This window comes from Streptomyces sp. NPDC016851 (assembly GCF_055562795.1).
In genome coordinates, this window is sequence record NZ_JBVHEP010000005.1 from 153298 (window position 1) to 266562 (window position 113265).

Sequence of the window (113265 nt, forward strand, 5' to 3'; positions counted from 1 at the left end):
TCCAAGCACTCCAGCCCATGAAACTCACCTCAACTCGGGAAGAACCCATTCGGCTTGGAGTCAGGCATGAAAAAACAGGGAAGACGTGACCGAATGCTGATGCGAGCCCCTTTGGCTGGTGGAACGGGCCAGGAGGAAGGGTGACGTTCAACCTTCTGCGGGTGACCGCACGGGACATCGAATCTCCGCTACCAGCGTCGCTCTCGCAGCGCCCTCCCGCAACTGGCCCGCAGAGCGGCGTAGGCATATCCGGGCCGGGGATAGTTCGGGCCATGACGAAGGGGCCGTTCCGGATTTCTCCTGATCCGAGCGGGTCGTGCCCGGGGCAGGTGGCGGGATCATCGTCAGTCCTCGAAGGGATCGTGTTCAAGTTCCGCACCGGGGTGCCCTGGAGGGACCTGCCGGAGCGGTTCGGGCCTGGCAGACCGTGCACGGCCCCTCGTCGCGTGGCGCCTGGGTCGCAGCCGACGTACTTCGCCCGCTCGGATGCGGCAGCCTTGACGCGCCGTCATGAACTGTCCGATGGCGAGTGGGAGTTCATCCGGTCGCTTCTGCCTACGTCGATCAGGGGGCGAAAGCGGCTGGACGGCCAGCCTGTTCCGAATGGGATCGTGTGGGTCCGCGCTGGGGCCGCTTGGCGGGATGTCCCCGAGCGGTACGGCCCGTGGGCCACTCCGCACACCCGCCGCCGGAGCCCGGAAAGGGGGCGCCGCGGCCCCGCACTCGGACGCTCCCGAGGCGATCCGACCAGCAAGATCCACCTCGCCTGCGACGCTCTTGGCCGACCGCTGGCCTTCACGGTCACCGGCGGGAACACCAACGACTCCACCCAGTTCACCACGGTGATGGAAGCGACTCTGGTGCCCCGGGTCGGTCCGGGCCGCCCCCGCCTGCGTCCCGCCCACCTCGCCGTATCCCCGTACCCACCGCGTGCGCCCCGGCAGGCTGAGGCACAAGATGGGAAGGGAGGCGTGGGGCGACTCGCGGGGGCGCTGAGAAGGAGATGGCGATCATGGATCTCGTACTGCGCCCGGGCACTGCGGACGATGCCGCAGAGTGCGGAAGGATCTGCTACGAGGCCTTCGCGGGCATCGCCGGGGAGCATGCGTTCCCACCCGACATCCCGAGTCCCGACGTGGGTGTCGCGGTGATCGAGGGAGCCCTGACGCACCCCGGTTTCTACAGCGTCGTCGCCGAGCTCGACGGGCGGATCGTGGGCAGCAACTTCCTCGACGAACGCTCGGTCGTCGCCGGGGTCGGTCCCGTCACCGTCGACCCCACCGTGCAGAACGCGGGCGTGGGCCGTCGCCTGATGCTGGACGTGATGCGGCGGGCCGACGAGCGCGGGGCGCCGGGCATCCGGCTGCTGCAGAGCGGCTACCACAACAGGTCGTTCTCGCTGTACGTCAGCCTGGGCTTCGTCCACCGGGCCACGGTCGCCTGCGTCCAGGGCCCGCCGATCGGGCGCGCGCTGCCCGGCTACACCGTGCGGGAGGCCACGGACGCGGACCTCGGCGCCTGCAACGACGTGTGCCGGCAGGTCCACGGCGTCGACCGGGGCGGCGAGGTCGCCGACGGGCTCAAACAGGGCACCGCCCGGGTCGTCGAGCGCGAGGGACGCGTCACCGGGTACGCCACCGACCTGGCCTTCTTCGCGCACGCCGTCGGCGAGACCACCCCGGACCTCCAGGCCCTGATCGCGGCGGCCCCGCAGTTCGCCGGCCCGGGCATCCTCGTCCCCGTGAGCGACGGTGCGCTGCTGAGGTGGTGCCTGTCCAACGGCCTCAAGATCGTGCAGCTGCTGAGCCTGATGACCATCGGCCTGTACAACCAGCCCGACGGGGCGTACCTGCCCTCGATCCTCTACTAGGGGACGTCCGCACCAGGGCCCGTCCGGCCGTTCACGCCGCCGTCGGGTCCACCGTCGCCTGGTGGGCCTCCGCCAGGTGCTCCTCGGCCTTGAGCCAGGGCAGGAACTGGGCGCCTCTGCGCCAGCCGCAGGTGTCGCAGCTGATCGTGCGCTGCACGCCCGTGCGCCGCACCCGCACCACGTGTTCCCGGCCGTGCTGGTCCCAGCGGCTGACCTTGCTGGTGTCGCTCTGCGCCATGACGCCTCCCACGTCCAGGAACCCGGCGGATCCGGTCTGCTCGCAGCAAGGAGTGTGCTGCAAGACCAACATCAACAGGGTTTTCCCGGACGCGAGTTATCAGGCCGTGAGATACCTCAGGCGACCGTGCGCGGCAGCCGGAGACTCAGCAGGCCGGTCAGCACCACACCGGCGAGCTGCACCAGCAGCGTCGTGACCAGGGCGTCCCGCATGCCCATCCCCGGGACCAGGGACAGGAACAGCGTGCCGAGGGTCGCCACCCCGAGTGCCAGCGCCGACTGCTGAGTGGTGATCATCACGCCGCTGCCGACACCGGCGCGGGCGGCCGGCACCTCGGAGAGGATGACCCGGTAGACGACGGGGAGTTGCAGCGCCTGGCCCGCGCCGGCGACCGCCGCCCCGGGGAGCAGCTCGACGAAGCCGAGGTCCGGCCAGAAGCGCCAGGCGGCCAGCGCCATCAGCGCCAGGCCCAGCCCCTGGAGCGCGGCGCCCGCCGTCACCACCCGCGTGCCGTACCGGGTGACCAGCCGCGGGCCCAGCAGCGAGAACACGAAGAACACCACCGCCAGCGGCGCGAGGGCCAGGCCCGCGGCGACCGGGTCGAGTCCGGCGCCCTGCTGCAACGCCACCGCGATCACGAACATGAAGCCGCTGAAGCCGATGGAGAACGGCAGCACCAGCAGCAGCCCGCGGCGCAGGGAGGTGAGCGCGAACAGGCTCGGCGGGACCAGCGGCGTACGGCCCTCCCGTTCGGCCCGCCGCTCCACGACGTAGAAGGCGGCCGCCGCGAACGGGAACGCCACCAGCGACAGCCAGGTCCACAGCGGCCAGCCCGCCGCCCGGCCCTCGGTGAGCGGGACGAGCAGCGTGAGGAGCGAGGCCGCCAGCAGCACCGTGCCCGGGACGTCGATCGGCTCCGGGCGCGTGGAGCGGGTCTCGGGGACCGCGCGGGCCGCCAGGACCAGCCCGGCGAGGACGACCGGCACGTTGACGAGGAACACCGACCGCCAGCCGGTCCCCGCGATGTCGGCGGCCACCAGGACCCCGCCGAGGATCTGCCCGGCCACCATGGACAGCCCGGCGGTCGCGCCGTACAGCCCCATGGCCTTCGCCCGCCGGGGGCCGGTCGTGGTCGCCTGGATGGTGGCCAGCACCTGCGGCAGCATCGCGGCGGCCGACGCGCCCTGGGCGACCCGGGCCGCGACCAGCGACCAGGCCCCGGGCGCCAGTCCGCACGCCAGCGAGGTCAGCCCGAAGGCCGCCATGCCGACGAGGAACATCCGCCGACGGCCGAACAGGTCACCGAGCCGGCCGCCGAGGACCAGCAGGACCGCGTACGACACCCCGTACCCGGCGACGACGAGTTCGAGGACCGACTCGCTCGCGGCGAGGTCGGCGCCGATGGTGGGCAGGGCGACGTTCACGATGAAGAAGTCGATGAGCGGGAGTGCCGCGGCCAGCAGCACCGTGAACAGTCCGAGCCCGCGGAGCACGGGAGCCGCGGCGGCGGGGGAGCGGAGGGGACGTGAAGTGAGGGATTCCGTGGTCACGTCATCAGCCTGCGGCGCCGCACAGACTGGTACCAGAGTTTCCTTATCCTGGTAGTAGCACCACCTGGAAACAGGCTCCGGGCGGCGGCAGGCTGAAGGGCATGACGACCATGGCACAGGAGACAGCGGCCCACCCGCCCGAGACACCCGGTGACGCGGACGTCCGGCGGCACGAGCTGGCGGCGTTCCTGCGCAGCCGCCGGGAGCGGATCGCCCCCGAGCAGGTCGGCCTGCCCCGCGGCCGCCGGCGCCGGACGCCGGGGCTGCGCCGCGAGGAGGTCGCCCAGCTCTCCGCCGTGGGCGTCACCTGGTACACGTGGCTGGAGCAGGCCCGGGACATCCAGGTCTCCGTCCAGGTCCTCGACGCGCTGGCCCGCGCGCTGCTGCTCGACCCCACCGAGCGCGCCCACCTCTTCCGGCTGGCCGGGGCCGCCGACCCGACACCGGCGACCACGTGCCCGTCGGTCACTCCGGCGATGCGGGCGGTTCTGGAGCAGGTCGAGCCGTTCCCGGCGTGCCTGCAGAACAGCCGCTACGACATCCTGGCCCACAACCGCACGTACGGGCTGCTGCTGTGCGACCTGGACGCGGTGCCGCCCGAGGACCGCAACTGCATGGTCCTGTCCTACACGCACGCCGAGTGGCAGTCGTCGATCGTGCACCTGGAGGAGACGCAGCGGCTGATGGCAGCGCGCTTCCGGGCCGCGATGGCCGGCCATCTCGCCGAGCCCGCCTGGACGATGCTCCTGAAGCGCCTGCGCACGGAGTCCCCCGCCTTCCGCACGGCCTGGGACCGCCACGAGGTCGTCGCCCACCGCACCAAGCGCAAGGAGTTCCTCAACCGCCACGTCGGCCGCATCACCGTCGACCACACGGACTTCTGGCTGACACCGGGGACGGGCCCGCGGATCGTCACCTACGTCCCGGCGGACCAGGACTCACGGGAGCGCCTCGAGAAGCTGCACGCAATCGCGCAAGGCCGACGTGACGTCACCGCCGCGCACCTCAGGTAACGGTCAGTAGCAGTTGCGGATCTTCCACACCGGGGTCCAGTTGTAGCTCGTGCTGGAATCCCCGACCGGCACGTTCTTCAGGACGTTGCCGGACTGCCCGTAGAACGTCGCCGTCGCGCGGCTGCCGGTCTGCCTGTTCGCGTAGCCCCCGGTACCTCCCCAGTTCGAGAGCGAGTAGGTGTGGCAGTCGTAGAACTTGAACACCTTGAACTTGTTCACCGTCGGGTCCCACACGCGGGCGCACAGGTTGCCGGTGGGGCAGGTGTAGCCGGGGCCCGAGGTGTGGAAGTAGCTCGCGGCCGGTGACACCGTGGGCGCACTTGCCGCCGTGCTCCGGCCCGCGGGGGCCGGTGCGGCGCTGGCTGCGGGAACCATGCCGGCGGTGAGAAGGGCGGTTGCTGCGGTGGCCGTGGCGAGGACGGAACGTGTGCGCATGCGGATTCCCCCTGGTATGTGTGCGGTTGGCTTCCTGCAGCAGCATGCGGTGGCCTGGGCGCCGGACGCGCGTGGTTTTGGCCTCAGCCAAAACGTCGGTCACATCCGCGGCTTGCTCGCGCCCGGAACCGGGGCGTCACGAGCCGCCGAGGAGCCGTCGGCCCAAGGGGGTCACGGTGTGCAGGGCGCGTTTGCCGTCCCGCCGGGACGTGATGAGTCCACCGTCTCGCAGCACGGCCAGTTGCTGGCTGACGCTCGGCAGGGACACCCCCGTCGTGTCGGCGAGCTCGGAGGTGGTGGGGCAGGTGAGTGTGGCCGCCCCGTACAGGAGTGCCGCGCGGGTGGGCCCCAGCAGACGCGCCAGCGACGCCGTGGAAGTGGCGGGCGTCGAGCGGGTCTTGTCGACCGGGTAGATGAGCACAGGTCGCAGTTGGCCGTCGGCCAGGGTTATGGGGCGCCGCCAGCAGAAGTACGAAGGGACCAGCAGCAGGCCGCGGCCCTGCAGGTGCAGATCGCGCTCGACCGGGTAGTCGACGGTCAGCACGGGCGGCTCCCACACCGCCATCGGTCGCAGACTGTTCAGCAGCGCCCTCGTACCGCCGTCCACGAGGGCGCGGGTGCGCAGGGCCAGGTCCGCCGCCGTGGCCGCGCTGATGCGGTTCCAGAGCGGCGCGATGAACTCCTGGTGGTAGGTACGGAGTTTCCCGCCCAGCGCGGTGAGCGCGGTGACGTCACCACGTGCCAGCTCAGCGCCCGCCCACGGCCGTCCGCCGCTCGCCGTCAACAGGGTCAGCTCCTGGCGCAGGCGGCGTCGCGGCGTCGCGAGGACCCTGTCGATGCCCGTCCGGAGATCATCGGGACCGTCCTCGACGGGCGGGGTGAGGAAGTCCGGGAAGTAGGCGGCACGCGGCACCAGACTGAACAGCGCCGACGCTGCCCCTCGGGCCGTCTCATCCCGGCGGACCAGCCCGGCGACCGTCTGCCGCCACGGGTCGAAGGCGACGGCGCCCTCCCGTGCCTGTAAGCGGCACACACTGCACACGATCTCCCACAGCGGGTCCGGGCGGCGGGCGATGCGCACGCTTTCCAGATCACTGCCGGTGAAATGGATGCGCAGCATGGCTTCCCCCCGTTGGCCATTGACACTCAACGACGAGCCTCGCCACGCGCGATGTCCCGGACAAGGTCAATCTCGGCCAGGACCTCGACCGGCTTCGTCCGGGCCTTCTCGCCGTGCTCGCCGTGCTCGGCGTGCGGCGGGGCGGGTTGCGCCGGACGTGGTGGTCGCGGTCTCCTTCACGCCCCGGTCGACGCCGAGCGCGTGCCGCGGCCGCCGTCACATCCGGCCGCATCCCGCACCTCCGCCGACTCCAGCCGCTGAGCCGTCCGCTCCGCGGTCCCCCGGGCCCAGCGCCCACTGCTCACCGCCCCCAGCACCAGCACCGCGAACCCGCACGCCGCGATGATCCACCAGCCCGGCCGCGCGGCCGGCACGAACACCGCGCGGTACGTGGACGCGCCCACGCCGGAGGCGAGCACCGCGCCCACCACGGCGACGCCGAGCGTCTGGCCGAGCTGGCGGCTCGTGGAGGCGACGGCCGCGGCGACACCCGCCTGGGCGCGCGGCATGCCGGAGACCGCCGTGTTGGTGATCGGCGCGTTGACGAAACCGAAGCCGATGCCGAACAGCGCGTACCCCGCGACGAGGGTGGTGTCGGAGGTCTCGGCCTCGAACGCGGCGAAGAGGATGCCGCTGACCGTCATCGCGCAGCCCGCGATCAGCAGCGGCACGCGCGGGCCCCGGCTGCCGACCAGGCGGCCGGAGAGCGGGGCGCACAGGAACGTCGGGACCGCCATCGGCAGCATCCACAGGCCCGCCTCCAGGGCGGTCAGACCGCGGACGTTCTGCAGGTACAGCGTGGACAGGAACAGGAAGCCGCCGAGTGCGGCGAACGCGCTGATCGCGATGACCGTGGCCCCGCTGAACGGAGCCGAACGGAAGAAGCGCAGGTCGATCAGCGGCTGCGCGCGGCGTGGTTCGTACCACAGCAGGGCGCCCAGCGCGGCCAGGGCGGCGACGGCCAACGGGGCGATCGAGGTGAACGGCGTGCTCGGCGCCTCGATGATCGCGTACGTGAGCGTGCCGAACAGCGCGATCACCAGGAGCTGCCCGACCGGGTCCGGGCGGCGGGCCTCGGGGGCTCGGGACTCGGGGACGAAGCGCAGGCTGAGGAGCAGTGCCGCCAAGCCCACCGGCAGGTTGATCCAGAAGATCGAGCGCCAGCCGACCGACTCGACCAGGAGGCCCCCGACCAGCGGGCCGGCGGCCATCGATATGCCGACGACGGCGCCCCACGCGCCGATCGCCCGGGCCCGTTCGCGCGGGTCGGTGAAGGTGTTGGTGATGATCGACATGGCGACCGGGTTCAGCATCGAGCCGCCCACGGCCTGCACCATCCGGAAGGCGACCAGCGCTTCGAGGTTCGGCGCGAGGGAGCACAGGACCGAGCCGAGGGTGAAGACGACCAGGCCCGCCATGAAGACGCGCTTGCGGCCGATCCGGTCGGCCGTGGAGCCGGCGAGCATCAGCAGCGAAGCCAGGACCAGGGTGTAGGCGTCGATCGTCCACTGAAGGCCGGACGTGCTCGCGTGCAGGTCCTTTTGCATCGACGGCAGGGCCACGTTCAGGACTGTGTTGTCCAGGCTCACGATCAGCAGGCTCATGCAGCAGATCGCGAGCACCAGCACGCGGCGGCGGGGGCTGAGCTCGGGCATGGGCGCCATCGTACGCCGATTTCGATAGTGTGCCTAACTAATGAAATTTACCAACTCATTGCACGGCACAATGGAGGAATGTCCACGCCCCTCCAGATCGGTCCGCACACCGTCCGGCCCCCCGTCGTCCTGGCCCCCATGGCCGGGATCACCAACGCGCCCTTCCGCACGCTGTGCAGGGAGTTCAGCGGGGGCAAGGGCCTGTTCGTCAGCGAGATGATCACCACCAGGGCGCTGGTCGAGCGCAACGAGAAGACGATGCAGCTCATTCACTTCGACGCGAGTGAGCGACCCCGGTCCATCCAGCTGTACGGCGTGGACCCGGCGACCGTCGGCAAGGCCGTCCGCATGATCGCGGAGGAGGACCTCGCCGACCACATCGACCTGAACTTCGGCTGCCCGGTGCCGAAGGTGACCCGCAAGGGCGGCGGCTCCGCGCTCCCGTACAAGCGGAACCTGCTGCGGGCCATCCTGCGCGAGGCCGTCAGCGGCGCCGGCGACCTGCCCGTGACGATGAAGATGCGCAAGGGCATCGACGACGACCACATCACCTTCCTCGACGCCGGCCGGATCGCCGTCGAGGAGGGCGTCACCGCCATCGCGCTGCACGGCCGCACCGCCGCCCAGCACTACGGCGGCACCGCCGACTGGGACGCCATCGCCCGGCTGAAGGAACACGTGCCGGAGATCCCCGTGCTCGGCAACGGCGACATCTGGTCGGCCGAGGACGCCCTGCGGATGGTGCGCGAGACCGGCTGCGACGGAGTGGTCGTGGGGCGTGGGTGCCTCGGGCGGCCCTGGCTGTTCGCGGACCTCGTCGCGGCTTTCGAGGGGCGCTCTCAGGACATCGCACGGCCCACCCTCAGGGAAGTCGCCGACGTCATGGTCCGGCACGCCACCCTGCTCGGCGAGTGGATCGAGGACGAGTCGCGGGGCGTGATCGATTTCCGCAAGCACGTCGCCTGGTATCTGAAGGGCTTCGCGGTCGGCTCCGAGATGCGCAAGCGGCTCGCGATCACCTCGTCGCTCGAAGAGCTGCGGGCCGGCCTCGACGAGCTGGACCTCGACCAGCCCTGGCCCTCCGGCGCCGACGGGCCCCGCGGCCGTACGTCCGGCAACAACCGGGTGGTGCTGCCGGACGGCTGGCTGAAGGACCCGTACGACTGCGTGGGCATCAGCGAGGACGCGGAACTGGACACCTCCGGCGGCTGATCAGCGCTTGGAGGCGTGCGGTGTGGAGCCGAACGCCGTGAGGAAGCGGTCGCGGAACGCGCTCATCTTCCAGACCGGGGCGTCGCGGTCCGGCTTGAGGCCTTCCGTCCACTTCCAGTCGGTGACCTTGTCGAGGACCTTCGGGTCCTTCGCGACGATCGACACCGGCACGTCCCGGCTCGCGCGGTTGCCGCTGACCCGGGCCATGGGCTGGTGGTCGCCGAGGAAGACCAGGACGGTGTCGTCGGTGCCGTAGCGCTCCAGCCACTGGGTGAGGCTGGTGACCGAGTACTGGATGGACTTGCCGTACTCCTGCCGGGACTTGGTGGTGTCGGTGATGACGTCCGACGCCTTCTTGCCCGCCTTCTGGACGGCGTCGAAGACCGAGCCGTCGCCGAGTTCGTCCCAGCCGACCATCGTGGGAAGGGGCGCCCAGGGCTGGTGGCTGGAGGTCAGGATGACGAACGACATCAGTGGCTTGTCGCGCTTCTTTCCGTGCACCCGGCGCTGGAACGCCTCCAGCGCGTACTGGTCGGGCATGGTCGACCAGCTGAACTTCGGGCCCCGGTAGCCCAGGTCGTAGGCGTCGTAGAGCTTGTCGAGGCCGTACCACTTCTCCTCCGGCCAGCCCTTCTGCACGCCCGGCATCACACCGACCGTGTCCCAGGCGCCGGTCTTCTGGAACGCCTTGGTGAGGGTGAGGTGATCGCCCGCGGTGACCGTGCGGTAGCGGCGCTGGTTGTCGATCCACAGGCCGGACATGGTGGTGGAGTGGCCGAGCCAGCTGCTGCCGCCGAAGGTCGCCGAGGTCAGCCAGCCGCTGCGGGCCTGGAAGCCGGCCTTCGCCAGGGCCTCGGTGCTCGTGTCGAGGGTGCGGTCGACGCCGGGGGACATGACCGGGTCCTCGAGGGCGCTGCGGCCGTAGCTCTCGATGAACGTGAAGATCACGTCCTTGCCGCGCAGGTCGGGCAGGAGCCGGCCGGGTGGGGTGTTGCCGAAGGTGTCCGCCTTCGCCTCCCGCGCGAACGCCGCCTCGTCCTCCAGCGACTGCACGGTCCGCTGCGCGTGCACCCGCAGGGCCCCGGCCCCGCGCTCGGAGGCGATCGGACCGCCGAACAGCGTCAGGCCGAGCGCGGAGCAGGTGACCCAGGCGGTGCCGGCGAGCAGGGCGCCCTTGGTCGCCCGGGGCCGGTGGCGGGCCAGCACGTCGGCGAGCCGGATCGTCGCCGCGACCATGACGGCCGCGACGACCAGGACGAGGACGACCGCGCCGACGGCCGCGGCGGTCGCGACGCCCCCGCCCAGCGTGTCCTCGACGTACGCCTGCGCGTCCGGCAGCAGGTCCCAGTCCAGCGCGGCGTTGAAGCCCCGGCCCAGGTACTCGTTGAACCCCATGTCGAGCAGGTTCACCATGGTCAGCGCCGTGAGACCGAGCCCGTACAGCACCGCCGCCACCAGCCGGGGACGGCGCGGCAGCACCAGCATCACGACGGCCCCGACGACCGCCTCCGCCGGAATCCGCGCGAAGCGGTCCGGCTCGACGGCCGGGAGGGTGTTGGGCAGGAGCAGGGCCCCGAGGACCAGGACGGCGGCCAGGGTGGTGGTGGTCAGTCGGAGGGCACGGGCGGCCCGGGGGTGGCGGCTGCGCCAGGTGCGGAGGTGGGCGAGGCGGGATCCGGGCCCGGGGGCCCCCACCTCTTCTGCGAGGACCTTCTCGCTCTCGTCACGCTCCGTCTCGGCCCCGGCCCCTGGGATGCCCGGCTGCGGCGACCGGTTGAAGCGTGTGAAGACAGGCACCCGGAGGTCCTTCCCGTGCGGAACGCGGCGAGGTGGCGGACCCGCGTGGGGGGACGGGTCCGCCACAGTTCCGTACGGGGCGCCCGGCAGCTGTGTTCAGCCCACCGGGCCAGCGCTCGGCAAACTCCGGGCAAATGCCCGACCAACCCGGCTCTCAGGCGCCGCCGACCGCCGTGAGCAGTGCCAACGGGGCCGATGCCGAGCGGGACTCGCGGACGCACGCGTGCGGGTAGGGCACCGGCTCGGGATGGGTGTCGCGGCCGTAGCCCGCGAGGACCTCCGGCAGCCGGTGGCCGGTCACGCTCGCCGCGTCGACCAGGCCGCGGGCGATCGCGCGGGCCTCGTCGTGCAGCCCGTAGCGGGCCAGGCCCAGTGCGATCAGCGCGTTGTCGTGCGGCCAGACCGAGCCGCGGTGGTAGGAGAGCGGGTGGTAGGCGGGCTGGCCGGCGGCCAGGGTGCGCACGCCCCAGCCGGAGAAGAAGTCCGGCTCCAGCAGGCGCCGGCCGACCTGTTCGCCGTACTCCTTGTCCAGCAGGCCCGACCACAGCAGATGCCCGGCGTCGGAGGCGAGCGCGTCGACCTGCCGGCCCCGGCCGTCGAGGGCGAGCGCCGGGAAGGAGTGCTCCGGCATCCAGAAGTCCCGCTGGAAGCGGTCGCGCAGGTCACCGGCCGCCTGCTCCAGCAGGTCCGCGTACGTCGCGTCCTGCCAGAGCGTGCGCGCGAGCCACGCCGTGCGGCGCAGCGCGTCGTACGCGTAGCCCTGGGCGCCCGCGGCCGTCACCGGGCCGTTGGGGCGGGTGCCCTCGGCGGAGCAGATGGCGCCGGGGGAGTCCTTCCAGTTCTGGTTGGCGAGGCCGCCCTGGTCGGCGCGGTAGACGAGGTAGCCGCGCGAGGTCAGGCCGCCGTGGTCGAGCATCCAGCCGACCGCCGCCCGGGCATGCGGCTCCAGACGGCGGGCCAGGCCCGTGTCGCCGGTCTGCTCGGTGTACGCCCCGAGCAGGACGAGGAACAGGGGCGTGGCGTCGACCGAGCCGTAGTAGCGGGCGTAGGGGACCTGGCCGAAGTGCGCCAGCTCGCCGTGCCGCACCTCGTGGACGATCTTGCCGGGCTGGGCGACCTCGCTGACACCGGTGTCCGTGGCCTGGGTCGCGGCCAGCGCGGGCAGCGTGGCGGCGGCCAGCCGGGGCCGGTAGGGCAGGGCGAACAGCGAGGTCAGCAGGGCGTCCCGGCCCAGCAGGGTGAGGAACCAGGGCGCACCGGCGGCCGGGACGCGCAGCTCCTCGCCGTCCGGGCCCTTCGCCGGGACCTGGAGCGAGGCCAGGTCGGCGAGGCCCCGGGCGCAGGCCGCGGACAGCTCCGGCCAGCCGGCCGGCAGGGCCACGTCCTGCGTGAACCGGTCCTCCCGGGCGAGGAGTTGCTCCTTCAGGGCGGCGGGGGAGCGGGGCACGCGCAGGGCGCGCCTGTCGCCGTGCGGGCGGGCCATGACCCGCAGGACCAGCTCGGCCGTGCCGTGCGGTTCGAGGTCCAGGGTCCACACCAGGCGGCGGGCGCCGGTGCCGGTCTCCTCCACGGCGTCCGGCTGGGGCTCGGCCGTCACGGTCGTGACGGAGCGCCACTCGCCGCGCCGGTAGGTGAACTCCACGCCGTGCCCGAGGACCTGGCGGGAGCGGACGGCGCCGGCCTTCGTGTAGGTGCGGTGGTCGGAGCGCAGCTCGAACTGGTCGGTGAAGTCGGCGTCGGCGGTGACCGCGAGGCGGACCGTCGTCGGCACCGGGCGGTTGCTGGTGACCCGCACCGCTTCCACGAACGAGGCGTCCCCGACGGCCTGTTCGCGGAAGAGCGTGTAGGCGGGCGGCTCGTTGCGCCCGCCGCGCGGGACGAGGACACAGCGCGCGGTGTCCCCGTCGGCCACGGGCGTCAGCGTGTCGGGCACGGCCCCGTCGACGGTGAGCTGCCACCGGCTCAGGTGCCGCGCGTCCCGTACGAACATTCCGTCCGGGGCGCTGCCGCCCCGGTAGCCGCTGATGTCGCCGCGGTCGCCGACGGCGGCGAACGTCCCGCCGTGCACGAGCAGATGATGCCGGTCCGTCATCCCCGAACCTCTCCCTTGATCGCCGTGACGCCGTCCTTGTCCCATGCGGGCCGGTCGTGCAGCAGGTCGAGCGTGAGCGCGGCGGTCCAGCCGAAGCCGGTGGCGCCGCAGGCCTGTGAGGTGTACGGGTCCACGTACTCCGCGAAGTCGGAGGCGCCCGCGGTGTGCAGGATCCCCTTGCGCAGGGCGTCGGCCCGGCCGCGCTCGCCGTGCAGCCGCAGCCCGCGCTCCAGCAGCCAGCTGGTGTTGAACCAGGCCGGGCCGCGCCAGTAGCGGTGCGGGTCGAAGGCCTCGCCGAGCAGGTCGTAGCTGGGCACCAGCCGGGTCGTGCCGCCGAGCCCGAAGTGCGGGCCGCACAGGGTGCGCACCAGGGTGGCCGCGAGGTCGCGCGGCAGGCTCGGCAGCAGCAGCGGGACCAGCCCGGATACACCGCGCTCGGGGATCAGCTCCCCGGCGCGCACGTCCCGGCACAGGAACATGCCCGCCGACGGTTCCCACAGCCGCTCCACCAGGGCGGTGGTGAGCCGCTCGGCGCGGTCCTGCCGGGCCGAGGCCGCCGCGCCCAGCTCGTGGGCGATCCGGGCCAGGGCGTACTCGGAGGCGATGAGCAGGGCGTTGAACGCCGGGTCCTCCACGGCGAAGTCGCCCGGTCCGTCGGCGTATCCACGATCCCGGTAATCGGTGGCCAGCCGTACGTACCGCCCGTAGTCCAGATCCGTCGGCCGGTCCTCGGGGGAGCCGTGGTCGAGGTCGGCGCGGCGGAAGGAGCGGGCCGGGGCCGGAGTGACCCGGGAGAGCGGGCGGTCCCAGCAGGGGCTGTTGTCCATACCCTGTTCCCAGGGGTGCACGACGGACACCAGTCCGCCCCCGCCCAGGTCGCGCCGGTGCAGCAGATAGCGGTGCCAGGCCGCGAGCCGCGGATACACCCGGGTGAGGAACCCGCGCGACCGGGACAGACCGGGGTCGGCGAGGTGCACCAGCCACGCGGCCAGCGCGTGGACCGGTGGCTGCACGATCCCGGAGGTCTGTACGGTGCGCGGGGCGCCCGCGGCGCGCCCGGCGGTCGAGGAGCGCCAGAAGTCGGGGCTCGGGAAGTACGCGTCGAGCGGGACGGAGGGGTTGAAGACGATGTGCGGGATCCGCCCGTCCGCCCACTGGGCCGCCAGCAGCGTCTCCAGCTCCGTCTGTGCCCGTAACGGCGACACGTGCCGCAGGCCGATGGCGATGAACGCCGAGTCCCAGGACCACTGGTGCGGATACAGACCGCGCGAGGGCACCGTGGACGTGCCCGTCCAGCCGGCCTCCAGCACGGCGGCGGCCCTGACATGCAGGGGTGGCGCGGGGACGGACGGATCGTATGCAACGGTTCGTCCCGTGGGACGAGGGGCGCGTTGTGCGGTGCTGTCCACTCGGGGCTCTCCGGAAAGACGTCCGGCCGGCAGGTTCGGCTGCGGCTACCGTGGGGTTACGTCTATTTAACACGCAAAACCCACTATGTAAGGCAAGGTTGAGAAACACAAGGGGGTGTGCATGACCGGACGGCCCGTCAGAACGGGGCGAGGCGCCGGCCAGGGGAGCGCCGGCGAGCTGCTCGAACTGGTGCGCAGCCGCCGTGCCGTGACCCGGGGTGCGCTCCAGCAGGCGACCGGTTTGTCCCGGGCCACGGTCGGGCAGCGGCTGGACCGGCTCTTCCGCGCGGGCTGGCTGCGCGAGGGCGCCGGAGGGCCGGTGGACTCCCCGTTGGGCGGGCGCCCCTCCATCACCCTGGAGTTCGACGACGAGCACGCGGTGGTCCTGGCCGCCGACCTCGACACCCGGCACGCGCGGGCGGCCGTGCTGTCGCTGAGCGGCGAGATCCTCGCCGAGCACTCCGGCACCCTCGTCGTCGAGGAAGGGCCGGACGCCGTGCTGGGCGAACTCGGCCGCTGGTTCGGCGAGCTGCTGGAGAAGACCGGCCGCGGGGCCGAGTCGGTGTGCGGGGTCGGGCTCGCCGTGCCCGGCCCGGTCGACACCGAGACCGGCCGCGTCGTCCAGCCGCCGATGATGCCCGGCTGGGACGGCTACGACATAAGGAGCCGGCTGGCCCGGGCGCTCGCCGAGCACACGGGCGCCGCCGAGGTGCCGGTGCTGGTGGACAACGACGCCAACCTCATGGCGTACGGCGAACAGCGCACCGGCTATCCCGACTGCTCCGCCTTCGTGCTGGTCAAGGTCTCCACCGGCATCGGCGCCGGGGTCGTGGTGGACGGCGCGGTGTTCCGGGGCATCGACGGCGGCGCCGGGGACATCGGGCACATCCGGGTGCCGGAGGGCGCCCAGACGCTGTGCCGGTGCGGCTCCTACGGCTGCCTGGCCGCCATCGCGAGCGGCGGCGCGGTGGCGCGGCGGCTGGCGGAGGCCGGGGTGCCGGCGGCCTCCGGCTCGGACGTGCGGGACCTGCTGGCCTCCGGGCATCCCGACGCGGTCGGCCTCGCCCGGGAGGCCGGGCGCCGGGTCGGGGACGTGCTGGCGACCGTGGTGACGCTGCTCAACCCCGGGGTGCTGATGATCGCCGGGGATCTGGCCGGAACCCCCTTCCTCACGGGCGTGCGCGAACTGCTCTACCAGCGGGCGCTGCCCCGCTCCACCGCCCACCTGGACGTCGTGACGTCACGGCTCGGCGAGCGGTCCGGGCTGGTCGGAGCCGGGGCGATGGTCGTGGAGCACCTCTACGCCCCCGAGCGGGTCGAGGAGCGGCTGCGCGCGCTCGGGGTATGACAGGGACATTTCGGCCGCGAGACGCGTCCGCATGGTGAAATCTCGTCGGCTGTGGCAGCGTGATTCTCGCCACCCCTGATAAGGGTTGCGCTCAGATGAGCGGATCTTGGGCGACTGCACTTCTCAAAGGGTGGCACTGAGTGCCACCCTTTGATCGTTCATCGAGCGAAATCATTCGTGTCGAAGGTTGCTCATTTGAGCGCCCAACGGGGGGCTGTGGAGGTTCACGCGTTCAAGAAGTGAAAACATACGGCTGTGATCGCTTGCCGAGCCTTGACTTTCGATCCGCTGGCGGCCGAGTGGTTACAGGCGTATGACGCGCGAGTGGACGTACCCAGAAGCCTTTGATCTGGGTATGTTCCTCGCCGTCAGGGCAGCCACCGCGTCCTCGAGGAGTCGAGACCCGTGTCGGAAAACAAAGATCCCCACGTAGCTGAGCACGGTACGAGTGTTGAGGGCGTGAAGTTCGTTTACGACTTCACCGAGGGCAACAAGGACCTCAAGGACCTCCTCGGTGGCAAGGGCGCGAACCTCGCCGAGATGACGAACCTGGGCCTTCCGGTCCCGCCCGGCTTCACGATCACCACCGAGGCGTGCAAGGTCTACCTGGAAAGCGGCGAGGAGCCGGCGGCACTGCGTGACGAGGTGAGTGCGCACCTCGACGCGCTGGAGCAGCGCATGGGCAAGAAGCTCGGCCAGGCCGACGACCCGCTGCTGGTGTCGGTGCGCTCGGGCGCCAAGTTCTCGATGCCCGGCATGATGGACACCGTCCTCAACATCGGCCTCTCCGACAAGTCGGTGCAGGGCCTGGCCAAGCAGGCCGGCGACGAGCGCTTCGCCTGGGACTCCTACCGCCGCCTCATCCAGATGTTCGGCAAGACCGTCCTCGGCGTCGACGGCGAGCTCTTCGAGGACGCGCTGGAGAAGGCCAAGGAGACCAAGAAGGTCACGGTCGACACCGAGCTGGAGGCCGCCGACCTCAAGAAGCTCGTCACCAAGTTCAAGAAGATCGTCAAGACCGAGGCCGGCCGCGACTTCCCGCAGGACCCGCGCGAGCAGATGGACCTCGCGATCCACGCGGTCTTCGACTCCTGGAACACCGACCGCGCCAAGCTCTACCGCCGCCAGGAGCGCATCCCGCACGACCTGGGCACCGCCGTCAACGTCTGCTCGATGGTCTTCGGCAACCTCGGCCCCGACTCCGGCACCGGCGTCGCCTTCACCCGCGACCCCGCCTCCGGCCACCAGGGCGTCTACGGCGACTACCTGCAGAACGCCCAGGGCGAGGACGTGGTCGCGGGCATCCGCAACACCGTGCCGCTCGCGGAGCTGGAGCAGATCGACAAGAAGTCGTACGACCAGCTGATGCAGATCATGGAGACGCTGGAGAACCACTACAAGGACCTCTGCGACATCGAGTTCACCATCGAGCGCGGTGTGCTGTGGATGCTCCAGACGCGGGTCGGCAAGCGCACGGCGGGCGCGGCCTTCCGGATCGCGACCCAGTTGGTGGACCAAGGCCTGATCGACGAGGCCGAGGCGCTCACCCGTGTCAACGGCGCCCAGCTCGCGCAGCTGATGTTCCCGCGCTTCGACGAGGACTCGAAGGTCGCGACGGTCGGCCGGGGCATCGCGGCCTCCCCGGGCGCCGCGGTCGGCAAGGCGGTCTTCGACTCCTACACCGCCGTCAAGTGGTCCCGCTCCGGCGAGAAGGTCATCCTGATCCGCCGCGAGACCAACCCCGACGACCTCGACGGCATGATCGCCGCCGAGGGCATCCTGACCTCGCGCGGCGGCAAGACCTCCCACGCGGCCGTCGTCGCGCGCGGCATGGGCAAGACCTGTGTCTGCGGCGCCGAGGAGCTGGAGGTCGACACCAAGCGCCGCCGGATGACCGTGCCGGGCGGGCACATCGTCGAGGAGGGCGACGTCGTCTCCATCGACGGCTCGACGGGCAAGGTGTACCTCGGTGAGGTGCCGGTCGTGCCGTCCCCGGTCGTGGAGTACTTCGAGGGCCGGATGCACGCCGGTGCCGAGGACGCCGACGAGCTGGTCGAGGCGGTCCACCGCATCATGGCGTTCGCCGACCGCAAGCGCCGCCTGCGCGTGCGGGCCAACGCCGACAACGCCGAGGACGCGCTGCGCGCCCGCCGCTTCGGCGCCCAGGGCATCGGCCTGTGCCGCACCGAGCACATGTTCCTCGGCGACCGGCGCGAGCTGGTGGAGCGGCTGATCCTGGCCGACACCCAGGCCGAGCGCGAGGAGTCCCTCAAGGAACTGCTGCCGCTCCAGAAGCAGGACTTCGTCCAGCTCTTCGAGTCGATGGACGGCCTCCCGGTCACCGTCCGCCTCCTGGACCCGCCGCTGCACGAGTTCCTGCCCGACATCACCGAACTGTCGGTGCGCGTCGCCCTCGCGGAGTCCCGCCAGGAGCCCCACGAGAACGAACTGCGCCTCCTCCAGGCGGTCCACCGCCTGCACGAGCAGAACCCGATGCTCGGCCTGCGGGGCGTGCGCCTCGGCCTGGTCATCCCCGGCCTGTTCACCATGCAGGTCCGGGCGATCGCCGAGGCCGCCGCCGAGCGCAAGGCCGCCAAGGGCGACCCGCGCGCCGAGATCATGATCCCGCTCGTCGGCACGGTGCAGGAGCTGGAGATCGTGCGCGAGGAGGCCGACCAGGTCATCGCCGAGGTCGAGGCGGCCTCGGGCACGCAGCTCAAGCTGTCCATCGGCACGATGATCGAGCTGCCGCGTGCCGCCCTGACCGCCGGTCAGATCGCCGAGGCCGCCGAGTTCTTCTCCTTCGGCACGAACGACCTCACCCAGACGGTGTGGGGCTTCTCCCGGGACGACGTGGAGGCCAGCTTCTTCACCGCGTACCTGGAGAAGGGCATCTTCGGCGTCTCCCCGTTCGAGACGATCGACAAGGACGGCGTCGGCTCCCTGGTGAAGCTCGCCGCCCAGGCCGGCCGCGAGACCCGCCCGGACCTCAAGCTCGGCGTCTGCGGCGAGCACGGCGGTGACCCGGAGTCGGTCCACTTCTTCCACGAGGTGGGACTCGACTACGTCTCCTGCTCCCCGTTCCGCATCCCGGTCGCCCGCCTGGAAGCGGGCCGGGCGGCGGTGCAGTCGCAGGGCAGCGACCACCGGTAGACCCGTGGCCCGTGCAGTGCAGGGCCACTGAAGAACCCGGAGCCGTCGGCGGTCCCCGACCCTCACCGATCGCGGCGGCTCCGGAGCACGGAGGAGAGCGGGGGCACACCTTGTGCGGAGGTGCGCCCCCGCTCTCTCGTGTTCGGTCGTGCCGGTGCCGGAGCGGGCCGCGCGCTCGCTGCGTACCGCCGGCGCGGCCCGGTCACCGGGGCAGGCCTTCCCGCAAGGCTACGACGGTGCCGGTCAGGGCGGCCCGGTGCAGGGCGGTGAGGGCCGGCGGTGGGACCGCCAGCGGGAGGGATTCCAGGTCGGCGAGGGCGAACAGGCCGTCCTGGTCGTGCTCGTCGCTGCGCCTGACGGTCTGCCCGGGGGCGAGACGGCCGCCGTGGAAGTAGAAGTCGAGCACCGGGCCCGTGCCCTTCACGTCGGCCCGGTGGTCGTAGCCGATGAATCGGGGCTCCGCGTCCAGGGCGATGCCGGTCTCCTCGTGCAGCTCCCGGTACGCGGCACCGAGGGGGTCCTCCCCGTGGTCGAGCATGCCGCCCGGCAGCCCCCACAGCCCGACACCGGGCTGACCCTCGGCGTAGCGCAGCAGCAGCATCCGGTCCTCGGCGTCGAGGAGCAGGACGCAGGAGGCGACGATGGTCTGCGGCAGCGTCCTGACCCACTCGTCACGCGGCAGTACGCGCGGTACGTCGGTGGCGGGCACGGTCGTGTCCACGGTGGTGTTCCTTCCGTCGTCCGGGCAGCCCGGGACGAGCTGCCCAAACGGTGGAACGGCCGGGCGCGCCGATGGTCACCGGCGTACACGTGTCACGTGTCACGTGTCGCAGGCGATCCCGTCGTCGTCACGGTCCAGGTGGGAGGCGTAGCCGGGCTCACCACGGCGGATGGGGGCGGCACCGGCGGCCCGGACGGCGTCGCAGTTGGCGTAGTAGACGTCCGCCGAGCCCCCGGAGCCGCCCGAACCGCCCGAACCGCTGTCGTCGGAGCCGCCGCCCGTGGCCGGTCGTGCGGTGACCGTGGTGGTGGCTCGGACGGTCTTGGTGGCGGTGACCGTGGGAGCGGGTTCCGGCTTCTTCGCGAGAGGTGTCGCGGTGGCGGTGGTGGTCGCGGTGACCGTGACGGTCGGCTGCGGCTTCGCGGCCGCGGGCTTCGCGTCGGGCGTCGTTTCGTCGCCGGCGCCGATACCGGCGCCGATGAGCAGGGCCATGCCGAGGGCGGGCAGCACGTAGCGCTTCCGGGCCCAGCGGGGCGCGGGGCGTGCGGACTGCGGCGCGGGCGGCATGGGCGGCCCGGGATACGGGTTGGCGTTCGGGCCGGTGTACGGATTGGTCATGGTCGTCCCCCCAGTGGTGACACGTGAGGGGACGACCGTAGATCCGGGTGGCTCCGGATGGCGGAGGGGTGACCATTTTGTGATGGTCACGTGAAGCCCGGTGGGGCGGCTATGCGCGGAACGGGCCCTTCACCTCGTACGTGATGCCGCCCGACGAGCTGCCGCTGGTGCCGCGCTGGCTGGAGAAGTACAGGCGGGTGCCGTCCGGGGAGAAGGCCGGGCCCGTGATCTCGGAGCCGGACTGGCCGTCGATGCGGAGGAAGGGGGCGACCACGTCGTCGGGGGTGATGACGCAGATGTCCATGGTGCCGCCGTCCTCGGCGACGAAGAGGTCGCCGGAGGCGGAGCCGGTGACGTTGTCGACGCCGGTGAGCGGGGCCGTGCCGCTCGTCACCAGGGAGTCGTCGTAGGCGAGTTCGATGGTCTGGGCGGCGGCGTTGTACTGCCAGACGCGGTTGTCGCCCTTCGTGGTGAACCAGCAGGTGTCGTTCGCGTAGTAGCAGCCCTCGCCGCCGTTGAAGCGCTTGGCGCCGGAGACCTGGCCGCGGGTGGCGGTCGCGCCGGAGGGGTCGGGGACCCGGGCCCAGGTGACCGGGCCGCTGGTGCCGCTGCCGGCCACCAGGACCTCCAGCGTGCCGGAGGACAGGTCGCCCCAGGTCGTCGGGCGGAAGCGGTAGAAGCAGCCGTCGGTGACGTCCTCCGTCATGTAGACGACCTGGCGGACCGGGTCGGCCGCCGCCGCCTCGTGCTTGAAGCGGCCCATGGCGTCGCGGCGCACCGCCGCCTTCGTGCCCCAGGGGTCGGTCTCGTAGACGTAGCCCCGGTCCACCTCCTCGCAGGACAGCCAGGTGTTCCACGGCGTCTTGCCGCCCGCGCAGTTCTGCCGGGTGCTGGAGAGGATGCGGTACGCGCCGGTGATCGCGCCGGTCGACGAGAACCTCACCGCGCTCGCGCCGCCCGACGGATTGATCTCGGAGTTGGAGACATAGATCCAGCCCGTGCCGTCGGCGTAACAGGCGCCGCCGTCCGGGGCGTTGTGCCAGGTGTACGACGTGCTCCCGACCCGCTGGCCCGACCGGGCGATGACCCGGCTGGTGAAGCCGCTGGGGAGCCTGATGCCGTTGGCGTCCGGGGAGCCCAGCGGCCCGTAGGGGCCGGTGCCGGGCTGGGCCGGGGCCGCGTACGCGGCGCCGCGCCACAGGGTTCCGCCCAGGGCGGCCGAGGTGCCGCCGAGGACGGCCGCACGCAGGAGGCTACGACGTTCCACTCTCACTCCAGAGGTGCCGTACCGCCCTGCCGCCGGTCGACGGCAGGGTTGTGCGTGGGGGGAGGCGGGAGGGACGCTAAACGGGCAGGGTTGACGAGGCATGGACAACTCGTGGCCGTGGGGCGGCGGGCTCACGCGGGCAGTGCCGGGGCCTCCCGTTTCCGGCCGGTCCTCGGCCGGTCCGTGCCCGGTCCGTGTCCCTCGGCGGGTGGTCGTACGGACGGCAGGCGGATCACCACGTCCAGGCCGCCCGTCGCCGCCGCGTGCAGGGTCGCCTCGCCGCCGCTGGCGTGGGCGAGGCGCTGCACCAGGGCGAGGCCGAGTCCCGAGCCGCCCTTGGGGGCGCCCGGGGCGCGCCAGAAACGGTCGAAGGCGCGGGCCCGCTGCTCCTCCGTCATGCCGGGGCCCTCGTCGGTGACGTGCAGGTCGACCCAGCGGGGGCGGCTGTCGCGCAGGGCGCGCCGGGGCGGGGCCGGCACCCGCAGCTCGATCGTGACGGTGCTGCCGGGCGGGGACGCCCGCAGGGCGTTGGACAGCAGGTTGTCCATGATCTGCTCGACGGCTCCCGGCACGGCGAGCACCGGGCCGACGCCGCCCGCGAAGAGCACGAGGGAGACGTCCTCCCGCGCGAACAGGGGCTGCCAGGTGCGGTGCCGTTCCGCGCAGACCGCGCCCAGGTCGACGGGGGCGGGAATCGCCGCGTGCTCCTCCAGCCGGGCCATCGCCAGCAGGTGCTCGACCATCCGGGCGAGCCGGTCCGTCTCCGTGACGGCCGCGGTGAGGCTGCCCCGGGCCCGGGCGGCGACGTCCGGCTCCAGGTTCTCCAGACGCAGCCGCAGCGCCGCGAGCGGGGTCTTCAGCTGGTGCGAGGCCTCGCCGGCGAACGCCCGCTGGGAGGCGAGCAGATGGGCGAAGCGGGCCGCGGTACGGTTGAACGCCGCTGCCAGACTCCGTACTTCCGGTGGGCCCTTAGTGATCGTGACCGGGGTGAACCGGCCGCTGCCCTCTCCCAACTCGTGCGTCGCCTGCTCCAGTTCGCGGATGGGGCGGCCGGCCCAGCGGGCGAAGGCGAAACCGACCACGGCCACCGCCGTCAGCACGGCCAGCCCGCCGAGGACGAGCAGCAGCCACACGTGGTGCACCCGCTCGTGCACCGTCCGCGTGGGCACCGTCAGCCACACGGCACCCACCGGCCGCGCCTCCTGACCCACCGGCGCGGCCACCGACAGGTACTCGACCCCGCCGATCGTGGAGGTGCGCACATCCACCGTCGAGGTGCCCCGCAGCGCGGCCGCGATGCCCGGCCGGTCGGCCAGGGCGCCGGACACCGAGGTGTCCATCGGGTGCGAGGTGGCGAGCGTCGTGCCCGAGGCGGCGACGATCACCACCTTCCCGCCGATGCGCTTCGCGCAGTGCGCCACCCGCGCGGGCAGGTCCTGCTCGGCCCGCCCCGCCGCCAGGGACAGCGCGGCGTACGCGGAGACCGACTCGGCCTCGTCCTTCGCCGCGTTGACCACCTGCTCCCGCTCGCCGCGCGAGTAGACGAAGCCCAGCGGGATCTCCAGGCAGAGCAGCACCAGCGCGGCGAGACTGAGGTAGCTGATCAGCAGCCGACGGGTCATGGAGAGGCCACCTGCGGGGCGTTCGGCCCCGTGTGCACCGCCAGCCGGAAGCCCACGCCCCGCAGGGTCCTGATCCACGCCGGGTGGCCCAGCTTGCGGCGCAGCGCGGCCACATGGACGTCCAGCGTCTTGGTCGGGCCGTCGTAGTGGGGATCCCAGACGCGGTCGAGGATCTGCTGGCGTGAGTAGACCGCGCCCGGGTCCTCACTGAGGAGCGCCAGCAGGTCGAACTCCTTCGGGGTGAGCGGTACGGGGGAGTCGCCGACCCAGACCTGGCGGGTGCGGCGGTCCACGACGAGCGGGCCCGGGTCGTGCGGAGGGTCGGGGGCCGGGTCGTACGACGGTGTGGCAGCGGGGTCGGCTGGTGTGGACGGTGGGGGCGGTGTGGACGACGTGACCTGTGAAGTGACCGGTGTGACCGGTGGTGCCGGGGGCTCCGGGAACGTCTGCTGGGTGCGTTGCGTGCGGCGCGTCACCGCCCGGACCCGGGCCACCAGCTCCCGCACGCTGAATGGTTTCGCCAGGTAGTCGTCGGCGCCCAGTTCCAGGCCCAGCACGCGGTCGGCCTCCTCGCCGCGGGCGCTGAGGATGACGATGGGCACGTCCGAGACCTGCCGGATACCGCGGCAGACGTCGATGCCGTCCATGTCCGGCAGTCCCAGGTCGAGCAGGACGACGTCGTTGTACGGGCCTCTCAGCCCGTCCGTGCCCGTGGCGACATGATCGACCGTCAGCCCGAAGTGGCCCAGCCCTTCGGTGAGCGGCTCCGCGATCGTCTCGTCGTCCTCGATGAGCAGCACTCGTAGGCCCATACGTCCTGTCTCTCCGTGAAGCCGACATGAATCCGGGCAGCGTGAATTCGCATTCTCCGCCCTGGAGTTCACACGCTACAAGATGACCGTTCTTCTGGGTATCCGGACAAAGAATGTTCAATTCCTGGCCGTGCTCTGGAGTTCGCTTAACCTTCCTCTGTAGGTCGTCCGTCTACGGTTGGGTGCACGGAACGAAACCGCAGCTCAGGAGGCAGAGTTGAAGGCATTGCTGGACCGTGCCCGCACGTTCAGGACGCGCGTCGATTTCGACAGCGGCGAATACCGGAAACTGGCCGAGGGGCAATATCCGGAGGCGTTGTTCATCACCTGCTCGGACTCCCGGGTCATACCCGCACTCATCACGGGTGCGCGGCCCGGGGAGATATTCGAGCTGCGCAACGCGGGCAATATCGTGCCGCCCTACGGACGGCCCGGGGCCTCGGGAGAGGCGGCCACCATCGAGTACGCACTGGAAGTGCTCGGGGTTCAGGACATCGTGGTGTGCGGTCACTCACACTGCGGCGCGATGGGTGCGCTGAAGTCCGGCGACGACCTGTCCGCGCTGCCGGGCGTGGACGCCTGGCTCCACATCGCCCGCCCGGAACTGGCCCCCGTACTGGAGTCCGCGCCGGACGACCCGTCGCTGCCGGAGGTCTCCCAGGGCAACGTCGTCAACCAGCTGGCCGCGCTGCGGAGTTACCCGGTGGTGCGACAGCGGCTCGACGCGGGCCGGCTGCGGCTGCACGGCTGGTACTACGAGGTCGACACGGGGTTCGTCTACGAACTCGGCGACGACGGCGCGTTCCAGGTGCATGCCGCGTGAGCGGGGCGCATGCGCGGGGGCGGGTACGGGGTGGTGCCACGCCGGGGGGCCGGCGGTCGGCTGGTTCCGAGGGGGGTGCTGCCGATTGGGAGCCGGGTGGTTCCTCGGGGGGCTCGGGGGACTGGGGGTCGGACGGCGGCTTCCCAGGGGGCCTGGGCGGTCGCGGTGAGGGCGCGGCGGGTTGGGGGGCGGCTGGTTCCGAGGGGGGTGCTTCGGGCTGGGGATCCGGCGGTCCCTCGGAAGGTGCGGGGGACTGGGGGGTGGGCGGCTTCGCAGAGGGCCCGGGGGACTGGGGGTCGGGTGGTCACGGGGAGTCCGCGGCGGACTGGGGCCCGGGCGGTCGCGGCGAGGGCGCGGCGGGTTGGGGGACGGCTGGTTCCGACGGGGGCGCTTCGGACTGGGGGCCGGGCAGCCCTGTGGGTGGTTCGGAGAGGGGTGCCGCGGGCTGGGGAGCAGGCGGGTCGGCGGGCGGCTTGATGGGGGGTCGGTCGGGTGGCCCCGGCGGTGGCCTGGTCGGGGACTCGGCGGGGGGTGCCGCGGGCGGCCGGTCGGGGAGCCCCGGCGGTGACCCGGCATGGGACTCCCCGGGAGGTTTTGCGGGCGGCCGGTCGGGTGGCGGTGGCCCGGGTGGCGGCTCCGCGTGGGACTCGGCGGGGCGTGCCGCGCGTGGACGGCCGGGAGGTCCGGCGGGTGGTCGATCGGGTGGCCCGGTCCACGGCCCTGATGGCGGCCCCGGCTACGGCTCGGACGGCGGACCCGGCTACGGCTCGGATGGCGGCCCGGGCCACGGCTTGGACGGCCGCCCCGGCTTCGGCTCGGACGGCGGCCCCGGCTTCGGCTCGGATGGCGGCCCGGGCCACGGCTTGGACGGCCGCCCCGGCTTCGGCTCGGATGGCGGCCCGGGCCACGGCTTGGACGGCCGCCCCGGCTTCGGCTCGGACGGCGGCCCGGGCCACGGCTCGGACGGCCGTCCCGGCTACGGCCCGAATGGCGGTCCCGGCCGTGGCCCTGCGTGGGACTCGGCAGGCGGCGTCGCAGGGCGGCGGTCGGGCGGTCCCGCTGGTGGGCCGGGGGGCGGCTCGGGCGGTGTGCTGGGTGTGCTGGGTGGGCTGGCCGGGCGGGTGACGGGCGGGGGCGGCAAGGGCCGGGCCAAGGCCGACCTCGTCACCGACATCACCGCCTCGCTCGTCGTCTTCCTCGTCGCCCTGCCGCTGTGCATCGGCGTCGCCGTCGCCTCCGGCGTGCCCGCCGAGCTCGGGATCATCTCCGGGGTGATCGGCGGTCTGGTCGTCGGCGCGGCGCGCGGCAGTACGCTCCAGGTCAGCGGGCCCGCCGCCGGCCTCGCCGCGCTGGTCGCGGAGACCGTCGCCGAGGTCGGCGTGGCCATGCTCGGCGTGATCGTGCTGTTCTCCGGGATCCTCCAGATCATCCTGGGACTGGTGCGGCTCGGCCGGATGTTCCAGGCCATCTCCGTCGCCGTCGTCCAGGGCATGCTGGCCGGCATCGGTGTGCCGCTGATGTTCAGCCAGGCCTATCCGATGGCCGACGCCAAGGCCCCCGGCACGGCGATCGAGAACATGGCCGGCATCCCCGCCCTGCTGGCAGGGATCCTGACCGACCCGCAGGCGATGATCGCCACGCTGCTCGGCGTCGTCACGATCGTGCTCAGCTTCGTGTGGAAGAAGGTGCCGGGCCCGGCCGGGAAGATCCCGGCCGCGCTGGTCGCCGTGGGCATCGGCATCGTGGTCGCCGCCCTGCCCGGCGTGAACATCAAGACGCTCCAGGTGGGCAATCTGCTCGCCTCCGTGTCGCTGCCCGGGGCCGAGCAGTTCACCGGGCTCGCGGACGGGGCGATCATCACCGCCATCCTCACCTTCACGGTCATCGCGTCCGCCGAGAGCCTGTTCACGGCCGCCGCGGTGGACCGCATGCACAGCGGCCCGCGCACCCGCTACAACACCGAGCTGATCGCCCAGGGCGCCGGGAACACCGTCGCCGGCATCCTCGGCGCGCTCCCCATCACCGCGGTCGTGGCCCGCAGTTCGGCCAACGTCCAGGCCGGGGCCAAGACCCGGCTCTCGCGCACCCTGCACGGCCTGTGGCTGCTCGCGTTCGCGCTGCTGCTGCCGCAGGTGCTCGCGCTCATCCCGATCTCGGTGCTCGCCGGCGTCCTCGTGCACAGCGGCTGGAAGCTGTTCGGGCCCGCCGAGTTCCCGAAGATGTGGCGGCAGGACAAGGGCGAGTTCGCGGTGATGACACTGACCACCCTGGTCATCGTGGTGACCGCACTGCTGGAGGGCGTGCTGATCGGCCTCGCCGCGGGCATCGTGCTGGCCGCGCTGCGCATGTCCCAGACCGCGATCCGCCAGCACGTCGAGGACGACACGGCGAAGGTCGTCATGGCCGGCAACGCGACGTTCCTGCGGCTGCCGAAGGTGATCGAGGCGCTGGAGGCCGCCGCCGCGGCCGGGAAGCCGAGGATCCGGCTCGACCTGACCGGCGTGACCCACCTGGACCACGCCTGCCGCAACCAGGTCGAGGAGTTCACCGCCCAGCAACGGGGGCTGGGGCTGCGGGTGGAGCTGCTGATGCCGGGGGAGGCGAAACCGGCCGCCGGCCGGGCCGCTGCTCCGCCAGCCGCGGACGCCCAGGCGCCGCTGCCCAAACGGCCCGTCACGGCGACGGCAGAAGAACCATGGCGCGAAGCAGCGGGGGAGCCCTCCCCCTGGCCCACCGCCGACGCCGAGTGGTTCTACCTCGACACCCGGCCCCTCCCGGACGACCAGCGGTCGAGCCCGGTGGGCTGACGGAGCGGCCGGGAGCCGGTGGCCCGGGCACGCCTCGCCTCCAGGCCTCCTCGTAGGCTGGGGCGCGGCCACCGACGAAAGGGAGCCTGCCATGCCAGGCTGGAACACACAGGACATCCCGGACCAGAGCGGCCGCGTCGCCGTCGTCACCGGCGCCAACAGCGGGATCGGGTTCGTCACGGCACGGGAACTGGCCCGCAAGGGCGCGCGGGTGGTGCTCGCGTGCCGCAGCGAGGCCCGGGGCCGGGAGGCCGTGGACCGGCTCCGGGCGGAACTGCCCGAGGCCCGGGTCGAGCTGGGGCGGCTCGACCTCGGGGACCTCGCCTCCGTACGGGAGTTCGCGGCCGGTTTCCCGTACGAGCGGCTGGACGTGCTCGTCGACAACGCCGGGGTGATGGCGCTGCCGTACGGGACGACGGCGGACGGCTTCGAGACGCAGTTCGGGGTCAACCACCTGGGGCACTTCGCCCTCACCGGCCTGCTGCTGCCCGCGCTGCTTGCCGCGCAGGGGGCCCGGGTCGTGGTCGTCTCCAGCGGGATGCACGCCTTCGCCAACATCGACATCAACGACCTCAACAGCGAGCGGCGCTACCGGCGCTGGATCGCCTACGCCCGTTCCAAGACGGCCAACCTGCTGTTCACGCACGAGCTGGCGCGCCGGGCCGCGGCGCACGGCAGGGACCTGGTGGCGGCCGCGGCCCACCCCGGGTACGCGGCCACCAACCTCCAGACCACCGGACCGCTCGCCGAGGGACGTCCGGCCGCCGAACGGCTCGTGCGGATCGGCAACCGGGTCATCGCGCAGCCGGCCGAGGCGGGCGCGCTGCCGATCCTCTACGCCGCGACAGAACCCGGCGTGCGGCCCGACTCCTTCACCGGCCCCAAGATCGCCATGTGGCGCGGGGCGCCCGCACCGTCCTGGCGGGCGCCCTGGACCCTCAACGACACGGCGGGGCAGCGGCTGTGGGCCGCGTCCGAGGAACTCACCGGCGTGACGTACGACGCCCTGAAGGCATGACGCTGACGCTCACAGGGACACGGCCACCGCGTTGAACGTCGTCTGAGGCGTCTGCGGGCTGGTGAAGCGGGCGTTGACCAGGTAGAGGCGGTCGCCGTAGCGGGCGGCGGTGGTGGGGACGTCGAAGCGCGGGTCGGTGATCGTCCTGGTCAGCGTGGCGGTGGTGGCCTTCCGGTCGAGGTGCCAGACGGTGATCTTGTTCAGGCGGTTCTGGACGACGTACAGCGTGCGGCCGAGGCGGACCAGGCCGTCGCCGCCCGCCACGTCCGGCGCGCCGTTCAGCGTGACCTTGACGGCGTGGCCGGTCTTCACGTCCACGGTGTACAGCTGACCCGCGTTGACGACGATCAGGCCACGCCCGTCGGGCGTGGCGACCAGGCCGTTGGCGCTGTTGGTCCCGGCGGGCGCCTGCACCCACTCGCCGGTGAGCGGCAGGGCGCGGACCTCGCCCCGCCGGCCGCGCGGCACGCCGTGGAGGACGGCCGCCCGGGAGTCGGTGAACCAGGCCCGGTCCTCGTGCAGGACGACGTCGTTGATGAACGGCGCGGCGTCCCGCGTGAGTTGGTAGGTGGTGAGCAGCTCGCCGGTGCGGGCGTCGACGATCCTCGCGGTGCCGCCGGCTCCGCTGGCCACGTACAGCAGGCCGTCGCGGTCCAGCTTCAGGCCGATGGACGCGAGACCGGCGGTGCCCTCGTGCAGGACCCGGCCCTTGCCGGTGCGCAGGTCGGTGCGGTAGATCGCGCCGTCGGCGCGCGAGCCCATGTACGCGTATGGCCTGCTGCCGATGGTGATGCCCTCGGGGAGCCAGCCGTCGGGCAGCGGGAACTCGGTCGGCCAACTGGTCCCGGGGGCGGCCTGGGCCGTGCCGGTGGTGCCGGCGGCCACCGCGAGCGCGGCGACGGCCCCGCCGAGCACGGTCCGCCGGGACGGCCGGGGATGGTTCCGAGTCATGGTCGGGCCTCCGTGGAAGGAAGGTGGGGATGTGACTCGATGAAACGCGAAGGACTCCTGGCACGGCAGTCGAGTCGGCGAACTCGACAGCAACTCGACAGCCCGGCCCGCCAGTTGATCAGTAGACGATCGACACGATCCCGCACACGGCCTCGCCGAGTCGCCGGTCCCCCTCGACCCGGGCCCGGGTGAGAGCGTCGGCCGGCTGGACACCCCGCGTGCACAGCCGCCAGGCGGTCTCCGAGTCCAGTTCCACGACGGCTGCCGCAGGCCGACCGCCGGGATCCTCCGCCAGGGACCAGCCCTCCGGCCCGGCGGTCACGGCCCACGCGCCCCCTCCCGGCCCGGGGACGGTGACCTCCACCCGTGTGCCGGCCTGTGCGACGGTGTCGCGCAGTGTGTGGGGCAGGGCCCGCATGAATGTGTCCAGGACCAGGGACAGGGCCCGCGGCTCGGGGTCGGTGCCCAGCCCGGCCGCGTGCCGGATCTGCTGGCGGTGCGTCCAGTACTCCGTGAACTCCCGGGCGCAGTCCAGCCACATCGGCGCCGGATCCGCCCCGGCCCAGGACACGCCGAGGGACGGCGCGTCCAGGTCGGCGTGCGCGAAGCGGCCGGCCAGTTCGGAGCCGGCTTCCTCCAGGGCGTCGACGAGCGAGGCCGGGTCCATGTCCCGGTGGCGGTCGACCCACTCCTGGTTCGCGCGGTGGATGAACGCCTCCAGGGTCTCTCCCGGCGCGAAGGCCCCGAACTCGCGGCGGCCGAGGCGGGCGCGGTAGTCGCCGAGGACGTGCACGGCGACGTCGTGCACGGTCCAGCCCGGCACGGCCGTCTCACGCCACTGCCCCGGCCGAAGATCCCGCAACAGGCCGAGCAGCGCCCGGAGTTCCGGCTCGAACAGCGGGCGGGCGTCGATCGGAGGGCCGAGCCGGGAGAGGCCGGGCCTGTCGTTCGGCTGCGCAACCATGGCCCCAGCCTGCCAGGGGACAAGCAGGAACGCCCCTCCGGGGAGGGGCGTTCCGGGCCGGGCGTCCGCGTTCCTAGGCGGTGCGCACCTTGTATGTCGTCACCTGGACCTCCTCGTCGTCCAGGCACTGCCCGGACGCCAGGTCGAAGCGCTGCTTCAGCAGCGGGGAGGCGACGAACGGGCGGCCCTGGTGGGTGCCGGTCAGGCCGCGGGAGAGGACCGCCGCGCCGGTGAACGGGTCGCGGTTGTCGATGGCGAACAGCTCACCGGTGCGGTCCCGGAAGATCGCCGCCTGGCGGCCGTCCGGCAGCAGTGCCGCCACCCCGCGGCCCGGGAACAGCATGCTGAGGTCGCAGACGGTGAACCATTCGCCGTCCAGAGCGAGTTCGACCTTCAGGTCGGTGGTCTCAGGTGCCAGGGTCATCGCTGGGCGCTTCCTTCCAGTACGTCTTCGGCGGGTCGCATACCGATGGACAGCAGCGGCAGGTCGGGCTTCATCTGGTCGCGCTCGGGCACGAAGGCGACGACCGGGTCCGGGGTGTCCGGGGCGTTCACGAAGGACACGAACCGGGCCAGCTTCTCGGGGTCGTTGATGGTCTCGGCCCACTCGTCGCGGTAGTGCGCGACGTGCGCCTGCATCAGCTTCTCCAGCTCGTCGCAGATGCCGAGCGAGTCGTGGACGACGACGTCCCGCACGTGCTCCAGGCCGCCGGGGATCCGCTCCAGCCAGGTCGAGGTGCGCTCCAGGCGGTCGGCCGTACGGATGTAGAACATCAGGAACCGGTCGATCAGGCGGACCAGTTCGGCGTCCGACAGGTCCTGCGCGAGCAGGTCCGCGTGGCGGGGGGTGGCGCCGCCGTTGCCGCCGACGTAGAGGTTCCAGCCGTTGGCGGTGGCGATCACGCCGAAGTCCTTCGACTGGGCCTCGGCGCACTCGCGCTGGCAGCCGGAGACGGCCGACTTCAGCTTGTGCGGGGAGCGCAGGCCCCGGTAGCGCAGCTCCAGGTCGATCGCCATCTTCACCGAGTCCTGGACGCCGTAGCGGCACCAGGTCTGGCCGACGCAGGACTTCACCGTGCGCAGCGACTTGCCGTAGGCGTGGCCGGACTCGAAGCCGGCGTCGACCAGGCGGGCCCAGATCACGGGCAGCTGCTCGACGCGGGCGCCGAACATGTCGATCCGCTGGCCGCCGGTGATCTTCGTGTAGAGGCCGAAGTCGCGGGCGATCTCGCCGATCACGATCAGCTTCTCCGGGGCGATCTCACCGCCGGGGATGCGCGGGACGACCGAGTACGAGCCGTTCTTCTGCAGGTTGGCCAGGAAGTGGTCGTTGGTGTCCTGCAGGGCGGCCTGCTCGCCGTCCAGGACGTAGCCGCTCGCGCCGATCGTCGGAGCGAGGGAGGCGATGATCGAGCCGACCGTCGGCTTGCAGATCTCGCAGCCGTCACCGCCCCTGGCCTCCTCGCGGCCGTGGCGGTCCAGCAGCTCCTGGTAGCTGTTGATGCGCAGGGCGAGGACGATCTCGTACAGCTCCTCGCGGGTCTGCGAGAAGCAGCCGCACAGGCCCTTGTCGACCTCGACGCCGCTCGCCTCCAGCTCGGCGTTGACGAGCTGGCCGAGGACCTTGACGCAGGAGCCGCAGCCGGTACCGGCCTTGGTGCACTTCTTCACCTCGGGCACGGTCGTGCACTGGTGGTCGGTGACTGCGCCGCGGATCGCGCCCTTGGAGACGTTGTGGCAGGAGCAGATGATCGCGTCGTCCGGCAGGGCGGACGGGCCGAGCTGGACGGACTCCCCGGCGCCGGCCGGCAGCACGAGCGACTCGGGGGCGACCGGCGGGACCGAGCCGGTGAAGGCCTTCAGCGTGCCGTACGCCTCCGCGTCGCCGACCAGGATGCCGCCGAGCAGCGTGCCGTCGCGGCCGATGACGAGCTTCTTGTACAGGCCCGCGCGGGAGTCGGAGTAGACGACGTCCAGGCAGTCCTCGGCGGTGCCGTGCGCGTCACCGAAGGACGCCACGTCCACGCCGAGCAGCTTCAGCTTGGTGGACAGGTCGGCGCCGGTGAAGGCGGCCTCGTCGGCGGCGATCGTCGCGGCGGCCGTCTCGGCCTGCTCGTAACCGGGCGCGACCAGGCCGTACACCCGGCCGTCGGAGGCCAGCGCGCACTCACCGATCGCGAAGACGTGCGGGTCGTTCACCGTGCGGCACTGCTCGTCGACCGCGATGCCGCCGCGCTCGCCGACCGTCAGGCCGCAGTCGCGGGCCAGCTGGTCGCGGGGGCGGACACCGGCGGAGAACACCACCAGGTCGGTGGACAGCTCGGAGCCGTCGGACAGCTTCATGCCGGTCACGGCGCCGTCCTCGCCGACGACGATCTCCTGCGTACCGACGCCCGTGTGGACGCTCAGGCCCATCTCCTCGATGGTGCGCAGCAGGGCGGCGCCGCCGCCCTCGTCGACCTGGACGGGCATCAGGCGGGGCGCGAACTCCACGATGTGCGAGGTGAGTCCGAGGCCCTTCAGCGCGCCCGCGGCCTCCAGACCGAGCAGACCGCCGCCGACCACGGCACCCGTCGTCGCGTTCTTGGCGTACTCCTCGATCGCGAGGAGGTCCTCGATCGTGCGGTAGACGAAACAGCCCTCGGCATCCTTGCCCGGCACCGGCGGCACGAACGGGTACGAGCCGGTGGCCAGGACGAGCACGTCGTAGTCCACGACGAGACCGGAGCGGGCGGTCACCCTGCGCGCCTCGCGGTCGATCGTCTCCGCCGGGTCGCCGACGCGCAGCTCGATGCCGTGGTCCTCGATGAACGCCATGTCCGTCATGGACAGGTCCTCGGGCGTCCTGCCCGAGAAGTACGAGGTGAGCTGGACACGGTCGTACGCGGGGCGCGGCTCCTCGCAGAGCACGACCACGCGGTGCGTGGCGGTCATGCCGCGCTCGGCGAGCGCTTCGAGGAAGCGCTGGCCGACCATGCCATGGCCGACGAGCACGATCGTGGGGGTGTCCTTGGACATCAGGAGCCTCCGTCGTTGGTAAGCAGGTGGAGCAGCGGGCCGCCGTCGGAGGGGAGCGGCTCTGCTCCCTCCCAGGCGCGCGCCAGCGCGCCGACGGTGCCGAGTTCGCCGACGAGGACCCCGCCCACCAGGCGGTCGTCGCGGACGACGACCTTCCGGTAGGTGCCGCGGGTGGCGTCGGTGAGCTGGACGACGTCGTCGCCCGGCAGCGCCTCGGTCTCGCCGAACGCGGCGAGGTCGAAGGGGCTGTCGTGCCCGTTCAGCGTGAGTCGGGTCAGGGATCGGGTGCCGGTGTAGCGGGCGTCCGCGTCACCCGCGAGCAGCTCCGCGAGCGCGTCGGCCTGTTCCAACGCCGGGGCGGCGAGGCCGTAGAGGACGCCGTCGTGCTGGGCACAGTCGCCGATGGCGTGGATGTTCGGGTCGGAGGTGCGCAGCTCGTCGTCGACGACGACGCCCTTGCGGACGTCGAGGCCGGCGGCCTGCGCGAGGCCCACCCGGGGGCGGACGCCGCAGGCCACGACGACGAGGTCGGCGTCGAGCGCGTACCCGTCGGCCATCTCCACGGAGCGGACGGCGCCGCCGACGCAGCGCACGTCCCGGACGCGGCACTCGGTGTGCACCTCGACGCCCAGGTCGGTCAGGTGCCGCTTGACCAGCTTGGAGGCGGCCGGGTCGAGCTGGCGCTCCATCAGCCGCTCGGACTGCTGGGCGAGGACGACCTGGGCGCCGCGCAGGGCGAGCGCCCGGGCCGCGGAGACCCCGAGGAGCCCACCGCCGATGACGACGGCCTTCGCCCCCGGCCGGACCGCCTTGGACAGGCCCAGGCAGTCGTCCATGGTCCGGAAGGCGTGGACGCCCTCCGGCAGCACGTGGTCGGGGGTGAACAGGCCCCGCAGGGGCGGCAGGACGGGGTTGGATCCCGTGGCGAGGACGAGCCGGTCGTATGCGATCACCGTGCCGTCGGCGCACTCGACGGTCCGCCCGTCGCGGTCGATGCCGACGACCCGGCCGCGCACGGACTGCGCGGGCGCGGGCAGGGCGATCACCTCGGGGCTGTAGCGTCCGGCCAGCACCTCGGCGAGCAGCACCCGGTTGTACGGCCGGTGCTCCTCCTCGCCGATCAGCAACGCGGGCGTGCCGAGCTCACCGAGCCGCCGGGCGAGCCGTACGCCCGCGAGGCCGGTGCCGATCACCACCACACGCTCATTCGAGGTCATGTCCTTGAGCGTGCGGTGCCGGTGTTTCCCGGCAGCATCACGACTGTTTCCCACGGGGAACGCTGCCCTCAGCGGGGGCCGGGGGTGGATGTGAGGGTTCCTGGACTGCGGTGACGGCGGGCTGTGAGGACGGCGTCGCACGGCCGTCGCATAGGCTCCCGATCATGCCCGACATATCGCTGACCATGATCGCTCTGCTCTGCCTCGCGGCTCTGGCCGCCGGGTGGATCGACGCCGTGGTCGGCGGCGGCGGGCTCCTGCTGCTGCCGGTGCTGCTGCTCGGACTGCCGTCGCACACGCCCGCCGCGCACGCCCTGGGCACCAACAAGGCCGTCGCCATCGTCGGCACGACGGGCGCGGCGGTCACGTACGCCCGCAAGGCCCCCGTGGATGTCCGTACGGCGGTGCGCATCGGGCTGGCCGCGCTCGCCGGATCGTCCGCCGGGGCCTTCTTCGCGGCCGGTATGAGCACCGACGTCCTCAAGCCGGTGATCATGGTGGTGCTGCTCGGGGTCGCCGCGTTCGTGATCCTGCGGCCCGCCTTCGGCACGGCCCCCGCGACCGGCCCCGCCACCCGGCGCCAGATCCTCGCGGCGATCGGCCTCGCCGGCCTCGGCATCGGCTTCTACGACGGTCTCATCGGCCCCGGCACCGGCACCTTCCTGGTCCTCGCGCTCACCGCCCTGCTCCACCTCGACCTCGTCACCGCCTCCGCCACCGCCAAGATCGTCAACTGCTGCACCAACGCGGGCGCCCTCGCGACCTTCGCCTGGCAGGGCGCCGTCCTGTGGCAGCTGGCCGCCCTGATGGCCGTGTTCAACCTGGCGGGCGGCACCCTCGGCGCCCACACGGCCCTGAAGCAGGGCAGCGGCTTCGTCCGCGCCGTGCTGCTGACGGTGGTGTTCGCCCTGGTGGCGAACCTGGCGTACGAGCAGTGGCTGGCCTAGCGCCGCGGCACTAGGAGGACGCCCCCGCCCGCAGGTCCAGCAGCTCGACGATCCCCGTGCCGTCCTCGTCCCCGCGCCCCTCGGCGAGGCGCCGCTCCATCAGGGCCATGTACGGCGTCAGCAGTTCCGGGCTCACCCGCTGCTCCTCGGCCGTGCGCAGCAGCGTGGCATTGCCCGCGACCTGCATGGCGAGGTTGGAGACGACGTTCCTGGTGTAGTCGCCGCTCGCCAGCTGGTCGGCGGTCTGGTGCACGGCCGGGGCCATCGCGGTCAGCCAGTCGACGAGCAGCGGCGCGAAGTCCTTCGGGGCGATGTCCTCCGGGCGGATCAGAGCGAAGGCGTGCGTGACGCCCGCGAACATGCCGCTCATCGCGCTGAGCAGCGCCACGTCGTGCAGCGCGGCGAAACCCGGGTCGGCGCCGGTGTACCGGGTGCCGGCCGGGACGGCGAGGGTGTCCCGGTGCTCCTCGAACAGCTCGGGTGAGCCGCTGTAGAAGACGTACCCGCCGGACTCCGGGACCCCGATCATCGGCGGCACGGCCATGATCCCGCCGTCCAGGAAGCGGGCGCCGCGCGCTTCGGCCCAGGCGGCGCGGCTGCGGCCCTCGCCGGGCGTGCCCGTGGTGAGGTTCACCAGGTCCCGTCCGGCAAGAGAGGCCCCGTCGAGGGCCTCGCCCACGGAGGCGTCGTCGAGCAGACAGAGGACCACGAGCCGGTTCACGGCCACCGCCTCCGCGGCGGTCCGGGCGACGGTGGCGCCCTCGGCGGCGAGGGGTTCGGCGCGGGAGGCGGTGCGGTTCCAGACGGTCACCGGGTGTCCCGCGGCGAGCCAGGCCCGGGCCAGGGCGGTGCCCATGTCGCCGGTGCCCAGGACGGTGAGAGGGGTGCGGGAAGCAACTGCGTTGTCGGTCATGGCGTTTAGGCTCGTCCCAGGGGAAGCGCCTGCTCAAGTACGTACTTCGAAGTGGGTGGTTACCCCGGGGGAAGGGTCCAGGCAGGAGAAGGGGAGGGGTCGGGCATGGGGACGACGGGGCGGCGGCCGGGGGCGTACGTCTGCGGGATCGACGCGGCGATGGACGTGATCGGCGGCAAGTGGAAGGTGCTGATCCTCTGGGCGCTGAACGAACGGCCGTGCCGCTTCGGCGAGCTGCGCCGCGAGTTGCCGGGGATCACCGAGAAGGTGCTCGCCTCGCATCTGCGGGAGATGGAGGCCGACGGGCTGGTGCACCGCGAGGCGTACGACGAGGTGCCGCCCCGCGTGGAGTACTCGCTGACACCCCGGGGCGTCTCCCTGAACGAGGCGCTGGAACCGCTGGGGGCCTGGGGGAGGGCCAACGTCCTGGGAGGGTCACCGGCTGCCGGTGAGGTGCGCGAAGACGACGACGTTCCCCTGGTACCCGGAGCCGCGTGAGTAGCCGCCGCCGCAGGTGATGACCCGCAGCTCGGGGCGGCGGGCGGCGCCGTAGACCTTCTCGTCGGGGAAGTCCTTCGCCGGGTACGCCTCGACGGCGTCCACGGTGAACACCGCGACGCCGCCGTCCCGCCGGTCCACCTCGATCGTGGCGCCCTTGGCCAGGGCGCCGAGGCCGTAGAAGACGGCCGGGCCATCGGCGTTGTCGACGTGCCCGGCGACGATCGCGGTGCCCCGCTCGCCGGGCGTGGTGCCGGCCTCGTACCAGCCGGCGAGGTTCGTCCGCTCGGCGGGCGGTACGTCGAGACTGCCGGTCCTCGTCAGGCCGAGACCGGTCAGGGGCGCGTCCACCCGGATCGCCGGGATGCGGATGCGGTCGGGCGGCGACGGCGGCAGCGCGGGCACGCCGGGCCGCTCACCGGCCCGGCCGCCCTGTCCCGCCCGGCCGTCCTGTCCCGCCCGGCCGTCCTGCCCGTCCTGCCCGGCGTGGGCCTGGGCGGCGGAGGGCTGCGGCGGGGCGTGCGTCTCGGTGCCGTCGCGCAGCAGCCATGTCCCGGAGCACAGGGCGAACACCGTGACGGCCGCCATGGCGGCGTCGGCCGGGTTGCCGAACCCGGTGCCGTACCTGGGGAACCTGCGCATGGCCGACCTTTCCTGATCCCCGACAGCAGTCCGGTTTCCGACCAGCGGCCTTCGACCTCCGACCCCCGGCCTTCGCCCCCTGGCCTCCGACCCCCGGCCTTCGACTCCCGCCCGGGGTGCGCCCCGTACCCCCCTCCGGGCCGCGAGGGGCGTCGGACCCGGAGGGGGAGGGGACATGCGGTACCGGCGACGGACAGCGGAGGGTGTCCGTCAGATCCCGTCGCCTCTCGCCCGGCGATGCAGGAGCCAGGTACCGCCCGCGGCGGCGACGGCGAGGGCCGCCACACCGGCCGCGGTCTGCACGGGATCGGGGCCAAGGGCGCCGCCGACCCCCGTCTTCACACTCCCTCTGGGATGGTCCTCCGGCCGCCCGGAGGTCAGCGTGACCACCAGGTCACCGGTGACCTGCCGGCCGCTCCCGGTGCACGTCGCCGTGATCTCGTACGTCCCCGGCTGCGCGCTCGGCGGCACCCTGAACCGCCCGGTCGCGTCCTGCTCGTGCGGGCCCGGCGCGAGGCTGAGGGAACCGGCCCCGACCGCGCCGGCGTCGCCCGTCGCCGAACCGCCGTCGCCGCAGGCCGCCGTGCGCACCGTGACCTGTCCGCCCGGGACCACCGAGGACGGGTGCACCTCGACGTCACCGGCGGGCTCGCCGTACGCGGGGCCGGCGGCGAGAGCCGCGGCGGCGACGGCGAGCGCGGTGCCGGTCAGCGGCCGGGCGGTACGTCGCATCGGTGCTCCTTCGAGCGGTTCGGTCGGTCGTGCACCTGCCCTTCCGAGGTAACGGGCAGCGGGGCGACCGCGCTCCCTGAGGGAGCGTCAGAATTGGGGTGAATGGGTGTCAGGGCGAGGCGGACCGACGGCTCTTCGTGGGCATTCGAGCAGGTCACAGGCGATCGGCGGACGGATCGCGGAAAAGAGCCGGGCGGGCGTGTGAACGGGTGACCCGGGCACCGCACGGGCCGGGCTTGACCTCAAGAAAGGTTGAGGTATGAGGCTGTGCGGCATGAACACAGCCGTTACGCACGCATCCGCCCCTGCCCAGTCCGCGACCGAGCCCCTCCGGGTGACCCTCGTCGTCGGCAGCAACCGCCACGGCCGCTTCGGCCCGGTCGTCGCCGACTGGCTCCTCGACCGCCTCCGGGACCGGGACGACCTGGTCGCCGAGGTTGTGGATGTCGCCGACGCCGACCTGCCGACGTCCTTCGAACCGACCCCCGAGGCGACCGCCGCGCTGTCCGGCGTCACCCCGAAACTGGCCGCCGCGGACGCCTTCGTGGTCCTCACCCCCGAGTACAACCACTCCTTCCCGGCGGGCCTGAAGAACCTCGTCGACTGGCACTTCGGCGAGTGGCGGGCCAAGCCCGTCGCCCTCGTCTCCTACGGCGGACTGTCCGGCGGCCTGCGCGCCGTCGAGCACCTCCGGCAGGTCTTCGCCGAGCTGCACGCCGTGACGATCCGCGACACCGTCTCCTTCCACAACGCCGGGGCGTCCTTCGACGACGCGGGCACCCTGCGCGACCCGTCCGGCCCGGACGCGGCGGCCAAGGTCATGCTGGACCAACTGGTGTGGTGGGGCCGGGCGTTGCGCGAGGCCAGGGCCGAGCGGCCGTACGGCGGCTGAGCCACCGGGCGCACCCCTGCCCGCCCCGTCACACCCGCGCCCGCCAGTCCCCGCCCGCGAGCGGCCTCCCGCGAGTCCGCAGCCGTGCGGTGACGGCGGGCGCGGCCACGTACACCCAGGCCCGGACGGCCGCCCCGTCCGCGTCGCGCACGACCTTCCGCTCGACGCGTTCGTACAGGCTCCGCGGGTCGCCCGGCACGTAGTCCTCCAGCCGGTCCAGCTCGGCGAGCAGCTCCGCGTACGTCTCCGGGTGCGCGGTGACCAGCTCCCCGCGCACGACCCCGCCGCCCGGCTCCTCGACCGCGTAGGGATAGCCCGGCCCCTCGTACAGCACCGCGTCGAAGAGGCGCCCCGGTGCCTCGGAGCGGGTGCGGCCGCGCAGGAAGAGGTCGTGGTTGACCTCACCGGGCCGGAGGGTGCCGTAGACGAAGAAAGGCAGGGTCACAGGAACGATTCTCCACCCTCACACACCTCCACACCGGGCCTATGGACATGACATGTCCGGGCCGCCTTAACTCGCGGTCAACATCAACGCCGCCCCCGGTCGACCCCACGCGACCGGGTGCGCCCGTATGAGGAGACCGATGAGTCGGATACGTCACGTCCGGGGTTCCCGTCTCGCCCTCGCGGGCGGTGCCGCCACCGGCACCGCCGTCCTGCTGGCCGCCGCGCTCTCGCCGACCGCCCTGGCGGAGGAACGGCCGACCCGGTCCGACGCGATCGACAGCGCCGAGACGGTCCTCGCCGACCGGGCCGCGGACCTGGGTCTCACCTCGGCCCAGGAGACGAAGGTCCGCGACGTGGTCGTCGACGAGGACGGCACCCGGCACGTCCGCTACGACCGCACGTACCACCGACTCCCGGTCCTGGGCGGTGACTTCGTCCTCCATCAGAACGCGGACGGCACCTACCGCGGCACGAGCCGGGCGACGAAGTCGGCGCTCTCCCTCGAAAGCGTCACCCCGAAGGTGAGCGCACCCAAGGCCGCCGACCTCGCCGCGAGCCTGCTGCGCGCCGCGCACCTCGGCGAGACCCTGAAGAAGCTGACCGCCAAGCCGCGGCTGGTCGTCGACGCCCTGCACGGCGCCCCGAAGCTGGCCTGGCAGACCGACGCGGTGGCGCACGACGGGCTCGGCAACCCGGTCGGGCGCACGGTGCTGACCGACGCGACGACCGGCGACCGGATCGACGCCTGGGACACCCTGGAGTCGGCCTCCGGCGACGGCAAATCCCTCTACGGCGGCACGGTTCCGCTGGAGACGACAAAGTCCGGGTCGTCGTACCAGTTGAAGGACGCCACCCGCGGCGGCACGTACACGGGCGACGCGGCGAACAAGACGGACCAGTGCCTGCTGACGATCTGCCTGACCCGCGCCCCCGCGACGGTGTTCACGGACGCCGACAACCACTGGGCCACGGGGGCGGACTCCGACCGCGCGACGGTCGCGGTGGACGCCCAGTACGGCACGGACGTCACCTGGGACTACTTCAAGAACCTGCACGGCCGCAACGGCATCGCCGGCGACGGCAAGGGCTCGTACAACCGCGTCCACTACGGCAAGGACTACAACAACGCCTTCTGGGACGACAACTGCTTCTGCATGACGTACGGCGACGGCGACGGCAAGCAGCTCGGACCGCTGGTGTCGCTGGACGTGGCCGGGCACGAGATGTCCCACGGTGTGACGTCGAAGACGGCGGCGCTGACGTACTCGGGCGAGTCCGGCGGCCTGAACGAGGCCACGTCGGACATCTTCGGCACGCTGGTGGAGTTCTACGCGGACAACGCGAAGGACCCCGGTGACTGGCTCATCGGCGAGAAGGTCGTCCGCTCCGGGCTCGGCCGGGAGGCCCTGCGCCGCATGGACGAGCCGTCGAAGGACGGCAAGTCCGCCGACTGCTGGAGCAAGGACCTGGGCGACCTCGACGTGCACTACTCCTCGGGCGTCGGCAACCACTTCGCGTACCTGCTCGCCGAGGGCAGCGGCGCGAAGACGATCAACGGCGTCGCCCACACCTCCCCGACCTGCGACGACTCCTCGGTGAAGGGCATCGGCCGGGCCAAGTTGGGCAAGATCTGGTACCGCGCCCTGACGGTCTACATGACGTCCTCGACGGACTACGCGGGCGCCCGTACGGCGACCCTGAGTGCGGCGAAGGACCTCTACGGCGGCGGCAGCACGGAGCAGAAGGCCGTGGCGGCGGCCTGGAGCGCGGTCAACGTGGGCTGAGCCCCACCGGGACACCAGCGGACACCACCGGGACACCACCGGACACCAGCGGGCGCACCATGGGTGCGCCCGCTGCGCTATTCCCAGACCACCACGTTGCGCCGCACCGGCACGGACGACGAACCGGTCGCGAAGAGTTCGGGTGAATGGGCCCGGATGCGCTCGATGTCGCTGAAGACGGCGCGCAGGTGGGTGCGCATGGCGGTGCGGGCCGACGCGAGGTCGCCCCCGACGACCGCGTCGAAGATCTCCCGGTGCTGGTCGGCGAAGACCGCGGGGGAGACGTTCTCATGCAGGCCCAGGCGGCGGGCCCGGTCCAGGTGGCCCTTGGCCGCGGCGACCGTGGTCCACACGTTGCCGTGGCCGCTCAGCCGCATCAGGCCGTGGTGGAAGGCCTCGTCCAGCTCGAAGAACTCCTCCAGACCGAGGCCCGGGCGCTGCTGACGCGCGAGGTTGTCCCGCAGTTCCGTGATCACCGAGCGGTCCGGATCGGGCGGCAGGGCGTCCAGTGAGGCCAGCTCGACGGCCTCCCGCAGGAACTGCGCGTCGGCGACCTGCGCCGGGTCCACCCGGGACACGAACGAGCCGATCTTGGGGAAGATCTGCACCAGCCCGTCCTGGGCCAGCAGGATCAGGCTCTCCCGCACCGGGGTGCGGCTCACGCCGAGGGATGCGGCCAGCTCGTTCTCCGACAGGGCGGCGCCCGGGGGAAGTTCGAGCGTCAGCACCATCTGACGCAGCTTCAGGTAGATGGAGCGCCGGCTGGTCCGCCGGTTCGTCTGGGCCATGTGCACATCCTACGTATCGCAGCAGGGGTATTGCTCACCTGTGCGACAGATGCTTGTATACAAGCACTGCACGACAGGGGCGGGGCCCACCGCTCCCGTCGGTCCCGCCCGCTCTCAGCCGCCGTAAGGAGAGCCCCCAGTGAGCAAGATCGAGCGCGTCGAGGTCTTCGTCGCCTCCCCGGGCCGCACGTTCGTCACCCTGCGCATCACCACCACGGACGGGGTCACCGGCCTCGGCGACGCCACCCTCAACGGGCGCGAGCTGGCCGTGGCGAGCTATCTGCGCGACCACCTCGCCCCGCTGATGATCGGCCGGGACCCGGCGCGGATCGAGGACACCTGGCAGTACCTCTACAAGGGCGCCTACTGGCGGCGCGGCCCGGTCACCATGACGGCCGTCGCCGCCGTCGACACGGCCCTGTGGGACATCAAGGGCAAGACCGCCGGGCTTCCCGTGTACGAGCTGCTCGGCGGCCGGTCCCGGGACGGCGTGCTGGTCTACTCGCACGCCAGCGGCACCGACGTGCCGTCCCTCCTCGACGACGTCGAGCGCTGTCTGGAACTCGGCTACAAGGCCGTGCGCGCCCAGGCCGCGGTCCCGGACGTCGGTGGCACCTACGGCGTCCGCAAGGGCAAGCTCTACGAGCCGGCGGCCACCGACCTGCCCGACGAGCAGCCCTGGGACACCGAGGCCTACCTCGGCTTCGCACCGACGTACCTGGAGGCCGTACGGGAGCGCTTCGGCTTCGGCTTCCACCTGCTGCACGACGTGCACCACCGCCTGACGCCGATCGAGGCGGCCCGCTTCGGCAAGAGCGTCGAGGCCTGCCGGCTGTTCTGGATGGAGGACCCCACCCCCGCCGAGAACCAGGAGGCGTTCCGGCTCATCCGGCAGCACACGACGACACCGATCGCCGTCGGCGAGGTGTTCAACTCCATCTGGGACGTCCAGCACCTGATCACCGAGCAGCTCATCGACTACGTGCGCACCACCGTGGTCCACGCCGGCGGCATCACGCACCTGCGCCGGATCTTCGACCTCGCCGCGCTGTACCACGTCCGCACCGGCTCGCACGGCGCCACCGACCTCTCCCCGGTCAGCATGGCCGCCGCCGTGCACCTCGACATCGCCGTCCCCAACTTCGGCATCCAGGAGCACATGGGCCATCCCGACGAGGCCCGGGAGGTGTTCCGCACGGGCGTCACCTTCGCCGACGGCATGCTGCACCCCTCGGACGAGCCGGGCCTCGGCGTCGAGTACGACGAGAAGGCCGCCGAACGCTTCCCGTACCAGCGGCGCTATCTCCCCGTGGCACGCCGTCTCGACGGCTCCGTGCACGACTGGTGAGCGGCGTGCACCGGCTGAACCGCGCCGCCCTCGGCGCACTCCCGCCCGGCTCGCGGCCCCGCGTCGACCCCGCGGAACTGCGCACCCGGATCGTCCACTTCGGCGTCGGGGCCTTCCACCGGGCGCACCAGGCCGTCTACACCGAGAACGCCGCCGCGTCCTCCGGCGAGCCCTGGGGCATCGCCGCGGTCGCTCCCCGCTCGGCGGCGACCGCCGACGCCCTGCGCGCCCAGGACTGCCTGTACTCGGTCACCGAGCGCGGCCCCGAGGGCGGCGCTCCCCGTGTCGTCGGCGCGCTCACCGGCGCGTACGTGCTCGGGCGGGACGGCGCCGTCGTCGACGGCCTGCTCACCGACCCAGAGGTGACGGTGGTGACCCTCACCGTCACGGAGAAGGGCTACCGCGCCGCCGGTCCGGACACGGTGATCGCACGCCTGGCCGCCGGGCTGGCCGCGCGGATGCGCTCTGGTGCCGCCCCGGTCAGCGTCGTGTCCTGCGACAACATGGCGGACAACGGCGCCGTGCTGCGCACCGCCGTCCAGGACGCCGTACGCGCCTCGGGCGAGCGGGACCGGGAGCGGATCCTGGAGCTGATCGACCGGTCCGTGGCCTTTCCCGCCACCGTCGTGGACCGGATCGTCCCCGCCACCACGACGGCCGACCTCGCGGACACCGCCACCCGGCTGGGCGTCCACGACGCGCTGCCCGTCAGCGGCGAACCGTACCGGCAGTGGGTGCTGGAGGACCGCTTCGCCGCCGCGCGCCCCCCGTGGGAGCTGGACGGAGCCCTCCTCGTCCCGGATGTCGCCCCCTACCAGCTGACCAAGCTGCGGCTGCTCAACGGCTCGCACTCCGCCCTCGCCGCGCTCGGCATCGCGGCGGGCCGCACCACCGTCTCCGACGCGATGGCCGACGGCTGGGGCGAGCGGCTCGTCAAGGCCCTGTGCGCCGAGGTCGCCCCCACGCTGCCCGACGGCGGCCCGGACCCCGGCCGGTACGCCGACGACCTCGTCGCCCGCTTCCGCAACCCGGGCATGCGGCACCTGCTGCGGCAGATCGCCTCCGACGGCTCACTCAAGATCACCGAGCGCTGGCTGCCGGCCCTGCGCGTCCTGCGCGAGCGCGGCGCGGCCACACCCGTCCTCGAACTCGCCCTGGCGGGCTGGGTGAACCTCACCCGGGACCCGGACATCCCGGACCCCGCCCAGGCGGCACTCACCGCCTGCCGGCGCACCGCAGCGGACGACACGGCCGTCGTCCGCGCGCTCCTCACCACCGTCGGCGCGCCCGACCTCGCCGACGACTCCGCGCTCGTCACCGCCGTCGTACGGCACCTCCCGGCCCTGCGCGCCGGACACGTGGACATCTGACCGCCACCCCCACCCCCATCCCCGAGGAAGTCCCCGCTCACGAACAACGGAGTTCCCGATGAAGGACACCACGACCACGGCCGAGCCGGCCGGTGCCGTGCGACGCAGTACGCGTGACCTGACCAAGGCGGCCGTGTCCGGCTGGCTGGGCACGGCCATGGAGTTCATGGACTTCCAGCTGTACTCGCTGGCGGCCGCGATCGTCTTCAACAAGATCTTCTTCCCGGACGTCAGCCCCGCCATCGGCCTCATCGCCGCGATGGCCACGTACGGCGTCGGCTATGTCGCCCGCCTCGCCGGCGCGGTCTACTTCGGCAGAATGGGCGACCGGCTCGGCCGCAAGAAGGTCCTGACGATCACCATCCTGCTGATGGGCGCCTCGACCACCCTCATCGGTGCCCTGCCCACCTACGCGACCATCGGCATCATGGCGCCCGTCCTGCTCGTCGTCCTGCGGCTGGCGCAGGGCTTCGGCGCGGGCGCCGAGATCGCGGGCGCGACCGTGATGCTCGCCGAGTATGCCCCGACGCGGCGGCGCGGCCTGGTCTCCTCGCTGGTGTCGCTGGGCACCAACTCCGGCACCCTGGCCGCCTCCGGGCTGTGGGCGGTGCTGCTCGCCGTGCTCAGCGAGGAGCAACTGCTCTCCTGGGGCTGGCGGCTGCCCTTCCTGATGAGCTTCGGCCTGCTGCTGTTCGCGGTGTGGCTGCGGCGCAACCTCAAGGAGAGCCCGGTCTTCGAGGAGCGGCCCGACGTCGTGGACGGCGTGGCCATGAGCCGCCGCGAGGTCGAGTCGGCCGTCACCGAGGGGACGGGCGCCGACACCGGGCTGCTGGAGGCGGGCCTGAAGCAGCGCAAGGGCCGGGCGTTCTTCCTGGCCCTCGGGCTGCGCTTCGGGCAGGCGGGCAACTCCGGGCTGATCCAGACGTTCCTCGTCGGCTACATCGCCACCGAACTCGCCGCCGAGCGCTCCGTCCCCACCGACGCCATCGTGTACGGGTCGCTGCTGGGCTTCCTCACGGTGCCGGCCATCGGCCTGCTCGGCGACCGCTTCGGGCGCCGCAGGGTGTATCTGGCGCTCACCTCGCTCACGGCCGTGGCCGCCTTCCCGCTGATGATGCTGATCACCTCGGGCAGCACGCCCGCGCTCATGGCCGGCATGATCCTCGGGCTGAACATCGGCGTCCTCGGACTGTTCGCGCTGGAGAGCGTGACGATGGCCGAACTCTTCGGCTCCCGCACCCGGTTCACCCAGCTGGCGCTGGCCAAGGAGATCGGCGGCGTCCTCGCCACCGCGATCGGGCCGGTGCTCGCGGCGAGCCTCACCGCCGCCACCGGAAGCTGGTGGCCCATCGCGGCGATGCTCGTCGTCTACTCCCTCATCACCCTCGTCAGCGCGCTGCTCTCGCCCGAGACGCGCGGACGCGACCTCGTCCGGCTGGAGGACGCCGTATGACCCCCATGAAAGCCGTCGTCGTGCACGGCGCCGGTGACGTCCGGATCGACGAGCGGCCCCGGCCCGAGCCCGCGCGGGACGAGGTGCTGCTCGCCATGGAGTGGGGCGGCATCTGCGGCTCCGACATCGCGTACTGGAGGAAGGGCGCCTCCGGCACGGCGGCCCTCGCCCACCCCCTGATCCTCGGCCACGAGGTCGCCGGCCGCGTCGCCGCGCTGGGCCCCGGCGTGACCGGCCTCGCCGAGGGGCAGCCCGTCACCGTCCACCCGGCCCAGCTCGTCGGCGAACTCCCCGAGCGGCTCGCCGGGCGCACCAACCTCCACGCGCACGTCCGCTACTTCGGCTCGGCGGCCCTCACCCCGCACACCGACGGCGGCTTCAGCGAGTTCCGCACGGTCCCGGTCTCCCAGGTCCGGCCGCTGCCCGACGGGGTGGACACCCAGTCGGGCGCCCTGGCGGAGCCGCTGGCGGTCGCCCTGCACGCCGTCGGCCGGGCGGGCGGACTGCGGGGCCGCACGGTCCTGGTGAACGGGGCCGGGCCGATCGGCTCGCTGGTCGTCGCCGCCACCAAGCACCTCGGCGCGCGGTCGGTGTGCGCCGCCGACCTGTCCTCCGCGTCGCTCGCCGTGGCCCGCACGATGGGCGCCGACGCGACCGTCGACATCTCCCGGGGCGAGGAACTGCCGCGGGACACCGACGTCGTCTTCGAGGCGTCCGGCGCGCCCGCCGCACTGGGGGCGGTCCTGCGGGCCACGGCCCGCGGCGGCACCCTCGTGCAGGTCGGCAACCTGCCGGGGACGGCCGAGCCGGCCGTCCTGGGCGACCTCGTCACCCGCGAGATCACCTGGATCGGCTCCTACCGCTTCGTCGACGAGATCGACGACGCCCTGCGCGCCCTGCGCGACGGCCTGGACGTCTCACCGGTCATCAGCCACCGCTTCCCGCTGGACCAGGCCGAGCGGGCCCTCGCGGTCGCGGCGGACCCGGCGAGCGCGAGCAGCAAGGTGATGCTGCGGCTCGGCGGACCGGTCACGGTCTGACCCCGTACGCACGCCCCCCGGGCCACCCCACCAGGAGAACAGGAGAGCACGTTGCCCCACCCGACCACCGGTTCCCGGGCCGCCGGGCCGACTCGCGACGGGCACACCACGGCGGACGCCGTGTGCCTGGGCGAGACCATGGCCGTCCTCAGCCCACCGGACGACCGGCCGCTCGCCGACCAGTCCGCGCTCCGCCTCTCCGTCGGCGGCGCCGAGTCCAACGTGGCCTGCGGGCTGGCCGCGCTCGGGCACCGCGCGGCCTGGCTGAGCCGGGTGGGCGACGACGCGTTCGGGCGGCGTATCCGTACGGAACTCGCGGCCCGGGGAGTCGACGTGGGCGCCGTCGGTGTCGATCCGGCGCATCCCACGGGCGTGTACTTCAAGGACCCGGGACCGGACGCGACCCGGCCGCTGTACTACCGGAGCGGATCGGCCGCGGCCCACATGGGACCGGAACTGGCCCGTGCGCCCGAGCTGCGGGGGCCGCGCGTCGTGCACGTGTCGGGCATCACCGCGGCGCTGTCCGGCAGTTGCGCCCGCCTGCTGGAGGAGATCGTCGTGCGCCGCACGCCCTGGGGCGCGGCGGCGGCCCGGCCGGTCGTCTCCTTCGACGTCAACCACCGCCCCGCCCTGTGGCGGGGCCGGGCGGCCGACGCGGCACCGGCGTTGCGGGACCTGGCGCGGGCCGCGGACCTGGTGTTCGTGGGGCGCGACGAGGCCGAGGCCCTGTGGGGCACGCGCCACCCCGACGACATCGCGAGCCTGCTCGCCCCGGCACCGCTCGTCGTCGTCAAGGACGCGGAGCACGGCGCGACCTCGTACGCGGCCGGCGGCGAGGTCACCTTCGCCCCCGCCCCGGCCGTCGAGGTGGTCGAACCGGTCGGCGCGGGCGACGCCTTCGCCGCCGGATATCTGTCCGGTGTCCTGGAGGACGCCGACGAGGAGTCCCGCCTGCGCCGCGCCCATCGCTCGGCGGCGACGGCCCTGCGCAGCCGGGACGACATCCCCGACCTGAGCACCGCGACCTCTTCGGCCCTCACGGGGCGGCGGGCCTAGGGCCGCACGGCCTCCAGACGCACCGCGCACGCCTTGAACTCCGGCATCCGGGAGGTCGGGTCGAGCGCGGGGTTGGTGAGGGAGTTGGCGCGGCCCTCGCCCGGCCAGTGGAACGGCATGAAGACGGTGTCGGGGCGGATCGTGCTGGTGATCCGGGCGGGTGCCACGGCCCGGCCCCGCCGGGACACGACGGCCACGGGATCGCCCTCGGCCGCCCCGAGCCGTGCGGCGAGCCGCGGATGCAGTTCCACGAACGGCCCGGGCGCGGCGGCGTTCAGCTCCGCCACCCGCCGGGTCTGCGCCCCGGACTGGTACTGCGCCACGACCCGCCCCGTGGTGAGCAGCACGGGGTACTCGTCGTCCGGTTCCTCGGCGATGGCCCGGTGCGAGACGGGGACGAAACGGGCGCGTCCGTCGGGGGTGGCGAAACGGTCGAGGAAGAGGCGCGGGGTGCCGGGGTGGGCGACACCCACCGTTTCCTCCGTCCCGGTGGAGGCCGGGCGGCCCGCCGCGCCCCGTTGCGCGGCAGGGCCACCCGCCCCGTCCTCGGCCCCCGTCAGGCCCTCCGGCTCCACCGCCGGGCAGGGCCAGAACACCCCGTTCTCCTCGACGATCCTGCGGTACGTGATCCCCGAGTAGTCCGCGGGGCCGCCCGCGCTCGCCCGGCGCAGTTCCTCGAAGATCTCCTCCGGGTCGGTCGGGAAGCCCTTCTCCACGCCCAGGCGGGCGGCCAGTTCGTGCATGACCTCCAGGTCGCTGCGGACACCGTCGGGCGGGCTGATGGCCCGGCGGCGGAGCAGGACCCTGCCCTCCAGGTTGGTGGTCGTGCCCGTCTCCTCGGCCCACTGGGTGACCGGCAGGACCACGTCCGCGAGGGCCGCCGTCTCCGACAGGACCACGTCGCACACGGCCAGGAAGTCCAGGGACTTGATGCGCTCCTCGACGTGCGCGGCACGCGGCGCCGACACCACCGGGTTGGACGCCATCAGCAGCAGGGATTTGATGTCGGTGCCCAGCGCGTCCAGCAGCTCGTAGGCGCTGCGCCCCGGGCCGGGCAGCGAGTCCGGGTCCACGCCCCACACCTCGGCGACATGCCGCCGCGCCGCCGGGTCGTCGAGCTTGCGGTAGCCCGGCAACTGGTCTGCCTTCTGCCCGTGTTCGCGGCCGCCCTGCCCGTTGCCCTGCCCGGTCAGACAGCCGTACCCGGACAGCGGGCGGCCCGCCCGGCCGGTCGCCAGGCACAGGTTGATCCACGCGCCCACCGTGTCGGTGCCCTTGGACTGCTGCTCGGGCCCGCGTGCCGTGAGCACCATCGCCGACTCGGGCTCGCAGAACATCCGTACCGTCTCCCGCAGTTCGGGGACGGACACCCCCGTGATCCGCTCCACGTGCTCCGGCCAGTGCGCCATCGCGGCGGCCCGGGCGTCCTCCCAGCCGGTGGTCCGCTCCCGGACGTACTCCTCGTCCACCCGGCCCTCGGCGATCACCAGGTGCAGCAGGCCCAGGGCGAGCGCCAGGTCCGTGCCCGGCCGGGGCGCCAGGTGCAGGTCCGCCTGCTCGGCCGTCTTCGTGCGGCGCGGGTCGATGACGATCAGCGTGCCGCCGTTCTCCCTCAGCTCGTTGAAGAACCGCAGCGACGGCGGCATGGTCTCCGCGAGGTTCGAGCCGACCAGGATCACGCAGCCGGTCTTCGGGATGTCCTCCAGCGGGAACGGCAGCCCCCGGTCGAGACCGAACGCCTTGATGCCGGCCGCCGCGGCCGACGACATGCAGAAACGGCCGTTGTAGTCGATCTGCGACGTGCCGAGCACGACCCGCGCGAACTTGCCGAGCGTGTACGCCTTCTCGTTCGTCAGACCGCCCCCGCCGAACACTCCGACCCCGTCCGGCCCGTACTCGGCACGCGTGCGGCGCAGTCCCTCGGCGATCCGGTCCAGCGCCTCGTCCCAGGAGGCCGGCACCAGCGCGCCCCCCTCACGCACCAACGGCGAGGTCAGCCGCACGTTCGAGGCCAGCACCGCCGGAGCCGTACGGCCCTTGCCGCACAGCGCGCCCCGGTTCACCGGGAAGTCCGTACGCTCGCTCACCTCGACGGTCCCGTCGGGCGCGGGCGTCAGGTTCATCCCGCACTGCAGGGCGCAGTACGGGCAGTGCGTGGGCGTGGCGGTGGTCTGCATACCGTTCAGCCTGCTTCGGCCGTGTTACGCCCGGGACGGTTCCCTGTTACGCGGCAGGGACGGCAACCTCCCCGCCACCACCCCGCCGACGTGAGGCACACGCCTGTCCGCCTTCAGGTCGCCGCCGACCGGCACGGACGTTGCCCATGTGACGAAAAACGTCACATGTGGCTCATTGCTCTCCTTTCTTGGCTGATCCGACCTAGTTGAGTGTTGAAGCAGCGGCACTACGCTCTCGCTACGCGCAGCGCTCGCACGACTCCGCACGGCGTTCGACACCCGGGCATGCCCGCCGTTCACGGCTGCATCCACCCGCGGCCCCACCGCGTGTGGCAATCCGACCCTCGAACACAGCCAGGAGGCCACCCGACCATGCCTCTGCGCCATCTGACCCCCCATGACCGGCAGCTGTTCCGCCAGTACGGCCGGGGCCCCACCGTCCCCGTCCCCGACCCGCTCCTGCACCACGCCGTCGCCCGGCACGCCGCCGCCACCCCGCACGCCGTGGCCGCCGAACATCAGGGCGCACACCTCACCTACGGCGAGCTCGACCGGTACGCCGACGCCCTCGCCGCCCGCCTCGTCCGCGAGGGCGTACGCCCCGGCGATCACGTCGGCCTGTTCGTCCGCCGCTCGATCCCGATGCTCGTCGGCCTCCTCGGCATCCTGAAGGCCGGCGCCGCCTACGTCCCGCAGGACATCGGCCTCGCGCCCCCGGCCCAGCTCACCCACGTCATCCGCACCGCCCGGACCCGGGTCGTCCTCACCACCGCCGAACACGCCCACCGCGTGCCGCTGCCGGACGGCCACCTGCTGCTCGCGCTCGACGAGCCCCAGCCGTACGCCCCGGCCCCGCGCCCGCGCGTCACCGGCGACGACGGCGCCTACGTGCTGTTCACCTCGGGCACCACCGGCCGCCCCAACGGCGTGAAGGTCACCCACCGCAACGTCGCCAACATCCTGCTCACCGAGCCGGGCGGCCTCGGCATCCGCCCCGGCGACCGGGTCGCCCAGCTCCTCAACATCGCCTTCGACATGGCCGCCTGGGAGATCCTCGGCTGCCTCGCCCACGGCGGCACGCTCGTCATCCGCGGCAAGGACATCGCCGCCGCGGCCCGCACCGCCGACGTGCTCATCGCCACCCCGACCGTGCTGTCCGGCCTCGACCCCGCCGCCTGCCCGCGCGTGCGCACCGTCGCCGTCGCGGGGGAGCCCTGCCCGCGCCCGCTGGCCGACCGCTGGGCCCGGCGGGCCGCCTTCCACAACTGCTGCGGCCCCACGGAGACCACGATCGTCAACACCATGAGCCGCCACGACCCGGCCGCCCCGCTGCTCACCATCGGCCGCCCCACCCCCAACAACACCGTCTACGTCCTCGACGCCGACCGGCGCCCGCTGCCCATCGGCGAGCCCGGCGAGATGTGGGCGGGCGGCGACTGCGTCTCCGCCGGCTACCTCGGCGACGACGCCCTCAACGCCGAGCGCTACGCCCCCGACCCCTTCCTCGGCGGCGGCCGGCGCATGTTCCGCACCCGGGACCTCGGCCGCTGGACCTCCGGCGGCGAACTGGAACACCTCGGCCGCACCGACGACCAGGTTAAGGTGCGCGGCTTCCGCGTCGAGCTGGACTCCGTCTCCTCCGTCCTGGAGACGGCCGCCGGCTGCACCCGCGCCGTCACCCTGAAACGCGACGCCCGCACCCTGGTGTCCTTCGTCTGCCCCGCCGACGTCGACCCCGGCACGGCCCGCCGCGCGGTCGCGGACGCCCTGCCCTACTACTGCGTCCCCGAGCAGGTCCTGCCCCTGGCGTTCCTCCCCGAGACCGACCGCGGCAAGGTCGACAAACAGGCCCTGCTCGGCATGCTCGACGAGCGCGTGGCGGTGGCCCGATGACCACGTCACCCGCCCGGACCCGCCAGGACACCGGCGAGCTCCCGCCGCTCCTGCCGGCTCCCCGCCGCCTGCTCAAGCACCCCCGGCTGATGCACTACAACCGCCTCGCGGCCCTGGTCCTCCTGGCCAACGCGGCGTTCCTGTGGGCCGCCGGACCCCCGGCCACGCCCACCCTCGGGCACGCCGCCCTCGCCAACCTCGCCCTCGCCGTCCTGGTGCGCCAGCAGTACGTCATCAACCTCCTGTTCCGGCTGGCGACTTCGGCCCCGGTGCACTGGCCGCTGAAGATCCGCTGGACGCTCGGGAAGGTGTACCACTTCGGCGGGCTGCACGTGGGCGGGGCGCTGGCCGCGTCGGCCTGGTTCCTGGCCCTGACGGTCGCGCTGACCCGCGCCGGGACGGACCTGCCGCTGATCACGGTGAGCTGGACCCTGGTGGCCCTCCTCGCCCTGATCGTCGCCACCGCCCTGCCACCCTTCCGCTCCCGCCGGCACGACCACTTCGAGAAGATCCACCGCTTCGGCGGCTGGAGCGCCCTCGCCCTCCTGTGGACCCACACCCTGCTGTCCGGCCAGGGACGGGTGCCGCTCGCGGTCCTCGCCCTCGTCACGTTCAGCGTGGCGCTGCCCTGGCTGCGGCTGCGCAAGGTGGACGTCCGCACCGAACGCCCCTCCGCGCACGTGACGCTGGCTCACTTCGACTACGGCGAGACCCCCTTCGCCGGCTCCTCGACCGCGATCAGCCGCAGCCCGCTGAAGGAGTGGCACTCCTTCGCCAACGTCCCCGCCCCCGGCCGCTCCGGCTTCCGGCTCACCATCTCCCGCGCCGGTGACTGGACCGGCTCCTTCATCGACGACCTGCCCCCGCGGGTGTGGGTGAAGGGCATCACCACGGCCGGAGTCGCCAACATCGAGGTCCTGTTCAGGAAGGTCGTCTACGTGGCGACCGGCAGCGGCATCGGCCCCTGCCTGCCCCATCTGCTCGCCGCCGAGGTCCCCTCGCGCCTGGTCTGGGCGACCCGCGACCCCCGCGCCACCTACGGCGACGCCCTCGTCGACGAGATCCTCGCCGTCCAGCCGCACGCCCTGGTCTGGGACACCTCCCGGCACGGCAAGCCCGACATGGTGCGGCTCGCCCATGCCGCGTACCGCGACTTCGGCGCGGAGGCCGTCATCTGCATCTCCAACAAGCGGCTGACCTGGCAGGTGGTGCACGGCCTGGAACGGCGCGGCATTCCGGCGTACGGCGCGATCTGGGACTCGTGACCACCGTCCAGGGAGGAAAGATGAACCACCTGAAAGCCGAACGGGACGGCCGTGTCGTGACCGTCCGCCTGCACCGCCCGCACGCCCTGAACGCGCTCAGCTCCGAACTGCTCGCCGAACTCCTCGGCCTCCTCGGCCCGCTGGACGACGACCCCGACGTCGGCTGTTTCGTCGTCACCGGCTCGGAGAAGGTCTTCGCGGCCGGCGCGGACATCAGGGAGATGGCGGGCAGGTCGGCCGTGGACATGATGGCCGAGGACTACTTCGCGGCCTGGGAAGGCTTCGCGGACCTGCGCACCCCGAAGATCGCCGCCGTGTCCGGTTACGCGCTCGGCGGCGGCTGCGAACTGGCCATGATGTGCGACCTGGTCGTCGCGGGCGAGTCGGCGCTCTTCGGCCAGCCCGAGATCAAACTCGGCGTGATCCCCGGCATCGGCGGCACCCAGCGGCTGACCCGTCTGGTCGGCCGGGCCAAGGCGATGGACCTGATCCTCACCGGCCGCACCATGGACGCCCGGGAGGCCGAGCGCTGCGGCTTGGTCTCCCGCGTGGTCCCCGACGACCGGGTCCTCACCGAGGCCCTGGAAGCGGCGGCGGCCGTCGCCTCGTACGGCCGTACGGCGGTCAGGGCGGCCCGCGAGTGCGTCGACCGGGCCCTGGAGACGGGCCTGCGGGACGGCCTGCGCTACGAACGGCGGGTGTTCCACGCCCTGTTCGCCACCGACGACCAGAAGGAGGGAATGACGGCGTTCCTGGAGAAGCGCCCCCCGCGCTTCCACGGACGCTGACGGCCACAGGCCTTGCCAGGGGCGGGAGCACACCGGGCGACCGGCCGCGCTCCCGCCCCCGGCGGACGGCCCGATCCTCTACTCGCCCGTGGCCAACGCCCGTTCCACACCCGGCTCCCGGGGCCCGAGGAACCGGGGATCCGGGCGGAACGCCGCGTCCAGGGCAGCCTTCCCGGCGGCGAGGATCTCCCGGACGCCCCCGTAGTACCAGGTCGCGTCATGCACGGCGTCGACCCCCACCCCGTACGACTCGACGCCCGCCGCCTGACACAGCGCGACCGCCCGCCGGATGTGGAAGCCCTGGCTGATCAGCACGGCCTCGTCCACCCCGAAGATCTTCTTCGCGCGCACGCAGGAGTCCCAGGTGTCGAACCCGGCGTAGTCGCTGACGATCCGCCCGTCGGGCACCCCGTGCCGCGTCAGGTACACGCGCATCGCGTCCGGCTCGTCGTAGTCCTCGCGGCTGTTGTCCCCGGTGACGAGCACCACCTCGACCCGCCCCGCGCGGTACAGCGAGGCCGCCGCGTCCAGCCGGTGCGCGAGGTACGGCGACGGCTCCCCGTCCCACAGCCCGGCACCGAACACCACGGCCACATCGGTCCGCGGCACGTCCGCCGCCGTCCGCAGCCGGTCACCCGCGGCCACGTACATCCAGGTCGCGGGCAGCAGCGCGAGCACACACCCGGCCATCACCGCCTGCACCAGCCGCCGCTGCCCCCGCCGGGTACGCGGCAGCCGCGGTCTGCGGAACGTCACAGGACGCATCGGACGGTCCCTCCCCAGGTCGGCCCCTCGACAGTCAGGGACGCCCACACGGACCGCCCGGTTCATCCGCCTCCCCGTGACCAGCTTCACGCGTTACACGGAACCGCCAGGTCAGGCCGCCTCACACCCCACCCGTCCCACATCGTGAACCGCTGGAAAACACCCGTGACGCCCACGCAACGGGAAGGCAACGTGCGGCGGCGACCATCGATGGCATGCCCAGTCAGCTCAGGCTCGTCCCGCAGCCCGCCACGCGCCGCCCGGCCCCGCCCGCCCTCGTGGTCGTGGCGCACGGCAGCCGCGACCCCCGCGCGCTGAGCACCGTACGCGCGCTCCTGGACCGCGTCCGCGCGCTGCGCCCCGACGTGCCAGTGCACCTCGGGCACATCGAACTGAACGCCCCCCTGCTCCCCGACACGCTCGCCGCCCTGGGCGACACGGAGGCGGTCCTGGTCCCCCTCCTCCTCAGCCGCGGCTACCACGTCAAGCAGGACATCCCCGAGATGGCCGCGGCCTCCAGGGCCCGCACCCACCTGGCGGCCCCCCTGGGCCCGCACCCCCTCCTGGTGGACGCCCTCCAGGCCCGACTGGAGGAGGCGGGCTGGGGCGGCACCCCCCGCAGCAGCAGCGCGGTGGTCCTGGCCGCGGCCGGCTCCCGCGACCCTGACGCCAAGACGGACACCGGCCGCACGGCCCACCTCCTCGCCGCCCGCCTGGGCGTCCCCGTCATCCCCGCCTACGCCTCGGCGGCGACCCCGACGGTGGAAACCGCCGTCCGCACCCTCCTCGCACGGGGCCGCCGCCACATAGCCCTGGCCTCCTACTTCACGGCCCCCGGCCGCTTCGCCACGGAGTGCGCCCAGGCGGCCCCCTGGATAGCAGCGGCCCCCCTCGGCACGCACCCGTCCATGGCCCACCTCCTCCTCCACCGCTACGACGAGACCCTGGCGGCGGCGCCCGCTGTGCCGGAACTGGCCTCGGCTTGATGCCCTAGGGGCGCGGGGAACTGCGCGACCAGCCCAAAACCACCCGCACCCGCCCGGAAACTGAACCCGGCAGACGCTCAGGCGCATACTGTCGGCACATGGACGGCACCTCACAAACCCCCCCGGCCTACGACCCGGCGTCAGCCGACCGCTGGGCCCCGGAACCAGACAAACGCCCCGGCCGCACCGCCTTCCAACGCGACCGCGCCCGAGTCCTGCACAGCGCCGCCCTGAGAAGACTCGCCGGCAAAACCCAAGTGGTAACGCCCGGCACCATGGGCCCGGCCTGGGACGCCAGCCCCCGCACCCGCCTCACCCACTCCCTCGAATGCGCCCAGGTCGGCCGCGAACTGGGCGCCGCCCTCGGCTGTGACCCGGACCTCGTGGAAGCCGCCTGCCTCTCCCACGACCTCGGCCACCCACCCTTCGGCCACAACGGCGAACAGGCCCTCAACGAGTTCGCGGCGGACTGCGGCGGCTTCGAGGGCAACGCCCAGTCCCTCAGACTCCTCACCCGCATCGAGCCCAAACGGTTCACCCCCGAAGGCTCCGTCGGCCTCAACCTCACCCGCGCCGCCCTCGACGCCGCCACCAAGTACCCCTGGCCCCGCGGCGCCCACCCCACCGACCCGGCGTCCCGCAAGTTCGGCGTCTACGACGACGACCGCCCGGTCTTCGACTGGGTCCGCAAGGACGCCCCCGACGCCCGTATCTGCTTCGAGGCGCAGGTCATGGACTGGTCCGACGACGTGGCCTACTCGGTGCACGACGTGGAGGACGGCCTGCACGCCGGCCACATCGACCCGAACTGCCTGCACGCCGAGCCCGAACGGCAGGACGTCTTCCAGGTCGCCCGGGACCGCTATGTACCGGCGGACACCGACCCCGCAGAACTCGCCGAGGCCCTGGACCGGCTCCTCGCCCAGGAGTGGTGGCCGCACGGCTACGACGGCACCGCCGTCGCCCAGGCCCGTCTGAAGGACGCCACCAGCCAGCTCATCGGCCGCTTCTGCCTGGCCGCCGAGACCGCGACCCGCACCGCGTACGGCGCCGGACGCCTCACCCGGTACGCCGCGGAACTGGTCGTGCCGCGCGAAGCCCGTCTGGAGTGCGCCGTCCTCAAGGCCGTCGCCGACCTCTACGTCATGCAGCGCGCCGAGCAGGAACGCCTGCGCGCCGACCAGCGCGTCGTCGTCGCCGAACTGGCCGAGGCGCTCACCGCCCGCGCCCCGGACGGCCTGGACCCGCAGTTCCGCGCCCTGTTCGACCGGGCGCCGGACGACCGGGCCCGCAAACGGGTGATCGTCGACCAGATCGCCTCCCTCACCGACACCTCCGCCCGCTCGCTTCACGCCCGTCTGACAGGGCACGCATGAGACTGGCGGGAAACCCAACGGGAAAAACGACGGGAAACAGGGGACAACACCCGGGAAACAAGGGAACACGGCACGCCCGATCGTGACCCTCCGTGGCCTGATCGGGTCACTCCCTCTTCCCGCATCACGCTCCGTGCGGGACGCTCGCAAGTGGCGACACCCTTACGAGGAGGCACCAAGTGGTCGACGCGGATCAGACATTCGTCATCGTCGGAGGCGGACTCGCCGGCGCCAAGGCGGCCGAGACGCTCCGGGCGGAGGGCTTCACGGGCCGGGTGATACTGATCTGCGACGAACGCGACCACCCCTACGAGCGTCCGCCGCTGTCCAAGGGCTACCTCCTGGGCAAGGAGGAACGCGACAGCGTCTTCGTGCACGAGCCCGCCTGGTACGCGGCGAACGACATCGAGCTGCACCTCGGCCAGACCGTCGACGCGATCGACCGCACGGCCAGGACGGTCCGCTTCGGCGAGGACGGCACGGTCGTCCGCTACGACAAGCTGCTCCTCGCGACCGGCGCCGAGCCCCGCCGCCTCGACATCCCGGGCACGGGCCTGGCCGGCGTCCACCACCTGCGCCGGCTCGCCCACGCCGAGCGGCTCAAGCACGTCCTGACCAACCTCGGGCGGGACAACGGCCACCTCGTGATCGCGGGCGGCGGCTGGATCGGCCTGGAGGTCGCGGCGGCGGCCCGCGAGTACGGCGCGGAGGTCACCGTGGTCCACAGCGGGCCGACCCCGCTGCACCACGTCCTCGGCCCCGAGCTCGGCCAGCTCTTCGCCGACCTGCACCGCGACCACGGCGTCCGCTTCCACTTCGGCAGCCGGCTCACCGAGATCGTCGGCCAGGACGGCATGGTCCTCGCGGCCCGCACGGACGACGGCGAGGAACACCCGGCGCACGACGTCCTGGCCGCGATCGGCGCGGCCCCGCGGGTCGCTCTCGCGGAGGCGGCCGGGCTGGAGATCGCCGACCGGGCGCGCGGCGGCGGCGTCGTGGTCGACGAGCGGCTGCGCACCTCCGACCCCGACATCTACGCGGCCGGCGACGTGGCCTCCTTCCCCCACCCCCTCTTCGAGACCGGCATGCGGGTGGAGCACTGGGCCAACGCGCTGAACGGCGGACCGGCGGCCGCCCGCTGCATGCTCGGCCGGGACGTGACGTACGACCGGGTGCCCTACTTCTTCTCCGACCAGTACGACCTCGGCATGGAGTACTCCGGCTGGGCGCCGCCGGGGACGTACGACCAGGTGGTGCTCCGGGGCGATGCGAGCCGGCGCGAGTTCATCGCCTTCTGGGTGAAGGAGGGCCGGGTGCTGGCCGGGATGAACGTGAACGTGTGGGATGTCACAGACAAGATCCAGCACCTGATCCGCTCCAAGGCCCGCGTGAACACGGAGGCCCTGGCCGACCCGCACGCACCGCTCGACAGCCTCGCCTCCTAGCCGTCAGGACTGTCACCGCGCCCCCGTAGAATCGCTGCGTGGCTGGACGGATCAACGACGAGGACGTGAAGGCGGTACGGGACGCGGTCCCGATCGACGCCGTGGTGTCCGAGTACCTCCAGCTGCGCAACGCGGGCGGCGGCAACCTCAAGGGCCTGTGCCCGTTCCACGACGAGAAGTCACCGTCCTTCCAGGTCAGCCCGAGCAAGGGACTCTTCCACTGCTTCGGCTGCCAGGAGGGCGGCGACACCATCACGTTCGTGATGAAGATCGACCACCTCTCCTTCTCGGAGGCGGTCGAGCGCCTGGCCGGCCAGGCGGGCATCACCCTGCGCTACGAGGAGGGCGGGTACAACCCCTCCCACCAGCGCGGCGAACGGATCCGCCTGGTCGAGGCCCACAAGATCGCGGCCGAGTGGTATGCGGAACAGCTCGCGACGTCCCCCGAGGCCGACACCGGCCGGATCTTCCTCGCCGAGCGCGGCTTCGACCAGGCCGCCGCCGTCCACTTCGGCGTCGGCTACAGCCCCCAGGGCTGGGACCACCTCACGCGCTATCTGCGCGGCAAGGGCTTCACCGACAAGGAGATCCTGCTCTCCGGCCTCGCCCAGGAGGGCCGCCGCGGCCCCATCGACCGCTTCCGCGGCCGGCTGATGTGGCCCATCCGCGACATCGGCGGCGAGGTCGTCGGCTTCGGCGCCCGCAAGCTCTACGAGGCGGACAACGGCCCCAAGTACCTGAACACGCCCGACACGCCGATCTACCGCAAGTCCCAGGTCCTCTACGGCATCGACCTGGCGAAGAAGGAGATCGCGAAGACGAGCCGCGCGGTGGTCGTCGAGGGCTACACGGACGTCATGGCCTGCCACCTGGCCGGGGTGACGACCGCCATCGCCACCTGCGGCACGGCCTTCGGCGGCGACCACATCAAGATCCTCCGCCGCCTGCTGATGGACAACGGCTCGGCCCGCGTCATCTTCACCTTCGACGGCGACGCGGCCGGCCAGAAGGCCGCCCTGCGCGCCTTCGAGGACGACCAGAAGTTCGCCGCCGAGACGTACATCGCCATCGCCCCCGACGGCATGGACCCCTGCGACCTGCGCCTGGCCAAGGGCGACGAGGCGGTGGCGGACCTGGTCGAACCCCGCACCCCGCTCTTCGAGTTCGCCCTGCGCCAGATCGTCAGCCGCTACGACCTCGACACCCCGGCCGGCCGCGCCGCCGCCCTGGACGAGGCCGCCCCGATCGTCGCCCGCATCAAGAACAGCGGCGCCCAGCACGAGGTCGCCGTCCAGCTCGCCGGCATGCTCGGCATCCTCGACACCCAGTTCGTGGTCAAGCGCGTGGCCCAGCTGGCCCGCTGGGCCCGCGACCGCGGCGGCAAGGGCCCGGCCCCGGACCGGCACCCGCACGCATCCCAGCAGTACGCCGCCGCCCAGCCGTCCGCGGGCCCCCGCGGCCCGGCCCTCAACCTCCGCAACCCCGTCTACGCCACCGAACGCGAACTCCTCAAACTCGCCCTCCAGCGCCCCGAGCTGGTCTCCCCGGCCTTCGACGCGTACGGCGTCGACGAGTTCACCGCCCCGCCGTATGCCGCCGTACGCCAGGCCATCCTGGACGCCGGCGGCGTCGAACTGGGCGTCGCGGACCCCCAGGACTACCTGGTGAAGGTCCGCGAGGCCGCCCCCGACGACGCGGTCCGCGCGATGGTGACGGAACTGGCCGTCGAGGCGATCCTGCTGCACAAGGGCGTGAAGGGCGTCGACGAGACCTACGCGGGCGCCCAGTTGGTCACCGTCCGCCGCCGCGCCGTCGAACGCCGCATCCGCGACATCACCGGCCAGCTCACCCGCCTCGGCACCCACGGCGACCCGGCCCAGCTGGCCGCCGTACAGAACGAGCTCTGGGTCCTCCAGCAGTACGACCAGGCCCTCCGGGCACACGGCGCCGCCGCGCTCTGACGCCGCTCAGGCCCCGCCCCCGTCGAACGTCGGCGTCACCGCCCGCACCAGCCGCTCGGCGAACTCCCGCTCGTCGTCCCGGAAGCGCGGATACTCGGTGACGAAGTGGTTCCACTCCACGTACCCGACCGCCTCCACCACGTCCTCCAGCAGGATCTTCTCGCGGTAGGGGTACGGCCACTCGCCCGACAGCCGGAACACCTCGTGCAGCAGCTCGCGGCGCAGCGGATGCCGCTCGGCCAGCAGGACCGCGTCGTACAGGTCCTTGCCCTGGGCGTACGTGTCGTTGATCACCCACATCAACTTCCACGCCAGCGACAGCTCCGGCGTCGCCGCCTGGACGACCGCACCGCCCGCCAGCTCCACCGGCTCGGGCTCCTCCGGCAGCCGCTCGTTGAAGACGAAGTCCAGCTGGACATGGCCGCCGGGCAGCCCGGGCGCGCCCCAGGGCAGCACCATGCGCCGGCCCGGCACCCGCTCGTACGTCCAGATGTCCTCGACGACCGCGCCACGCGCCGAGATGCCGACCTCCCGGCCGCGCGCGTCGGCCAGCTCCTGAGCCGCCTCGGCGATCCCGGACAGCATCCGGTCCGTGCGGCCGTCCTCCATCCGCCAGGTGTGCGGCACCACGACGAAGTCCAGGTCACCGGGCTCGCGCGCGGCCTCACCGAACCAGGCCGACATCAGCACACTGCCCCGTAGCACCAGCGCGTCGACCCACGGCGAGTCCGCGATCGCGGCGAGGACGAGATCCAGGGCGTGCCGTCGGGCCGCCCGCCAGGCCTCGCCCCGCTCCGGGTCGGAGAAGCGCGGGTCGGTGGCCCGGTAGGCGTTCTGGTACTGCTTCAGGGCCGGGTCGAAGACGGGAAGCTGCACCACGTCGTCCCCGGGCACCGGCCGCAGCGTCCTCGGCAGCTGCCCCGCCCTGCGGGTGGCCTCGTCCAGCGGCTCGCGGGGTATCTCCGGGCTCTGCCACCCGAACCGCTCCCACGACGTCCCGGTCATGTCCGCACCCCCACCGGCTCCTCCAGCCATCCCTCGTCCACCGACAGGTCACTGTCGTGGAGCACGAACTCCCGCTCCACGCCGAGCACTTCGTATCCCTCTAGCTCCGTGAGCAGCCGCTCCAGCGCCCGGCCGGCGCCCCCGGCGTCCACCGCGCGGCAGCGCTGGGTCACGAACCGCTCGTGCCGTGTGCCCCGCACCCGCCGGGCGTTCCACGACAGATGGGCGCCGTGCGGCACGACGCGGGCCGCGAGGGCCGCCAGGTCCGTGCCCGAGGCGAGCAGCAGCTTCACATGGTGCTCGAAGTACCGCCCGTCGTCGCACGGTTCGCGCGGCACCTCCGGCGCCCACGGCGACGACTCGATCTTCACGCGGACCGGCTCGAAACCGTCCGCGCGCAAACGCGCCGCCACCTCGCGCGCCCGCGCCGATTCGCAGGCGTACGACGGCGAACCGGACAGCGTGAGCATGGGCTGGTCACGCATCCGGCCCCTGGCCAGCACGATGTGAGTCAGCTTGAAGCCGCCCGCGGCCGCCCAGCGGCGCAGCCGCGCGGACTCGTCGGGTCCGGTGCAGCGAACCGTCACATGCGATTCGTACAGGGAAGCGGACATCGGCCGATCCTCGCAGACCAGGGACGCGTGAGGCATCCGGGTTTCCCACCAGGGGGCAACCGCGCGGTCACGGACCGGAAGCAAAAAGTCATCGCACGCCCCTCGTGGCGACGATGTGTCTTACCCCACACTGGGTTCCGGTGCCTGAGTCCTCGGAGCGCGGCCGATCCGTCCCCGACGGGTCCCAGACCCCCGCGGTTCCGCTCATCGCGTACGGGACGGACAGCGGCGAGGCCGCCGACTCCGCCCCCGAAGTACCGCTGCCGCCCGCCTTGGCAGCGATCATCCTGGAGGTCGCCCCCGTGCAGACCCAGACCCTCACCCAGACCGACGTCAGCGGCGCCATCGGCGCTGACGGCGCCGCACCGGAGGGGGAGGACGACGTCCTCCCCGCGGTCCCGGCGCAAGGCCGCGTCGTGCTCCACCCCGAGCAGGAACCGGAGGAGCCGCCCGCCGAGGCCGTCGAGACGACCGAGGCTCCCGAGCCCGTCGAACCGCCGCGGGCCCGCCCCGACACCGGCGGCCCCTCCTCCGACCTGTTCCGCCAGTACCTGCGGGAGATCGGCCGCATCCCCCTGCTGACCGCCGCCGAGGAGGTCGAACTCGCCCGCCGCGTCGAGGCCGGCCTGTTCGCCGAGGAGAAGCTGCGGCTCGCCTCCGACCTGGACAGTCAGCTGGCACTGGACCTCGACCGGCTCGTCGTCATGGGCCGGATGGCCAAGCGCCGCCTCATCGAGGCCAACCTGCGCCTGGTCGTCTCCGTCGCCAAGCGCTACGTCGGGCGCGGCCTGACCATGCTCGACCTCGTCCAGGAGGGCAACCTCGGGCTCATCCGGGCCGTCGAGAAGTTCGACTACGCCCGCGGCTACAAGTTCTCCACCTACGCCACCTGGTGGATCCGCCAGGCCATGTCCCGCGCCCTGGCCGACCAGGCCCGCACCATCCGGGTCCCCGTGCACGTCGTGGAGCTCATCAACCGGGTCGTCCGCGTCCAGCGCCGCATGCTCCAGGAACGGGGCTACGAACCGACACCGGAAGAGGTCGCCGCCCACCTCGACCTGCCCCCGGAGCGCGTCAGCGAAGTGCTGCGCCTCGCCCAGGAACCGGTGTCGCTGCACGCGCCCGTCGGCGAGGAGGACGACGTCGCCCTCGGCGACCTCATCGAGGACGGCGACGCCACCAGCCCCGTCGAGTCCGCCGCGTTCCTCCTCCTCAAGGAGCACCTGGAAGCGGTCCTGTCGACGCTGGGGGAGCGCGAGCGCAAGGTCGTCCAGCTCCGCTACGGCCTCGCCGACGGCCGCCCCCGCACGCTGGAGGAGATCGGCCGCATCTTCGGAGTCACCAGGGAGCGGATACGGCAGATCGAGTCCAAGACCCTGAACAAACTCCGCGACCACGCCTTCGCGGACCAGCTGAGGGGTTACCTGGACTGACGCCGTCTGCGGGCCGGCGGAGGGCTGGTCGCGCACCCAGCCAGGGGCGCGGGGAACTGCGCGACCAGCCACAACGGGCCCGCAGACGCCCCACGACCTCACATGGCACCCTCGAAGGCGACTCAGTCGACCTCCGCCGCCGCCTGCGCGAACTGCGCCTTGTACAACCGGGCGTACGCCCCGCCCGCCGCCAGCAGCTCCTCGTGCGCGCCCTGCTCCACGATCGCCCCGTTCTCCATCACCAGAATCGCGTCCGCGTCCCGGATCGTCGACAGCCGGTGCGCGATGACGAAGGACGTCCGCCCATGGGCGAGTTTCGCCATGGCCTTCTGGATCAGCACCTCGGTCCGCGTGTCGACCGAACTCGTCGCCTCGTCCAGCACCAGGATCACCGGATCGGACAGGAACGCCCGCGCGATGGTGATCAGCTGCTTCTCGCCCGCGCTGACCCCCGACCCCTCGTCGTCGATCACCGTGTCGTACCCGTCCGGCAGCGTCCGGACGAACCGGTCCGCGTGCGCGGCCCGGGCCGCCTCCTCGATCTCCCCGCGGGTCACCTCCCGGGACGCCCCGTACGCGATGTTCTCCGCGATCGTGCCGCCGAACAGCCAGGTGTCCTGGAGCACCATGCCGATCCCGGCGCGCAGTTCGTCCCGGGACATCCGCGCGATGTCGACCCCGTCGAGGGTGATGCGCCCGCCGGTGACGTCGTAGAACCGCATCAGCAGGTTCACCAGCGTCGTCTTGCCGGCACCCGTCGGGCCGACGATGGCCACCGTCTGCCCGGGCTCGACCTTCAGCGACAGGTCCTCGATCAGCGGCTTCTCGGGGTCGTAGCGGAACGACACGTGCTCCAGCGCCACGTGCCCGCGCAGTTCCTCGGGCCGCACGCCCGGCACCGGATCGGCGCTCTGCTCCTCCGCGTCCAGCAGCTCGAAGACCCGCTCCGCCGAGGCGACACCCGACTGCACCAGGTTCGCCATGGACGCGACCTGCGTCAACGGCATGGAGAACTGCCGCGAATACTGGATGAAGGCCTGCACATCGCCGATGGACAGCGAGCCCGAGGCGACCCGCAGCCCGCCGACGACCGCGACCAGCACGTAGTTGAGGTTCGACACGAACATCATCAGCGGCTGCATGACGCCGCTGTTGAACTGCGCCCGGAACCCGGCCTCGTACAGCGCCTCGTTCTGCTCGGCGAACTGCTGCGCCGACTCCTCCTGACGCCCGAACACCTTCACGAGCGCGTGCCCGGTGTACATCTCCTCGATGTGCGCGTTCAGCTTGCCCGTCGAGCGCCACTGCTGCACGAAGTGCGGCTGCGACCGCTTGCCCACGCGCGTGGCGACGACGTACGACAGCGGCACGGTCACCAGCGCGACCAGCGCCAGGATCCAGGAGACGTAGAACATCATCGCGAGGACGCCGATGATGGTCAGCACCGAGTTGATGAGCTGCCCCATCGACTGCTGGAGCGTCTGCCCGATGTTGTCGATGTCGTTCGTCGCCCGGGACAGCACCTCACCGCGCCGGCTCTTGTCGAAGTACGACAGCGGCAGCCGCGACAGCTTCGTCTGCACGTCCTCGCGCATCCGGAACATGGTGCGGTTCACGGTCCGGTTGACCAGCCGCGTCGCCACCGCCATCAGCAGCCCGGCCACCAGGAACACGCCCAGCGCGAGCAGCAGCACATGTCCGACGGCGGTGAAGTCGATGCCCTCGCCGGGTGTGAAGTCGGTGCTGCGCAGCATGTCGGCGACCTCACCGTCGCCGCGCTGCCGCATCTGGTCGAGGACCTGCTCCTTGCTCGCCCCCTCCGGCATGTCCCGCCCGACGATGCCCGCGAAGACCAGGTCGGTCGCCTCGCCGAGGATCTTCGGCCCGACGACGTTGAGGCCGACGCTGAGCACCACGCACAGCAGCAGCACGCCGATGGTCAGCCGCTCCGGCCGGAACCGCGCGACGAGCCGTTTGCCCGACCCCTTGAAGTCCAGCGAGCGCTGGTCGGGGCCGCCCCCGGCCATCATCCGCCCCATGGGCCCGGCCATCAGGCAGCCTCCGCTTCCGTGAGCTGGGAGAGCACGATCTCCCGGTAGGTCTCGTTGTCCGCCATCAGCTCGTGGTGCCGTCCGGTGCCCACGACGTGGCCCTCGTCGAGGACGACGATCCGGTCGGCGTCCCGGATGGTCGCCACCCGCTGGGCGACGATCACGACGGTCGCCTCGGCCGTCTCCTGCGCGAGCGCGGCGCGCAGGGCGGCGTCCGTGGCGTAGTCGAGCGCGGAGAAGGAGTCGTCGAAGAGGTAGATCTCCGGGCGCTGCACGAGCGTCCGGGCGATCGCGAGCCGTTGCCGCTGACCGCCCGAGACGTTCGTCCCGCCCTGCGCGATCGGCGCGTCGAGCCCGCCCTCCAGCCGCTCCACGAACTCCTTGGCCTGCGCCACCTCCAGCGCGTGCCACAGCTCCTCGTCGGTGGCGTCCGGGTTGCCGTAGCGCAGGTTGGTCGCCACCGTGCCCGCGAACAGATACGGCCTCTGCGGCACCATCCCGACGGTCTTCGCGAGCAGCACCGGGTCCAGCTCCGCCACCTCGACACCGTCCACGAGCACCTGCCCCTCGGTCGCGTCGAACAGCCGCGGGACCAGCCCGAGCAGCGTCGACTTGCCGCTGCCGGTCGAGCCGATGACGGCGGTCGTCTCACCCGGCCGGGCGACCAGGTCGACGCCCCGCAGCACCGGCTCCTCGGCACCCGGATAGCGGAAGCCCGCCCCGCGCAGCTCCAGATGACCGTGCCGGCGCAGCTCCCGCACGGGCGCCGACGGCGGCACGACGCTCGACGAGGTGTCCAGCACCTCCCGGATGCGCTCCGCACACACCTCCGCGCGCGGCACCATCATGAACATGAAGGTGGCCATCATCACGGACATGACGATCTGCATCAGATAGGCGAGGAACGCGGTCAGATCCCCGATCTGCATCCCCCCGCTGTCGATCCGGTGCGCGCCGAACCACACCACGGCGATCGACGACACGTTCACCACCGTCATCACGATCGGGAACATCAGCGCGAGCAGGTTGCCGGTGCCCAGCGCGAAGTCCGTGAGATCGGTGTTGGCCTTCCGGAAGCGCTGCTGCTCGTACTCGTCCCGGACGAAGGCCCGGATGACGCGGTTGCCGGTGATCTGCTCGCGCAGCACCCGGTTCACCGCGTCCAGCCGCACCTGCATGGCCCGGAACAGCGGCCGCAGCCGCCGCACGATCAGCGTCACGCAGATGCCCAGCAACGGCACGACCGCCACCAGCACCCCCGACAGCGGCACGTCGAGACCGAGCGCCAGCACGATGCCGCCCACGCACATGATCGGCGCCGACACCATCAGCGTGAACGTCATCAGCGCCAGCATCTGCACCTGCTGGACGTCGTTCGTCGTACGGGTGATCAGCGAGGGAGCTCCGAAGTGACCGACCTCACGCGCGGAGAACGACTGCACCCGGTCGAAGACGGCGGCCCGCACGTCCCGCCCGAGCGCCGCCGCCGTACGGGCGCCGTAGTACACGGCACCGATGTTGCACACGACCTGGACCAGCGAGATGCCGATCATCACCGCGCCGTAGCCCAGGATGTAGCCGGTGTCGCCGTTCACGACACCCTGGTCGATGATGTCCGCGTTCAGCGTGGGCAGGTAGAGCGTGGCGCAGGTCTGCAGGAACTGCAGCAGCACCAGCAGGGCGATGGTTTTCTTGTAGGGCCTGAGGTGGACCCGCAGAAGTGGTATGAGCACGCTGCTTCTCTCGGGTGGGCGACGGGGCCGGGTTGGTTGCCCCTGGCCCCTATCGTCGAACACTCCACCCGCGTTACCTCAACCGAATTAACCCAACAGGCGGTCAAAAGGCCCCGGGGTGCGTCTGCTCCCGCACCGCCACGAACTGCTGCCGGACCGCCTGCCCCACGGCCAGCTCCTCCCCGGGCTCCAGCACCTGCGCGACCGCGCCCTGCCAGGCCGGCGGGGTCCGCGCGTCGAGCGTGCCCTGGGACGCCCCGAGCGCCCACGCCGCCTGCCGGGCGGCGCCGATCGCCGTGTAGTCCGCCGGCTGCGGCACCACGACCTGTGTCCCGAACAGCGAGGGCGCGGCCGCCTGCACGGCGGGCAGTTCGGCGGCCGGACCGAGCAGGAACACCCGCCGCACCTCCACGCCCCGGGAGCGCAGCACGTCCAGCGCGTCCGCGAGCCCGCACAGCATGCCCTCGAACGCGGCCCGGGCCAGATGCTCCGCCTTCATCGACTCGCGCCTGAGCCCCGCAAGGGTGCCCGCCGTGTGCGGCAGGTTCGGCGTCCGCTCACCCTCCAGATAGGGCAGCAGCACCAGCCCGTGCGCCCCCGGCGTCGACTTCATCGCCAGCTCGGACAGGCTCTCCAGATCGGGCAGCCCCAGCAGCTCGGCGGCCCCGCGCAGCGTCCGTACGGCGTTCAGCGTGGTGACGACCGGCAGGTGCATGCCGGTCGCGTCGGCCAGCGCGGTGATCATCCCGGAGCCGTCGACCAGCGCCTCGGGATGCACGGCCATCACGGACCCGGACGCGCCCAGCGACACCACGGCGTCCCCGAGCCCGATGCCGAGCCCGAACGCCGCCGCCATGGTCTCGCCGGTCCCCACGGAGATCAGCAGCCCCTCCGGAGTCGTACCGGCCGCGTCCGCCGGGCCGATCACCTCCGGCAGCATGACCTGGTGCCCGAGCGCCAGCTCGACGAGGTCGGGCCGGTAGGCGCCGGTCGCCGCCGACCAGTACCCCGTACTGGACGCTCCGCCCCGGTCGGTGGTTCTCCGGACCGGCCGGCCCAGCAGCTGCCACACCAGCCAGTCGTGCGCCTGCAGGAGGATCGCGGTGCGCTGCGCGTGCTCGGGCTCGGTCCGCGCCAGCCAGCGCAGCTTCGTCACCGGCTGCGCGGCCTGCGGCACACACCCCACCGCCTGCGCCCACGCCTCGCGGCCCCCGAGCGCGTCGATCAGGTCGGCGGCCGCGACCTGCGTCCGCTTGTCGCTGCCGACCATCGCCGGCCGCACGGTGTTGCCCTGCGCGTCCAGCGGCACGACGGCGTTCTGCTGCGCCGAGACGCCGATGGCCTGCACGCCCTCCAGCAGGCCGCCGCCCGCGGCCTCGCCCAGGGACAGCAGCCAGGCCTGCGGGTCGACGTCGGACGGCCGGCCGCCGTCGGGGCTCTCCACCGGATGCGGTGCATATCCCTGCCTGAGCACGGCTCCGGTGTCCGAGTCACAGACGACGATGCGAGTGAAATCGGGTGAACTGTCCAACCCGGCGACTATCCCCATGGCCAAAATTCTGCCGTACCGCTGCGCCGGCTTGGGCCGTGGGCGCCGTGGATCTTGGCGCCGGGTGTCGGGTGCGGGCCTCGTCGTGGCTGGTCGCGCCGTTCCCCGCGCCCCCCTGGGGGGCGTGCCCGTGCCCGGCGCCTGAGAAGGAACTGTTACGTGTTGCTCGTGCCCCAGTCGTCCTCGCCGCCGTTGTGGGTGGCGCGCTCCTTGAGGTGGCGGACTCGGTCGGCCACCGAGTCGGGGACGCGGTCGCCGACCTTGTCGCTCACCACGTGGTACGCCTTGCCCGCGAACTCGCGGCCCTGGTGGGCCGCCGACTCCGCGGTGTTGCGGACGGCGGGGTTCTGCGCGAACTGGCGGGCCGACTTCTTCAGCTGTTCGTAGCGCTCGCGTCCGGCCCTCGTGCCCAGCACGTAACCCAGGACGACTCCGGCGACGAACGTGAGCCGGTAACGCATGGCGGCCACCCTTCCCTTGCGTAGGTCTCCGGTACGGCGTGGGGCGCCGGGGAGTACCGATTGGCGGAGCACCCCCCTGCTTGCGCTAATGTATGTGTCGCAGCGAGCGCGCGCCCCCTGGCGAATACCCAGGTAGGTACGTTCGATGCAAAACGAGACCTTCCTCGGTAGCTCAATTGGCAGAGCAGCCGGCTGTTAACCGGCAGGTTACTGGTTCGAGTCCAGTCCGGGGAGCTCGGTCCTCCGTAGCTCAATTGGCAGAGCAGCCGGCTGTTAACCGGCAGGTTACTGGTTCGAGTCCAGTCGGGGGAGCACGCTGAACGAGGACCCCTCAGGGGTCCTTTTTCATGTCCGTTCCGATCTCCTGGGAACCGTGCGGCGCTGGTCGCAGTCCTCATGGTCACGAAGGCCGTGCGCAGCCGCCCAGCCGAAGCAGGAGATCGTATGAGCGGCTATGCTGCGGCAGACGGCGCGCACACATGTACGCGACACGCCGCTATGGGGCGGTAGCTCAGCCGGTTAGAGCAGCGGACTCATAATCCGTCGGCCGTGGGTTCGAGTCCCACCCGCCCCACCGGAGACTTCCAGCGAGGACTGCCACGTCGAGCGTGGTGGTCCTCGTCGGCGTTCGGGGTCAGGGTGTGGACGCCGGGGCGGTGCCGTGGCGGCGCTGGCGGTGGGTGTATGTGGTGATCGCCCGCCACAGGTGGCGGCGGTCGGTGTCGGGCCAGAGGTCCGGGGTGAAGTGCAGCTCGGCGTAGGCGGTGTGCCAGGGCAGGAAGTTGGAGGTGCGCTGCTCGTTGCCGGTGCGCCACAGCAGGTCGACGTCGGGCATGTCCGGGTGGGGCAGGTGCCGTGCGAAGTCCTCCTCACCGATCAGGTCGGGATCCAGGTGGCCGGCCCGGGCCCGGCGGGCGAGGGCCGCGGCGGCGCGGGTGAGTTCGTCACGGCCGCCGTAGTCGATGCACATCGTCAGCGTCAGGCCGGTGCGCGTGCGGGTGGTGCGCTCCCGCAGGTGGAGCAGGTCGGCCAGGTCCGGCGGCAGCCGGCCGGCGCGGCCGTGCCAGCGCAGCCGGACGTCGAGGTCGCGGAAGGGGTCGTCGACGACCTCGCGGCGCAGGACGTCCAGGATCGCTTCGACCTCCCGCGCATCGCGGTGCCAGTTCTCGGTGGAGAAGGTGTAGAGCGTCAGGTGCCGCAGGCCGATGTCCAGGGCGCCGTGCACCACTTCGCGGAACGCGGCGGCGCCGGCCCGGTGTCCCTCGTGCCGGGGCAGGCCGCGCTGCTGGGCCCAGCGGCCGTTGCCGTCCATGATCACGGCGACGTGGGCGGGGAGGCGGTCCGGCGGGATGTGCGGGGGACGGTGGCCGCCGGGGTGCGGTGGCGGGGGCCGGAAGCTTCGGGTGTGGGCCGTCCGTGCGGGCGGGGGCGGGCCGGCGTGCCCGGCGGGCCGTGCGGGCGGCACCGTCGGCGGAGTCAGGCTCCAGGCCAGCGCGGCGCGGGCCCGGGCGGGGACGAGGATGCGGGCCCGGGTGCGCAGCGCGGGCCGGGGCGGGCGCCGCAGGAGGGCCGGGCCGGCGGAGCCGATCGCGTCGAGCTGGGCGCGCAGCAGTGCGGCCATGGTGTGCAGGACGGTGGCGGGCCCGGGGTGCATGCCGCGGCTGAGGCCGTCCTGGGTCACCCACTGGCGGGCCAGGCCGGTCAGCTCGGTGATCAGAGCGGCGACGGCGGGGCTCCAGCGCCGGTGCGCCAGGTCCTCCGCGGCCCCGGGGTGGGGCCGCAGGGCCTCGTCGGGCAGCAGGAGGTCGCCCTGGGCGAGGTCGGCGGACAGGTCGGTGAGGATGTCCGTGAGCCGGACGCCGTCCAGGAACTCCTCGTAGGCCTCCCGGGTGTCCAGCCGGAGGGCCACGGGGACGCCGGCCCGGTCGAAGAGCGTGCGGACCTGGCCGAACCAGGGCAGCAGGTTGTCCCGGCCCCAGGTGCGCCACGCGGCCCAGTCGGCGAAGTGCCTGCCGTGGGTGTCGTCCCGGACCTGGACCATGGCGCCGTGCAGCTCGGACAGGTCCAGGCGCCAGCGCGCCGCGGTGTCGACCAGGGCGTGGCGGATCGGGTCCGGGCTCGTGCCGGTGGGCAGTTCGCGGTGCAGGGCGGTGATCCACTCCTCGACGCGGGCGGCCCGCTCGGCGGCGGGCGCGGTGCGGTCGTCGCCGAGGTCGTCGAGCGCGTTGGCCGCCGCCCACAGGGCCCAGCAGGCCGGGCGCAGCGCCGCGGGCACCAGCTGGATCAGCGCGTACTCCGCCGGGTCCTGCTCCCTGGTCCGGCGCCGGCACAGCCCGTAGGCCGCCCGCAGTGCCGGATCGTCGCCGATCACCGCCCGTGCGGAGGTCGCTCGTCGGTCTGCCGGTCGTGTGTTCGCGCGAGGCACACCGCTCACAACGAGGACGGCACGTCCAGGTTGTGCGACGCGCGAGCGGGCTAGTGCATGTGGTGGGCTCCTGCTAGGAGCCGGTGTCGTCTTCCTCCGTGGCGGTGTCGTCGCGGTCGCCCTCCGCCTGGGACGGCGTGGGGTGCGCCGGCGTGGTGCGCTCGGGCTCGTCCTGCCGGTCGTCGCGGTCGCCCTCGGCCTGGGACGGGGTGGGGTCGCTCATCGGGTGCCTCCTGTCCGTGCCGGTGGAACCGGAGCAGGCGGGTGCGGCGCTCCGGCCGTGGTCGGCCGAGTACCCCGATGGGCCGCGGTGCACCGCGGGCCCGGCCGGTGACGTACCGGGGCGGCGGCCGGGGAGGGTTCCTCCGGCCCCCGGTCAGGCTCGGCCGCGGCGGGTGAGGGCTCGCTGCAAGGCCTCGCGGAGCTCGGGGGACGGGCGGGGGCCGTCGGGCTTCGCGACGGCCGTCACGGCGGCGGCCACGTCGCGGAGCTTGGTGTTGGAGAGCTGGGAGGCCTCGCGCAGGATGTGCCAGGCCTCGTCGGACGTGCAGCCGTGGGTGGCCATGAGGATGCCCCGGGCCTGGTCGATGACCGGGCGGGAGGCGATGGCCTGGCGCAGCTGCTCGACCTCCTCCTGGAGGACGTGCAGGCGCTCCGAGCGTTCCAGGGCGACCGCGGAGGAGGCCGGGGCCGACGGCTGGGCGGGCTCGGGGTCGGGGTGGGGCGCGGGACGCAGGGGGTCGGTCGTGTCCAGGCCCGCCAGTTCCAGGATCCGGCGCGGCTGGCCGTTCCAGTTCGTGGTCGTGACCGTCACGATCCGCCGCCGGGCGAAGTCGGCCAGGACGTCGAGGAACTGCAGGCCCGCCGTGTCCATGAAGTGCACGCCCCCCATGTCCAGCTCCACCCGCGTGATCGTGGGCGGCAGCTCGGCCAGGGCCCTGGTCAGTGTTTCCGCGCAGCCGTGAACCAGCTCACCGCGCGGGGTGAGCTCGGCCTGTTCCGCGTCCACGCGGCCACTGATGACCAGTGTGTTCAACCCTTCTGTGCGCTGTGCTGATGCCGCAGACGTCATGTCACCGCCTCTTCGGTCCTCTTCGGTCGTGTTCCTCCTCGCGGAACCGCACGACGTCACTCGCCCCCGTGGACGTCGGTGTGAGGTGCGCCTGCCCGCCGTACGGCGTAGTACACACCACAGCGGGGAATGAGCCTCCGCCGGACGGGTACGAGCGCTGTGGTCCACCAGCGTGGGGAGAGGGGCTTGAACACTCAGCATCGGGTGCCGGCGGCAGGGTCCAGTGGTCCCGTGCCGGGCCTGACGGTGTTCCCGTTGTCCGGGCGGCAGGGAGTCCGGGCGGCGGGCGAGGTCGTCCTGACGACACGTGCGATCTGGGAAGGCGTACTGGAGCAGGCCGTTCGCGAGGATGAGGACGTGTACTACCTGGAGTTGTCCGACGTGACGTTCGTCGACGTCGCGGGCGCGGGCGCGCTCGCGGCCGCCGCCGGGCAACTCGGGGTCGGCAAGCGGTTCGTGGTGCGGCAGCCGCCGCCGGCCCTGCGGCGGACGCTGGACCTGCTGTGGCCCGACCACACCGGGCTCGAGGTGTCGGTGTCATGACCGCTCCCGTCGCCGAACCCTTCGGTCCCCTCGAGCCCTTCGTCCATCCCGCGCTCTTCTACCGTGACGAGGACGAGTACCTCGACGTCACCGTGCCCTTCGTGCGTGAGGGCCTGGCGGCCGGCGAGCCCGTGGCCGTCGCGGTGCCCGGCAAGAACCTCGCGCTGATCCGGGACGCGCTGGGGGAGGCCGCCGAGGGGGTGCGGCTGCTGGACATGTGCGAGGCCGGCCGCAATCCCGGGCGGATCATCCCCGGTGTGCTACGCGCGTTCGCCGACGCCCAGCCGGCCGGACGCCGGGTGCGGATCATCGGCGAGCCCATCTGGGCCGGGCGCTCCGACACGGAGTACCCCGCCTGCGTCCAGCACGAGGCGCTCATCAACGCGGCCTTCCGGGGCCGTACGGCGACCATCCTGTGCCCGTACGACACCGAGCATCTCCCCGAGCACGTCCTCGCCGACGCCTACGCCACCCATCCCACCGTCATCCCCTCCGGCTCCCGGCTGGAGCAGGGCAGCGACGCCTACGCGCCCGGGGACGTCGTCGACCGGTACAACGAGGCGCTGCCGCCTGTGCCGGACGCGCTGACGTATCCCTTCGACTCCGGCTCGCTCTCCCAGGCCCGGCACGTGGCCGTGGGGGAGGGCGCGCGGCTCGGGCTCACCGGCGTCAAGCTGGACGACCTGGCCCTCGCCATGGCCGAGCTCACCACCAACAGCGTGGTGCACGGCGGCGGTTCCGGAGTGCTGCGGGTGTGGACCGAGGACGGGTACGTGGTCTGCGAGGTGCGCGACGAAGGGCGGCTCGCGGACCTCCTGGCCGGGCGTCGGCCCGTGCCCCGGGACCAGCGCGGCGGGCGCGGGCTGCTGCTGGTGAACCTCATCGCCGACCTGGTGCGGGTGCACCGGGGGGACGGCGGGACGACCGTGCGCTGCTGGTTCGCCCGCTGAGCGCGGGCCCCGTATCCCGGCGGTTCAGGAGCCCAGCGGATCCAGCGCCAGCGGTTCGATCCTGCCCTCCAGCATCGCGCCGAGGCCCTGCACGGCGCACACGTCCGGGCGCTCGGCGATGTGCACCGGCATACCGGTCGCCTGACGCAGCATCTGGTCCAGGCCCGGCAGCAGCGCGCTGCCGCCGACCATCATGATGCCCCGGTCGGCGAGGTCGGCGACCAGGTCCGGCGGGCAGGAGCGCAGCACCTTGCCGATGCCGTCCAGGATGGCGGTGAGCGGCGTCTGGATGGCGTCCCGCACGGCGGCGGTGTCGACCTGGACGGAGCGGGCGAGGCCCGTGGCGACGTCCCGCCCGTGGATCTCCGTCGAGGCCGGGCCCTGCGGGGTGAGGCCGTTGCCGGACAGGGCGAGCTGCAACGGCCGCACCGACTGGCTGGGCAGCATCAGCTCGTGCTCGTGCCGCAGGTGCTGCACGATCGCGTTGTCGACGGCCTCGCCGCCCACCGGGATGCGCTCGGCGGTGACGATCGAGCCGAGGGACAGCACCGCCACCTGCGTCGCCGCCGCGCCGCACACCATGATCATCGTGGCTTCGGGCTGTTCCACGGGCAGTCCGCAGCCCACGGCGGCGGCGATCAGCGTGTCGACCAGCTCCACGCGGCGGGCGCCGAGACCGACCAGCGTCTCGATGGCGGCGCGCTGGGCGAGCGGGTCGGCGTCGTGCGGGGTGCAGGCCGCGGCGCGCAGGATCGGCTTGCGGCGCAGACTGCGGCGCATCTTGTCGCCGAGCAGGTGCCGCAGCATGCGCTGCGCCATCTCGATGTCGACGACGGTGCCCCCGGAGACCGGCCGTACCACCCGGATGTAGTCCGGGGTGCGGCCCGTCATCTTCTCCGCGAGCTCGCCGACCGCGATCAGCGCGCCGGTGCGGGTGTTCACGGCGGCGGCGGACGGCTGGTCGACGACGAGCCCGGCGCCCTTGACGTAGACGCGTGTGCGCGCCGCCCCGAGGTCGACGGCGAAGTGGCAGCGGCGCAGCTGCTCCAGACTGGCGGTCATGGCAGGTCCTCCCGAGAGCACAGACCGTGGGAGGCCGCCAGGTGGCGGGCCTCGCATACGTGGGGCCGCCGGGCGGCGGGCCTCCCTCGCATCGTGCGCGGGAGGGGACGGGGCCGCCTTTCGGAGGGGGCCGGGCGGGGCGCCGCCGAACGGGCGGTTCGGCCTCACCGGCCCGCGAGGGAGCGCGCGGCCTCCAGGAGCGGTGCCAGGGAGGTGACGGTGGTTTCGCAGCCCGCCTCGTCGAGCTGCCGGGCGGCGGTGGTGTTGCGGGCGAGGCCGACGAAGCGCACTCCGGCCTGCTGGGCGGCGGTGAGTTCGGCGACCGTGGAGCCGATCAGTACGCCGGTCGCGGCGCCGCCGGAGTCCATCGCGCGCAGGAGGCAGTCGGGGTGCGGGGTCAGCCGGGTGAGGTCCTCGCCGCGGGCGTGGATGCCGGCCAGGGGGAGGCCGTACGGGTCGAGGTAGCGGTGTACGGCCGGGGCGCCGGCGTCCGTGACCACGTGGACGCGGCGGCCGGAGTGGTGCAGGGCCCGGACCAGCGGCACGGAGTTGTGGGTCGTGGGCGCGTCGGGGACCGCACGCAGTTCGAGCGCGTCGAGGCGGTCGCGCAGGAGCGGGCCGAGCCGGTCCCGCGCGAAGGCCCGCAGCACGTCCAGCGGATGCGTGAACGTGTCCAGCACCGCTGCGGGCGGGGTGTCCCCGGAGTCGCGGTGCTCGGCGACCAGGGCGAGCAGGTCGAGCGTGGCCTCGCGGGCGGCGGCCGCCGAGAACAGCCGGGCCATGGGGCCGTCGAAGCCGAGCAGCACGGACTCGGCCTCGCCGAGGAGAGCGGGCAGCGGCCGCTCGGAAGGCACCGGGCCCTGCGGTCCGGGCAGGGGCGCGCCCTCCGCGGCCAGCCGCACCGACGCCGCGACCGACAGGCCCGGCACCGGCCACCCGCGCAGCCCGGCGTCGACCGCCCGCTGGGCCGCGCCCGCCCGGCGCAGCGGATGGCGGCGGGTGATCCGGGCCGCCTCCTCCCGCAGATGGCCGAGCAGCGATGCGGACACCCGGGTGACCTCGGCGCGCACGAAGGCGACCGGGTCGGCCACCCGCCAGGACAGCTCGACCGCGGCGGTGAAGGCGCCCTTGCCGGAGCTGGGCAGGGAGACCCGGTGCTGGGACTGGTGGGTCGTGAGGTCCACCGCGTAGTACGTCGCGAGCAGCGGCGACCCGTCGCCGTGCGGCTGGGCGCGGTCGAGGAGGGTGAGCGGGCCGTCGGGCTGGGTGTGGACGACGGCCGTGCGGCCCGCGGCCGGTACCCCGAGCCGGTGCAGGTCGTGCGTGATGAAGGGGCCCCGCACCAGGTCGCGGGACTCGGGTTCGGCGGCGGCCGTGGCCGGGGACAGCGGGCAGTGCCAGGCGACGAACGGGGTGTCCGGGGCGGCGCTCCGGTAGAGGGGCTGGAAGCGCCGCGGCCCCTGCGCCGCCGAACTGCCGGCGAACTGCCCGTACACGTCCGGGGAGACGACCACCTGGATGCCGGCGGGCGTGTGCGGTGCCTCCGGCGGCGGGGTGGGCCGGTCCCAGAACGTCACGGTCAGACGCGGCGGGTCCGCCAGCCCGGTGAGCACCTCGGGCAGCCCGCGCAGGACCGCGACCAGCACGGGGAGCACATAGGTGCCCGGTTCGGTGTGGACGACGTAGCCGTTGCCGCGGACCCGGACGTCGAACTGGGACGGGGTGAGGGCGCCGCGGGAGAGCATCTCGTGCACCGCGAACTCGAGGGTGATCCGGGCCTCGGGGTGGCCGGAGAGGTCGTCGGCCTCGAAGAGGATCGTGGGGCGGTCGCGGTGGCCCAGCCGGCGTACCGTCTCCTCGCTCACCGTGGCGAACGCAGCGCTGGAGCCGTCGCGTTCGCCGGTCGTCCGGGCGCGGAACTCGCCGGCCGCGCGTCCCGCCCGTTCGTCGATCAGCCCTCCGATCCGTTCGAGGAACTCGCGGGTGCGGCCCCGGGTCGTGCGGGGGAGGGAGCGCAGCAGCAACTCCCGTACGCCGGGCCGGAACTCGTAGGAGCCGGGCGGGCCGGGGACGGAGGTGAGCATGCCGCTGAGGATCACCTCGGCCAGGTGCTGGGGGCGCGGGTCGCGGTCCACGGTGCGCTGGACCAGACGCATCACGGGCACCGAGGGGACCGCCAGGGCGAGGTGCCCCGCGAGGCGGAAGGCCTCCGGGGACGCGGTCGCGCGAAAGCGCAGGACCAGTTCCTCCGGGGTCGACGAGGCGATGTCGGGGGTCGGTTCGGCGGGCGGGTCCGGGGAGGGCGGCAGCCAGGCCGCCGCGCCCGGGGTGCGGGCGCCGCCCGGGCCGGCGACCAGGGCGGCCCAGTGGGCGAGCCAGGGGGCGCCCGGTTCCAGGACCGGGAGGGGGAAGGCCTGGTCCGGGGCCGGCGCGGGTTCGTAGGGGGTGAAGGCGAGGGCCGCCGAAGGAGCCGCTGTGGAGGGGGAGGTGAGCAGGCCCGGCTCGGCGGGGAGCGCGGTGGTGGGCCAGAGGTGTTCGGGGAGGGGCTGGACCACGGCGAGCGGCATGTGCCGGGCCCAGTGGCGCAGGGTGCGGTACCAGCGCTCGCCCGCCTCGCCCGGACGCCACTGCGGGCCCATGCAGTCGCTGACGACGAGGGTGACGGTGCGGCCGTCGGCGGGGACGGGGACGTGGCGGGCCCGGCCGTCCGGGGTCGCCGGGTGCAGCGTGACCATACGGAAGATGCCCGACTGGGCGACGGCGGTGTGCAGTTCGCCCACCAGGGGGCGCCAGACCGGCATGGTGGGGCCGGTGTCGTGCACGAGGTTCAGGCGCAGCCAGCGGTCGGGGGCCGGGCGCAGGACCGGGAACCACACGTCGGGGTGGGCGCCGAGCCGGGCGATGCGGTCGGCCGTCGCCCGTTCGTCCAGCACCCGGGCGTGCGGGGAGGGCACCTTGCGCTGCAGCGGGCGCAGGGAGCGCTGCAGTGCGAGGGGGTGGGGCAGCATCGGGGGCGCGGGGGCCAGGAGGGGGGAACCGCCGCCGGGGGAGTCGTGCCGGTCGTGCGGGGAGCGCGGGGCGGGCAGGGTCAGCGGGACGCGGTCGGGGGTGCGGTGGACCGGCCCCGGCTCCGGCTCCGGTTGCGGCTTGGGCTCCGGCTCCGGCTCCGCTTGCGGGGGTACGAGGGCGGGGGTTTCCTCCTCCGCGGGGGTGCTTTCCCCGTGTGCGGACGGGGAGGAGCCGTCGCCGGGCTCCGCCGCAGGCTCCTCCTCCTGCCGGTCCCGGTCCAACTGGGCGGCCATCCACAGCAGTTCGGCCAGTTCGCGCGGGGTCGGCGACGCGCCGGCCGCGGACAGGGCCGCGGCCAGCCGGGCGACCGGGGACGGCCCGGGGCCGTGGTCAGAAACCATCGCCGTCGGCCGTCGCGCTGAGGTACGGCATCAGCTGCTCGGCGAGGTCGTCTCGGGACTCGGCGTCCAGACCCGCGACCCCCGTGAGGTAGAGGGCGTTCAGCAGCTGGTCGGTGGCGAGTTCGCCGCCGCCCGCCCGCTCCAGGAAGCGGGTGATCAGACGGTCCGCGTGACCGTCCGGGGTGTCCAGGTGGGCGCGGACGATGTCGGTGAGCTGGTCCCGGTCGGGGCGGCGCAGCTTCAGCCGGACGCAGCGGCGCAGGAACGCGGGCGGGAACTCGCGTTCGCCGTTGCTGGTCAGCACGACGAACGGGAAGGCGCGGCAGCGGACCCGGCCGCGGTGGACGGTGACCGGCGTGTCCGTGCCGTCCGCGAGGACCTCGGCCGCCCCGTCGCCGGAGTGGCGGGCGGCCCGGACCAGTTCCGGGATCTCGTACTGCCCCTCCTCCAGGACGTTCAGCAGGTCGTTCGGCAGGTCCAGGTCGCTCTTGTCGATCTCGTCGACGAGCAGGGCGCGGGGACGGTCGTAGGGGAGCAGGGCCGTGCCGAGCGGGCCGAGGCGCAGATGGTCCTCGACGTCGCCGGCCGCGTGGCCGGGGCCGTCCCGCCGCTCCCGGGCCGCGTACAGCCGGGACAGCGGGTCGTACTGGTAGAGGCCGTCGGCGAGGGTGCTGCGGCTGGTGATGTTCCAGCGCAGGACCGGGCCGAGACGCAGCTCGCGCGCCACCGCGTACGCGAGGGAGGACTTGCCGGTGCCGGGCGGGCCCGTGACGAGCAGGGGGCGGCGCAGGCACAGCGCGGCGTTGACGAGCCGGACGGTCTCCGGGGTCGCCACGTACGACTTCGCCCGGTGCACGCGGTCGGGGGAGACGGCCGTCGCGTCGTCGCTGTCCAGGGGCGGCGGCAGGGCGGGCCCGCCGTCGAAGGCACGCCAGGGCGGTGGTGCGGGGAGGTCGTCGATGCCGTCGTGCGGCTCGTTCTCGCCGGTGTAGACGGACCAGTGCGGCATGGGGGATGTACTCCGCTCTCCGTTGTCGAGCTGGTGTTTCTCGGGTGCGCCGGGCCGGGCCCGCGGTGGTCAGGCCACCGGGGTCCGGGCGTGGGCGGCGGCGACGGCGTGCGGGTCGGCGAAGACGCGCGGGTCGTCCCACAGCAGCTGGATGCCGTGGGCCCAGTGGTCCTCCTCGGCGTCGGCCTCCTCGCGCAGCGCGAGGATCCGCCGGGGCAGTTCGGCGGGCGGTACGGCCTTCAGGCAGGCGTCGAGCGCGTCGAGGAAGGCCTTGCCGGTGCAGCCGTCCGCCCCGGAGCAGTCCTCCTGCCCCGAGCCGCAGCCGTCGCGCGACCACACGATCACCGGGGCCGGCGCCGTGAGCGAGGTGTCGAAGTGCGGCCGGGTGCGGGAGGCGGCCGGGGCCGTGCCGAACCCGGCGAGGCAGGCGCCGGGCTGCCGCAGCCGCAGCCGCAGCCGCCCGGGCTCCTCCGGGCCGCCGCACTCCACGCGGTGCATCCGCGCGCCCGGCAAGGAGTCCAGACGCTTCCAGGCCCGGGTCAGGACATGCCGGGTGCTGGCCTTGCGCCGGGCGTGGTCGGTGACGACCAGCGGGTAGACGCAGCCGAGCGGCGTGGTGTCGTCGGGGGCGCTCTCCCAGCGGTCGACGGGCCAGTCCAGCCAGTCCCGGGGCAGCGCGAAGGCGACCAACTCGTCGGCGCCGGGCGTCAGATACCGGAAGGCCGCCTCGATACGGTCCTGCACGTAGGCGCGCAGCCGGTGCTGCTCGACCGTGCCGGAGTCCACCGGGTGCCGCCGCCCCTCGCTGTACGCGGACACCTCGACCCGGACCAGGTCGTCGCCCGCGCCGCTGTGTCCGAGTTCGACCAGGATGGGCGACCAGTCGGGTGCCGACGGCTCAGCGGCCGGGGTGTGCAGCAGGGCCTCGAGCCGGTCGGCGAACCGGGTCACCGTGCGCGCGGCGCCCGGGCCGTCGAGTTCGCACAGCACGAACAGGGCCGCCGACCACAGCGAGTCGAACCCGTCCTCGGGAGGCGGCGGGTCGAACGGGTCGGCCGCCGCGGTGTAGAGCCGGACCGGGTCGCAGTCCACGCCCGCGCGGGCCGCCTTCTCGACCAGGGCACGCAGCCGGGCCCGGTCGGCGCTGGTGTGGTCCGAGGTGGGGACCAGGCTCTGGAGCGCGGGCCAGTAGCGGGCCATGACCTGGGTGGGCATCATCCGGCCGGTGCGCACGTCCCGGGTGCCGGCCGCCGCCGTGACCATGCCGACGACCTCGCCGGTGTCGGCCAGGGTGACGGCGGCCCCGCTGAAGCCGGGGGCCAGGGGCTGGCCGCCCGGGTGCCAGGCCTCCAGCTGGAGCCACTCCCGTTTGATCAACTGGGGTGCGGTGACGCGGTATTCGGCGAGGGTGCCCTCGTCGAAACCGGCCGGGAAGCCGTAGACGACGAGCTTGCGCGGTGCTGTGCCGTGCGCGGCGTCGACCGGGGCCAGCGCGGCCGGGGCGACGGGCACCTCCTGGTCGAGTGCCAGCACGGCGAGGTCCCCGGGGTCCGTGCTGGATCCGGCCCAGCCGCCGTGGGCGACCACCCGGGCGGACACGGGCGGGGAGCCGGGCCGCTCCGTGAAGGTCACGGTCAGGCCCTCGCCGTCCCCCACGACATGGGCGCACGTCAGCACCGTGCCGGGCGCGACGAGGAAGCCGGCTCCGGCCACCCGCCCCCGTAACTCGATCCGGGCGTGCCACTCGGCGCTGTTCATGAGGCGGGGCTTGCCTCCGGGCCGGCCGGAGACCAGGTCAGTCTGACCACCAGGTGGCCCTCGGCGGTGCCCTTGGCGATGAACGCGCCCGTCTCGGCGGAGAGTTTGACCCCGAACTCGATCTCCACGCCGTCCGGCTTCAGGGACCCGTCGCGGAACACCCGCAGCGCGGACTCGGCGGCGGCCCGGACCCCGTCCAGGGCGCCCTCGAACGTGCGGGTCGCCTGGACCGTACCGTCGCCTCTGGAGACCAGGCGGGAGCCGGACCGCTCCTCCGTCGCCTCGACCGTGACCACCGCACCGTCACCGGTTCTGAACTCGACCAACCCGTCCATGACACCCCCGTCGTCCTTGCGTTGGGCATTCCCATTGTGACGGACGGTACTTGATGATGTGAGGGGCAGCCACCGGGTACTCAGGGGCCCACGGTCCCGCGGATCACACCCAGCTCCACCAGGTCCTGCGGCCGGATGCGGAGCTGGTCCGCCGTCGCCTCCACCTCGCGCGGCGGCCGCTTGAGGATGGCCGCCGCGAGCTCCGGCGCGATCACCGAGAAGTAACTGTCCGGGGTGGCCCAGGTGTTGCCGGGCGCGGCCAGCGCCAGCGCGCCGCCGGAGCCGCCCTCGCCGATCACCAGCGTCGTCACCGGGATGCGGGCGCCCGCCACCGCGCCGAACAGGTCCGCGATCGCGGCGCCCGCGCCCTGCCGCTCCGCCGCCGCGTCGTTGGCGGCGCCCGGGGTGTCGACGAGGGTCAGCACCGGGATGCCCAACCGGTCCGCGAGGCGGATCAGACGGGCGGCGGTGCGGTAGCCGGCGGGGCGGGTCGCGGTTCCGGTCTGCGCGGCGTACGCGACCGTACGGCCCTCGTGCGTGCCGAAGCCGCACAGCATGCCGTCCGGGTCCGTGCCGCCGCAGCGGTCGCCGCTGATCGCGGCCCGGTCGGAGAAGTAGGCGTCCAGGTAGGCGGCGGCGCGCGGGCGCCGGGGGGAGCGGGCGCGCCGGACGGCGTCCCAGCCGGTGGCGGGCAGGCCCGTGTCGTCGCCGAGCGGTTCGGGCGGCGGGGCCGGTGTGCCGGACGGGCACGTCAGCAGCCGCAGCCACCGGCCCAGCGTCTCGCGCAGCTCCTCCGGCCGGACGACCGCGTCCGCCGCGCCCGCCGCGACCTGGGCCTCGGCCGTGTACGCGGCCGGGTCCGCGTCCGCCGGCCGCACCCGGGAGCCGGCGAAGCCGACCTGGGCCCCGGGCAGGGCGAGCACCACGTCGGCGCCCGCGCCCAGGGTGGCCCAGCCGCCCCCGGTGGTCGGATCGCGCACCACGGCGAGCTGCGCGAGCCCCGCCTCCCGGGTGAGCGCCGACTGCCGGGCCACGCGCTGGAGCTGGGTCAGGGCGAGCATGCCCTCCTGCATCCGGCTGCCGCCCGTGGCGACCAGCGGCACGACCGGGAGGCGGTGCTCCCGGGCGTAGGTGTACGCCGCCTCCAGCCGGTCGCCGGTGCGTTCGCCGAGCGAGCCGCCGAGGAAGCCGAACTCGAACGCGATCAGCACGGCCCGGGTGCCGCCGACGCGGGCGGTGCCGCAGACCACGGACTCCTGCTCGCCGGTGCGCTCGGCGGCACGGGCGCGCAGGGCGTCGTAGCCGGGCCAGCCGAGCGGGCCGTCGGGCTTCGACTCCCTTATGGGCGCGGGCAGTTCGGTGAAGGTGGCGTCGTCGGCGAGGGCGTCGGCGATCGCGCGGGCGGAGAGGCGCTCGGTCGCGGAGAGGCGCTCGGTCGCGGGGACGCGCTCGGTCGCGGGGCGCTCAGTCATGGGGCGCTCAGTCATGCGGCGCTCAGTCATGGGGCAGCGCCCGCTTCATGATCTTCCCCATGTCGTTGCGGGGCAGGGCGCCGAGGTGGTGGACGACCCGCGGCCGCTTGTGCGGGGCGAGCCGCCCCGCCACATGGTCCGCCAACTCGCCGAGTGACGGCGGCGACTGGGGATCCGCCGGGACGATCCACGCCACGATCCGCTCGCCCAGGTCGGCGTCCGGCTCCCCGGTGACGGCGGCCTCCCGCACCCCCGGGTGTTCTAGGAGCGCGTTCTCGATCTCCCCCGCCCCGATCTTGTAACCGCCGCTCTTGATCAGGTCGGTGGCCTTGCGGCCGACGATCCGGACATAGCCGTCGGGGTCGCGCACCGCCATGTCGCCGGTGCGGAACCAGCCGTCGGCGGTGAAGGCGGCGGCGGTGGCATCGGGCCGGTTCAGATACTCCGTGAACAGGTTCGGCCCGCGCACCTGGATCTCGCCCACCGTCTCCCCGTCGTACGCGGTGACCTCCGAGCCGTCCTCCTCGACCAGCCGCAACTCCACGCCCGGCAGCGGCACCCCGACCGTGCCCGGGCGGGCCTCGCCGTCGGCACGGACGCTGGTGTTCATCAGCGTCTCCGTCATGCCGTACCGCTCGATCACCCGCCGCCCGGTCGCCGTCGCGATCCGCCCGTGGTCGTGCACGGGCAGCGCGGCGGAACCGGACACCAGCAGCCGCGCCCCGGTCAGCGCCTTCACCAGCTCCGGGTCGCCGGTCACCGCCTCCGCGATCCGGTGGTACATCGTCGGCACGCCGAACAGCATGGTCGCGCCCGCGTTCAGCTCCCGGGCGACGCCCTGCGTGCTGAAGCGCCCCAGGTGCCGCACCGAGCCGCCGCGCCGCAGCGGGCCGAGGGTGCCCAGGACCAGGCCGTGCACATGGAACAGCGGCAGTCCGTGCACGAGGACGTCGTCGCCCGTCCACTGCCACGCGTCGGCCAGCGCGTCCAGGGTCGAGGAGATCGCCCGGCGCGGGATGACGGCACCCTTGGGCGGGCCGGTGGTGCCGGAGGTGTAGACGACCAGCGCCGGGTCCTCGTCGTCCGCGTGGTCCTCGGGGGCCGGGCCGGTGCCGTGCACGTCGACGTCGAGGCGAGGCAAGTCGTGCAGGGGGGAGGGGAGTTGGTCGTCGGGTGCCGTGAGCACCAGGTCGGGCGCGCTGTCGGACAGGATGTGCGCGAGTTCCTTCTCGCCCGACTTCGGGTTGAGCGGTACGGCGGGGACGCCCGCCAGCAGGGCGGCGACGACGGCGACGGCGGTCTCCATGGTGGGGGTCGCCCAGACGGCGACCCGCGTGGCCTCGCCGATGCGGCCCGTGAGCGCGCCGGCCGCGGCGGCGAGCTGCGCGTAGGTCAGGGAACGCTCGCCGAAACGGAGGGCGGGGCGGTCGGACGGGGCGTCGGCCGGGGCCTCGGTCAGGGCCGGGAAGAGGGGGGTCACGCGTCACATCTCCTTAGCTGTTGCCTGCGGTTGTCCGTAGGCGAGGGTGGCTGGCTGTCTATCCCCAGCCGGGCACGACCATGACCAGCCACGCCGCCGCCGGTACGACCGCCACCACGATCCCTCCGTACACCATCAGCTGCCGGAAGAAACGCTCGCGGTCGACGTCCGGGGCGGCGGCCAGGACGAGTGCGCCGTTCGTGGAGAACGGGCTCACGTCCACGACCGTCGCCGACACGGCCAGTGCGGCCACCATGCCGATCGCGCCGATCTCGCCCCGTTCCAGGAACGGCACGGCCAGGGGGATCAGGGCGCCCATGATGCCCACGGAGGAGGCGAAGGCCGAGACGAGTGCGCCGATGTAGCAGAGCAGGACGGCTGCCAGCAGGGGGATGCCGATGTTGCCCACGCCCTCGCCGGCCCAGGTGATGGTGCCCATCTCGTCGAGGACGCCGATGTAGGTGAGGACGCCGCAGATGAGGAGGACGGTCGGCCAGGCGATCTGGCCTGTTGCCTTGCGGCTGTCTTCGGGCCACAGCGTGCTGAGGATGACGGCGAGGGTGATGGCGGTGAGGCCGGCGTCCAGGTCGAGGACGAGGACGGCGACCACGAGGGCCAGGAGGGAGGTGAGGGTGGCTATGCGGGAGGGGGTGAGGGTCGTTGTTTCCGTGCTCGGCGTGGTTGCTGGGGCCGGGTCGGTGCGCAGCTCGGCGGGGCGAGGTGCCGCTTTCTGTGGGACGGGTGCCGCCCCTGCGGCACGACTGCCCGCAGCGGGGGCGGGACTGCCCGCAGCCGGGGCGGGGCTGCCGCCGCCGTCCCCCGCGCCGCCGTCCACCGCCCCTTGGGCCCACAACTTCAAGCCGCCGCACACCACGAACACCACCCCCGCGATCACCAGGTTCGCCGCGAGGGACGACAGGAACAGGATCAGCTCGTTGCCGGGGAGCTTCTCGCGTTCCACGATGCCGTTGACGATCGAGCCGTAGATGCTGATCGGGGAGAAGCCGCCGGCCTGGGCGCCGTGGACCACCATCGCGCCCATCAGCAGCGGGCTGATCCCGTACCGGGCGGCGAAGCTCAGCGCGATCGGGGCGACGATCGCCACCGCGGCCGGGCTGACCGCGCCGATCGCCGTGAGCGCGCCGGTCAGCGCGAACATCACCCAGGGGATGAGCGCCACCCGCCCCCGCACGAGCCGGACGGCGGCGTGCACCAGCCAGTCGGTGGTGCCGTTGGCGCGGGCGATCGCGAAGAGGTACGTGACGCCGACCAGGACGACGAACAGATCGCCGGGGAAGCCGGCGAAGATGCCGTCCGCGTCGAGATCGGCGACGAGCCCGCCGACCCCGAAGGCGGCGGCGAAGGCGAGCGCGCCCATGTTGACGGAACGGGTGGTGGCGATGACGAACACCACGACGAGGACGAGGATCGAGATGAGTTCGGGGGACATACGGGCTCCCGTCGTTGGGCCCCGGAGCGGCTGGGAGCACCCAGAAGAGTGGCCGAGTGGCTGAACCACTTGGGGTGCGTTGGCTGAACAGCGTGGGTGCGGCCCGGGCGTCCGTCAAGGGGGTGCGCAAGAATTGGTTCAGCCACTCGGCCACCGAAAGGGGCCGGTGTTACGCTCCCGGCGAGAGGGGGACTCCATGACCGACGCCCTGCGCCCCATGGCCAAACAGCGCCTCTACGAACAGGTGCTGGAGCGGCTGCGGCAGTACGTCGCCGAGGGCGGTCTGCGCGCCGGCGACCGGCTGCCGCCCGAGCGGGATCTGGCCCAGCGGCTCGGGGTGAGCCGCGCCTCGGTGAAGCAGGCGATCGTGGTGCTGGAGGTCCAGGGCCTGGTGGAGGCCCGGCACGGGGGCGGTACGTACCTCGTGCGGGACAGCCTCGACACCGAGCCGGTCGAGCGGATGGTGGAACGCCGACGGCGCCTGCCCGACGTCCTGGAGGCTCGGGAGGCGCTGGAGACGAAGCTCGCCGAACTGGCCGCGGAGCGGCGCTCGGAGGAGGACCTGGCCGCGATGCGCTCGGCGCTCGCGCACATGGCGGAGGAGATCGCGGCGGGCGGTCACGGTGTGGAGGGCGACCGGCTGTTCCACGCGGCGGTGACGGCGGCGGCCCACAGCGCTCTGCTCGCGGAGTTCATGCGTTCCATCACCGAGCAGATCGCCGAGAGCCGCACCGAGTCCCTCCGCCAGCCCGGCCGCCCGTCCCGCTCCCTCTCCCAGCACCAGGCCATCCTCGACGCGATCGCCGCGGAGCAGCCCCGCCAGGCGGCCGCGGCCATGCGGCGCCACGTGCGCACGGTGGCGAAGGTGCGGTTGCTGGACTGGGAGCCGGAGGGGGAGGGGTAGCGCGGGCCGGGGTGTCAGGCGGCCCCGGCGGCACCGGGCGCCACGAACCGCCGGTGTGCCGGCGCGAACCGGACCTCGGGCTGGCCGGCGAGACCGACCTTCGGCACGGCCGGGGCGAGACGCTCGGCGAAGAAGCGCTGGAAGTCCGCCTCGGCGTTCCACACGTCGGTCACGTGCAGGACGCCCGCCTCGAACCAGGCCACGTGCAGCAGGAGCCCGTCCGGCACCTGCTCCTCCCAGCGCACCTCGGCCAGCATCGCGTCGTACTGCTCGGGCGTCACCCCGGCCCAGCGCAAGGACAGCACAGCAGCCATGGGAATCCCTTCCTGTGATCGGTGTCCTCGCTCAGTAGATCCGCCGGGGCGGGACACGGCCCGTGGTCCTGGGCCGTCCGGGTCACGCCGCCACGACGTCCGCCACCACACAGCTGACGTTGTCCGGGCCGCCGGCCTCGTTCGCCGCCGTGACCAGGGCCCGGACCGTCTCGTCGGGGGCGGTGGGCGGGGTGAGGAGTCCCCGGATCCGGTCCTCGGGGACCACGCTCGACAGGCCGTCGGAGCACAGCAGATAGCGGTCGCCCGGGAGGGCGTCGTGCAGGCGGAGGTCGGGGATCGTCGGCGTGCCGTCGCCCGTCAGGGCCTTGAGGAGGAAGGCCCGCTGGGGGTGGGAGACGGCCTCCTCGGGCGTCAGCCGCCCCTCGTCGATCATCGACTGGACGACCGTGTGGTCGTGGGTGATGAGGAACAGTTCGCCGTCGCGCAGCAGGTAGGCGCGGGAGTCGCCGATGTGCACCAGGGCCAGCCGCGAGCCGGTCCACAGCAGGGCGGTCAGGGTCGTGCCGATGTCGTCGGCGCCGTCGGCCACGTCCCGGACGGCCTGGGCCGCGCCCCGCACGGCGTCCTCCAGGAGGTTGAGGACGCCGCCGGCCGGGACCTCGTCCGTGTCCAGGAAGCGCAGTGCCTCCACGGCGGCGCTGCTCGCGGGCGCGCCCGCCGGTCCGAAGCCGTCGGCGACGGCGAGCAGCCGGGTGCCCGCGTACGCGGTGTCCTGGTTGGCGGGGCGGACGCGACCGGTGTCCGAGTGGGCGGAGTAACGCAGTTCCAGCATGGCGGTGTCCTTTCGGGACTCTGGTGAGTCCTCTGTCAGGTGAGCGACCAGGAACGCGGCGAGGTCCCGCCGTACCGCCGTCTCCGCCTCGACACGCGCCCAGTAGGCGCGGATCTCGCGGGCGGCGGCCGTGCAGTCGCGGTCGTGCAGCCGGCACACCTGGCGGATCTCCGCCAGCGGCATGCCCAGCCGCCGCAGCCACGCCACCAGCCGGGCCTGCTCGAGCTGCCCGACCGCGTAGTACCGGTAGCCGGTGTCCGGGTCCACCCGGGCGGGCCGCAGCAGGTCCAGTTCGTCGTACAGGCGCAGTGCCTTCGGTGAGAGCCGGCACGCCTTCGCGAACGCGCCGATCGTCAGCATGTCCCGGTGCACCTCGCCACCTCCTCCGGTTCCGCCACCGATGCTGGGGCTTCACCGAAGGTGAAGGTCAAGCGGGCTGTTCTGGTTCCGCCGGCGGTTGTTAACCTGCCGGTCGATCACCCGATCGCACGATCAGCCGATCGCACGAAGAGGGAGCCCTGTGCCCCGTATCGCACTCGTCACCTACGACCCCGGTCCCGAGCCCAGCAAGGACCAGGACCTTCCCCTGCTGGTACGGGCGCTGCGGGACGCCGGTGCCGAGGCCGTCGCCGTGCCGTGGGACGCCCCCGGCGCCGACTGGGGCGGCTTCGACCTCGCCGTGATCCGGTCGACCTGGGACTACAGCTGGCGGACGGAGGAGTTCGCGGCGTGGGTGGAGCGGTGCGGGACGCTGACGCGGCTCGCCAACCCGCCCGCGGTCGTGCGGTGGAACACGGACAAGCGGTACCTCGGGGATCTGGCGGCCGCCGGCGTGCCCGTCGTCCCCACCCGGTACATCGCGCCCGGCGAGCCCGCCGACCTCCCTGACGACCAGGAGTACGTCGTCAAGCCCACCTCCGGCGCCGGCGCCCGCTTCGCCGCCCGCTACACCCACGACGAGCACGAAACGGCCGTACGGCAGCTGAAGCGGATGCACGCCGAGGGCTTCACGGCGATGGTGCAGCCGTACATGCGCAGCATCGACTCCGCCGGCGAGCGGGCCCTGCAGTTCTTCGGCGGACGCCTGCTGCACGCCAGCCGCAAGGGCGCGGTCCTGGCGCCGGGCACGCCGTACGACGCCGACAAGGTCGCCCACCCCGACCTCGAACTCTGGGAGCCGACCGCCGCCGAACTCGGCGTCGCCGAGCGGGCACTGGCCGCCGTCCCCGGGCAGGCGGAGCTGCTGTACGCGCGCGTGGACCTCGTCACCGGGGCGGACGGGGAGCCGTGCGTGATGGAACTGGAGCTGGTCGAGCCGAACCTGTTCCTGTGGCTGCACCCGCAGTCCGTGCCGAGGGTGGTCGAGGCGGTCCTGGCCGCCGCCGGCTGATCACGCGCGGACATACGTCCCCCGGTGAGGCTTTTGGTGTAGTGGTAGGGCCATGCCCTCCGCGCGACGGTCCTGGGCACCGCTGCTCGCGGTGTGCGCCGGGTACTTCATGGTGATCCTCGACGTGACGGTCATCAACGTCGCGGTGCCGGTGATCGGGCGGGAGCTGTCGGCCTCGCTCACGGGCGTCCAGTGGATCACCGACGGGTACACCCTGGTCCTCGCCGGGTTCCTGCTGACCGGCGGTGCGCTCGGGGACCGGCTGGGCAACCGCCGGGTGTTCTGCTCGGGCGTGGCGGTGTTCACCGTGTCCTCCGCCGCGTGCGCGCTCGCCCCCACCGCGCCCTTCCTGGTGGCGGCCCGGCTGGTGGAGGGGCTCGGCGCGGCGCTGATCGTGCCCGGTTCCCTGGCCCTGCTCCAGCAGGCCTATCCGGAGCGGGCCGCACGCTCCCGGGCCTTCGGGCTGTGGGGTTCCATGGCGGGCATCGCGGCCTCCGCCGGGCCGCTGCTGGGCGGGCTGCTCGTCTCCACGGTCGGCTGGCGCTGGGTGTTCCTCATCAACCTGCCCGTCGGCGTGGCCTGCCTGGTGCTGACGCTGCGGCACGTGGCCCGCTCGCCCCGGCGCGCCGGCCGGGCCCTGGACTGGCCGGCGCAGTGCGCGGTCGTGGCGGCGGTGGCGCTGCTGACCGCGGCGCTCAACGAGGCCGGGCGGCGGGGCTGGACCGATCCGGCCGTGCTCGCCGGGGCCGGCCTGGCCGTACTGGCCGCCGTGGCGTTCGTGGTGCGTGAGAGGCTCGCCCGGTCCCCGGTCCTCCCGCTCGGCCTGCTGCGTTCCCCCGCCCTGAGCGGCGGAGCCGGCATCGGCCTGCTGTTCAACTTCGGCTTCTACGGCATGGTGTTCACCGCCAGCCTGGAGTTCCAGCACCAGCGCGGCTACAGCGCCCTCGGCACCGGTCTCGCGCTGTTCCCGGCGGTGGCGATGACCATGTTCGCCTCCGTCCTGTCCGGGCGGCTCACCCGCCGCACCGGCGACCGTCCCCTGGTGGTCTCCGGGATGCTGCTGGCCGCCCTGGGGCTGGCCGGCTGGGCCGCGGCCGGCGCCGACCCCGCCTACGCCCTGCTGGTGGTCCCGATGATGGCCGCGGGATTCGGTACGTCCTTCGCCCTCACCGGCACGACCGCCACCGTCATGGGCGCCGCCCCCGAGGCGTACTCGGGGGCGGCCTCCGCCCTGTTCAACACCACCCGCCAGCTCGGCAGCGCCACCGGCGTCGCCCTCGGCGGCAGCCTGCTCGTCTCCGCCGCCGACTTCGGCACCGGGATCCGCACCAGCATGCTCATCGGCGCGCTCGCGTACCTGGCCGCCGCGGGCCTGGCCTGGCGCCGCGTGCCCGCGAAGGCCCGGCGGTCCGACGAGGACACGTCCCAGGAGCCCCTCAGCCCTGACGGCCGGTGACAGCGACCCGCTGCAACAACCCCCAGGTGAACTCGGCGACGGCCTCCCATCGCGCCCCCTGCGCGTCCGGCGCGGTGAACGCCAGCCCCCAGCGGGTCGGGGCCGTGCCCTCCAGGGGACGGGCCGGGGCGAAGGCGCGGGCCGCCTCGTCGACCGTGCAGGACCAGGGGGTGAGATCGTCGAGCGTGCGCAGCCCGGGCCCCTCGGCGGCCGGGGCGCGGACCAGCCACTCGTTCCACACCGCCCCGTTCGGGGCGGTCAGCACCTCGAAGCGCAGGTCGGGCCAGAGGGGGAGGGGCCAGAGCCAGGCCTCGCAGTCCAGGTCGCCGATCCGGCGGGGCGTACGGGACTCGGGCTCGCCCAGCACCGAGCGGTAGCGGGAGAGGGACGAGCGGGAGCGCGGGGAGCGGACCATCGCCTGCCAGCGCTTGTTGGCCTCGCGCATGTCCGCGAGGGAGACCCCCAGCTCGTGACGGGCCTCCTCCACCAGATCCGGGTTGTGGTCGGCCATGCGGCGCAGCAGCACCAGCTGGAAGTCGAGCGGTGTGAAGGGGCTAGCGGGGCGCTTTCCGGAGGGCATGGGAACCATCGTCGCCCACCGGCGCGGTGCCCGGGCGGCGGCCGTCCGGCAGGAAGAGCACCGAGTTGACGTAGCGCGGTCCCCGCAGGGCGTCGTACGGCAGGACGCGGCGCAGCAGGCCGTGCGAGACGACGTAGGAGGCGTCCGCCTGGTGTTCCTCCAGGGGGAACTTCGCCAGCGGCACCCAGCTGTCGCCGGGCAGGACCCAGCCGTCGTAGCCGAGCAGGGACAGGTAGGTCACCACCGGGGCGATCGGCTGGATGCGGGACTCCAGCTCCACGAACAGGGCGGGCCGGTCGCGGGCCAGGAGGCCCGTCGCCCCGCGCAGGACCGCCGGCTCGTTGCCGTCCACGTCGATCTTGATGAAGGCGACGTTGCGCAGCCCCAGCTCGTCCAGCGTGACGCACGGGACGTCCAGCGCCCGGCCGTGGATGTCGCGCCGGACCAGCGACGACACGCCCCGGTCACCCGAGTCGTCCGACGGCAGCCACAGGCGGGCGATGCCCGGCCGGTCCGAGGCCGCCGCACGGATCACCCGCACGTTCGGCGGGGCGGCGGCGGTCAGCAGACGGGCCAGGTGGGGCACCGGTTCGATCGTCACCACGTGCTCGGCCAGGCCGGACAGCCGGTGCGTCCAGGGCCCGTACCAGCCGCCGACGTCCACCGCCGTGCCGCAGCCCGGCGGACACAGCTCGGCGAGCCGGGCCAGCTCCGGTTCGAACCGGGGGTAGAGCGCCCGGGCCGTCGCGGCCACCAGGCGGGCGGGCAGGAGGGGAGCGAGCCGGGCGGCCAGGCTGGTCATGGGGTCATCCTCTGGAGAAGTTCCTCGTGCTCGTCGTCCGGCACCTGCTCGCCCGAGGACGGCAGCAACTGCGGAATGCCGTCGACGATCGGATAGCGGCGGCGCAGACGCGGGTTGTACAGCGCCCCCTCCTGTCCGGCCTCCTCGGCCAGCAGATGCAGCGGGCCCTTGTCGAGCGGGCACGCCAGAATCTTCAGCAGCGGGTCGTCGGGCTTCATGGGGATGCCAACTCCTTGGCTGGTGCGGGGGGTTGGGGAGCGGGGTCGTGTTTCGGCATGGTCAGGAGCACGGCGACCGCCAGGGCCGTGCCCGCCACCCGCAGCGCGAGCCGCAGCGGCTCGTCCGGCAGGGCCTCGCCGAACGACAGCGTGCCGAGCACCGCCGTGAACAGGGACGTCACGGTCGTGCACACCGGCACGATCAGCGAGGCCCGGCAGCGCTGGAGCGCCGCCTGCGACATCACCAGGCCGAACACGCCGGTGAACAGCAGCAGATACGGATACGGGGAGCTCAGCAGGTCCAGCACCGCGCCGCCGATCCCGCTGGTCGTCAGATGGCTCGACACGCCCTTGATGGCCAGCGAGCTGACGCCGTACAGCAGCCCCACGGCCACCCCGTACTCGACGCCGGTCGTCGGCCGCCGGTGCCGGTTGCGGGCCCGCCGCTCGGCGGAGCCGTACAGCCACAGCCCGGCCGCCAGCGACGGCACGCACACCAGCAGGATCAACGGGTACGGCGCCTCCTGGCTGACGGTGTCCGAGCCCTCGCGCAGCGACAGCACCACCATCAGCAGCGCGAGCAGGATCGCGGCCAGCGCGTACCGCTCCCGGCCGCTCGTCTCCTCGCCGAGCAGCCGGGCCGACAGCAGCACGAGCAGCACCAGGCCGGAGACGAAGATGCCCTGCGCGGCGGCGATCGGGAGGGTGCGGTAGACGACGAGCTGGGCGCCGAAACCGGCCGCGAGGGCGAGGGAGCCGCCGATCCACAGGGGGCTGCCGACAACCAGGCGCAACAGCCGGGCCGGCTGCCGGATGCTCACCTCGGGGAGCGAGGTGAGCGCCCGTTTCTCCAGCACGAAGCCCAGGCTGTACAGGGTGTTCGCCAACAGGGCCGCGGCCACTCCCCACCACATGGGCTACGTCCTCCGGGCGTGCAGCAGCAGGATCGACGCGAGCTGCGGCCGGGCACAGGCCAGCCGGTCCAGCGGCCGCAGCGGGCGCGGTACGCCGTGGAAGGGAGCGCCTTCGAGCCTTACGACCGTGAACCCGGACGCGGCGACGAACTCCCGCAGCGCGCGGGCGGTGTAGAGGCGCAGATGTCCTACGACCTCCCGGCCCGGGCGACCGTGGATGGCGCGCAGACTGACCTCGGAGAAGACCGGCTGGACGCCGGCGAGCAGCAACGCGCGGTTGTACCAGGCGGCCAGGTTCGGCGTGGACAGCATCAGATGCCCGCCGGGCCGCAGGATCCGGCGGATCTCGTCGAGCGCCGCGTCCGGGTCGACGAGGTGCTCGATCACCTCGCTGAACAGCACGGCGTCGGCCGACTCCGGCGCGAACGGCAGCCCGCCGCCGGTGAGTTCGCCCCGGACCGCGTACGGGATGCGGGTGCGGGCGCGCCTCAGGGCGTCCTGGGACCAGTCGACGCCGATGACGCGGTGGCCGGGCAGGAGCGGGGCGGCGGTGGCGGCGGCGGTGCCGTCCCCGCAGCCGATGTCGAGGATCGTCCGCGGCTTGGGGTCCGCCGGGCCGAGCGCCCGGGCGAGCATGCGGGCCTGGCGGAGGCTGCGCGGGGTACCGGAGGCGACGGGGACGGCCGGGTTCTCGTAGAAGTCGCGCAACTGAGAGGGCCGGGCGGGGGCGCTCGTCACGGGGTCACCTCCGTGGTGTGCAGATAGTGCTCGAACAGATCGCGGAGGTGGGCGCCGTCGCCGTGACTGAGCAGGGCCCGGGACCAGCGCAGGGCCAGGTGGAGGCGGCCGGCGGTGGAGGCGGTGGTCACGGTGAGGCCGCGCGGCATCCGGGCCGGTGCGGAGAACCAGACGGCGTGCGCGCGGCCCGTCTCCTCCCCGAAGTCCAGGGGGTAGGGGATACGGCCGATGTTGCTGAGCAGGGTCGTCGACGTCCAGGGCGCGGCGGCGCGGCGCAGGGTGCGGGTGAGGGCGGCGCGGGCGGCGACCGGGGCCCAGGGGGCGGTGAGGAGGGCGGCGCCGTGGCCCAGTTGGGGGCGGGGCAGGGACTTCAGGGCGCGGGTCCGCTCCGCGGTGCGCCGGAGGAGGGCGGACATGTCCGGGTGGTCCAACTCGGCCGGAGCGAAGGGGACTTCCACCAGGCGGGTGCCGTTGCCGATGGGCATCGTGGTGTCGCGGGGGCGGTCGTCCACGGGCATGGTGATGCGCAGGGGGCGGGGCCGGGCGCCGTGCTCCCTGTTCCAGTGGGCGATGGTGAGGGCTGTGGTGACCATGAGCTGGTCGTTGACGGTGTAGGGGGAGCCTTTGGGGCGGTGGGGGAGGGGGAGTTCCGTCACCAGCATGCCGTTGCCGGGGGAGGGGTCGGGGGTGCCGGGCGCTACCCGCGCGGGGGGTGACCAGGTGGTTGGGGTGTCCGGGGGTTGTTGGAGGGGTTGGGGTGTACGGGTTGGGGGTGCTGCGGGGGAGTTGTCATTGCCTCCGTAGAGCTCTGCGGCTGTGGCGAGTATGCGGAGGCAGGCTGGGCCGTCGAGGGCGGTGTGGTTGATGGTGAGGAAGAGGACCGAGCCCACCACTTCGAGCCGTATCGGCGGCGACATCGACAGCGGCGGCGCCTCCGTCAGGGCCCGGTTCCTGGCGTCCTGCAGCGCCCGCGGCCCCGGCGGGGCGAACGTCACCACTTCTACATCCGGCTCCGGCGTCAGCTCCCACTCGTACCGCCGCCGGTACCACGGCCCCCGCGCCTCCCGCATCAGAATGCGCGGATGCCGGTGCAGGGCCTCCGTGAACGCCTTGCGCAGGCGGGTCTGGTCGACAGGGCCGGGGAGGTGGACCTCGATGTGGACCGTCTCCGGTTCCTCCTCCTGGAGGCAGTGCCGGGACACCTCGTCCACCACCGGGAACGGGATGCGTACCGGTGCCGTCATGCGGGCTCGCCCTTCCCCGTGTCCGTCGTCCTGGGCAACTGCTGGGTCGGTGCCTCCGAGGAGGGCGAGGGCCCTTCGCGCAGACTCACCAGGCCCGCGAACAGGCCGATCAACGCCAGCAGTTGGGCCGTACGGCCGAACGCTCCCTCGCCCATGCCCACCGGTGCCCCGGCCCCGAACGCGGCAGCGATGCCCGCCCCCGCCAGTGCCACGAACGCGATCGGCACCAGCAGTGCGTGCCGCCGGGCCGCGAGCAGGGCCAGCGCCGGTACCAGCAGTGCCAGCCAGCCCGCGATCACCGCCCCGACCAGCGTCAGCGCCACCGTGCCGAGCCACAGGCCGGGCAGCGGCGGGGCCGGTTGCGGTGCGTCGGGGTTGGGGGCGCGGCGGCGCCACAGCGCCAGGCCCAGCAGCACCGCGATGCCCGCGCCGCTGCCGATCAGCCCGGCGTCGTACGTGGTGGCCGGTTCGTAGGACAGCTTGACCGTGCCGCCCGCGCCGGCCGGGATCCGCCAGCCCTGCTGCCAGCCGTCCAGCCGCAGCGGGGTGAGCTCCTTGCCGTTCAGGGTGGCCTTCCAGCCGTCGTTGAAGTTCTCGTACGTCGTCAGGTACGAGGCCGCGCCGGAGCCGACCGACACCTCGCGCCGGTCGCCCAGCCAGTCCCTCACCCGCAGTTCACGCCCGGCCGCGGCGGCCTCCGGGACCGTCCCGCGGGTCAGCGTGACGTCCGTCAGCGCGAGCGGGCCGGCGTCGCCGCCCTCCAGCCGGTGGTCGCCCGAGGCCAGCTCAACCTCCGCGTCCTTCCTGTCCTGCTGACAGAGCGTCACCTCGACGGACCGCCGTTCCACCAGGTCACGCACGGTGCCCTTCGCGCCCGTCTGGTACAGCTCGCCGTCCAGTGCCACGTCGGGGCCCTTGCCGCACGGCAGCGAGAACTTGCGGGTGCCGTCCGGCTGCGGGGTGCGGTACTGGTCGAGGGAGGGGATGTACGCCTCCGTGAGGCCCACCGGGAGCCGCAGATCCTCGTCGGCGACCGGGTTGTGCAGGGTCAGCGGGGCCGTCTCCGTGATCGTGATGTCGAGCCGGTCCGTGGTGATCTGCGGGAAGCGGACCCAGCCGTTCTCGTCGACGCCGGCGATCGTCGCGCCGTCCGGGGAGCTGATGTGCACCTGGGAGGCGCGGGTGGACAGGCCGCCCGCCGGGGCCAGGACCAGTTCGCCGACCGGCTGCTTGCCGTCCCAGCGCAGGTGGATCGTCGGCCGGTCGCCCGCGATCCACGCCGTCGTCAGGTCGCCGTCGGTGAGGTTGCGGGCCGCGAGGCCCGCGCCGAGCCGCGCCGTGGAGTCGGCGGTGGCGACGATCCGGGACTGCTGCTCGGGCGCCACCTCGTACAGCAGTTCGTCGAGTTCCTCGCCCGGCACCGGCACCGCGCTCGCCGTCACCTCGTAGGTCCCGGCGGCCGGTGTCGTGAAGCGGCGGTGCAGACCGGCCTCGGTACCGGTCGCGGAGAGGCCGGTCGGGTCGGAGGTCCGGTGCAGGGAGACGACCGTGGCGTCCGCGGTCGCGTCGGCCGCGTCCACCGGGAGCCGCAGCAGCCGCGTCACCTGTACGTCCGGCAGGTCGATCTCGGAGAAGCCCGCGCCGGTGAGCCCGGCCCGGCGCTCCACCGAGTCCACGATCGTCAGCTTCATCCACCGCGTGCCGCCCTCGGGCGCCTTGACGCGCTGCGCCGTACCGTTCGGCCGCAGGAAGCTCGTCCGCTCGCCCTTCTCCGTCTCCACCCGCACCTTCGTCGCCGCCGCCCGCACGCTCTCCTGCGGCAGCGGCGTGACCTTGAAGGAGGACGGCATGTCGTAGGAGCCGGTGAAGCCGATGCGCAGCCACTGCCCGTCCGGCGTGTCCGGCGAGCCCTCCGTCCACGCGGTGTCCGGATTGCCGTCGAAGGCGTTCACCGGGTCGAACTGCGGCAGGTGGAACAGCCAGTTGCCGTACGAGGAGGCCGTCACCGAGCGGGCGCCGCGCAGTTCCGCCACCGTCTGGTGGTCGGTGCCCTCGGTCGGCAGGATCTGGCGGGGCTTCTCGCCCGGGTCCTGCTGGGCGTCGGGCGCGTTGCGCTCGTCGCGTGTGTACGTGTACGACGTACCGGCGTTGACCACGCCGAACCGGGTGTCGGCGCGTCGCATCCCGTCGCCCGTCACCTGCACCGCCGGGGTGCCGAGCCCCGGGTGGTTGTCGCCGGTCAGGACGGTCGCCCGGCCGCGCAGCCGCGACGCCAGCGGGAGCAGCGCCTCGGGGCCGCCGGACACGACGGCCGTGTCGGAGACCGGCATGAGTCCGGCCTGCCCGGGCCGGATCACGTCCTGCCCGGCCGGCCGGTAGATCTCCACCGCCCGCTGCCGCGGGTACAGCCCCTCGACCTGGAGCGGGGCGTCGTGCGCGAGCCGCCCGCCGGTCATCACCGGCCCCAGCCCGGTCACCCGCTCGTACCCCGACTGCTCAAGGGTGCGCTTGACGGTCGTGGTCGGCACATAGCCGATCTGGTCCGGGTCGAGATCATTGCGTACGACGACGTAGAACAGGCCCGCCCGGCTCAAGTAGTCGGCCAGCCCCGGAACTTCGGCACCGGACATCAGCGCCTGCTCGACGGCGTCCATCGCGCGCCGGTTGCCGGGCGTGCCGAACGGGACGTAGTCGCGCTGCGCCCACCGCGACTCGGCGAGCACGTCGAGCGGCTGGTCGATGGGCGAGCCCCAGGTGTAGACGCCGTGCGCGGTCGCCGGGACGACCAGGGCGCGCGAGTCGGGCGAGTACTTCTCCAGCCAGTCGGCCGTGGCCTGCCAGTAGGTCGGGAGCTTCTGGAAGGAACCCGGGTTGAGGATCGAGCCGTTGAGATACGGCCACAGCAGCCCCGGCAGGATCAGCACCGCCGCGACCAGCGGGGCGAAGCGCCGGCCGCGCACCGGGCGGGCCCCGCGCGGCTCGGCGGCCACCCCCACCAGATGGGCCAGACCCAGCACGAACGCCAGCGCCAGGCCCGTCTGGAACTTGTAGATGTTCCGGAACGGCGACAGCCAGCCGTCCAGCCAGCCCTGCACGACCCCGTGGAACGGCGCCCCGAACGCGCCGCCGTACCCGGCGAGCAGCACCAGCGCCGCGACCAGCACCGTCAGCACGAGCCACCGCCGCTCGGGCATGTCCCGCCGGGCGAGCCCGGCGAGACCGAGCCCGGCCGCGAGCGCCGAGCACACGATCACGACGACCGCCGAGGCCACGGCCCACCCCGCGGGCAGCCACGCCTCACCGAAGTGCAGATAGGCGACCCAGTTCCCGGCGCCGCGCAGCGCCTCGGTCGCCGACATGGTGTCCGTCGTCGTCTGCGCCGTCTCTATATAGGGGAGGAAGTTCTCGCCATAGACCCCGAGCAGCAGCAGCGGCACCCACCACCAGGCCGTCACGACGAGCACGGCCGGAGCCCACCAGGCGATCAGCTTGCGCTGCCTCGGCCCGGGCGGCCGGGACAGCAGATACAGCCCGACCGGCAGCAGGGACGCCAGCGTCGCCGAGGCGTTCACGCCACCCATGAACGGCACGAGCAGCGCCGACCGCAGGGCCGCGACGCGGGCGGCGTACCGCTCGTTCGTCAGCGGCAGCAGCACCCACGGCAGGAACGCGCCGGGCAGCGCGGCGGCCGACGTCGATCCGATGACGGTCGTGAACACCGGCCACAGCGCGTACGCCACGGCACCCAGCAGCCGGGACGCGCCACTGCCCACCCGCAGCCGCTCGGCCAGCCGCAGCGCACCCCAGAAGGCGACGGACACGATCAGCGACATCCACAGCCGCTCCGCCAGCCACACCGGCAGTTGTACGAGGTCGCACAGCCAGTAGAAGGGCAGCATCGGCCACAGATAGCCGACGTACTGGTCCTGGATCCCGCCGAACCCGGCCCGGTCGTGCCACAACTGCCCCAGGTCGGCGAGGAACTGACCCGGGTCGACGGTCACACCGAGCTTGGTGTCGAAGGTCTGCCGCCCCGGCCGCACGGCCAGGAACAGCACGAACGCCACGGCCCAGAAACCCAGCAGCCAGCGCCACGACCGCGGGCCCTCGGGCGGACCCGCCGCGGTCGCGGTGGTGGGGACGGCTGCCGGTGGAGGAGCCTGGACCGTGGTTGTCATGAAGGACACCGCCGCAGGATGAGGAGGAGGTTCCAGGTGGCGAACTCGCGGATGCCGGGCGCCTTGACGACGGCCTCCGCGAGGAACGGCCAGTAGCGGGAGCGCGCCGAGACGACCGTGACGTCGTCCCGGGCACGCACCTGCCGCAGGGTGGATCCGATGTGCACGGCGAAGAGGTTCTCGCCGAGCGTGTGCTTGGCGGGCCTGCCGGTCCGCCGCAGATAGCGGGCCCGGGCCCGCTCGGCACCGAAGTAGTGCCACGGGGCCCACTCGTGCCCGCCCCACGGCGACAGCCAGTTGGTGAACGACACGTAGATCAGCCCGCCGGGCCGCGTGACCCGGGCCAGCTCGCTCAGGAACGTCTCCGGGTCGGCGACGTGCTCCAGCACGTTGGAGGAGAACGTGACGTCCGCGACGCCGTCCCGGAGGGGCAGGAGGTACCCGTCGGCGACGACGGACGAGTCCGGTGGTTTCCCGCCGAGTTCGGCCATGTCCGGTTCGAAGAGGAACGCGTGCGCTCCACGTCGCCGGAACTCCTCGGTGAAGTAGCCGCTGCCGCCGCCGACGTCCAGGACCGTACGCCCGGCAACGGGCCCGTCGTACGCCTCGACCTGATCGACGGCGTCCCGGGCGAGCAGCGAGTAACAGCTCTCGGGATCGTCCTGCTCATGGAGGAAGGCACGGAACAGGGCAAGAGATCTTCGAAAGGAAGGGTCGTGTCTATAGGGGCGCGGGGAACTGCGCGACCAGCCACGACGGACCGCAGGCCGCATCACGGTGCCCAGCCCCTCACCGCCTCCGCGGCCACCGCCCGGAACTGCCGCACGGTCCGGTCCCAACGGAACTGCGCCGCCCGCTCCCGGGCCGCCTTGCCCATCAGCTCCCGCCGCGACCCGGACAGGCCGAGCGCACACCACGCCGCAGCGAACGAGGACTCACCGCGCGCGAGAACACCGGTCTCGCCATCCACCACGGAGTCCTTGAGCCCCGGCACATCGAAGGCGACAGCCGGTGTCTCCCGCGCCGCGGCCTCCGTCACGACCAGGCCCCACCCCTCCACAGCCGAGGGATGCAGCAACAGCCAGGCCGAACACAGCAGCCGATGCTTCTCCGCCTCCGACACGTACCCGGTGAACTCCACACGGGGCCCGGCGAGTTGCTCCAGTCTCCCGCGCTCGGGACCGTCCCCGACGATGACCAGCCGCCCGCCGGTGACGGGCCGTACCCGCTCCCACAACCGCAGCAGCAGATCGATCCGCTTGTACTCGACGAGGCGGCCGACGGCGACGAACAACGGCTCGGGGGAGCGCTCGGCCCGCGGCCCCGGCTCCTCGACGCCGTTGTGCACGACCCGGATCCGGTCCCGTTCCACGCCGATCGCGCGCAGCGCGTGCGCGGTGGAGGAGGAGACCGCGACCAGCAGACTTCGCTGCTGCGCCCCGGTCAGGGCCCAGTGCTCGAGTCTTCGGCCGATCCGGGCGGCCGGCGCCAGCGGCCCGCCGAAGCGCATTTTCCACAGGTCGGTGTGGACGTGGTTGACCAGGCACAGCGTGGGTCCGGAGTGCCACAGCGGCGCCAGGTACGGCATGCCGTTGCACACCTCGACCAGCAGGTCGCAGTCGCCGACCTGGCGGGCGAAGGCCGACCGGGCGCGCAGATAGTGCCCGTACGGGCCGCCCGCCGACACGACCCGGTAGTCCCGGAAGGCCGCAGGGCCCCCGCACAGCAGGGTCACCTGGTGGCCGAGCCGGGTCAGGCCGTCGGCGAGCTTGTCGACCAGCAGCTCGGAACCGCCGGCGGACGGGTTGTCCAGATCGCGATGGGCGAGGAAGACGATCCGGCGCGGATGTGGGGGGAGCGCCGGAAGGTGCTGCTCCGCGCTGGGGGACGCGGTGTGCAGCGAGGACGGTACGTGCTGGGGCATGGGTGCTCCAACTCGTCTCGGGGTGCGGAACTCAGCGTGGGGAAGGTGTGGCTCTGGAAGATGTGGCTCTGGGGGTCTGGCTGTGGGGGGCCTGAGCCCTTCCTGGGAGGGGAGTGTGGACGGGTTGTGCTCGGGTGGGGTTGGACAGTTTTCGCCCGGACGTTCTCCACGGCTACTCACCGGCGTGACAATTTCGGGCTTTGTTGGAGCTGACGCCACATCACATCGTGAGGGTGGGCTGGGGCGTACCGGACGTATCGGACGGAGTGGGCTGCTCCGGCTCCTTCCGCCCACGCGCCACCAGAACGCCACCCACCACCGCGAGCACCACACCCGCCACACCGGCCCCGATCGGCAACGTCGTGCCCACTAGGCGCAGTTGGCCACTGTCGCGCTTCGCCTGCCGCACGGCCTCCTTCTGCGTCGCGGTCGTGAACGAGACCTTCCGGGCGTCCAGCAGCACCGCCGCGTCCTTCTTCCCGCCCGGCGCACGCAGGGTCCGTTTGGGTCCGGTCTGCGCGTAGATCACGCGGCCGGTGGCCTGGTCGACGACCAGCTCGAAGCCGTGGTTGGAGTACCACTCCTCGGCCAGCACCTGCGGCCGCTCGGGCTGGTCGACGAGGCTGCCGGGGACCATCCGCGTGCCGGTCCTGGTCGGCGGCACGGAGCCGGTGAACTTGTAGCCCGTGTAGCCCTGGACCTTCTCGGTGCCCCGGTAGCGCAGTACGACCGTGTCGCCGAGGGTGTTGTCCCACCACTGGTACGAGCGTTTCTGCACGTCGAAGGGGAACTTCAGATAGGCCTCGCCCTCGATGTACGGCTTCTCGCCGCAGCAGTGCACGGGCCGGGTGGTCTTCCGGTCCATCACCCAGCGGTGCGGTGTGAAGTCCAGCGCGTCGTGCGGGTCGGCGGCCGGCAGCGACTTGTCGGTGTCGACCGTGGTCGTCACGTCCCAGACGGCGTTTCCGCTGCGTTCGCTGTCCTCGACGTTGCCGCGCACCCGCTGGGTCACCGTGATCTTCCGGTCGGGGAGCGTCTCGATCCGGTCAGTGTCGAAGACGCTGCCCCGGCCGGTGTAGACGGCGGTGGTGTCGATGTCGATCGGGTTCACCGCGGCACGCGGCTGGACGTACCAGGCGAGCAGGGGCGCCAGCACCAGCAGGAACGTGCCGAGACCCAGCAGGACCAGGGAAAAGGGGGAGGTTGTACGGCGCATCCGGGCACTCCAGTGGCTTGGGACGGCTCGACGTACGAGAGGGCCGGCACGGCGGAGACAGCAGCGCGTGCGGCTGGGCCGGGAACCGTAGGCCGCTCTTGACGGGGTGTCAATGCTTGTCGAGACTGGGGCCCGACAGGCAGGGACGGGGTGCCGGGGTGGGGCAACCTCCGGACGATCTCCGGACGAATCCGGACAGAGAGGCTGACCCTGCGATGTCGAGACTGCTCGCTGCCGCGCTGACCGTCGCGCTCGCCGCCGCCCTTGCCGTGGGCGCCGCGCTGGGCGTCGTCGCGCTGCTCGAAGCCACACCCGACCAGCCGAACACCCCCCTGATCACGTACGAGCAGACAGGGCAGGGGAGTTGACGGTGACGGCCGCCCGCACCGGAACCGTCACCACGCGCTCCGCCTGGCACGACGTACCGCGCTTCCAGGTGCGCCGGTTCGCGGCGATCGCCATGGCCGAGGCGCCCGAGCTCGCCGAGGAGATCCTCCGCGAGATCCAGCGCGAGTACCCCCATCTGCCCGTCGTCCTGGACGACTCCGGCGAGCCCATGGCCCTGGTCGGCATCCGCCGCGCCATCGAGGTGTTCGTGCAGCACCTGGAGCACTCGGAGGGCCGGCCCACCGTCCCGCCCGGTGTCTTCCAGGACTTCGGCCGCGGCGAGGGCCTCAACGGCCGTTCGCTCGACTCCCTCCAGGCCATCTACCGCATGGGCGTACGCCTGGCCTGGCGCCGCTTCGCCGACATCGGCCAGCGCGTGGAGATCCCGCCCCCGGCGATGTACGAACTCGTCGACGCGGGCTACGAGTACCTGGACGGCCTGGTCGACCAGTCCGTACGCGGCTACGCCGAAGCCGCGGCCCGCCAGGCCGGGGAACGCCTGCGCCTCCAGCGCCGCCTGATGGAACTCCTGCTGGCCGAGCACCACCGCGGCGACCCCGCCGAGGCGCTGACCGAACGGGCCGCCCGGATCGGCTGGCCCCTGCCCGGGAAGGTCGCGGTCGGTGTCCTGCTGCGCCCCGCCCGGGAGGCCATGGCCCCCGCGGTCGGGCAGGGCGTGCTGCTCGACATGGAGTACGAGCAGCCCCGCATGGTCGTGCCCGACCCGGACGCGGCAGGCCGCCCCGAGCTCCTGCACCGGGCCCTGACCGGCTGGTCGGGGGCGATCGGCCCGCCGGTCCCGCTCACCGACGCGGCGAAGTCGCTGCGCTGGGCCGAGGCCGCGGTACGCCTCATGGAACGGGACCTGCTCCCTTCCGGGGAGGTCCTCTACTGCACCGAGCACACCGAGGCGCTGGTCCTCCTCCAGCCCGAGGAGCTCATCGACGACCTGGCCCGCAGATGCCTGGCCCCCCTGACCCACTGCGGCCCCACCCACGGCCGCCGCCTCGCGGAAACCCTTCTGGCCTGGCTGGAGACCCGGGGCGGAGCCCCCGAGGTCGCGGCCCGGCTCGGCGTCCACCCCCAGACCGTCCGCTACCGCCTGCGCCAGATCCGGGAACTGTGGGGCGACGAGATCGACGACCCCGACCGCCGCTTCGAACTCGAACTGGTCCTGCGCGCGCAGCGGCTGCGGGGGGAGCTGGGGGCGGTGCGGGGGCGGCGGTGAGCCGGGGCCGCCGCCACCCGGCGGATCACCGGCCCCGAGCGTGAGGGCCGCTCGCCCCGCGACACCGTGACATGCCACACATAGCGCACTTTAATGTGCACCCCACGTGTCTGTGGGGTGCACATGGGTTTCCTCCTGGGGGCCTCTGCCCATTGCCCGGGCAAACCTCTGTGGCTAGCCTGTGTTCGTCATGCCGATCGCCTGTTGATATCTCGAACGTTGATATCGCCGACACAGGCGCCAGAGAAACACATAGGGAGGGGGCCGATCGTGGGACGCCTCGTACCAGCCGTGACCCGGGCTCTCGACATTCTCGAGCTCTTCCTCGACGGGGACGGGACGCTCTCCGCCCCCGACATCGTGCGCAAGCTCCAGCTGCCGCGCACGACCGTGCACGAGCTGGTGACCACGCTCGCCGCCCGGAAGTACATCGTCCAGGTGCCCGGCCAACCCGGACGCTACCGGCTCGGCGTACGCCCGTACCAGCTCGGTGCCCGCTACTCCGAGCAGCTCGACCTCGCGGCCGAGGGCCAGCTCGTCGCCCGGTCCGTCGCCGAGACCTGCGACGAGACGGTGCACGTGGCGATCCTCGAGGACACGGACGTCATCTACATCGCCAAGGTCGACTCCACGCACGCCGTGCGGATGGTGTCGGCGGCCGGGCGCAGGCTGCCCGCCCACTGCACGTCCGTCGGCAAGATGCTGCTGGCCTCCCTTCCCGAGCACGAGCTCGCCGCGCGGATCCCCGACGGCGCCGAGCTGGTCGCGATGACCCCCAACAGCATCACCGACCCGGCCGCCCTGCGCGAGACCCTGGCCGAGATCCGTGAACGGGGCCTCGCGGTCGAGAACCGCGAGTCCAACCCGGACGTGAGCTGCGTGGCCGCGCCGGTCCGCGACCGCACCGGCCAGGTCGTCGCCGCCCTGTCGATCTCCGTGCCCATGATCCGCTGGAGCGAGGAGCGCCGCGCCGAGCTGGAGCAGCTCGCCGCGAAGGGCGCCGCCGAGCTGTCCGAGCACCTCGGCCACCGGAGCATGGCATGACGGCGACGCCGTACGAGGTCGCCGTACGGGCCGAGGCCGAGCTCGGCGAGGGTCCCACCTGGGACGCGGCGGCCGGCCGGCTCCTGTGGATCGACATCCTCGGCTGCCGCGTGCACACGTACGACCCGGGCACCGGGCGCCGCACCACACGCCGCACCGAACAGCACGTGGGCGCCGTGAAGCCGCGCGCCGACGGCGGGCTCGTGCTGAACCTGCGCGACGGTGTCGGCCTCCTCGACCCCGACGGTGACTCCCCCGGCGGCTTCCGCTGGCTGCACCGCGAGCCCGTGCCCGGCCGCCGCGCCAACGACGCGGCCGTCGCGCCGGACGGATCGCTGTGGGCCGGCACGATGCGGTACGACGAGGCGCCGGGGGGCGGCACGCTGTCCCGCGTCACCGGGGACGGCTCGGCCGAGGTCGTGCTCGACGACGTGGCCGTCAGCAACGGCACCGGGTGGAGCCCCGACGGGCGCCTCATGTACTACATCGACTCCCCGACCCGGCGCGTCGACGTCTTCGACTACGCGGACGGGCGGATCTCCGGGCGGCGCACCCTCGCCGAGATCGAGGACGGCGCGGGCTTCCCCGACGGACTGACCGTCGACGCCGACGGGTGTGTCTGGGTGGCCCTGTGGGAGGGCGCGGCGGTGCGGCGGTACACGCCCGAGGGTCGGCTGGACCGGGTGATCGAGTTGCCGGTGCCGCGGGTGACGGCGTGCGCGTTCGGCGGGGCCGGGCTGAGCGACCTGTACATCACGACGGCGCGTACGGGCCTGAGCGAGCCGCCCGCGCTGGCGGGGTCGCTGTTCGTGGTGCCGGGGGCGGGCAAGGGGCTCGTACCGCCCGCGTTCGCCGGCTGACACGCAGGGGCGGACGGCGGAGCACGCCGACGGGGCGCGGAGCGGAGCGGACGGGACCGAGCCGGACCGAGCCGGAACGCCCCTGTCAGCGTCCCGTCCGGTCCAGCCGCCGCAGGACCGCCCGTTCGTCCTCCGCCAGCGGTGCCCCCACCGCCGCCGGCAACGGCGGCCCGCTCAGCGTCGCCAGGACCGTCGAGGGCCGCAGCAGCCGCGTCGGCCCCGTCGTCATGCTCATCACGTCCCAGACCGCCGACGCCGCCGTGTACGAGCCGGTCGCCGTGCGGATCATGCGGCGGGTGTAGGCGGTGACCAGACGGTCGGCGATCCCGGGCGAGCCGCCGCGCGTCCCGGGGTACCAGATGTCCTGGCTCACCGCCATCGTCCACGCGGCCTCCACAGGCCTGGCCGTCCGCTGTTGCACGCGCCGGGCGAGCCCGGGCGCGTCGAGGCCGGAGCGCCGCAGCTCGCGGTCCAGCTCCCGGGCGCCCAGCGCGGCCACCGACATGCCCTGCCCGTAGGCGGGGTTGAACGTGGCCAGCGCGTCACCGAGGACGACGAGGCGCTCGGGCCAGGAGCGCACCTTCTCCAGGTACCGGCGGTGATTGCTGGTGCTGCGGCTGACGTGGACGTCGGTGAGCGGCTCCGCGCCGGAGATCAGCCGGCCCACGATGGGGTCGGGCAGCTCCAGGGTGTACCGCAGGAACGCGTCGGGGTCGGACGGCGGTTCGCCACCGCCCCGCGTGCCGGCGAGGCTGACCATCCAGCGGTCGCCCTCGATCGGCAGCACCATGCCGCTGCGGCCGGGCCGCCCCTGGTACGGGTCCGCCTGCACGATGGTCAGGGGGAAGCGCCCGGCCCCCTCGGGAGTGCGGTAGAGACGGGTGGCGTTCACCAGGCCGGCGTCCACCGTCTTCTCGTGCACGTCGTCGACGCCCAGCCGCGCCAGCCAGGTCACGATCCGCGAGCCACGTCCGCTCGCGTCCACCACGAAGTCGGCGGCGAGGTCCTCCTCCCCGGCGGCCGTCGAGAGGCGGACCCCGGTCACCCGCTGCCGCGACCCCGTCAGCTCCAGCACCCGCGCCTTGCGGATCACCACCCCGGTGCTGTCCAGCACCGCTCCCCGCACCGCCCAGTCGAGCAGGGCCCGGGTGCAGGTCAGCATCCGCGGTCCGGGGTGGCGCCAGCGCCGGAACCAGCCTTCGGGCGTGAGGGCGACCATGCCCGAGCCGAGCGGTATCTCGTGCGCACCGGCGGCGAGCAGATGCTTGCGCATGCTCACTCCCGGCACCAGGTCCTCCATGGAAGCCAGGCCGCCGGCCATGAGGAGATGCGCGTGACGTCCCTGCGGCAGGCCCTTACGGTGCTCCGGCCCCTCGGGCAGATCGTCGCGGTCGAGCACGACCACCTCGTCCGCGACGGCGGACAGGGCCGCCGCGGCCAGCATGCCGGCCAGACCCGCACCGATGACGACAGCTCTACGCGACATGCGACTCCTCGCACTCAGCCATGAAGGCTCCTTTGCCCTGCGGGCATTCCCCGACGTCCGGCCACGGCCGGGCAGCCCACAACACCGTCCGCCGGCACCGGTTTTCGAGCCATGCGGGCCTCGTCCCGGACGGCTCTCACCGTACCTTCACGCAGCGTGCGCGCGTCCCCCCATGCCGGGCCCGTCGGAAATCGGCCGGGCGGCCCCGGGGGTGCGGTCAGCCGGTGAGCGACCTGCCCTCCGCGTGGTCGTGCGCCAGGGCGCGGATCGCCCGGAGGTCCTCCGCGCGGCGCAGGGCCCGGGACAAGGCGCCGATCTCGCGCAGCAGTTCCGTGGTGTCACGGGCACCGGTGCCGTCGTCCTCCTGGGCCCGGGTCCCGGCGTCGGCCGCGTCCTGGATCGCCGCGGTGGCGGCGAGCACCTTCGCCAGGCCGGGCGGGTGGCCGAGGGAGAGGGCGGCTTCGTGGAACCGTTCGCGCCGGTCCTCGTCGATGTGCCGGGCGAGCGGCAGCAGCGCGTCGCGGATGAACGTCTCCCGGCGGACCAGTCGCAGCTCCGGTGTCGCACGCAGCAGGAACGGGACCCCTGTGCCGTTGACCGTCTTCATCAGCAGGTACAGCGGCCGCAGTTCGTGGTGGGCGAGCCGGACGTGCCAGCGGCCGTGCAGGTACTGCCCGGCGTGCGGGAGGATGAAGCCGATCGCGATGAGCACGGCGGACAGGCAGGCGAGCGGCGGGGCGACGGCCGTGCTCAGCCAGTCCACGTCCCGCCCGGACCAACGGGCCACCACGGCACTGATCTTGGCGGCGTCGAAGAGCAGCTGCGCCGTGTAGCCGACGCCGAGGAACTTCAACCCCCAGCGCAGCAGCGAGTCGAGCCCGTCCGTGCGCACCCAGTTCCAGATCAGCCCGTTGGTGACCAGTGCGGCCGCGGTGTGCGCGAGCAGGTAGAGCACGATCACTTCGCGCATGTACGGGGTGTTCGCGTAGTACGTGTCGAGGTCCCGCAGCCGCTCCACCGGCACGTCCGCGAGAGCGAACAGCACCCACATCGCGACGATCACACCCGAATAGACCGTCACGACCCCGCGCATCGCGCGCCGGGTGCGGTCCGAGCGGTCGGACGGGCCGTTGCGCCAGGAGATGATCAGCAGCAGGCAGAAGGCGCAGAACGCGGTGAGCAGCGAGTAGACCCAGGGGCCGGAGAAGTTCGCCACCCCGGTGAGCCTGTTGACCCGCGCGATCGTCGACGGCGCCACGAAGACGAACACCGCGCAGGCGAGCAGCAGCAGCCCGCCGACCGCGCGCAGCATCGGGTCCTTCCAGAGCCGGATGATGCTCGGCAGCTTGATGGCCAGGGCGGCGGCCAGGACCCCTGCGGGGATCCACCAGAAGTTCGGATAGAACTGGTTGACGAACTCGACCGGAGTCAGGGCCACCGTGCTCACGGTGCCGCACCTCCTCGCGGCCCCCGGTAGTACAGCGACCGCTGCACGGGTTCGAGGGGTACGTCCGGTCCGCGCCCACCCGGCAGCAGCGCCCGGCACCCCGCCGCCAGCCGGAGTCCGAAGGCGTCGGCGTCGGCCTCGTCCCGTTCCCGGGAGCCGTTGCGGGCGGCCACCGCCAGCGCGGCGTCGTCCCACCCCGGCCGGTCGGCGAAGGCGTGGGCCGCCGCCGCACCCGCCCCGTGGTGATGCCCGTGCCCCGCGTGCAGGTGCCACAGTTCGTGCCCGAGGATGACCAACTGCTGCACGGCCTCGGCCCGCTCCTCGACGATGACGAGGTCGAAGTCCTGGAACTCCACCCACAGGCCGGTCACTTCGATCTCGTCGGGGAAGCGCTCGAAACGCAGCTCGACCGGCCGCCCGCCGCGCCGCGCGCTCATCTCCTCGCACAGCGCCCGGCACAACGACCGTGCGCCGTCCGGTACCTGCTCCCGCGCCCGGACCGCGGCGGCGAGCTCGGCGGCCAGGCGGCGCATGGCGGCCCCACGTCGCGAGCGCCTGAGCGCGGTGGCGGCTCGCACTCGCGCGCCCGCGATGTCCATCGCTCCCCCTTCTCAGCGCCGGCCGGCGGCTTGGCCGCGCGTCCGAGACTACGCGCCCGAAAGTGTTCGCGTCATGCGATCCGGTGCCGGTGGTTCAGCGGGGAACGACCGTTTCTGCCCGAAAGCCGTGACCAAAGTTCCGGGCCGACCATTGACGAGAAAGCGCTTCCTCTTTACCGTCCCGTTCGAAGTCACGAGCACCTTCCGGTATATCGAACACGACAGCAAGGGCAGGGCATGGGACGACCTGACCTGAATCGCAGGCAACTACTCGGCGGGCTCGGGGGACTCTTCGTCGCGAGCAGCTTCGGCTTCGCCGCGCTGGGCACCGGAGCCGACGCACTCGCGTCCAGTGCCGACACACGCGTGCGCTACTGGAACCTCTTCAGCGGCGGCGACGGCTCCAACATGATCGCGATGCTGGACGCCTTCCGTAAGGACAACCCGGACATCGCCGTGAAGGACTCCACGCTCCAGTGGGGCAGCCCCTTCTACACCAAGCTCGCCATGGCAGCGGCAGGCAACCGCGCCCCCGACCTCGGCGTCATGCACCTGGGCCGCATCACCGGCTTTGCGCCCGGACGCCTCCTCGACCCCTGGGACGTCGACCTGCTCGCCAAGTACGGCGTACGGGAGCAGGACTACAACCCCACCCTGTGGAAGCGCGGCGTCATCGACGGCAAGCTCTACGCCCTCCCGCTCGACATCCACGTCCAGCTCTGCTTCTACCGCAAGGACGTGCTGAAGAAGGCGGGGCTGCTCGGCGACGACGGCCGGATCGTGCCCGTCACCTCCACCGACGAGTGGTTCGACGTGCTCAAGGAGGCCAGGAAGGCCACCAAGAAGGGGCTCCAGACCATCGGCATGTGGTCCACCGACCAGAACTTCCAGTGGTGGTTCTTCGTCGCCTTCTACACCCAGCTCGGCGGCACCTGGTTCAACGCCGCCCACACCGAGGTCACCTTCGACACCGGCAAGGCCACCCAGGTCCTGGAGTTCCTGAGCCGTCACATCACCGACGGGTACGCGAACCCGGGCTTCGCCGGGGCCGCCGGCGCCGAGCAGTTCCTCAACGGCTCCCCCTTCGTCTGGGAGGGCAACTGGTCGGTGCCCGTCTACTCCGGAGCGAAGCTCGACTACGGGGCCACCCCGCTGCCGCCGGTCTTCGGCAAGCAGGCCACCCACGCCGAGTCGCACTCCTTCGTCCTGCCGCACCAGTCCGACCGCGGCGGCGCCACCAACGAGGCCGCCCACCAACTTGCCGCCTACGTCGTCCAGCACGCCCAGCAGTGGGCGGCGGGCGGCCACATCCCCGCCTACACGCCCACCTTGTCCACGGCGGCGTACCAGAAGCTGGACCCGCAGAACGAGTACGTCTCCGCCATGGACCACCAGGCCACCGAGCCCAAGGTGTGGTTCGCGGGCTCCACCGGCATCCTCGCCCAGCGCGTCGGCCCGATCGTCGTCTCCTCGACGATGGGCTCCGCCAAGCCGGAGGCCGCGGCGAACCGCATGAAGAAGACGCTCACCCAACTCCTCGCCACGAAGAACCCCATGGACGGGAAGACCGCCGCAGAAGGAGGTGCCGTCTGATGGCGACCAGTGCCCCCACCATCGCCGCACCCGCACGCGCGAAGACCGCCGCCGACAGCGCCACGCTCCGCCGCAAGCAGGGCTTCCAGCACGGCGGCTGGTTCGTCGCCCCGTTCCTGCTGCTCTTCACCCTGTTCGTGATCTGGCCGCTGCTGCGCGGCGTCTACCTCAGCTTCACCGACGCCAACATCACGGGCGAGGGCGCGAGCTTCGTCGGCCTCGACAACTACCGCGAGGCCATCGAGGACCCCCTGGTGTGGGACTCCCTCGGCCACAGCGCGTACTTCACGCTCCTGGTCGTACCCTGCATCACCGTCCTCGCCTTCCTCCTCGCGATGCTCGCCCACCACATCGAGCGCGGCAAATGGCTGTGGCGGCTCTGCTTCTTCGCCCCGTTCCTGCTGCCGTCCACCGTCGCGGCCAACCTGTGGCAGTGGCTCTTCAACCCCGGCACAGGAATGATCAACCACGTCTTCGGCATCGAGACGCCGTGGCTGACCGACAAGTCGTACGCGATGCTCGCCATCGTCATCACGACCCTGTGGTGGACGGTCGGCTTCAGTTTCCTGCTCTACCTGGCCGCGCTCCAGGGCATCCCCGGCCACCTCTACGAGGCCGCCAAGCTCGACGGCGCCAACGCCTGGCACCGCACGGTCCACATCACCCTGCCGATGCTGCGCAACATCACGGGCCTCGTCGTCGCCCTCCAGATCCTCGCCTCGCTCCAGGTCTTCGACCAGGCCGTCGTGATGATGGACTTCCTCCCCGGGCCCGAGGGATCGACCCGCACGTTCGTCCAGTACACCCTCGAAGAGGGCTTCACCAGCTACCGCGTGGGCTAC

General features: G+C 72.9%; 94 protein-coding genes, 3 tRNA genes and 3 pseudogenes (2 of these 100 cut by a window edge). 42 read left to right on the top strand and 58 right to left on the bottom strand.

The window, feature by feature from the left end; translation table 11 throughout:
• Positions 1-19, bottom strand: partial view of a DUF8189 domain-containing protein gene (locus ACZ3I3_RS10700; protein WP_467364130.1) — the start only. It extends 1379 nt beyond the left edge of the window; 19 of the gene's 1398 nt are visible here — the first part of the coding sequence; the start codon lies at positions 17-19; its stop codon lies beyond the left edge, outside the window.
• A gap of 302 nt (positions 20-321) precedes the next feature.
• Here ACZ3I3_RS10700 and ACZ3I3_RS10705 point away from each other — a divergent pair.
• From ACZ3I3_RS10705 to ACZ3I3_RS10720, 4 genes and pseudogenes are all read left to right on the top strand, one after another.
• Positions 322-420: pseudogene (locus ACZ3I3_RS10705) on the top strand (transposase); the annotation flags it as partial.
• 26 nt (positions 421-446) lie between these two features.
• A pseudogene (locus ACZ3I3_RS10710) lies at positions 447-680 on the top strand (transposase); the annotation flags it as partial.
• A gap of 36 nt (positions 681-716) precedes the next feature.
• Positions 717-944 (top strand): annotated as a pseudogene (locus ACZ3I3_RS10715) (transposase); the annotation flags it as partial.
• Positions 945-1012: 68 nt separating this feature from the next.
• Positions 1013-1870 carry a GNAT family N-acetyltransferase gene (locus ACZ3I3_RS10720; protein WP_467364131.1) on the top strand — a complete coding sequence of 286 codons (858 nt, stop codon included), beginning with the start codon at positions 1013-1015 and terminating at the stop codon, positions 1868-1870.
• A gap of 31 nt (positions 1871-1901) precedes the next feature.
• On the opposite strand, the gene ACZ3I3_RS10725 is transcribed toward ACZ3I3_RS10720, so the two are convergent.
• Positions 1902-2108: a hypothetical protein gene (locus tag ACZ3I3_RS10725; protein WP_467364132.1), complete on the bottom strand. Its 207-nt coding sequence runs from the start codon at positions 2106-2108 to the stop codon at positions 1902-1904.
• Positions 2109-2224: 116 nt separating this feature from the next.
• Positions 2225-3658: an MFS transporter gene (locus ACZ3I3_RS10730; RefSeq protein WP_467364133.1), complete on the bottom strand. Its 1434-nt coding sequence runs from the start codon at positions 3656-3658 to the stop codon at positions 2225-2227.
• Positions 3659-3759: 101 nt separating this feature from the next.
• Between ACZ3I3_RS10730 and ACZ3I3_RS10735 the strand changes: the two genes are divergently transcribed.
• Positions 3760-4671, top strand: a complete 912-nt coding sequence (locus ACZ3I3_RS10735; RefSeq protein WP_467364134.1) for an MmyB family transcriptional regulator — start codon at positions 3760-3762, stop codon at positions 4669-4671.
• 3 nt (positions 4672-4674) lie between these two features.
• On the opposite strand, the gene ACZ3I3_RS10740 is transcribed toward ACZ3I3_RS10735, so the two are convergent.
• From ACZ3I3_RS10740 to ACZ3I3_RS10750, 3 genes are all read right to left on the bottom strand, one after another.
• Positions 4675-5106 carry a hypothetical protein gene (locus tag ACZ3I3_RS10740; protein WP_467364135.1) on the bottom strand — a complete coding sequence of 144 codons (432 nt, stop codon included), beginning with the start codon at positions 5104-5106 and terminating at the stop codon, positions 4675-4677.
• 136 nt (positions 5107-5242) lie between these two features.
• Positions 5243-6226 carry an ArsR/SmtB family transcription factor gene (locus ACZ3I3_RS10745; RefSeq protein ID WP_467364136.1) on the bottom strand — a complete coding sequence of 328 codons (984 nt, stop codon included), beginning with the start codon at positions 6224-6226 and terminating at the stop codon, positions 5243-5245.
• A 176-nt stretch (positions 6227-6402) separates the two neighbouring features.
• Positions 6403-7881 carry an MFS transporter gene (locus ACZ3I3_RS10750; RefSeq protein ID WP_467364137.1) on the bottom strand — a complete coding sequence of 493 codons (1479 nt, stop codon included), beginning with the start codon at positions 7879-7881 and terminating at the stop codon, positions 6403-6405.
• 78 nt (positions 7882-7959) lie between these two features.
• On the opposite strand from ACZ3I3_RS10750, the gene dusB reads away from it, so the two are divergent.
• On the top strand, positions 7960-9093 hold the full coding sequence (gene dusB / locus ACZ3I3_RS10755) for a tRNA dihydrouridine synthase DusB (RefSeq protein ID WP_467364138.1): 1134 nt from the start codon (positions 7960-7962) through the stop codon (positions 9091-9093).
• Here dusB and ACZ3I3_RS10760 read toward each other — a convergent pair whose 3' ends face one another.
• From ACZ3I3_RS10760 to ACZ3I3_RS10770, 3 genes are all read right to left on the bottom strand, one after another.
• The gene (locus ACZ3I3_RS10760) at positions 9094-10890 is read right to left on the bottom strand and encodes a sulfatase-like hydrolase/transferase (protein WP_467364139.1); all 1797 of its coding nucleotides are present in this window, start codon (positions 10888-10890) and stop codon (positions 9094-9096) included.
• A gap of 154 nt (positions 10891-11044) precedes the next feature.
• A complete protein-coding gene (locus ACZ3I3_RS10765; RefSeq protein WP_467364140.1) occupies positions 11045-12982 on the bottom strand; it encodes an amylo-alpha-1,6-glucosidase in 1938 nt (645 codons plus the stop codon).
• The gene (locus ACZ3I3_RS10770; RefSeq protein WP_467364141.1) at positions 12979-14391 is read right to left on the bottom strand and encodes an MGH1-like glycoside hydrolase domain-containing protein; all 1413 of its coding nucleotides are present in this window, start codon (positions 14389-14391) and stop codon (positions 12979-12981) included. Before ACZ3I3_RS10770 ends, ACZ3I3_RS10765 begins: the two co-directional genes overlap by 4 nt.
• A 121-nt stretch (positions 14392-14512) precedes the next feature.
• Here ACZ3I3_RS10770 and ACZ3I3_RS10775 point away from each other — a divergent pair, with 121 nt between their 5' ends.
• Positions 14513-15739 carry an ROK family protein gene (locus ACZ3I3_RS10775; RefSeq protein WP_467364142.1) on the top strand — a complete coding sequence of 409 codons (1227 nt, stop codon included), beginning with the start codon at positions 14513-14515 and terminating at the stop codon, positions 15737-15739.
• Between the two features lie 405 nt (positions 15740-16144).
• Positions 16145-18892: a pyruvate, phosphate dikinase gene (gene ppdK, locus ACZ3I3_RS10780; protein WP_467364143.1), complete on the top strand. Its 2748-nt coding sequence runs from the start codon at positions 16145-16147 to the stop codon at positions 18890-18892.
• A 202-nt stretch (positions 18893-19094) separates the two neighbouring features.
• On the opposite strand, the gene ACZ3I3_RS10785 is transcribed toward ppdK, so the two are convergent.
• The 5 genes from ACZ3I3_RS10785 to ACZ3I3_RS10805 all read right to left on the bottom strand — a co-directional run bounded on the left by ACZ3I3_RS10785 (position 19095) and on the right by ACZ3I3_RS10805 (position 23932).
• Entirely contained in the window at positions 19095-19613 is a 519-nt protein-coding gene (locus ACZ3I3_RS10785; protein ID WP_467364144.1) for an NUDIX hydrolase, read from the bottom strand.
• 99 nt (positions 19614-19712) lie between these two features.
• The gene (locus tag ACZ3I3_RS10790) at positions 19713-20231 is read right to left on the bottom strand and encodes an excalibur calcium-binding domain-containing protein (protein ID WP_467364145.1); all 519 of its coding nucleotides are present in this window, start codon (positions 20229-20231) and stop codon (positions 19713-19715) included.
• Positions 20232-20340: 109 nt separating this feature from the next.
• Positions 20341-21498: an alkaline phosphatase PhoX gene (locus ACZ3I3_RS10795; RefSeq protein ID WP_467364146.1), complete on the bottom strand. Its 1158-nt coding sequence runs from the start codon at positions 21496-21498 to the stop codon at positions 20341-20343.
• 131 nt (positions 21499-21629) lie between these two features.
• Positions 21630-23120, bottom strand: a complete 1491-nt coding sequence (locus ACZ3I3_RS10800; RefSeq protein WP_467364147.1) for a sensor histidine kinase — start codon at positions 23118-23120, stop codon at positions 21630-21632.
• Complete coding sequence (locus tag ACZ3I3_RS10805; RefSeq protein WP_467364148.1) at positions 23117-23932, bottom strand: response regulator transcription factor; 816 nt, start codon at positions 23930-23932, stop codon at positions 23117-23119. The genes ACZ3I3_RS10800 and ACZ3I3_RS10805 overlap by 4 nt, the downstream gene beginning before the upstream one ends.
• A gap of 217 nt (positions 23933-24149) precedes the next feature.
• Here ACZ3I3_RS10805 and ACZ3I3_RS10810 point away from each other — a divergent pair, with 217 nt between their 5' ends.
• The 3 genes from ACZ3I3_RS10810 (at position 24150) to ACZ3I3_RS10820 (ending at position 28580) form a co-directional block, all read left to right on the top strand.
• On the top strand, positions 24150-24755 hold the full coding sequence (locus tag ACZ3I3_RS10810; RefSeq protein WP_356929441.1) for a carbonic anhydrase: 606 nt from the start codon (positions 24150-24152) through the stop codon (positions 24753-24755).
• A gap of 1121 nt (positions 24756-25876) precedes the next feature.
• A complete protein-coding gene (locus ACZ3I3_RS10815; RefSeq protein ID WP_467364285.1) occupies positions 25877-27562 on the top strand; it encodes a SulP family inorganic anion transporter in 1686 nt (561 codons plus the stop codon).
• Between the two features lie 91 nt (positions 27563-27653).
• A complete protein-coding gene (locus tag ACZ3I3_RS10820) occupies positions 27654-28580 on the top strand; it encodes an oxidoreductase (protein ID WP_467364149.1) in 927 nt (308 codons plus the stop codon).
• Between the two features lie 9 nt (positions 28581-28589).
• Here ACZ3I3_RS10820 and ACZ3I3_RS10825 read toward each other — a convergent pair whose 3' ends face one another.
• The 5 genes from ACZ3I3_RS10825 to ACZ3I3_RS10845 form a co-directional block, all read right to left on the bottom strand.
• On the bottom strand, positions 28590-29531 hold the full coding sequence (locus ACZ3I3_RS10825; protein WP_467364150.1) for an SMP-30/gluconolactonase/LRE family protein: 942 nt from the start codon (positions 29529-29531) through the stop codon (positions 28590-28592).
• 118 nt (positions 29532-29649) lie between these two features.
• A complete protein-coding gene (locus tag ACZ3I3_RS10830) occupies positions 29650-30495 on the bottom strand; it encodes a maleylpyruvate isomerase family mycothiol-dependent enzyme (protein ID WP_467364151.1) in 846 nt (281 codons plus the stop codon).
• Between the two features lie 73 nt (positions 30496-30568).
• On the bottom strand, positions 30569-30919 hold the full coding sequence (gene nirD, locus ACZ3I3_RS10835; RefSeq protein WP_467364152.1) for a nitrite reductase small subunit NirD: 351 nt from the start codon (positions 30917-30919) through the stop codon (positions 30569-30571).
• Positions 30916-33513, bottom strand: a complete 2598-nt coding sequence (gene nirB / locus ACZ3I3_RS10840) for a nitrite reductase large subunit NirB (RefSeq protein ID WP_467364153.1) — start codon at positions 33511-33513, stop codon at positions 30916-30918. The genes nirD and nirB overlap by 4 nt, the downstream gene beginning before the upstream one ends.
• Positions 33513-34730, bottom strand: a complete 1218-nt coding sequence (locus ACZ3I3_RS10845; protein WP_467364154.1) for an NAD(P)/FAD-dependent oxidoreductase — start codon at positions 34728-34730, stop codon at positions 33513-33515. The genes nirB and ACZ3I3_RS10845 overlap by 1 nt, the downstream gene beginning before the upstream one ends.
• A gap of 164 nt (positions 34731-34894) precedes the next feature.
• Between ACZ3I3_RS10845 and ACZ3I3_RS10850 the strand changes: the two genes are divergently transcribed.
• Positions 34895-35677 carry a sulfite exporter TauE/SafE family protein gene (locus ACZ3I3_RS10850; protein WP_467364155.1) on the top strand — a complete coding sequence of 261 codons (783 nt, stop codon included), beginning with the start codon at positions 34895-34897 and terminating at the stop codon, positions 35675-35677.
• A 10-nt stretch (positions 35678-35687) separates the two neighbouring features.
• Here ACZ3I3_RS10850 and ACZ3I3_RS10855 read toward each other — a convergent pair whose 3' ends face one another.
• Positions 35688-36590: an NAD(P)-dependent oxidoreductase gene (locus ACZ3I3_RS10855; RefSeq protein WP_467364156.1), complete on the bottom strand. Its 903-nt coding sequence runs from the start codon at positions 36588-36590 to the stop codon at positions 35688-35690.
• A gap of 105 nt (positions 36591-36695) precedes the next feature.
• Here ACZ3I3_RS10855 and ACZ3I3_RS10860 point away from each other — a divergent pair, with 105 nt between their 5' ends.
• On the top strand, positions 36696-37088 hold the full coding sequence (locus tag ACZ3I3_RS10860) for a winged helix-turn-helix transcriptional regulator (RefSeq protein ID WP_467364157.1): 393 nt from the start codon (positions 36696-36698) through the stop codon (positions 37086-37088).
• Here the strand turns inward: ACZ3I3_RS10860 and ACZ3I3_RS10865 are convergent.
• Both ACZ3I3_RS10865 and ACZ3I3_RS10870 read right to left on the bottom strand, forming a co-directional pair.
• Positions 37026-37730, bottom strand: a complete 705-nt coding sequence (locus ACZ3I3_RS10865) for a class F sortase (RefSeq protein ID WP_467364158.1) — start codon at positions 37728-37730, stop codon at positions 37026-37028. The two genes, ACZ3I3_RS10860 and ACZ3I3_RS10865, sit on opposite strands and share 63 nt — an antisense overlap.
• A gap of 210 nt (positions 37731-37940) precedes the next feature.
• A complete protein-coding gene (locus ACZ3I3_RS10870; RefSeq protein ID WP_467364159.1) occupies positions 37941-38462 on the bottom strand; it encodes a hypothetical protein in 522 nt (173 codons plus the stop codon).
• 274 nt (positions 38463-38736) lie between these two features.
• Between ACZ3I3_RS10870 and ACZ3I3_RS10875 the strand changes: the two genes are divergently transcribed.
• Positions 38737-39354 carry an NADPH-dependent FMN reductase gene (locus tag ACZ3I3_RS10875; RefSeq protein ID WP_467364160.1) on the top strand — a complete coding sequence of 206 codons (618 nt, stop codon included), beginning with the start codon at positions 38737-38739 and terminating at the stop codon, positions 39352-39354.
• A 28-nt stretch (positions 39355-39382) separates the two neighbouring features.
• Here the strand turns inward: ACZ3I3_RS10875 and ACZ3I3_RS10880 are convergent, their stop codons facing one another.
• Positions 39383-39799, bottom strand: coding sequence for a gamma-glutamylcyclotransferase family protein (locus ACZ3I3_RS10880; RefSeq protein WP_467364161.1), 417 nt, complete (start codon positions 39797-39799; stop codon positions 39383-39385).
• Positions 39800-39938: 139 nt separating this feature from the next.
• Between ACZ3I3_RS10880 and ACZ3I3_RS10885 the strand changes: the two genes are divergently transcribed.
• Positions 39939-41585, top strand: a complete 1647-nt coding sequence (locus ACZ3I3_RS10885; RefSeq protein ID WP_467364162.1) for a M4 family metallopeptidase — start codon at positions 39939-39941, stop codon at positions 41583-41585.
• 77 nt (positions 41586-41662) lie between these two features.
• Here ACZ3I3_RS10885 and ACZ3I3_RS10890 read toward each other — a convergent pair whose 3' ends face one another.
• A complete protein-coding gene (locus tag ACZ3I3_RS10890) occupies positions 41663-42373 on the bottom strand; it encodes a GntR family transcriptional regulator (protein ID WP_467364163.1) in 711 nt (236 codons plus the stop codon).
• Between the two features lie 139 nt (positions 42374-42512).
• On the opposite strand from ACZ3I3_RS10890, the gene manD reads away from it, so the two are divergent.
• The 5 genes from manD to ACZ3I3_RS10915 are packed head-to-tail and all read left to right on the top strand — an operon-like array spanning position 42513 to position 48640.
• Positions 42513-43721: a D-mannonate dehydratase ManD gene (gene manD, locus ACZ3I3_RS10895; RefSeq protein WP_467364164.1), complete on the top strand. Its 1209-nt coding sequence runs from the start codon at positions 42513-42515 to the stop codon at positions 43719-43721.
• A 5-nt stretch (positions 43722-43726) separates the two neighbouring features.
• Positions 43727-45091, top strand: a complete 1365-nt coding sequence (locus ACZ3I3_RS10900; protein WP_467364165.1) for a mannitol dehydrogenase family protein — start codon at positions 43727-43729, stop codon at positions 45089-45091.
• A gap of 58 nt (positions 45092-45149) precedes the next feature.
• Positions 45150-46544: an MFS transporter gene (locus ACZ3I3_RS10905; protein WP_467364166.1), complete on the top strand. Its 1395-nt coding sequence runs from the start codon at positions 45150-45152 to the stop codon at positions 46542-46544.
• Positions 46541-47584, top strand: coding sequence for an L-idonate 5-dehydrogenase (locus ACZ3I3_RS10910; protein WP_467364167.1), 1044 nt, complete (start codon positions 46541-46543; stop codon positions 47582-47584). The genes ACZ3I3_RS10905 and ACZ3I3_RS10910 overlap by 4 nt, the downstream gene beginning before the upstream one ends.
• 51 nt (positions 47585-47635) lie before the next feature.
• Positions 47636-48640 (top strand): sugar kinase, encoded by a 1005-nt coding sequence (locus ACZ3I3_RS10915; RefSeq protein WP_467364168.1) that lies wholly within the window; start codon positions 47636-47638, stop codon positions 48638-48640.
• Here ACZ3I3_RS10915 and ACZ3I3_RS10920 read toward each other — a convergent pair.
• Positions 48637-50817, bottom strand: a complete 2181-nt coding sequence (locus ACZ3I3_RS10920) for a molybdopterin oxidoreductase family protein (protein ID WP_467364169.1) — start codon at positions 50815-50817, stop codon at positions 48637-48639. The two genes, ACZ3I3_RS10915 and ACZ3I3_RS10920, sit on opposite strands and share 4 nt — an antisense overlap.
• 372 nt (positions 50818-51189) lie before the next feature.
• Between ACZ3I3_RS10920 and ACZ3I3_RS10925 the strand changes: the two genes are divergently transcribed.
• The 3 genes from ACZ3I3_RS10925 to ACZ3I3_RS10935 are packed head-to-tail and all read left to right on the top strand — an operon-like array spanning position 51190 to position 54763.
• A complete protein-coding gene (locus ACZ3I3_RS10925) occupies positions 51190-52710 on the top strand; it encodes an amino acid adenylation domain-containing protein (RefSeq protein WP_467364170.1) in 1521 nt (506 codons plus the stop codon).
• Positions 52707-53975, top strand: coding sequence for a ferredoxin reductase domain-containing protein (locus ACZ3I3_RS10930; protein WP_467364171.1), 1269 nt, complete (start codon positions 52707-52709; stop codon positions 53973-53975). Before ACZ3I3_RS10925 ends, ACZ3I3_RS10930 begins: the two co-directional genes overlap by 4 nt.
• A 20-nt stretch (positions 53976-53995) precedes the next feature.
• Positions 53996-54763 (top strand): enoyl-CoA hydratase-related protein, encoded by a 768-nt coding sequence (locus ACZ3I3_RS10935; protein WP_467364172.1) that lies wholly within the window; start codon positions 53996-53998, stop codon positions 54761-54763.
• A 78-nt stretch (positions 54764-54841) separates the two neighbouring features.
• On the opposite strand, the gene ACZ3I3_RS10940 is transcribed toward ACZ3I3_RS10935, so the two are convergent.
• Complete coding sequence (locus tag ACZ3I3_RS10940; protein WP_467364173.1) at positions 54842-55528, bottom strand: SanA/YdcF family protein; 687 nt, start codon at positions 55526-55528, stop codon at positions 54842-54844.
• A gap of 215 nt (positions 55529-55743) precedes the next feature.
• On the opposite strand from ACZ3I3_RS10940, the gene ACZ3I3_RS10945 reads away from it, so the two are divergent.
• The 4 genes from ACZ3I3_RS10945 (at position 55744) to dnaG (ending at position 61296) form a co-directional block, all read left to right on the top strand.
• Complete coding sequence (locus ACZ3I3_RS10945) at positions 55744-56514, top strand: sirohydrochlorin chelatase (protein ID WP_467364174.1); 771 nt, start codon at positions 55744-55746, stop codon at positions 56512-56514.
• A gap of 98 nt (positions 56515-56612) precedes the next feature.
• Positions 56613-57890: a deoxyguanosinetriphosphate triphosphohydrolase gene (locus ACZ3I3_RS10950; RefSeq protein WP_467364175.1), complete on the top strand. Its 1278-nt coding sequence runs from the start codon at positions 56613-56615 to the stop codon at positions 57888-57890.
• 179 nt (positions 57891-58069) lie between these two features.
• Positions 58070-59335, top strand: a complete 1266-nt coding sequence (locus ACZ3I3_RS10955; RefSeq protein WP_467364176.1) for an NAD(P)/FAD-dependent oxidoreductase — start codon at positions 58070-58072, stop codon at positions 59333-59335.
• 38 nt (positions 59336-59373) lie between these two features.
• Positions 59374-61296, top strand: coding sequence for a DNA primase (gene dnaG / locus ACZ3I3_RS10960; protein ID WP_467364177.1), 1923 nt, complete (start codon positions 59374-59376; stop codon positions 61294-61296).
• 6 nt (positions 61297-61302) lie between these two features.
• Here dnaG and ACZ3I3_RS10965 read toward each other — a convergent pair whose 3' ends face one another.
• Positions 61303-62301: a nucleotidyl transferase AbiEii/AbiGii toxin family protein gene (locus ACZ3I3_RS10965; protein ID WP_467364178.1), complete on the bottom strand. Its 999-nt coding sequence runs from the start codon at positions 62299-62301 to the stop codon at positions 61303-61305.
• On the bottom strand, positions 62298-62915 hold the full coding sequence (locus ACZ3I3_RS10970) for a hypothetical protein (protein WP_467364179.1): 618 nt from the start codon (positions 62913-62915) through the stop codon (positions 62298-62300). Before ACZ3I3_RS10970 ends, ACZ3I3_RS10965 begins: the two co-directional genes overlap by 4 nt.
• A gap of 140 nt (positions 62916-63055) precedes the next feature.
• Here ACZ3I3_RS10970 and ACZ3I3_RS10975 point away from each other — a divergent pair, with 140 nt between their 5' ends.
• Complete coding sequence (locus ACZ3I3_RS10975; RefSeq protein ID WP_467364180.1) at positions 63056-64348, top strand: RNA polymerase sigma factor; 1293 nt, start codon at positions 63056-63058, stop codon at positions 64346-64348.
• Between the two features lie 122 nt (positions 64349-64470).
• On the opposite strand, the gene ACZ3I3_RS10980 is transcribed toward ACZ3I3_RS10975, so the two are convergent.
• The 4 genes from ACZ3I3_RS10980 to ACZ3I3_RS10995 all read right to left on the bottom strand — a co-directional run bounded on the left by ACZ3I3_RS10980 (position 64471) and on the right by ACZ3I3_RS10995 (position 70142).
• A complete protein-coding gene (locus ACZ3I3_RS10980) occupies positions 64471-66399 on the bottom strand; it encodes an ABC transporter ATP-binding protein (protein ID WP_467364181.1) in 1929 nt (642 codons plus the stop codon).
• Positions 66399-68132: an ABC transporter ATP-binding protein gene (locus tag ACZ3I3_RS10985; RefSeq protein WP_467364182.1), complete on the bottom strand. Its 1734-nt coding sequence runs from the start codon at positions 68130-68132 to the stop codon at positions 66399-66401. Before ACZ3I3_RS10985 ends, ACZ3I3_RS10980 begins: the two co-directional genes overlap by 1 nt.
• Positions 68133-68235: 103 nt before the next feature.
• Complete coding sequence (locus ACZ3I3_RS10990) at positions 68236-69681, bottom strand: xylulokinase (RefSeq protein WP_467364183.1); 1446 nt, start codon at positions 69679-69681, stop codon at positions 68236-68238.
• Positions 69682-69836: 155 nt separating this feature from the next.
• Complete coding sequence (locus ACZ3I3_RS10995) at positions 69837-70142, bottom strand: YtxH domain-containing protein (protein ID WP_086560002.1); 306 nt, start codon at positions 70140-70142, stop codon at positions 69837-69839.
• A gap of 161 nt (positions 70143-70303) precedes the next feature.
• Here ACZ3I3_RS10995 and ACZ3I3_RS11000 point away from each other — a divergent pair.
• The 3 genes from ACZ3I3_RS11000 to ACZ3I3_RS11010 all read left to right on the top strand — a co-directional run bounded on the left by ACZ3I3_RS11000 (position 70304) and on the right by ACZ3I3_RS11010 (position 70716).
• Positions 70304-70376, top strand: a tRNA-Asn gene (locus ACZ3I3_RS11000).
• Between the two features lie 5 nt (positions 70377-70381).
• A tRNA-Asn gene (locus ACZ3I3_RS11005) sits at positions 70382-70454 on the top strand.
• Positions 70455-70642: 188 nt separating this feature from the next.
• Positions 70643-70716 (top strand) — tRNA-Ile (locus ACZ3I3_RS11010).
• A gap of 60 nt (positions 70717-70776) precedes the next feature.
• Here ACZ3I3_RS11010 and uppS read toward each other — a convergent pair.
• The 3 genes from uppS to ACZ3I3_RS11025 all read right to left on the bottom strand — a co-directional run bounded on the left by uppS (position 70777) and on the right by ACZ3I3_RS11025 (position 73639).
• Entirely contained in the window at positions 70777-72513 is a 1737-nt protein-coding gene (uppS, locus tag ACZ3I3_RS11015) for a polyprenyl diphosphate synthase (RefSeq protein ID WP_467364184.1), read from the bottom strand.
• 127 nt (positions 72514-72640) lie between these two features.
• Positions 72641-72790, bottom strand: a complete 150-nt coding sequence (locus ACZ3I3_RS11020) for a hypothetical protein (protein ID WP_467364185.1) — start codon at positions 72788-72790, stop codon at positions 72641-72643.
• Positions 72791-72943: 153 nt separating this feature from the next.
• Positions 72944-73639 (bottom strand): ANTAR domain-containing response regulator, encoded by a 696-nt coding sequence (locus ACZ3I3_RS11025; RefSeq protein ID WP_467364186.1) that lies wholly within the window; start codon positions 73637-73639, stop codon positions 72944-72946.
• 186 nt (positions 73640-73825) lie between these two features.
• Here ACZ3I3_RS11025 and ACZ3I3_RS11030 point away from each other — a divergent pair, with 186 nt between their 5' ends.
• Entirely contained in the window at positions 73826-74182 is a 357-nt protein-coding gene (locus tag ACZ3I3_RS11030; RefSeq protein ID WP_467364187.1) for an STAS domain-containing protein, read from the top strand.
• Positions 74179-75132 carry an anti-sigma factor RsbA family regulatory protein gene (locus tag ACZ3I3_RS11035; protein WP_467364188.1) on the top strand — a complete coding sequence of 318 codons (954 nt, stop codon included), beginning with the start codon at positions 74179-74181 and terminating at the stop codon, positions 75130-75132. Before ACZ3I3_RS11030 ends, ACZ3I3_RS11035 begins: the two co-directional genes overlap by 4 nt.
• 24 nt (positions 75133-75156) lie before the next feature.
• Here the strand turns inward: ACZ3I3_RS11035 and ACZ3I3_RS11040 are convergent, their stop codons facing one another.
• The 8 genes from ACZ3I3_RS11040 to ACZ3I3_RS11075 all read right to left on the bottom strand — a co-directional run bounded on the left by ACZ3I3_RS11040 (position 75157) and on the right by ACZ3I3_RS11075 (position 87108).
• Positions 75157-76194, bottom strand: a complete 1038-nt coding sequence (locus ACZ3I3_RS11040; protein WP_467364189.1) for a rod shape-determining protein — start codon at positions 76192-76194, stop codon at positions 75157-75159.
• Positions 76195-76358: 164 nt separating this feature from the next.
• The gene (locus ACZ3I3_RS11045) at positions 76359-79604 is read right to left on the bottom strand and encodes an SAV_2336 N-terminal domain-related protein (protein WP_467364190.1); all 3246 of its coding nucleotides are present in this window, start codon (positions 79602-79604) and stop codon (positions 76359-76361) included.
• Complete coding sequence (locus ACZ3I3_RS11050; protein ID WP_467364191.1) at positions 79594-80613, bottom strand: AAA family ATPase; 1020 nt, start codon at positions 80611-80613, stop codon at positions 79594-79596. The genes ACZ3I3_RS11045 and ACZ3I3_RS11050 overlap by 11 nt, the downstream gene beginning before the upstream one ends.
• Positions 80614-80682: 69 nt before the next feature.
• Entirely contained in the window at positions 80683-82371 is a 1689-nt protein-coding gene (locus ACZ3I3_RS11055) for a VMAP-C domain-containing protein (RefSeq protein WP_467364192.1), read from the bottom strand.
• Positions 82368-82706, bottom strand: a complete 339-nt coding sequence (locus ACZ3I3_RS11060) for a CU044_2847 family protein (protein WP_467364193.1) — start codon at positions 82704-82706, stop codon at positions 82368-82370. Before ACZ3I3_RS11060 ends, ACZ3I3_RS11055 begins: the two co-directional genes overlap by 4 nt.
• A gap of 80 nt (positions 82707-82786) precedes the next feature.
• A complete protein-coding gene (locus tag ACZ3I3_RS11065) occupies positions 82787-84178 on the bottom strand; it encodes a carboxyl transferase domain-containing protein (RefSeq protein ID WP_467364194.1) in 1392 nt (463 codons plus the stop codon).
• A 22-nt stretch (positions 84179-84200) separates the two neighbouring features.
• Positions 84201-85658, bottom strand: coding sequence for an acyl-CoA synthetase (locus ACZ3I3_RS11070; RefSeq protein ID WP_467364195.1), 1458 nt, complete (start codon positions 85656-85658; stop codon positions 84201-84203).
• Positions 85659-85716: 58 nt separating this feature from the next.
• Complete coding sequence (locus ACZ3I3_RS11075; protein WP_467364196.1) at positions 85717-87108, bottom strand: SLC13 family permease; 1392 nt, start codon at positions 87106-87108, stop codon at positions 85717-85719.
• Between the two features lie 196 nt (positions 87109-87304).
• Between ACZ3I3_RS11075 and ACZ3I3_RS11080 the strand changes: the two genes are divergently transcribed.
• A complete protein-coding gene (locus ACZ3I3_RS11080) occupies positions 87305-88012 on the top strand; it encodes a FadR/GntR family transcriptional regulator (protein WP_467364197.1) in 708 nt (235 codons plus the stop codon).
• 14 nt (positions 88013-88026) lie between these two features.
• On the opposite strand, the gene ACZ3I3_RS11085 is transcribed toward ACZ3I3_RS11080, so the two are convergent.
• Both ACZ3I3_RS11085 and ACZ3I3_RS11090 read right to left on the bottom strand, forming a co-directional pair.
• The gene (locus tag ACZ3I3_RS11085) at positions 88027-88326 is read right to left on the bottom strand and encodes a hypothetical protein (protein ID WP_467364198.1); all 300 of its coding nucleotides are present in this window, start codon (positions 88324-88326) and stop codon (positions 88027-88029) included.
• An 82-nt stretch (positions 88327-88408) separates the two neighbouring features.
• The gene (locus ACZ3I3_RS11090) at positions 88409-89479 is read right to left on the bottom strand and encodes a MerR family transcriptional regulator (RefSeq protein ID WP_467364199.1); all 1071 of its coding nucleotides are present in this window, start codon (positions 89477-89479) and stop codon (positions 88409-88411) included.
• A gap of 160 nt (positions 89480-89639) precedes the next feature.
• Between ACZ3I3_RS11090 and ACZ3I3_RS11095 the strand changes: the two genes are divergently transcribed.
• Entirely contained in the window at positions 89640-90509 is an 870-nt protein-coding gene (locus ACZ3I3_RS11095; protein WP_467364200.1) for an ATP-grasp domain-containing protein, read from the top strand.
• 52 nt (positions 90510-90561) lie between these two features.
• A complete protein-coding gene (locus ACZ3I3_RS11100) occupies positions 90562-91965 on the top strand; it encodes an MFS transporter (RefSeq protein ID WP_467364201.1) in 1404 nt (467 codons plus the stop codon).
• Here ACZ3I3_RS11100 and ACZ3I3_RS11105 read toward each other — a convergent pair.
• From ACZ3I3_RS11105 to pgfA, 10 genes are all read right to left on the bottom strand, one after another.
• On the bottom strand, positions 91946-92554 hold the full coding sequence (locus tag ACZ3I3_RS11105) for a hypothetical protein (RefSeq protein WP_467364202.1): 609 nt from the start codon (positions 92552-92554) through the stop codon (positions 91946-91948). The genes ACZ3I3_RS11100 and ACZ3I3_RS11105 overlap by 20 nt on opposite strands.
• The gene (locus ACZ3I3_RS11110) at positions 92520-93347 is read right to left on the bottom strand and encodes an FkbM family methyltransferase (protein ID WP_467364203.1); all 828 of its coding nucleotides are present in this window, start codon (positions 93345-93347) and stop codon (positions 92520-92522) included. The genes ACZ3I3_RS11105 and ACZ3I3_RS11110 overlap by 35 nt, the downstream gene beginning before the upstream one ends.
• The gene (locus ACZ3I3_RS11115; protein ID WP_467364204.1) at positions 93344-93565 is read right to left on the bottom strand and encodes a Trm112 family protein; all 222 of its coding nucleotides are present in this window, start codon (positions 93563-93565) and stop codon (positions 93344-93346) included. Before ACZ3I3_RS11115 ends, ACZ3I3_RS11110 begins: the two co-directional genes overlap by 4 nt.
• Positions 93562-94467, bottom strand: a complete 906-nt coding sequence (locus ACZ3I3_RS11120) for a hypothetical protein (RefSeq protein ID WP_467364286.1) — start codon at positions 94465-94467, stop codon at positions 93562-93564. Before ACZ3I3_RS11120 ends, ACZ3I3_RS11115 begins: the two co-directional genes overlap by 4 nt.
• Positions 94468-94482: 15 nt before the next feature.
• Positions 94483-95217 (bottom strand): class I SAM-dependent methyltransferase, encoded by a 735-nt coding sequence (locus tag ACZ3I3_RS11125; RefSeq protein WP_467364205.1) that lies wholly within the window; start codon positions 95215-95217, stop codon positions 94483-94485.
• A complete protein-coding gene (locus ACZ3I3_RS11130; protein WP_467364206.1) occupies positions 95214-96461 on the bottom strand; it encodes a condensation protein in 1248 nt (415 codons plus the stop codon). Before ACZ3I3_RS11130 ends, ACZ3I3_RS11125 begins: the two co-directional genes overlap by 4 nt.
• Positions 96458-100639: an alpha-(1->3)-arabinofuranosyltransferase gene (locus tag ACZ3I3_RS11135; protein WP_467364207.1), complete on the bottom strand. Its 4182-nt coding sequence runs from the start codon at positions 100637-100639 to the stop codon at positions 96458-96460. The genes ACZ3I3_RS11130 and ACZ3I3_RS11135 overlap by 4 nt, the downstream gene beginning before the upstream one ends.
• Positions 100636-101412 carry a class I SAM-dependent methyltransferase gene (locus ACZ3I3_RS11140; protein WP_467364287.1) on the bottom strand — a complete coding sequence of 259 codons (777 nt, stop codon included), beginning with the start codon at positions 101410-101412 and terminating at the stop codon, positions 100636-100638. The genes ACZ3I3_RS11135 and ACZ3I3_RS11140 overlap by 4 nt, the downstream gene beginning before the upstream one ends.
• Positions 101412-102563: a glycosyltransferase family 4 protein gene (locus ACZ3I3_RS11145; protein WP_467364208.1), complete on the bottom strand. Its 1152-nt coding sequence runs from the start codon at positions 102561-102563 to the stop codon at positions 101412-101414. Before ACZ3I3_RS11145 ends, ACZ3I3_RS11140 begins: the two co-directional genes overlap by 1 nt.
• A gap of 220 nt (positions 102564-102783) precedes the next feature.
• Positions 102784-103779 carry a cell envelope lipid trafficking protein PgfA gene (gene pgfA, locus ACZ3I3_RS11150; RefSeq protein ID WP_467364209.1) on the bottom strand — a complete coding sequence of 332 codons (996 nt, stop codon included), beginning with the start codon at positions 103777-103779 and terminating at the stop codon, positions 102784-102786.
• 215 nt (positions 103780-103994) lie between these two features.
• Here pgfA and ACZ3I3_RS11155 point away from each other — a divergent pair, with 215 nt between their 5' ends.
• From ACZ3I3_RS11155 to ACZ3I3_RS11170, 4 genes are all read left to right on the top strand, one after another.
• Positions 103995-104147 (top strand): hypothetical protein, encoded by a 153-nt coding sequence (locus tag ACZ3I3_RS11155; protein WP_167533774.1) that lies wholly within the window; start codon positions 103995-103997, stop codon positions 104145-104147.
• A 2-nt stretch (positions 104148-104149) separates the two neighbouring features.
• On the top strand, positions 104150-105394 hold the full coding sequence (locus ACZ3I3_RS11160) for a PucR family transcriptional regulator (protein ID WP_467364210.1): 1245 nt from the start codon (positions 104150-104152) through the stop codon (positions 105392-105394).
• 270 nt (positions 105395-105664) lie between these two features.
• Positions 105665-106438 (top strand): IclR family transcriptional regulator, encoded by a 774-nt coding sequence (locus ACZ3I3_RS11165; protein WP_467364211.1) that lies wholly within the window; start codon positions 105665-105667, stop codon positions 106436-106438.
• Entirely contained in the window at positions 106435-107298 is an 864-nt protein-coding gene (locus tag ACZ3I3_RS11170) for an SMP-30/gluconolactonase/LRE family protein (RefSeq protein WP_467364212.1), read from the top strand. Before ACZ3I3_RS11165 ends, ACZ3I3_RS11170 begins: the two co-directional genes overlap by 4 nt.
• 85 nt (positions 107299-107383) lie before the next feature.
• On the opposite strand, the gene ACZ3I3_RS11175 is transcribed toward ACZ3I3_RS11170, so the two are convergent.
• The 3 genes from ACZ3I3_RS11175 to ACZ3I3_RS11185 all read right to left on the bottom strand — a co-directional run bounded on the left by ACZ3I3_RS11175 (position 107384) and on the right by ACZ3I3_RS11185 (position 110830).
• The gene (locus ACZ3I3_RS11175; protein ID WP_467364213.1) at positions 107384-108784 is read right to left on the bottom strand and encodes an FAD-dependent oxidoreductase; all 1401 of its coding nucleotides are present in this window, start codon (positions 108782-108784) and stop codon (positions 107384-107386) included.
• A 217-nt stretch (positions 108785-109001) separates the two neighbouring features.
• The gene (locus tag ACZ3I3_RS11180; RefSeq protein WP_467364214.1) at positions 109002-110231 is read right to left on the bottom strand and encodes an MAB_1171c family putative transporter; all 1230 of its coding nucleotides are present in this window, start codon (positions 110229-110231) and stop codon (positions 109002-109004) included.
• Positions 110228-110830 (bottom strand): toxin-antitoxin system, toxin component family protein, encoded by a 603-nt coding sequence (locus ACZ3I3_RS11185; protein ID WP_467364215.1) that lies wholly within the window; start codon positions 110828-110830, stop codon positions 110228-110230. The genes ACZ3I3_RS11180 and ACZ3I3_RS11185 overlap by 4 nt, the downstream gene beginning before the upstream one ends.
• Positions 110831-111067: 237 nt before the next feature.
• On the opposite strand from ACZ3I3_RS11185, the gene ACZ3I3_RS11190 reads away from it, so the two are divergent.
• Complete coding sequence (locus ACZ3I3_RS11190; protein WP_467364216.1) at positions 111068-112423, top strand: extracellular solute-binding protein; 1356 nt, start codon at positions 111068-111070, stop codon at positions 112421-112423.
• On the top strand, positions 112423-113265 hold the 5' portion of the coding sequence (locus ACZ3I3_RS11195; RefSeq protein WP_467364217.1) for a carbohydrate ABC transporter permease. 96 nt of this gene lie beyond the right edge of the window; only the first 843 of its 939 coding nucleotides appear in the window; it begins with the start codon at positions 112423-112425; its stop codon lies beyond the right edge, outside the window. The genes ACZ3I3_RS11190 and ACZ3I3_RS11195 overlap by 1 nt, the downstream gene beginning before the upstream one ends.

Excerpts from the sequence above, each read along its gene's own strand:
- ACZ3I3_RS11050 (WP_467364191.1), bottom strand. The coding sequence starts at position 80,613 with ATGCCGCACTGGTCCGTCTACACCGGCGAGAACGAGCCGCACGACGGC.
- ACZ3I3_RS11090 (WP_467364199.1), bottom strand. The coding sequence starts at position 89,479 with ATGCTGACGATCGGCGCGTTCGCGAAGGCGTGCCGGCTCTCACCGAAG.
- ACZ3I3_RS10910 (WP_467364167.1), top strand. The coding sequence starts at position 46,541 with ATGACCCCCATGAAAGCCGTCGTCGTGCACGGCGCCGGTGACGTCCGG.
- ACZ3I3_RS11040 (WP_467364189.1), bottom strand. The coding sequence starts at position 76,194 with ATGACCGCCAGTCTGGAGCAGCTGCGCCGCTGCCACTTCGCCGTCGAC.
- ACZ3I3_RS11080 (WP_467364197.1), top strand. The coding sequence starts at position 87,305 with ATGACCGACGCCCTGCGCCCCATGGCCAAACAGCGCCTCTACGAACAG.
- ACZ3I3_RS11065 (WP_467364194.1), bottom strand. The coding sequence starts at position 84,178 with ATGACTGAGCGCCCCGCGACCGAGCGCGTCCCCGCGACCGAGCGCCTC.
- ACZ3I3_RS10905 (WP_467364166.1), top strand. The coding sequence starts at position 45,150 with ATGAAGGACACCACGACCACGGCCGAGCCGGCCGGTGCCGTGCGACGC.
- ACZ3I3_RS11175 (WP_467364213.1), bottom strand. The coding sequence starts at position 108,784 with ATGTCGCGTAGAGCTGTCGTCATCGGTGCGGGTCTGGCCGGCATGCTG.
- ACZ3I3_RS10740 (WP_467364135.1), bottom strand. The coding sequence starts at position 5,106 with ATGCGCACACGTTCCGTCCTCGCCACGGCCACCGCAGCAACCGCCCTT.
- ACZ3I3_RS10860 (WP_467364157.1), top strand. The coding sequence starts at position 36,696 with ATGGGGACGACGGGGCGGCGGCCGGGGGCGTACGTCTGCGGGATCGAC.
- ACZ3I3_RS10735 (WP_467364134.1), top strand. The coding sequence starts at position 3,760 with ATGACGACCATGGCACAGGAGACAGCGGCCCACCCGCCCGAGACACCC.
- ACZ3I3_RS10720 (WP_467364131.1), top strand. The coding sequence starts at position 1,013 with ATGGATCTCGTACTGCGCCCGGGCACTGCGGACGATGCCGCAGAGTGC.
- ACZ3I3_RS10855 (WP_467364156.1), bottom strand. The coding sequence starts at position 36,590 with ATGACCGACAACGCAGTTGCTTCCCGCACCCCTCTCACCGTCCTGGGC.
- ACZ3I3_RS10845 (WP_467364154.1), bottom strand. The coding sequence starts at position 34,730 with ATGACCTCGAATGAGCGTGTGGTGGTGATCGGCACCGGCCTCGCGGGC.
- nirD (WP_467364152.1), bottom strand. The coding sequence starts at position 30,919 with ATGACCCTGGCACCTGAGACCACCGACCTGAAGGTCGAACTCGCTCTG.
- ACZ3I3_RS11035 (WP_467364188.1), top strand. The coding sequence starts at position 74,179 with ATGACCGCTCCCGTCGCCGAACCCTTCGGTCCCCTCGAGCCCTTCGTC.
- ACZ3I3_RS11140 (WP_467364287.1), bottom strand. The coding sequence starts at position 101,412 with ATGCGGCCTGCGGTCCGTCGTGGCTGGTCGCGCAGTTCCCCGCGCCCC.
- ACZ3I3_RS11115 (WP_467364204.1), bottom strand. The coding sequence starts at position 93,565 with ATGAAGCCCGACGACCCGCTGCTGAAGATTCTGGCGTGCCCGCTCGAC.
- ACZ3I3_RS11100 (WP_467364201.1), top strand. The coding sequence starts at position 90,562 with ATGCCCTCCGCGCGACGGTCCTGGGCACCGCTGCTCGCGGTGTGCGCC.
- ACZ3I3_RS11105 (WP_467364202.1), bottom strand. The coding sequence starts at position 92,554 with ATGGTTCCCATGCCCTCCGGAAAGCGCCCCGCTAGCCCCTTCACACCG.
- ACZ3I3_RS10725 (WP_467364132.1), bottom strand. The coding sequence starts at position 2,108 with ATGGCGCAGAGCGACACCAGCAAGGTCAGCCGCTGGGACCAGCACGGC.
- ACZ3I3_RS10800 (WP_467364147.1), bottom strand. The coding sequence starts at position 23,120 with ATGACCCGTCGGCTGCTGATCAGCTACCTCAGTCTCGCCGCGCTGGTG.
- ACZ3I3_RS10980 (WP_467364181.1), bottom strand. The coding sequence starts at position 66,399 with ATGGCCGGGCCCATGGGGCGGATGATGGCCGGGGGCGGCCCCGACCAG.
- ACZ3I3_RS10750 (WP_467364137.1), bottom strand. The coding sequence starts at position 7,881 with ATGCCCGAGCTCAGCCCCCGCCGCCGCGTGCTGGTGCTCGCGATCTGC.
- ACZ3I3_RS10875 (WP_467364160.1), top strand. The coding sequence starts at position 38,737 with ATGAACACAGCCGTTACGCACGCATCCGCCCCTGCCCAGTCCGCGACC.
- ACZ3I3_RS10850 (WP_467364155.1), top strand. The coding sequence starts at position 34,895 with ATGCCCGACATATCGCTGACCATGATCGCTCTGCTCTGCCTCGCGGCT.
- ACZ3I3_RS10745 (WP_467364136.1), bottom strand. The coding sequence starts at position 6,226 with ATGCTGCGCATCCATTTCACCGGCAGTGATCTGGAAAGCGTGCGCATC.
- ACZ3I3_RS10870 (WP_467364159.1), bottom strand. The coding sequence starts at position 38,462 with ATGCGACGTACCGCCCGGCCGCTGACCGGCACCGCGCTCGCCGTCGCC.
- ACZ3I3_RS10995 (WP_086560002.1), bottom strand. The coding sequence starts at position 70,142 with ATGCGTTACCGGCTCACGTTCGTCGCCGGAGTCGTCCTGGGTTACGTG.
- ACZ3I3_RS10965 (WP_467364178.1), bottom strand. The coding sequence starts at position 62,301 with ATGACCGGGACGTCGTGGGAGCGGTTCGGGTGGCAGAGCCCGGAGATA.
- nirB (WP_467364153.1), bottom strand. The coding sequence starts at position 33,513 with ATGTCCAAGGACACCCCCACGATCGTGCTCGTCGGCCATGGCATGGTC.
- ACZ3I3_RS11045 (WP_467364190.1), bottom strand. The coding sequence starts at position 79,604 with ATGGTTTCTGACCACGGCCCCGGGCCGTCCCCGGTCGCCCGGCTGGCC.
- ACZ3I3_RS11020 (WP_467364185.1), bottom strand. The coding sequence starts at position 72,790 with ATGAGCGACCCCACCCCGTCCCAGGCCGAGGGCGACCGCGACGACCGG.
- ACZ3I3_RS10765 (WP_467364140.1), bottom strand. The coding sequence starts at position 12,982 with ATGACGGACCGGCATCATCTGCTCGTGCACGGCGGGACGTTCGCCGCC.
- ACZ3I3_RS10775 (WP_467364142.1), top strand. The coding sequence starts at position 14,513 with ATGACCGGACGGCCCGTCAGAACGGGGCGAGGCGCCGGCCAGGGGAGC.
- ACZ3I3_RS11130 (WP_467364206.1), bottom strand. The coding sequence starts at position 96,461 with ATGACGGCACCGGTACGCATCCCGTTCCCGGTGGTGGACGAGGTGTCC.
- ACZ3I3_RS10885 (WP_467364162.1), top strand. The coding sequence starts at position 39,939 with ATGAGTCGGATACGTCACGTCCGGGGTTCCCGTCTCGCCCTCGCGGGC.
- ACZ3I3_RS10820 (WP_467364149.1), top strand. The coding sequence starts at position 27,654 with ATGCCAGGCTGGAACACACAGGACATCCCGGACCAGAGCGGCCGCGTC.
- ACZ3I3_RS11190 (WP_467364216.1), top strand. The coding sequence starts at position 111,068 with ATGGGACGACCTGACCTGAATCGCAGGCAACTACTCGGCGGGCTCGGG.
- ACZ3I3_RS10940 (WP_467364173.1), bottom strand. The coding sequence starts at position 55,528 with ATGCGTCCTGTGACGTTCCGCAGACCGCGGCTGCCGCGTACCCGGCGG.
- ACZ3I3_RS10865 (WP_467364158.1), bottom strand. The coding sequence starts at position 37,730 with ATGCGCAGGTTCCCCAGGTACGGCACCGGGTTCGGCAACCCGGCCGAC.
- ACZ3I3_RS11170 (WP_467364212.1), top strand. The coding sequence starts at position 106,435 with ATGACGGCGACGCCGTACGAGGTCGCCGTACGGGCCGAGGCCGAGCTC.
- ACZ3I3_RS11155 (WP_167533774.1), top strand. The coding sequence starts at position 103,995 with ATGTCGAGACTGCTCGCTGCCGCGCTGACCGTCGCGCTCGCCGCCGCC.
- ACZ3I3_RS11055 (WP_467364192.1), bottom strand. The coding sequence starts at position 82,371 with ATGAACAGCGCCGAGTGGCACGCCCGGATCGAGTTACGGGGGCGGGTG.
- ACZ3I3_RS11025 (WP_467364186.1), bottom strand. The coding sequence starts at position 73,639 with ATGACGTCTGCGGCATCAGCACAGCGCACAGAAGGGTTGAACACACTG.
- ACZ3I3_RS11110 (WP_467364203.1), bottom strand. The coding sequence starts at position 93,347 with ATGACCAGCCTGGCCGCCCGGCTCGCTCCCCTCCTGCCCGCCCGCCTG.
- ACZ3I3_RS10790 (WP_467364145.1), bottom strand. The coding sequence starts at position 20,231 with ATGACCAATCCGTACACCGGCCCGAACGCCAACCCGTATCCCGGGCCG.
- pgfA (WP_467364209.1), bottom strand. The coding sequence starts at position 103,779 with ATGCGCCGTACAACCTCCCCCTTTTCCCTGGTCCTGCTGGGTCTCGGC.
- ACZ3I3_RS11085 (WP_467364198.1), bottom strand. The coding sequence starts at position 88,326 with ATGGCTGCTGTGCTGTCCTTGCGCTGGGCCGGGGTGACGCCCGAGCAG.
- ACZ3I3_RS10925 (WP_467364170.1), top strand. The coding sequence starts at position 51,190 with ATGCCTCTGCGCCATCTGACCCCCCATGACCGGCAGCTGTTCCGCCAG.
- ACZ3I3_RS11075 (WP_467364196.1), bottom strand. The coding sequence starts at position 87,108 with ATGTCCCCCGAACTCATCTCGATCCTCGTCCTCGTCGTGGTGTTCGTC.
- ACZ3I3_RS10970 (WP_467364179.1), bottom strand. The coding sequence starts at position 62,915 with ATGTCCGCTTCCCTGTACGAATCGCATGTGACGGTTCGCTGCACCGGA.
- ACZ3I3_RS10945 (WP_467364174.1), top strand. The coding sequence starts at position 55,744 with ATGCCCAGTCAGCTCAGGCTCGTCCCGCAGCCCGCCACGCGCCGCCCG.
- ACZ3I3_RS10935 (WP_467364172.1), top strand. The coding sequence starts at position 53,996 with ATGAACCACCTGAAAGCCGAACGGGACGGCCGTGTCGTGACCGTCCGC.
- ACZ3I3_RS11135 (WP_467364207.1), bottom strand. The coding sequence starts at position 100,639 with ATGACAACCACGGTCCAGGCTCCTCCACCGGCAGCCGTCCCCACCACC.
- ACZ3I3_RS10805 (WP_467364148.1), bottom strand. The coding sequence starts at position 23,932 with ATGGGCCTACGAGTGCTGCTCATCGAGGACGACGAGACGATCGCGGAG.
- ACZ3I3_RS10930 (WP_467364171.1), top strand. The coding sequence starts at position 52,707 with ATGACCACGTCACCCGCCCGGACCCGCCAGGACACCGGCGAGCTCCCG.
- ACZ3I3_RS10950 (WP_467364175.1), top strand. The coding sequence starts at position 56,613 with ATGGACGGCACCTCACAAACCCCCCCGGCCTACGACCCGGCGTCAGCC.
- ACZ3I3_RS10990 (WP_467364183.1), bottom strand. The coding sequence starts at position 69,681 with ATGGGGATAGTCGCCGGGTTGGACAGTTCACCCGATTTCACTCGCATC.
- ACZ3I3_RS10920 (WP_467364169.1), bottom strand. The coding sequence starts at position 50,817 with ATGCAGACCACCGCCACGCCCACGCACTGCCCGTACTGCGCCCTGCAG.
- ACZ3I3_RS11145 (WP_467364208.1), bottom strand. The coding sequence starts at position 102,563 with ATGCCCCAGCACGTACCGTCCTCGCTGCACACCGCGTCCCCCAGCGCG.
- ACZ3I3_RS10890 (WP_467364163.1), bottom strand. The coding sequence starts at position 42,373 with ATGGCCCAGACGAACCGGCGGACCAGCCGGCGCTCCATCTACCTGAAG.
- ACZ3I3_RS10830 (WP_467364151.1), bottom strand. The coding sequence starts at position 30,495 with ATGGTTGCGCAGCCGAACGACAGGCCCGGCCTCTCCCGGCTCGGCCCT.
- ACZ3I3_RS11185 (WP_467364215.1), bottom strand. The coding sequence starts at position 110,830 with ATGGACATCGCGGGCGCGCGAGTGCGAGCCGCCACCGCGCTCAGGCGC.
- ACZ3I3_RS10825 (WP_467364150.1), bottom strand. The coding sequence starts at position 29,531 with ATGACTCGGAACCATCCCCGGCCGTCCCGGCGGACCGTGCTCGGCGGG.
- dusB (WP_467364138.1), top strand. The coding sequence starts at position 7,960 with ATGTCCACGCCCCTCCAGATCGGTCCGCACACCGTCCGGCCCCCCGTC.
- ACZ3I3_RS11060 (WP_467364193.1), bottom strand. The coding sequence starts at position 82,706 with ATGGACGGGTTGGTCGAGTTCAGAACCGGTGACGGTGCGGTGGTCACG.